122 protein-coding genes and 1 tRNA gene (1 of these 123 cut by a window edge) are annotated in these 108580 nt (G+C 74.6%); 62 read left to right on the plus strand and 61 right to left on the minus strand.

Translation table 11 applies throughout. The features are described 5' to 3' along the window. Positions 1 to 473: 473 nt before the first annotated feature. From ACI8AF_RS12245 to ACI8AF_RS12265, 5 genes are all read left to right on the plus strand, one after another. Positions 474 to 1427, plus strand: coding sequence for a hypothetical protein (locus tag ACI8AF_RS12245; RefSeq protein ID WP_456539982.1), 954 nt, complete (start codon positions 474 to 476; stop codon positions 1425 to 1427). Positions 1428 to 2215: 788 nt separating this feature from the next. After that, positions 2216 to 3139: a hypothetical protein gene (locus ACI8AF_RS12250; protein ID WP_456539983.1), complete on the plus strand. Its 924-nt coding sequence runs from the start codon at positions 2216 to 2218 to the stop codon at positions 3137 to 3139. A 526-nt stretch (positions 3140 to 3665) separates the two neighbouring features. After that, on the plus strand, positions 3666 to 4268 hold the full coding sequence (locus tag ACI8AF_RS12255; protein ID WP_456539984.1) for a dihydrofolate reductase family protein: 603 nt from the start codon (positions 3666 to 3668) through the stop codon (positions 4266 to 4268). A gap of 137 nt (positions 4269 to 4405) precedes the next feature. Then, the gene (locus ACI8AF_RS12260) at positions 4406 to 4855 is read left to right on the plus strand and encodes an iron chaperone (RefSeq protein ID WP_456539985.1); all 450 of its coding nucleotides are present in this window, start codon (positions 4406 to 4408) and stop codon (positions 4853 to 4855) included. Positions 4856 to 4938: 83 nt separating this feature from the next. Next, positions 4939 to 5721 (plus strand): DUF899 family protein, encoded by a 783-nt coding sequence (locus ACI8AF_RS12265; protein WP_456539986.1) that lies wholly within the window; start codon positions 4939 to 4941, stop codon positions 5719 to 5721. A gap of 13 nt (positions 5722 to 5734) precedes the next feature. Here ACI8AF_RS12265 and ACI8AF_RS12270 read toward each other — a convergent pair whose 3' ends face one another. The 10 genes from ACI8AF_RS12270 to ACI8AF_RS12315 are packed head-to-tail and all read right to left on the minus strand — an operon-like array spanning position 5735 to position 14558. Further along, positions 5735 to 6235 (minus strand): NADPH-dependent FMN reductase, encoded by a 501-nt coding sequence (locus ACI8AF_RS12270; RefSeq protein WP_456539987.1) that lies wholly within the window; start codon positions 6233 to 6235, stop codon positions 5735 to 5737. Further along, positions 6232 to 6744, minus strand: coding sequence for an FAD-dependent oxidoreductase (locus ACI8AF_RS12275; protein ID WP_456539988.1), 513 nt, complete (start codon positions 6742 to 6744; stop codon positions 6232 to 6234). Before ACI8AF_RS12275 ends, ACI8AF_RS12270 begins: the two co-directional genes overlap by 4 nt. Next, positions 6741 to 7247 carry a flavin reductase family protein gene (locus ACI8AF_RS12280; RefSeq protein ID WP_456539989.1) on the minus strand — a complete coding sequence of 169 codons (507 nt, stop codon included), beginning with the start codon at positions 7245 to 7247 and terminating at the stop codon, positions 6741 to 6743. Before ACI8AF_RS12280 ends, ACI8AF_RS12275 begins: the two co-directional genes overlap by 4 nt. Beyond that, positions 7237 to 7980, minus strand: a complete 744-nt coding sequence (locus ACI8AF_RS12285; protein ID WP_456539990.1) for a hypothetical protein — start codon at positions 7978 to 7980, stop codon at positions 7237 to 7239. The genes ACI8AF_RS12280 and ACI8AF_RS12285 overlap by 11 nt, the downstream gene beginning before the upstream one ends. An 11-nt stretch (positions 7981 to 7991) precedes the next feature. Beyond that, positions 7992 to 8819, minus strand: coding sequence for an ABC transporter ATP-binding protein (locus tag ACI8AF_RS12290; protein ID WP_456539991.1), 828 nt, complete (start codon positions 8817 to 8819; stop codon positions 7992 to 7994). Further along, positions 8812 to 9693: an ABC transporter ATP-binding protein gene (locus tag ACI8AF_RS12295; protein WP_456539992.1), complete on the minus strand. Its 882-nt coding sequence runs from the start codon at positions 9691 to 9693 to the stop codon at positions 8812 to 8814. The genes ACI8AF_RS12290 and ACI8AF_RS12295 overlap by 8 nt, the downstream gene beginning before the upstream one ends. After that, on the minus strand, positions 9690 to 10580 hold the full coding sequence (locus tag ACI8AF_RS12300) for an ABC transporter permease (RefSeq protein WP_456539993.1): 891 nt from the start codon (positions 10578 to 10580) through the stop codon (positions 9690 to 9692). The genes ACI8AF_RS12295 and ACI8AF_RS12300 overlap by 4 nt, the downstream gene beginning before the upstream one ends. A gap of 2 nt (positions 10581 to 10582) precedes the next feature. Next, positions 10583 to 11551, minus strand: coding sequence for an ABC transporter permease (locus ACI8AF_RS12305; RefSeq protein ID WP_456539994.1), 969 nt, complete (start codon positions 11549 to 11551; stop codon positions 10583 to 10585). A 41-nt stretch (positions 11552 to 11592) separates the two neighbouring features. Further along, entirely contained in the window at positions 11593 to 13146 is a 1554-nt protein-coding gene (locus ACI8AF_RS12310; RefSeq protein WP_456539995.1) for an ABC transporter substrate-binding protein, read from the minus strand. Between the two features lie 35 nt (positions 13147 to 13181). Then, positions 13182 to 14558: an LLM class flavin-dependent oxidoreductase gene (locus ACI8AF_RS12315; protein ID WP_456539996.1), complete on the minus strand. Its 1377-nt coding sequence runs from the start codon at positions 14556 to 14558 to the stop codon at positions 13182 to 13184. A 329-nt stretch (positions 14559 to 14887) separates the two neighbouring features. Here ACI8AF_RS12315 and ACI8AF_RS12320 point away from each other — a divergent pair, with 329 nt between their 5' ends. The 5 genes from ACI8AF_RS12320 to ACI8AF_RS12340 all read left to right on the plus strand — a co-directional run bounded on the left by ACI8AF_RS12320 (position 14888) and on the right by ACI8AF_RS12340 (position 18703). Next, positions 14888 to 15775: a LysR family transcriptional regulator gene (locus ACI8AF_RS12320; RefSeq protein ID WP_456539997.1), complete on the plus strand. Its 888-nt coding sequence runs from the start codon at positions 14888 to 14890 to the stop codon at positions 15773 to 15775. Beyond that, complete coding sequence (locus tag ACI8AF_RS12325; protein WP_456539998.1) at positions 15775 to 16302, plus strand: cupin domain-containing protein; 528 nt, start codon at positions 15775 to 15777, stop codon at positions 16300 to 16302. The genes ACI8AF_RS12320 and ACI8AF_RS12325 overlap by 1 nt, the downstream gene beginning before the upstream one ends. A gap of 40 nt (positions 16303 to 16342) precedes the next feature. Beyond that, on the plus strand, positions 16343 to 16513 hold the full coding sequence (locus tag ACI8AF_RS12330; protein WP_456539999.1) for a CsbD family protein: 171 nt from the start codon (positions 16343 to 16345) through the stop codon (positions 16511 to 16513). Between the two features lie 200 nt (positions 16514 to 16713). Then, positions 16714 to 17184 carry a HupE/UreJ family protein gene (locus ACI8AF_RS12335; RefSeq protein ID WP_456540000.1) on the plus strand — a complete coding sequence of 157 codons (471 nt, stop codon included), beginning with the start codon at positions 16714 to 16716 and terminating at the stop codon, positions 17182 to 17184. Between the two features lie 64 nt (positions 17185 to 17248). Beyond that, positions 17249 to 18703, plus strand: a complete 1455-nt coding sequence (locus ACI8AF_RS12340; RefSeq protein WP_456540001.1) for a protein kinase domain-containing protein — start codon at positions 17249 to 17251, stop codon at positions 18701 to 18703. Between the two features lie 226 nt (positions 18704 to 18929). Here ACI8AF_RS12340 and ACI8AF_RS12345 read toward each other — a convergent pair whose 3' ends face one another. The 3 genes from ACI8AF_RS12345 to ACI8AF_RS12355 all read right to left on the minus strand — a co-directional run bounded on the left by ACI8AF_RS12345 (position 18930) and on the right by ACI8AF_RS12355 (position 21440). Further along, positions 18930 to 19739: a hypothetical protein gene (locus ACI8AF_RS12345; RefSeq protein ID WP_456540002.1), complete on the minus strand. Its 810-nt coding sequence runs from the start codon at positions 19737 to 19739 to the stop codon at positions 18930 to 18932. A 160-nt stretch (positions 19740 to 19899) separates the two neighbouring features. Then, positions 19900 to 20742, minus strand: a complete 843-nt coding sequence (locus ACI8AF_RS12350; RefSeq protein WP_456540003.1) for a siderophore-interacting protein — start codon at positions 20740 to 20742, stop codon at positions 19900 to 19902. A 59-nt stretch (positions 20743 to 20801) separates the two neighbouring features. Further along, entirely contained in the window at positions 20802 to 21440 is a 639-nt protein-coding gene (locus ACI8AF_RS12355) for a DUF1707 domain-containing protein (RefSeq protein ID WP_456540004.1), read from the minus strand. A 132-nt stretch (positions 21441 to 21572) separates the two neighbouring features. Between ACI8AF_RS12355 and ACI8AF_RS12360 the strand changes: the two genes are divergently transcribed. From ACI8AF_RS12360 to ACI8AF_RS12370, 3 genes are all read left to right on the plus strand, one after another. Beyond that, complete coding sequence (locus tag ACI8AF_RS12360; RefSeq protein ID WP_456540005.1) at positions 21573 to 22679, plus strand: sensor histidine kinase; 1107 nt, start codon at positions 21573 to 21575, stop codon at positions 22677 to 22679. Next, the gene (locus ACI8AF_RS12365; protein WP_456540006.1) at positions 22676 to 23332 is read left to right on the plus strand and encodes a response regulator; all 657 of its coding nucleotides are present in this window, start codon (positions 22676 to 22678) and stop codon (positions 23330 to 23332) included. The genes ACI8AF_RS12360 and ACI8AF_RS12365 overlap by 4 nt, the downstream gene beginning before the upstream one ends. A gap of 82 nt (positions 23333 to 23414) precedes the next feature. Next, positions 23415 to 23822, plus strand: coding sequence for a hypothetical protein (locus tag ACI8AF_RS12370; RefSeq protein ID WP_456540007.1), 408 nt, complete (start codon positions 23415 to 23417; stop codon positions 23820 to 23822). Here the strand turns inward: ACI8AF_RS12370 and ACI8AF_RS12375 are convergent. Together ACI8AF_RS12375 and ACI8AF_RS12380 are read right to left on the minus strand one after the other, a co-directional pair. Further along, a complete protein-coding gene (locus tag ACI8AF_RS12375; RefSeq protein WP_456540008.1) occupies positions 23819 to 25900 on the minus strand; it encodes a SpoIIE family protein phosphatase in 2082 nt (693 codons plus the stop codon). The two genes, ACI8AF_RS12370 and ACI8AF_RS12375, sit on opposite strands and share 4 nt — an antisense overlap. Before the next feature lie 89 nt (positions 25901 to 25989). Further along, the gene (locus tag ACI8AF_RS12380) at positions 25990 to 26526 is read right to left on the minus strand and encodes a TetR/AcrR family transcriptional regulator (RefSeq protein ID WP_456540009.1); all 537 of its coding nucleotides are present in this window, start codon (positions 26524 to 26526) and stop codon (positions 25990 to 25992) included. A 170-nt stretch (positions 26527 to 26696) separates the two neighbouring features. Here ACI8AF_RS12380 and ACI8AF_RS12385 point away from each other — a divergent pair, with 170 nt between their 5' ends. After that, on the plus strand, positions 26697 to 27323 hold the full coding sequence (locus ACI8AF_RS12385) for a TetR/AcrR family transcriptional regulator (protein WP_456540010.1): 627 nt from the start codon (positions 26697 to 26699) through the stop codon (positions 27321 to 27323). An 88-nt stretch (positions 27324 to 27411) separates the two neighbouring features. Here the strand turns inward: ACI8AF_RS12385 and ACI8AF_RS12390 are convergent, their stop codons facing one another. The 6 genes from ACI8AF_RS12390 to ACI8AF_RS12415 form a co-directional block, all read right to left on the minus strand. Beyond that, on the minus strand, positions 27412 to 28491 hold the full coding sequence (locus ACI8AF_RS12390; protein WP_456540011.1) for a DUF2332 domain-containing protein: 1080 nt from the start codon (positions 28489 to 28491) through the stop codon (positions 27412 to 27414). 25 nt (positions 28492 to 28516) lie between these two features. Next, positions 28517 to 29296, minus strand: a complete 780-nt coding sequence (locus tag ACI8AF_RS12395; RefSeq protein WP_456540012.1) for a motility protein A — start codon at positions 29294 to 29296, stop codon at positions 28517 to 28519. A gap of 2 nt (positions 29297 to 29298) precedes the next feature. After that, positions 29299 to 29568 carry a flagellar FlbD family protein gene (locus tag ACI8AF_RS12400; protein WP_456540013.1) on the minus strand — a complete coding sequence of 90 codons (270 nt, stop codon included), beginning with the start codon at positions 29566 to 29568 and terminating at the stop codon, positions 29299 to 29301. Positions 29569 to 29668: 100 nt separating this feature from the next. Further along, positions 29669 to 30964 carry a hypothetical protein gene (locus ACI8AF_RS12405; RefSeq protein WP_456540014.1) on the minus strand — a complete coding sequence of 432 codons (1296 nt, stop codon included), beginning with the start codon at positions 30962 to 30964 and terminating at the stop codon, positions 29669 to 29671. Next, the gene (locus ACI8AF_RS12410) at positions 30961 to 31374 is read right to left on the minus strand and encodes a hypothetical protein (RefSeq protein WP_456540015.1); all 414 of its coding nucleotides are present in this window, start codon (positions 31372 to 31374) and stop codon (positions 30961 to 30963) included. Before ACI8AF_RS12410 ends, ACI8AF_RS12405 begins: the two co-directional genes overlap by 4 nt. Then, a complete protein-coding gene (locus ACI8AF_RS12415; RefSeq protein WP_456540016.1) occupies positions 31371 to 33218 on the minus strand; it encodes a hypothetical protein in 1848 nt (615 codons plus the stop codon). Before ACI8AF_RS12415 ends, ACI8AF_RS12410 begins: the two co-directional genes overlap by 4 nt. 72 nt (positions 33219 to 33290) lie before the next feature. Between ACI8AF_RS12415 and ACI8AF_RS12420 the strand changes: the two genes are divergently transcribed. Then, a complete protein-coding gene (locus ACI8AF_RS12420; protein WP_456540017.1) occupies positions 33291 to 34052 on the plus strand; it encodes a MerR family transcriptional regulator in 762 nt (253 codons plus the stop codon). Here the strand turns inward: ACI8AF_RS12420 and ACI8AF_RS12425 are convergent. Beyond that, positions 34024 to 34203 carry a hypothetical protein gene (locus ACI8AF_RS12425; protein WP_456540018.1) on the minus strand — a complete coding sequence of 60 codons (180 nt, stop codon included), beginning with the start codon at positions 34201 to 34203 and terminating at the stop codon, positions 34024 to 34026. The two genes, ACI8AF_RS12420 and ACI8AF_RS12425, sit on opposite strands and share 29 nt — an antisense overlap. Before the next feature lie 133 nt (positions 34204 to 34336). Between ACI8AF_RS12425 and ACI8AF_RS12430 the strand changes: the two genes are divergently transcribed. Continuing rightward, positions 34337 to 35353 (plus strand): iron-siderophore ABC transporter substrate-binding protein, encoded by a 1017-nt coding sequence (locus ACI8AF_RS12430; RefSeq protein WP_456540019.1) that lies wholly within the window; start codon positions 34337 to 34339, stop codon positions 35351 to 35353. A 23-nt stretch (positions 35354 to 35376) separates the two neighbouring features. Then, on the plus strand, positions 35377 to 36159 hold the full coding sequence (locus ACI8AF_RS12435) for an isocitrate lyase/PEP mutase family protein (protein ID WP_456540020.1): 783 nt from the start codon (positions 35377 to 35379) through the stop codon (positions 36157 to 36159). Between the two features lie 8 nt (positions 36160 to 36167). Here ACI8AF_RS12435 and ACI8AF_RS12440 read toward each other — a convergent pair whose 3' ends face one another. After that, positions 36168 to 37376 (minus strand): acyltransferase family protein, encoded by a 1209-nt coding sequence (locus ACI8AF_RS12440; protein WP_456540021.1) that lies wholly within the window; start codon positions 37374 to 37376, stop codon positions 36168 to 36170. Positions 37377 to 37645: 269 nt separating this feature from the next. Here ACI8AF_RS12440 and ACI8AF_RS12445 point away from each other — a divergent pair, with 269 nt between their 5' ends. Continuing rightward, positions 37646 to 38350 (plus strand): response regulator transcription factor, encoded by a 705-nt coding sequence (locus ACI8AF_RS12445; protein WP_456540022.1) that lies wholly within the window; start codon positions 37646 to 37648, stop codon positions 38348 to 38350. A gap of 11 nt (positions 38351 to 38361) precedes the next feature. On the opposite strand, the gene ACI8AF_RS12450 is transcribed toward ACI8AF_RS12445, so the two are convergent. From ACI8AF_RS12450 to ACI8AF_RS12515, 14 genes are all read right to left on the minus strand, one after another. After that, on the minus strand, positions 38362 to 39093 hold the full coding sequence (locus tag ACI8AF_RS12450; protein WP_456540023.1) for a response regulator: 732 nt from the start codon (positions 39091 to 39093) through the stop codon (positions 38362 to 38364). Beyond that, entirely contained in the window at positions 39087 to 39539 is a 453-nt protein-coding gene (locus ACI8AF_RS12455) for a hypothetical protein (RefSeq protein WP_456540024.1), read from the minus strand. The genes ACI8AF_RS12450 and ACI8AF_RS12455 overlap by 7 nt, the downstream gene beginning before the upstream one ends. A 38-nt stretch (positions 39540 to 39577) precedes the next feature. Next, positions 39578 to 39757 (minus strand): hypothetical protein, encoded by a 180-nt coding sequence (locus ACI8AF_RS12460; protein WP_456540025.1) that lies wholly within the window; start codon positions 39755 to 39757, stop codon positions 39578 to 39580. Continuing rightward, positions 39754 to 40368: a signal peptidase I gene (locus ACI8AF_RS12465; RefSeq protein WP_456540026.1), complete on the minus strand. Its 615-nt coding sequence runs from the start codon at positions 40366 to 40368 to the stop codon at positions 39754 to 39756. Before ACI8AF_RS12465 ends, ACI8AF_RS12460 begins: the two co-directional genes overlap by 4 nt. A gap of 31 nt (positions 40369 to 40399) precedes the next feature. Next, positions 40400 to 41020 (minus strand): TasA family protein, encoded by a 621-nt coding sequence (locus tag ACI8AF_RS12470; protein WP_456540027.1) that lies wholly within the window; start codon positions 41018 to 41020, stop codon positions 40400 to 40402. A 204-nt stretch (positions 41021 to 41224) separates the two neighbouring features. Continuing rightward, a complete protein-coding gene (locus ACI8AF_RS12475; RefSeq protein ID WP_456540028.1) occupies positions 41225 to 42484 on the minus strand; it encodes an ATP-binding protein in 1260 nt (419 codons plus the stop codon). Continuing rightward, on the minus strand, positions 42481 to 42864 hold the full coding sequence (locus tag ACI8AF_RS12480; protein ID WP_456540029.1) for a response regulator transcription factor: 384 nt from the start codon (positions 42862 to 42864) through the stop codon (positions 42481 to 42483). Before ACI8AF_RS12480 ends, ACI8AF_RS12475 begins: the two co-directional genes overlap by 4 nt. Positions 42865 to 42962: 98 nt before the next feature. Then, positions 42963 to 43664 carry a DUF3618 domain-containing protein gene (locus ACI8AF_RS12485; protein WP_456540030.1) on the minus strand — a complete coding sequence of 234 codons (702 nt, stop codon included), beginning with the start codon at positions 43662 to 43664 and terminating at the stop codon, positions 42963 to 42965. A gap of 20 nt (positions 43665 to 43684) precedes the next feature. Then, positions 43685 to 44227: a phage holin family protein gene (locus tag ACI8AF_RS12490; RefSeq protein ID WP_456540031.1), complete on the minus strand. Its 543-nt coding sequence runs from the start codon at positions 44225 to 44227 to the stop codon at positions 43685 to 43687. Positions 44228 to 44230: 3 nt separating this feature from the next. After that, complete coding sequence (locus ACI8AF_RS12495) at positions 44231 to 45058, minus strand: hypothetical protein (protein WP_456540032.1); 828 nt, start codon at positions 45056 to 45058, stop codon at positions 44231 to 44233. 144 nt (positions 45059 to 45202) lie between these two features. Beyond that, a complete protein-coding gene (locus ACI8AF_RS12500; protein WP_456540033.1) occupies positions 45203 to 45862 on the minus strand; it encodes an NADPH-dependent F420 reductase in 660 nt (219 codons plus the stop codon). Positions 45863 to 45903: 41 nt separating this feature from the next. After that, positions 45904 to 46683, minus strand: a complete 780-nt coding sequence (locus ACI8AF_RS12505; RefSeq protein ID WP_456540034.1) for an enoyl-CoA hydratase/isomerase family protein — start codon at positions 46681 to 46683, stop codon at positions 45904 to 45906. Between the two features lie 21 nt (positions 46684 to 46704). Further along, a complete protein-coding gene (ypfJ, locus tag ACI8AF_RS12510; RefSeq protein WP_456540035.1) occupies positions 46705 to 47646 on the minus strand; it encodes a KPN_02809 family neutral zinc metallopeptidase in 942 nt (313 codons plus the stop codon). A 113-nt stretch (positions 47647 to 47759) separates the two neighbouring features. Further along, a complete protein-coding gene (locus ACI8AF_RS12515) occupies positions 47760 to 49325 on the minus strand; it encodes a helicase HerA-like domain-containing protein (RefSeq protein WP_456540036.1) in 1566 nt (521 codons plus the stop codon). Between the two features lie 97 nt (positions 49326 to 49422). On the opposite strand from ACI8AF_RS12515, the gene ACI8AF_RS12520 reads away from it, so the two are divergent. Further along, positions 49423 to 49869: a nitroreductase family deazaflavin-dependent oxidoreductase gene (locus ACI8AF_RS12520; RefSeq protein ID WP_456540037.1), complete on the plus strand. Its 447-nt coding sequence runs from the start codon at positions 49423 to 49425 to the stop codon at positions 49867 to 49869. A gap of 75 nt (positions 49870 to 49944) precedes the next feature. After that, positions 49945 to 50430, plus strand: a complete 486-nt coding sequence (locus tag ACI8AF_RS12525; RefSeq protein ID WP_456540038.1) for a hypothetical protein — start codon at positions 49945 to 49947, stop codon at positions 50428 to 50430. Positions 50431 to 50464: 34 nt separating this feature from the next. On the opposite strand, the gene ACI8AF_RS12530 is transcribed toward ACI8AF_RS12525, so the two are convergent. Then, the gene (locus tag ACI8AF_RS12530) at positions 50465 to 51436 is read right to left on the minus strand and encodes an aldo/keto reductase (protein WP_456540039.1); all 972 of its coding nucleotides are present in this window, start codon (positions 51434 to 51436) and stop codon (positions 50465 to 50467) included. Positions 51437 to 51482: 46 nt separating this feature from the next. Between ACI8AF_RS12530 and ACI8AF_RS12535 the strand changes: the two genes are divergently transcribed. Continuing rightward, on the plus strand, positions 51483 to 52358 hold the full coding sequence (locus ACI8AF_RS12535) for a hypothetical protein (protein WP_456540040.1): 876 nt from the start codon (positions 51483 to 51485) through the stop codon (positions 52356 to 52358). On the opposite strand, the gene ACI8AF_RS12540 is transcribed toward ACI8AF_RS12535, so the two are convergent. After that, positions 52355 to 53416, minus strand: a complete 1062-nt coding sequence (locus ACI8AF_RS12540) for a winged helix DNA-binding domain-containing protein (RefSeq protein WP_456540041.1) — start codon at positions 53414 to 53416, stop codon at positions 52355 to 52357. The two genes, ACI8AF_RS12535 and ACI8AF_RS12540, sit on opposite strands and share 4 nt — an antisense overlap. Before the next feature lie 95 nt (positions 53417 to 53511). Between ACI8AF_RS12540 and ACI8AF_RS12545 the strand changes: the two genes are divergently transcribed. The 7 genes from ACI8AF_RS12545 to ACI8AF_RS12575 all read left to right on the plus strand — a co-directional run bounded on the left by ACI8AF_RS12545 (position 53512) and on the right by ACI8AF_RS12575 (position 57866). Beyond that, positions 53512 to 54255 carry an SDR family NAD(P)-dependent oxidoreductase gene (locus tag ACI8AF_RS12545; protein ID WP_456540111.1) on the plus strand — a complete coding sequence of 248 codons (744 nt, stop codon included), beginning with the start codon at positions 53512 to 53514 and terminating at the stop codon, positions 54253 to 54255. 13 nt (positions 54256 to 54268) lie between these two features. Next, a complete protein-coding gene (locus tag ACI8AF_RS12550) occupies positions 54269 to 54844 on the plus strand; it encodes a class I SAM-dependent methyltransferase (RefSeq protein WP_456540042.1) in 576 nt (191 codons plus the stop codon). A gap of 117 nt (positions 54845 to 54961) precedes the next feature. Then, positions 54962 to 55183 carry a three-helix bundle dimerization domain-containing protein gene (locus ACI8AF_RS12555; RefSeq protein WP_456540043.1) on the plus strand — a complete coding sequence of 74 codons (222 nt, stop codon included), beginning with the start codon at positions 54962 to 54964 and terminating at the stop codon, positions 55181 to 55183. A 33-nt stretch (positions 55184 to 55216) separates the two neighbouring features. Beyond that, positions 55217 to 55339, plus strand: a complete 123-nt coding sequence (locus tag ACI8AF_RS12560; protein WP_456540044.1) for a hypothetical protein — start codon at positions 55217 to 55219, stop codon at positions 55337 to 55339. Positions 55340 to 55348: 9 nt separating this feature from the next. Further along, positions 55349 to 55777: a DUF1801 domain-containing protein gene (locus tag ACI8AF_RS12565; protein WP_456540045.1), complete on the plus strand. Its 429-nt coding sequence runs from the start codon at positions 55349 to 55351 to the stop codon at positions 55775 to 55777. Positions 55778 to 55837: 60 nt separating this feature from the next. Continuing rightward, positions 55838 to 57457, plus strand: coding sequence for an ABC-F family ATP-binding cassette domain-containing protein (locus ACI8AF_RS12570; RefSeq protein WP_456540046.1), 1620 nt, complete (start codon positions 55838 to 55840; stop codon positions 57455 to 57457). Positions 57458 to 57488: 31 nt separating this feature from the next. Beyond that, a complete protein-coding gene (locus ACI8AF_RS12575; RefSeq protein WP_456540047.1) occupies positions 57489 to 57866 on the plus strand; it encodes a hypothetical protein in 378 nt (125 codons plus the stop codon). 69 nt (positions 57867 to 57935) lie between these two features. Here ACI8AF_RS12575 and ACI8AF_RS12580 read toward each other — a convergent pair whose 3' ends face one another. After that, positions 57936 to 59168, minus strand: a complete 1233-nt coding sequence (locus ACI8AF_RS12580) for an amino acid deaminase/aldolase (RefSeq protein WP_456540048.1) — start codon at positions 59166 to 59168, stop codon at positions 57936 to 57938. Between the two features lie 85 nt (positions 59169 to 59253). Between ACI8AF_RS12580 and ACI8AF_RS12585 the strand changes: the two genes are divergently transcribed. After that, positions 59254 to 60588, plus strand: a complete 1335-nt coding sequence (locus ACI8AF_RS12585) for a D-arabinono-1,4-lactone oxidase (RefSeq protein ID WP_456540049.1) — start codon at positions 59254 to 59256, stop codon at positions 60586 to 60588. A gap of 35 nt (positions 60589 to 60623) precedes the next feature. Here the strand turns inward: ACI8AF_RS12585 and ACI8AF_RS12590 are convergent, their stop codons facing one another. Together ACI8AF_RS12590 and ACI8AF_RS12595 are read right to left on the minus strand one after the other, a co-directional pair. Further along, complete coding sequence (locus ACI8AF_RS12590; protein WP_456540050.1) at positions 60624 to 61514, minus strand: aldo/keto reductase family oxidoreductase; 891 nt, start codon at positions 61512 to 61514, stop codon at positions 60624 to 60626. Between the two features lie 70 nt (positions 61515 to 61584). Then, a complete protein-coding gene (locus ACI8AF_RS12595; RefSeq protein WP_456540051.1) occupies positions 61585 to 62766 on the minus strand; it encodes a zinc-dependent alcohol dehydrogenase in 1182 nt (393 codons plus the stop codon). 313 nt (positions 62767 to 63079) lie between these two features. Here ACI8AF_RS12595 and ACI8AF_RS12600 point away from each other — a divergent pair, with 313 nt between their 5' ends. After that, positions 63080 to 64321: a peptidoglycan DD-metalloendopeptidase family protein gene (locus ACI8AF_RS12600; protein ID WP_456540052.1), complete on the plus strand. Its 1242-nt coding sequence runs from the start codon at positions 63080 to 63082 to the stop codon at positions 64319 to 64321. Positions 64322 to 64363: 42 nt separating this feature from the next. Then, positions 64364 to 65323 carry a cytochrome c oxidase assembly protein gene (locus tag ACI8AF_RS12605; RefSeq protein ID WP_456540053.1) on the plus strand — a complete coding sequence of 320 codons (960 nt, stop codon included), beginning with the start codon at positions 64364 to 64366 and terminating at the stop codon, positions 65321 to 65323. A gap of 52 nt (positions 65324 to 65375) precedes the next feature. Here the strand turns inward: ACI8AF_RS12605 and ACI8AF_RS12610 are convergent, their stop codons facing one another. Continuing rightward, a complete protein-coding gene (locus tag ACI8AF_RS12610) occupies positions 65376 to 66920 on the minus strand; it encodes an MFS transporter (RefSeq protein ID WP_456540054.1) in 1545 nt (514 codons plus the stop codon). Between the two features lie 121 nt (positions 66921 to 67041). Here ACI8AF_RS12610 and ACI8AF_RS12615 point away from each other — a divergent pair, with 121 nt between their 5' ends. Both ACI8AF_RS12615 and ACI8AF_RS12620 read left to right on the plus strand, forming a co-directional pair. Continuing rightward, entirely contained in the window at positions 67042 to 67530 is a 489-nt protein-coding gene (locus ACI8AF_RS12615) for a metallophosphoesterase family protein (RefSeq protein ID WP_456540055.1), read from the plus strand. 1 nt (position 67531) lies between these two features. Beyond that, positions 67532 to 68383, plus strand: coding sequence for a putative RNA methyltransferase (locus ACI8AF_RS12620; protein WP_456540056.1), 852 nt, complete (start codon positions 67532 to 67534; stop codon positions 68381 to 68383). On the opposite strand, the gene ACI8AF_RS12625 is transcribed toward ACI8AF_RS12620, so the two are convergent. Both ACI8AF_RS12625 and ACI8AF_RS12630 read right to left on the minus strand, forming a co-directional pair. After that, on the minus strand, positions 68361 to 69497 hold the full coding sequence (locus ACI8AF_RS12625; RefSeq protein ID WP_456540057.1) for a DNA glycosylase AlkZ-like family protein: 1137 nt from the start codon (positions 69495 to 69497) through the stop codon (positions 68361 to 68363). The genes ACI8AF_RS12620 and ACI8AF_RS12625 overlap by 23 nt on opposite strands. Before the next feature lie 20 nt (positions 69498 to 69517). Continuing rightward, on the minus strand, positions 69518 to 69799 hold the full coding sequence (locus ACI8AF_RS12630) for a GlsB/YeaQ/YmgE family stress response membrane protein (RefSeq protein ID WP_456540058.1): 282 nt from the start codon (positions 69797 to 69799) through the stop codon (positions 69518 to 69520). Positions 69800 to 69904: 105 nt separating this feature from the next. Between ACI8AF_RS12630 and ctaD the strand changes: the two genes are divergently transcribed. Together ctaD and serB are read left to right on the plus strand one after the other, a co-directional pair. Then, the gene (gene ctaD, locus ACI8AF_RS12635) at positions 69905 to 71662 is read left to right on the plus strand and encodes an aa3-type cytochrome oxidase subunit I (protein WP_456540059.1); all 1758 of its coding nucleotides are present in this window, start codon (positions 69905 to 69907) and stop codon (positions 71660 to 71662) included. A 107-nt stretch (positions 71663 to 71769) separates the two neighbouring features. Next, entirely contained in the window at positions 71770 to 73047 is a 1278-nt protein-coding gene (gene serB / locus ACI8AF_RS12640) for a phosphoserine phosphatase SerB (RefSeq protein ID WP_456540060.1), read from the plus strand. A gap of 27 nt (positions 73048 to 73074) precedes the next feature. Here the strand turns inward: serB and ACI8AF_RS12645 are convergent, their stop codons facing one another. Further along, on the minus strand, positions 73075 to 73650 hold the full coding sequence (locus ACI8AF_RS12645; RefSeq protein ID WP_456540061.1) for a nicotinamidase: 576 nt from the start codon (positions 73648 to 73650) through the stop codon (positions 73075 to 73077). After that, positions 73647 to 74948, minus strand: a complete 1302-nt coding sequence (locus tag ACI8AF_RS12650; protein WP_456540062.1) for a nicotinate phosphoribosyltransferase — start codon at positions 74946 to 74948, stop codon at positions 73647 to 73649. The genes ACI8AF_RS12645 and ACI8AF_RS12650 overlap by 4 nt, the downstream gene beginning before the upstream one ends. 56 nt (positions 74949 to 75004) lie before the next feature. Here ACI8AF_RS12650 and clpS point away from each other — a divergent pair, with 56 nt between their 5' ends. Together clpS and ACI8AF_RS12660 are read left to right on the plus strand one after the other, a co-directional pair. Continuing rightward, a complete protein-coding gene (gene clpS / locus ACI8AF_RS12655; RefSeq protein WP_456540063.1) occupies positions 75005 to 75301 on the plus strand; it encodes an ATP-dependent Clp protease adapter ClpS in 297 nt (98 codons plus the stop codon). Beyond that, positions 75298 to 75795: a DUF2017 family protein gene (locus tag ACI8AF_RS12660; RefSeq protein ID WP_456540064.1), complete on the plus strand. Its 498-nt coding sequence runs from the start codon at positions 75298 to 75300 to the stop codon at positions 75793 to 75795. The genes clpS and ACI8AF_RS12660 overlap by 4 nt, the downstream gene beginning before the upstream one ends. Here the strand turns inward: ACI8AF_RS12660 and ACI8AF_RS12665 are convergent. Further along, positions 75734 to 76078, minus strand: a complete 345-nt coding sequence (locus ACI8AF_RS12665) for a hypothetical protein (RefSeq protein ID WP_456540065.1) — start codon at positions 76076 to 76078, stop codon at positions 75734 to 75736. The genes ACI8AF_RS12660 and ACI8AF_RS12665 overlap by 62 nt on opposite strands. Positions 76079 to 76176: 98 nt before the next feature. Between ACI8AF_RS12665 and ACI8AF_RS12670 the strand changes: the two genes are divergently transcribed. From ACI8AF_RS12670 to ACI8AF_RS12705, 8 genes are all read left to right on the plus strand, one after another. Beyond that, on the plus strand, positions 76177 to 76650 hold the full coding sequence (locus ACI8AF_RS12670) for a Mov34/MPN/PAD-1 family protein (protein ID WP_456540066.1): 474 nt from the start codon (positions 76177 to 76179) through the stop codon (positions 76648 to 76650). A 128-nt stretch (positions 76651 to 76778) separates the two neighbouring features. After that, positions 76779 to 77057 (plus strand): MoaD/ThiS family protein, encoded by a 279-nt coding sequence (locus ACI8AF_RS12675; RefSeq protein ID WP_456540067.1) that lies wholly within the window; start codon positions 76779 to 76781, stop codon positions 77055 to 77057. Between the two features lie 44 nt (positions 77058 to 77101). Then, positions 77102 to 78052, plus strand: coding sequence for a PLP-dependent cysteine synthase family protein (locus ACI8AF_RS12680; RefSeq protein WP_456540068.1), 951 nt, complete (start codon positions 77102 to 77104; stop codon positions 78050 to 78052). Between the two features lie 106 nt (positions 78053 to 78158). Then, the gene (locus ACI8AF_RS12685; RefSeq protein ID WP_456540069.1) at positions 78159 to 78395 is read left to right on the plus strand and encodes a hypothetical protein; all 237 of its coding nucleotides are present in this window, start codon (positions 78159 to 78161) and stop codon (positions 78393 to 78395) included. Positions 78396 to 78515: 120 nt separating this feature from the next. Next, positions 78516 to 79358 carry a glutamate racemase gene (gene murI, locus ACI8AF_RS12690; protein ID WP_456540070.1) on the plus strand — a complete coding sequence of 281 codons (843 nt, stop codon included), beginning with the start codon at positions 78516 to 78518 and terminating at the stop codon, positions 79356 to 79358. Continuing rightward, a complete protein-coding gene (locus ACI8AF_RS12695) occupies positions 79355 to 80098 on the plus strand; it encodes an MBL fold metallo-hydrolase (protein WP_456540071.1) in 744 nt (247 codons plus the stop codon). The genes murI and ACI8AF_RS12695 overlap by 4 nt, the downstream gene beginning before the upstream one ends. Positions 80099 to 80125: 27 nt before the next feature. Continuing rightward, the gene (locus tag ACI8AF_RS12700) at positions 80126 to 81082 is read left to right on the plus strand and encodes a DNA polymerase domain-containing protein (protein ID WP_456540072.1); all 957 of its coding nucleotides are present in this window, start codon (positions 80126 to 80128) and stop codon (positions 81080 to 81082) included. Between the two features lie 86 nt (positions 81083 to 81168). Then, positions 81169 to 81654, plus strand: a complete 486-nt coding sequence (locus ACI8AF_RS12705; protein WP_456540073.1) for a DUF4262 domain-containing protein — start codon at positions 81169 to 81171, stop codon at positions 81652 to 81654. Positions 81655 to 81662: 8 nt separating this feature from the next. Here ACI8AF_RS12705 and ACI8AF_RS12710 read toward each other — a convergent pair whose 3' ends face one another. Continuing rightward, positions 81663 to 82073, minus strand: a complete 411-nt coding sequence (locus ACI8AF_RS12710) for a DUF6157 family protein (protein WP_456540074.1) — start codon at positions 82071 to 82073, stop codon at positions 81663 to 81665. 109 nt (positions 82074 to 82182) lie between these two features. Between ACI8AF_RS12710 and ACI8AF_RS12715 the strand changes: the two genes are divergently transcribed. After that, entirely contained in the window at positions 82183 to 82710 is a 528-nt protein-coding gene (locus tag ACI8AF_RS12715; protein WP_456540075.1) for a DUF4188 domain-containing protein, read from the plus strand. Between the two features lie 76 nt (positions 82711 to 82786). Here the strand turns inward: ACI8AF_RS12715 and gndA are convergent, their stop codons facing one another. From gndA to ACI8AF_RS12730, 3 genes are read right to left on the minus strand one after another with little or no spacing between them, the layout of a single operon-like run. Next, positions 82787 to 84220 carry an NADP-dependent phosphogluconate dehydrogenase gene (gene gndA, locus ACI8AF_RS12720; protein WP_456540076.1) on the minus strand — a complete coding sequence of 478 codons (1434 nt, stop codon included), beginning with the start codon at positions 84218 to 84220 and terminating at the stop codon, positions 82787 to 82789. A 52-nt stretch (positions 84221 to 84272) separates the two neighbouring features. After that, a complete protein-coding gene (gene bcp / locus ACI8AF_RS12725; RefSeq protein ID WP_456540077.1) occupies positions 84273 to 84761 on the minus strand; it encodes a thioredoxin-dependent thiol peroxidase in 489 nt (162 codons plus the stop codon). A 58-nt stretch (positions 84762 to 84819) separates the two neighbouring features. Then, positions 84820 to 85224 (minus strand): YjbQ family protein, encoded by a 405-nt coding sequence (locus ACI8AF_RS12730; RefSeq protein ID WP_456540078.1) that lies wholly within the window; start codon positions 85222 to 85224, stop codon positions 84820 to 84822. 34 nt (positions 85225 to 85258) lie between these two features. Between ACI8AF_RS12730 and rph the strand changes: the two genes are divergently transcribed. The 4 genes from rph (at position 85259) to ACI8AF_RS12750 (ending at position 89812) form a co-directional block, all read left to right on the plus strand. Continuing rightward, positions 85259 to 85981 (plus strand): ribonuclease PH, encoded by a 723-nt coding sequence (rph, locus tag ACI8AF_RS12735; RefSeq protein ID WP_456540079.1) that lies wholly within the window; start codon positions 85259 to 85261, stop codon positions 85979 to 85981. Then, the gene (rdgB, locus tag ACI8AF_RS12740; protein WP_456540080.1) at positions 85978 to 86583 is read left to right on the plus strand and encodes an RdgB/HAM1 family non-canonical purine NTP pyrophosphatase; all 606 of its coding nucleotides are present in this window, start codon (positions 85978 to 85980) and stop codon (positions 86581 to 86583) included. The genes rph and rdgB overlap by 4 nt, the downstream gene beginning before the upstream one ends. 104 nt (positions 86584 to 86687) lie before the next feature. Then, positions 86688 to 88664, plus strand: a complete 1977-nt coding sequence (locus ACI8AF_RS12745) for a putative bifunctional diguanylate cyclase/phosphodiesterase (protein WP_456540081.1) — start codon at positions 86688 to 86690, stop codon at positions 88662 to 88664. Positions 88665 to 88720: 56 nt separating this feature from the next. Then, on the plus strand, positions 88721 to 89812 hold the full coding sequence (locus ACI8AF_RS12750) for an HPP family protein (protein WP_456540082.1): 1092 nt from the start codon (positions 88721 to 88723) through the stop codon (positions 89810 to 89812). Here the strand turns inward: ACI8AF_RS12750 and ACI8AF_RS12755 are convergent. Continuing rightward, positions 89787 to 91811 carry an HNH endonuclease gene (locus ACI8AF_RS12755; RefSeq protein WP_456540083.1) on the minus strand — a complete coding sequence of 675 codons (2025 nt, stop codon included), beginning with the start codon at positions 91809 to 91811 and terminating at the stop codon, positions 89787 to 89789. The genes ACI8AF_RS12750 and ACI8AF_RS12755 overlap by 26 nt on opposite strands. Positions 91812 to 91933: 122 nt before the next feature. Here ACI8AF_RS12755 and ACI8AF_RS12760 point away from each other — a divergent pair, with 122 nt between their 5' ends. From ACI8AF_RS12760 to ACI8AF_RS12785, 6 genes are all read left to right on the plus strand, one after another. Further along, entirely contained in the window at positions 91934 to 92788 is an 855-nt protein-coding gene (locus ACI8AF_RS12760; RefSeq protein ID WP_456540084.1) for an aldo/keto reductase, read from the plus strand. A gap of 29 nt (positions 92789 to 92817) precedes the next feature. After that, positions 92818 to 93738, plus strand: coding sequence for a DUF6910 family protein (locus tag ACI8AF_RS12765; RefSeq protein WP_456540085.1), 921 nt, complete (start codon positions 92818 to 92820; stop codon positions 93736 to 93738). Positions 93739 to 93846: 108 nt separating this feature from the next. Further along, positions 93847 to 94296: a pyridoxamine 5'-phosphate oxidase family protein gene (locus ACI8AF_RS12770; RefSeq protein ID WP_456540086.1), complete on the plus strand. Its 450-nt coding sequence runs from the start codon at positions 93847 to 93849 to the stop codon at positions 94294 to 94296. Between the two features lie 42 nt (positions 94297 to 94338). Beyond that, the gene (locus tag ACI8AF_RS12775; RefSeq protein WP_456540087.1) at positions 94339 to 96729 is read left to right on the plus strand and encodes an ATP-binding cassette domain-containing protein; all 2391 of its coding nucleotides are present in this window, start codon (positions 94339 to 94341) and stop codon (positions 96727 to 96729) included. 124 nt (positions 96730 to 96853) lie between these two features. Then, on the plus strand, positions 96854 to 98263 hold the full coding sequence (locus ACI8AF_RS12780; RefSeq protein ID WP_456540088.1) for an FAD-binding oxidoreductase: 1410 nt from the start codon (positions 96854 to 96856) through the stop codon (positions 98261 to 98263). 204 nt (positions 98264 to 98467) lie between these two features. Next, positions 98468 to 99034 carry an ANTAR domain-containing response regulator gene (locus ACI8AF_RS12785; RefSeq protein ID WP_456540089.1) on the plus strand — a complete coding sequence of 189 codons (567 nt, stop codon included), beginning with the start codon at positions 98468 to 98470 and terminating at the stop codon, positions 99032 to 99034. 150 nt (positions 99035 to 99184) lie between these two features. Here ACI8AF_RS12785 and ACI8AF_RS12790 read toward each other — a convergent pair. After that, positions 99185 to 99265 (minus strand) — tRNA-Leu (locus ACI8AF_RS12790). Between the two features lie 89 nt (positions 99266 to 99354). On the opposite strand from ACI8AF_RS12790, the gene ACI8AF_RS12795 reads away from it, so the two are divergent. Then, entirely contained in the window at positions 99355 to 99582 is a 228-nt protein-coding gene (locus tag ACI8AF_RS12795; RefSeq protein WP_456540090.1) for a DUF3618 domain-containing protein, read from the plus strand. A gap of 16 nt (positions 99583 to 99598) precedes the next feature. Beyond that, on the plus strand, positions 99599 to 100096 hold the full coding sequence (locus ACI8AF_RS12800; RefSeq protein WP_456540091.1) for a DUF427 domain-containing protein: 498 nt from the start codon (positions 99599 to 99601) through the stop codon (positions 100094 to 100096). Positions 100097 to 100099: 3 nt separating this feature from the next. Here ACI8AF_RS12800 and ACI8AF_RS12805 read toward each other — a convergent pair whose 3' ends face one another. After that, complete coding sequence (locus ACI8AF_RS12805) at positions 100100 to 100711, minus strand: TetR/AcrR family transcriptional regulator (protein ID WP_456540092.1); 612 nt, start codon at positions 100709 to 100711, stop codon at positions 100100 to 100102. Between the two features lie 135 nt (positions 100712 to 100846). On the opposite strand from ACI8AF_RS12805, the gene ACI8AF_RS12810 reads away from it, so the two are divergent. Continuing rightward, positions 100847 to 101944 carry an EAL domain-containing protein gene (locus ACI8AF_RS12810; RefSeq protein WP_456540093.1) on the plus strand — a complete coding sequence of 366 codons (1098 nt, stop codon included), beginning with the start codon at positions 100847 to 100849 and terminating at the stop codon, positions 101942 to 101944. On the opposite strand, the gene ACI8AF_RS12815 is transcribed toward ACI8AF_RS12810, so the two are convergent. Both ACI8AF_RS12815 and ACI8AF_RS12820 read right to left on the minus strand, forming a co-directional pair. Beyond that, positions 101922 to 102503 (minus strand): histidine phosphatase family protein, encoded by a 582-nt coding sequence (locus ACI8AF_RS12815; RefSeq protein ID WP_456540094.1) that lies wholly within the window; start codon positions 102501 to 102503, stop codon positions 101922 to 101924. The two genes, ACI8AF_RS12810 and ACI8AF_RS12815, sit on opposite strands and share 23 nt — an antisense overlap. A gap of 50 nt (positions 102504 to 102553) precedes the next feature. Continuing rightward, positions 102554 to 103006, minus strand: coding sequence for an STAS domain-containing protein (locus tag ACI8AF_RS12820; RefSeq protein ID WP_456540095.1), 453 nt, complete (start codon positions 103004 to 103006; stop codon positions 102554 to 102556). 184 nt (positions 103007 to 103190) lie between these two features. Here ACI8AF_RS12820 and ACI8AF_RS12825 point away from each other — a divergent pair, with 184 nt between their 5' ends. Genes ACI8AF_RS12825 through ACI8AF_RS12835 form a run of 3 tightly spaced genes read left to right on the plus strand, consistent with a single transcriptional unit; the run spans position 103191 to position 106569 of the window. Next, entirely contained in the window at positions 103191 to 104345 is a 1155-nt protein-coding gene (locus tag ACI8AF_RS12825; protein WP_456540096.1) for an acyl-CoA dehydrogenase family protein, read from the plus strand. Next, on the plus strand, positions 104338 to 105033 hold the full coding sequence (locus tag ACI8AF_RS12830) for a PaaI family thioesterase (RefSeq protein WP_456540097.1): 696 nt from the start codon (positions 104338 to 104340) through the stop codon (positions 105031 to 105033). The genes ACI8AF_RS12825 and ACI8AF_RS12830 overlap by 8 nt, the downstream gene beginning before the upstream one ends. 51 nt (positions 105034 to 105084) lie before the next feature. Then, positions 105085 to 106569, plus strand: coding sequence for an AAA family ATPase (locus ACI8AF_RS12835; protein WP_456540098.1), 1485 nt, complete (start codon positions 105085 to 105087; stop codon positions 106567 to 106569). A gap of 5 nt (positions 106570 to 106574) precedes the next feature. Here the strand turns inward: ACI8AF_RS12835 and ACI8AF_RS12840 are convergent, their stop codons facing one another. The 4 genes in view from ACI8AF_RS12840 to merB are tightly spaced (at most 41 nt apart) and all read right to left on the minus strand, a layout consistent with a single transcriptional unit that may run on beyond the window. Further along, positions 106575 to 107117, minus strand: coding sequence for a DinB family protein (locus ACI8AF_RS12840; protein ID WP_456540099.1), 543 nt, complete (start codon positions 107115 to 107117; stop codon positions 106575 to 106577). Between the two features lie 33 nt (positions 107118 to 107150). Next, positions 107151 to 108263, minus strand: coding sequence for an NAD-dependent epimerase/dehydratase family protein (locus tag ACI8AF_RS12845; protein WP_456540100.1), 1113 nt, complete (start codon positions 108261 to 108263; stop codon positions 107151 to 107153). A gap of 41 nt (positions 108264 to 108304) precedes the next feature. Continuing rightward, on the minus strand, positions 108305 to 108514 hold the full coding sequence (locus ACI8AF_RS12850) for a hypothetical protein (protein WP_456540101.1): 210 nt from the start codon (positions 108512 to 108514) through the stop codon (positions 108305 to 108307). 6 nt (positions 108515 to 108520) lie between these two features. Then, positions 108521 to 108580: the final stretch of an organomercurial lyase gene (gene merB / locus ACI8AF_RS12855; RefSeq protein ID WP_456540102.1), read on the minus strand. 372 nt of this gene lie beyond the right edge of the window; only the last 60 of its 432 coding nucleotides appear in the window; the start codon falls outside the window, past its right edge; it ends in the stop codon at positions 108521 to 108523.

The raw sequence follows: 108580 nt of genomic DNA on the forward strand, positions 1-108580 counted from the left end.
GCCGACCCGTGAGGTCGGCGGCCGGGACCATGTGCCACTGATCTCTACCGCGACGGGTGGGCGTCGGTGGACAGTGACGCGGGGTGTCCGAACGACGGACCTCGTGGCTCTCGCTGCTGGTCGAGCCGCTGATGCCACCGCGCAAGCCGCGTTCGAGTCCCCTCGGCTCGACCCCGATGACCAGGCCCTCCCCCAATCGGGTGCCGGCTCAGTCCCACAGTGCACGACTCATCCGGACTGCCGCCGTCCGCATTTGCGCGTGGCCGAGACCTCCATGGCGACCCGGGGGTGGACCGGACCTCGCGCCGCCGGCCCTGTCGAGGCGCGCCCGGTCGAAGGGCAGCGGGTAGACGTCTCGGTAAGCCCGTGAAGACAGGACCATCGGCTCTGACCTGAAGGGGGCTCTCGGGTCCACGGTGGACGCACGCCGGCCGGTTGTCGCCTGCACCCGATCGAGCGAGTGAGGAGATGTGGTGTCGACGGTGCCCCCTCGACTCGACGAGCACCTCGAGGGCGTTCAGATCGAGTTCCGCGAAGGCCTCAACAGCGAGCAGCGGGATCTCGCTGAGCGCTCGGTAGCCGCGATGGTGACCCGTTCCCAGGAGGCTCGGACCGACGTGCGGGCGGCAGACGACGAGCGAGCAAGGCTCGAGGCCGCCGTCAACGCCCCGCTGGCGAGGACGATCGAGGACGACCCGGCGGCCATGGCAGCGCTGAAGCGGCTGGGCGAGACGGGCGTCGCGCTGGATGCATCGCGGCTGGAGCTACGACGGCTCCATGAGCATCGCGCCGACAGCTTCTTCGACTTCATCGCGCCGCTGCCCGCCGGACCGATCGAGGAGCGGCGACCCCCGTACGACTACACCTGGAGCTGGAACCTCGGCGGAGCTGCCACAAACCAGCGCTTCTTCGAACCCTCGGGCTTCGTCTCCTCGACAGCGGTATCGGGCGACACCCCGGGCGGCGTCGGCGGCCCCGTCGACGTGCACGCCGGCTACGGCATCGCCCTGACGACGGGCCACTCGATCAACCTCGTCGCCCGTGCCGAGACATTCCTCGAGTTTCACTTCGAGCTCGCTACTGCTGTGCCCGGCAGTTGGGCGGACGGCGAGGGTGGCATCGACATCACCGCATTCGAGGATCCCTTCCCCGGCAAGCCGCCGCTGGCGGACCGCTCGCAGTACCAGCTCTGGCGCAAGCACAAGGCGTCGACATTTCCATTTCTGCCCGACCATGAAGGAGGCGACCAGGGGCCGTTCACTACTTGGGACCCGTGGGGCAACATCGCGTTCCGCATGCAGCCCGGGCACGGGTACACGCTGAACGTCGGCGTCCGCGCATTCGCGAACGCCGGCGGTACCTCCGCGGCCAGCGGCGTCAACGCCAAGCTAAACGTCTGGCGGCTCAGCCTGGAGCGAATCGGGTAGGCAGCGGCGGCGCGGAAGAGGATGGCGACGACATGCACAACATTCTGCGCCGACCCCTCGAAAGCGGACACGGCCGACGACCTTCTAATGCAACCCTTTTCTTGTGGCTTGGTTCGGAGAACCATGCCGACCTCATCGACTTCCGCCTGACCAGTAGAAGCCCTCGCGGCAGTCATCATCATCCGCGGCGAGGATCGACGTGTCATCAGGCAGTCCAGCAGAGAACCGTCCGCCGCCTTCTGGCAACGACCGGATGCGGCGTCCACCGCGACCTTCGCACGGTTGCCAACACTGCCGGCTGCGCCATGCAGTTCCCGGTGATGGCGTCAGCATGACGACGCGCCGCACATGTCTTTCCCACACGCCGGCGACGGTGCCAACGCCTGCTGGTTCTAGCTATCCCTTCGCGTCGCTGGTGTGGCTGCCGCGCGAAGGGCGACTGGGGACATGGGAACGAAGCAGGGGTTCCGGCACCAGGCGGAGATCGGGCATGCCGGTGCCTCAAGACCATTCCACTCAGGCGAGGCTGCAGTACGGGGAAGAGTCTCCAAGCACTTGTTCTCGTGCATCCAGTCATCTACTGATGTCGGCTTCTATATCGGTGTACTTCCGTGGCCGCCGACCAGCAAATCGCGGATCTCCTGCATGTTCACCGAGCCGTACCAACCTCGAACGCAACGTCCTGTCGCCGGGTCCTGTGATCACGAATTGGAAGGAGTTGAACTGTCTAATCGCCATCCCACGACCGAACCAGTGAGGCACGCCCACCGGCTGAAGGGAACGCCGCCATGACTGACACTCGATATGCTGAAGTCCGGTTTGAGAGTCTTGCAAATGAGGTCGCCGAACCGCTGGGGGACGCGCTTCCTCTCGTTGTTGAGGCAGGCACTGCTCACGCGGCCCGCATCGCCCGTGAGAGTAGGGCGTATCAGCCACTCAGCTCAGCGGAACGAGGAGCTCGGGAACGGCTCCAAGTAGCCGCGCAGAGAGGTGCGCCCGCCGATGAAGAACTCGGTTCCTTGGTTCGCGACGCGTATGCCAGTCACTATCTCCTGCGAGATATGGGCGAAGACTCGCTCGAACTACCGAATTACGGTGTCGTAACGTCAACCGACACGGCGGACATCGGTATGTGGTGGTGGGGTCAAACCAGTTGGTGGACTCCCGGCCACTTGCTCGGGCTGACGGCCTTCGCACAGTCGGATGGCGTTCACTTCCGAGGGCAACTGGACTACGACGACGGAGATCTCTGGTTCGGAAGTGCTGGCGTCACAGCCATCTACGGCATCGGCAGTGATCGCCTACCACCAGCGGGATGGTATCGGTCCGCTCCTCGAGTGAACCTGTGGGGAGAGGTGTGGGGCTTCACTGGCGTCAACGGGCCCCTCAGCTTCGGTGACAACTGGTCAAAATGCTGGTTGCATGCCAATCAGAAAATCATGACGGAGGGTGGCGCCATCATTGCCCAGAACCACTGGTTCGATACGCTGCTGTTCTTCGACTCCGACGGCCTTCACGGCGTCCGCGGCCTTCCCGGCAGCTTCACTTTCCCGGAGGTCTTCGTACACGTCCTGCCCGATCGACCGCTCGTGGCCGAACTGGAATTGAAGTTCGACATCCAGTTGGAAGGCTCCTCGGCGTTCCGATTCGGGAACTACGCGGGGTGGACCGAGGCGCTTTTCCAAGCTTCTCAGTGGCCTCTGGTGCCTTGAGCACGCCAGCCCGCGGAGCCTTGCGGACAACCGGGAAGTAGGGCCGCAGCAAGGGGGGCCAACGGCGATGGCGGTGCCTCGGGTCGAAGCTCCACAGCAGCCTGGTCGCCCGACTTGCCGGCGAGCATCCGGGCTTTGTCAGGCGGCCTCCTTGCGATGCCGCGGTGCTAGCCAGGGTGGCGTTCATCGTCGTTCGAGAAGGGTTCGTCGGGGGCCGAGCAACCGTCCGAGGTGCATCCATCAACCAAGACGAACGCGCCGCCCCGGCCCTGTGGGGGCCATCAGTTCCTGTTGCTCGGCTCCACCCCGTTCCATCAGGGCGCCCTCTCCCAGGAGGGCGCCCTGAGTCGTCTCTGGTCACGGTCGTCCTCGCAGTCGACGCGCCGACCTGGCCGGCCGATGAGTTGCACCGGCGTGCCGGGTCTCCACGTGCATCGGCAGCCGCGCGCCCCGTGGAGGGCAGGTAGTCCCCAGCGGCGTCGTCGCGCAGATCCACCGGTCGAAGCACACCGGAGGAGCGAGGACCGTGGGCAAGGTGGTGGCGAACGCGATCATGTCCCTCGACGGGTACGTCGCGAAGCAGGACGACACGATCGGCCGGTTGTTCGACTGGCTGCAGAACGGCGAGGTCGAGATCCCGACCCCCGCCGGCGACTTCACCGTCCACCTGTCCCCGTCCAGCGCGGAACACTGGCGGCGGTGGACGTCCTCGCTGGGGGCACTGGTCTGCGGTCGGACGCTCTTCGACGTGGCCGAGGGCCGGCAGGGCCGGCACACCCTCGACGTCCCCGTCGTCGTCGTGACCCACCGGGTACCGACCGACTGGGTCGACGCGCACCCCGACGCCCCGTTCACCTTCGTGACCGACGGGATCGAGGCCGCGGTCGCACGAGCCCAGGAGCTGGCCGGCGACCGTGTCGTCGCGATCGCCGGGGGGACCGTCGCCCGGCAGTGCCTGGACCTCGGGCTGCTCGACGAGGTGGCCGTCGACCTGGTCCCCGTCGTGATGGGGGAGGGCAACCGCCCGTTCTTCGGCCGGCTGTCCTCCGAAGATGTCCTGCTCGGCAACCCGACGGTCTGCCTGCCCGGCGACAGGGTCATCCACCTGGTGTTCCCGGTGCTGCGCTGACCGAGGCCGCCCCTTCGCGGGTTCGTCCACGGGTCTTCTGACCGTCCGGTGTCACACATGTGGTCCGGGACGTGTCAATGCATCGAGGAGCACGTCGCTCCGTCGACACGATCGACGCACGTGAAGGGGAGAGCAGCATGTCCACCCACACCAGCACGAGGACGACCGACGGCTTCAGCGCTGCCGAGCGGGCCGCCATGAAGCAGCGCGCGGCGGAACTGCGCGCCGAGGGACGGAGCGGCGTGAAGAAGGCCGAGGGGTTGCAGGCCCTGCTCGACAGCATCGCGACGATGAATCCCGCCGACCGCGCGATCGCCGAGCGCGTCCACGTGACGGTGACCGCCAACGCTCCCGACCTCGCGCCCCGGACCTGGTACGGCATGCCGGCCTACGCCAACCGGGAGGGCAAGGTCGTCCTCTCGTTCAAGAACGCCGGCAAGTTCGGCCAGCGCTACTCGACCCTGGAGTTCCAGGACCCGGCCCACCTCGACGACGGCGAGATCTGGCCCGTGGGGTTCGCGCTCGTCGCGTGGACCCCGGCGGTGGAGGACAAGATCGCCGCGCTCGTGCGGACCGCCGTCTCCTGATCCGGCAGGGCGATGAGTTCCGCCCCGGGCGGGGGTCTTCCTGGTGACCGACACCGCTCGGCACGAGCACCCCGGAGGACACCGTGACGACCACCCCGGCCCAGCCGACCACCGCGCTCCCCGGCCGCCCGCCCGTCGTCGACCTGGCCACCTGGCAGGCCGCCCGGGACGAGCTGCTGGTCCGCGAGAAGGCGCACACCCGCGAGGGGGACGCCCTCGCCGCGGCCCGCCGCCGGCTGCCGATGGTCGAGTTCGACCCGACGATCGAAGTCGTCGGCCCCGACGGCCCGGTGCCGTTCCTGGACCTGTTCCGCGGGCGTGGCGAGCTCGTCGTCTACAAGCACATGTGGTACGACGGCGCGCCGCACCAGGGGCAGTGCGAGGGCTGCACCATGACCGCCTGGCAGCTGCAGGACACCGTCTACCTCGAGGCCCGCGGCGTTTCGTTCGCCGTCCTCACCACGGGGGTCTGGGACGAGGTGGCCGCCTTCGTGGAGTTCATGGGCTACCGCCAGCCCTGGTACTCGGTGCGCGACGTGCCCGAGCCGGTGGGCGGGGAGATGGGGTACCTCACCTGCTTCCTGCGCGACGGCGACCGCGCCTTCCTCACCTACTCCACGACGGGCCGCGGCAACGAGCCGGTCGCCGCGTCCTTCGGCCTGCTCGACCGGACGCCCTACGGCCGCGGCGAGGCGTGGGAGGACAAGCCCGAAGGCTGGCCCGGGGGGAACCACGCGTGCTGGTACTGGCGCAAGGACGCCGACGGGAACCCCACCTGGGGCGAGACCAGCCGGCCCGTGGCCCAGTGGACCCGCCCCGGCGCGACCCCCGTGGACACCCTCGGCCGGAGAGGTCCGCACCGCTGACCCGCGGCCGGCCTCACCCGCGCGCGACGGTGCGGGCGGCGGCGACCTGCGGGGCCGCGGTGGTCAGCCACGGGTCGAGCGCGGCGGGGTCGTCCCAGGTCTTGTCGAGCAGGTAGAGCCCCTTGGTGGGTGCGGTCGCGCCGAGCTCCACCAGGACGGGCTTGAGCAGGAGCTCGGGGGCGAGGGCGTGGGTGGGTCCGCCGCCGAGCATCAGGGGGACGGCGACGACGCCGGCCAGGTCGCCGGTGCCGATCTGGTCGAGGAAGAGCTTGAGCAGCCCGGTGTAGGTGGCCTTGAAGGTGGGGCTGGCGACCACGGCCAGGTCGGCGTCCCGCAGCGCGGCGACGGCGTCCTCCACGGCGGGGTCGCCCCAGCCGAGCAGGCCGGCGCCGAGGTCGACGACGTCGACGACGCGGTCGGGCGGGGCACCGGTGAGGCGCTCGACGACCAGTTCGGCCGCCGAGCGGGTGCGGGAGTGCGGCTTGGGGTTGCCGACGACGGCGATCGTGCTCACGCGCTCACCCGGTCCCCGGTCAGCTCGAGGGGAGCGGCGGGCAGCAGGACGAGGTCCGCGATCTCCCGGCCGACGGCGAGGGCGGCCGCCAGGTCCCGTGCCCCGGACCCGGCGGCCAGCAGCACGTGCCCGGGCCGGACGTCGGCTCCCGGCCAGAGCCGGTCCGACCCGGGGCCGGCCGCGACGACCGCCGTCCCCGCCCGCACGGCCGCCCCCGCGGCGCAGCGGACCAGCACCCCGCCGCCGGGTGCCGGCTCGACGGCCAGCACCTCGCGGTGGTGGCGGACGACGGCGCCGTGCTCCGCAGCGGCCACCTGCAGCGCGGCCACCACCCGGTCGGCGTCCCGGCGGTGGGAGGCCGCGGGCGTGCCCGGTCGGCCCAGCCGCTCCAGCAGGACGACGGCCAGGCCCCGCCGGGCCAGCGCCCGCGCCGCCGCCGACCCGGTCACCCCGCCGCCGACCACGACGACGTCGGTGCGCCGGGGGGTGCCGAGGCCCGGCGCGCTCACGAGCCCACCACCGATCGCAGGACGGGGGTCGCCCGGTGCGTGCCGAACGTGCGCGCGTGGTAGGTCAGCGGTGGCCCACCGGCGGTCGCCGCGCGGACGACGTCCCCCAGAGCCACGACGTGGTCCCCGCCGTCGACCAGCTGCGCCACGGTGCAGGCCAGCCAGCCCGGGCTGCCCGTCAGCCGCGGCGCGCCGGTGTCGAGCTCCCAGTCCACGCCGGCGAACTTGTCCGGGCCCTTGCGCGCGAACGCGGCGGCCAGTCCGGCCTGGTCGGCGCCGAGCACGTTCACCCCGAACGGGCGGCCGACCGCCAGCCGGGCCAGCAGGTCCGACCGGCGGTCGAGGGCGACGAGCACCATCGGCGGGGACATCGACAGCGAGGCGAAGGCGCTGACGGTGGTGCCGTGCGGAGCGCCGTCCCGCAGCGCGGTCACCACCGACACCGGTGTGCAGACCCCGGCCATCACCTCGCGGAACGCCTCGGCGAGCGGCTCACCAGGCACTGGACACCACCTCCAGCACGGGCGCCGGCGCCGGGCCGCCGCGCAGGGCCTCGAGGAAGCCGACGACCTCGGCGGCGACCGACCGGTGCTGCAGGTCGTTGAGCACGTCGTGGTGCGCACCCCGCACCACCGTGAGCCGCGCCGCGGGCCGCGCCTTCGCCGCCCGCGCGAGCGCCTCCCGGTCGGCGACCGGGTCGGCGTCGCCGGCCAGCAGCAGCTGCGGCAGCGGCGACGTGCTGCCGTACGCGACGTCGAGCAGTCCGTCCGGCACGGCATCGCGCAGGCTGTCGCGGACCACGCCGGGGTCGTCGCCGAGCACCCCGCGGTGCACGGGGCAGTGCGTGCGGGCGTCGAGCTCCTCCGCCCAGCCGCCGGCGGTCGACGCGCCGTACCCGGGCAGCCCGGCGAGCACCAGCGCGTCGGGCCACCAGGCGGCGTCCGGGGCGGGCTGCGCGGTGAGGGCGGCCAGCGCCACGGCGCCGGCGTCGGCCCCGACCAGCACCAGCGGCCGGACGAGGTCGTCGGGGACGGCGGCCGAGAGGGTGCGGACCAGCCCGTCGAGGTCGTCGAGCGCCGGCGGTGCCACCACTCGGACGGCGTAGGCGTCGGCGGCGAGGCGGCGGCCGAACCGGCCGTAGGTCGCCGGTGTCTCGCCCCGGCCGGGGACGACGACGACCGTGCCGCGGGTGCGCAGGCCCTCGGGGGCGGGGATGTTCTGGGTGTCGTGGGTCATGCGGTGTCCTCTCAGGCGTCGAGCAGGGCGCGCAGCGCGGCCCGCTCGTCCCGGTCGACCGCGCGCGAGCGCAGCGTCGGGGCCGAGCTGACGAGCAGCCGCGTGTACGGGTGGCGGGGGGTGTTCACGACCTCGCGGGCGGCGCCTTCCTCGACCAGCTCGCCGCGGTAGAGCACGGCGATCCGGTCGGCGACGCCGGCCACCGAGCCCAGGTCGTGCGAGATGAAGACCAGCGCGACACCGGAGTCGCGCAGCTCCTGCAGGATGCGCAGCACCTGCACCCGGGTGGCCGAGTCCAGCGCGCTCACCGGTTCGTCGAGGATCACCAGCTCCGGCTCGGGCACCAGCGCCCGGGCGACGGCGACCCGCTGCCGCTGCCCGCCGGAGAGCTCACCGGGCAGCCGGCCGAGCAGCTCCTCGTCCAGGTGCACCCGGCCGAGGTAGGCCCGTGCCCGCTCGACGGCGTCGGCGCGCCGCTCCCCGCGGATCAGCAGCGGCTCGACGAGCGACTCGTCGACGGGGAGGTCGGGGTCGAGGCTGCGCAGCGGGTCCTGGAAGACGTACTGGACGACGCCGCGGCGGCGCAGCGCCCGCCACTGGCGGGCCGAGTACCCGGTGACCTCCTCGCCGCCGACGACGATCCGCCCGCCCGAGGCGCGCACCAGCCCCAGCACCGCCCGGGCGAAGGTCGACTTGCCCGACCCCGTCTCGCCGATGAGGCCGACGGTCTCGCCGCGGTGCACGGTGAGCGAGACGTCCCGCAGCACCTGGCGCCGTGCCCTGGCCAGGCCGTGGTGGACGTCGAGGCCGGTGACCTCCATGACGGGGCGGTCAGCCACGGGTCGCCCCCGCCGGCGCGTCGAGGAACCGCTCGAGCCCGTACTGCTCGTGCTCGGCGGTGAGCAGCCGCGTGTACTCGTGCTGCGGGTCGTGCAGCACGGCGGCCGTCGGGCCCCGCTCCACGACGGTGCCCCGACGCATGACCAGCACCTCGTCGCAGAGCTGCGCGACGACGGCGAGGTCGTGGGAGACCACGACCAGCGCCAGCCCGCGGCGCTCGCGGAGGTCGGCGAGCAGGTCGAGGATCTCGGCCTGCACGGTGACGTCGAGCGCCGTCGTCGCCTCGTCGGCGACGAGCACCTGCGGGTCGGCGGCGACCGCCGCAGCGATGAGGACCCGCTGCAGCATCCCGCCGGAGAGCTCGAACGGGTACTGGTCGACGACGAGCTCGGGGTCGCGCAGGTGCACCGCCTCGAACAGTTCGAGGGTGCGCGCCCTCGCGGCCCGCCGCCGCAGCCCCGTCTTGACCCGCACGACCTCGGCGACCTGCGTCCCCACCCGGATCGACGGGTTCAGGTAGGAGGCCGGGTCCTGGAAGACGGCGCTGATCGTCGACCCGCGCAGCTGCTGCCACCGGGCCGGCGTCAGCCCGGCGACGTCCTCACCGGCGATCCGGATCGAGCCGCCGGAGACGACGAAGTGCTCGGGCAGGATGCCGAGCGCCGCGCGGCAGGTGAGCGTCTTGCCGCTGCCGGACTCGCCGACGATGCCCACCACCCGGCCCGGGGTGAGCGTGAACCCGACCCCGTGCACGATCTCGCGGTCGGTCACCTGGTCGCGGATCCGCACGTCGCGCACCTCGAGCACGGGTGCGGGCGCGGCCGGCTCGGGCAGGAGCGCCGGCTCGGCGAGGGGGTGGGAGAGCGTCGTCATCGGGCACCACTTCCGGTGGGGAGAGGATCGGTCGGGTTGGCGTTCGCCCGGGCCCGGCTCGCGTTGAGCAGGGCCCGGCCGGCCTCGCCGGAGACGTCCCGGATGGCGTCGGCGAGCAGGTTGCAGGCCCAGACGGTGGCGGTGATCAGCAGCGCGGGAGCCACCGGCGCCCACGGCGCGAAGCTCAGGTAGCCGAGGTCGGAGGCGAGCAGCCCGCCCCACGTCGGCTCCGGCGGCTGCACGCCGATGCCGAGGAAGGTCAGGCTGGAGACGACGACGAAGCCGACGCCGATCGTCTGGGCCAGCGCCACCGCGATCGCCGGCAGGACCTTGAGCCACACGTGCCGGCGAGCGATCCAGCCGGTGGACGCCCCGGCGACGATCGCGGCCTCCACGTACTGCGACCGGGCCACGGCGAGGGTCGCCGCCCGCGCCACCCGGTAGAACAGGGGGGAGACCAGCACGCCCACGACGACCATCGCCTGGGTCAGGCCGTTGCCCAACAGCGCCGTCACGGCGACGGCGAAGAGCAGGAACGGCAGCGCGACCAGCGTGTCGGTGAGCCGCAGCGTCGCCCACTCGAACGCCCGGCCCAGGTAGACCGACAGGAGCCCGGGGACGGCGCCGACGAGCAGGGCCACCAGGGCGACCTCGACCGACCCCACGACGCTGGTGCGCGTGCCGTCGAGCAGCCGGGACAGCACGTCGCGGCCGAGGTAGTCGGTGCCGAGCCAGTGCTGCCACGACGGCCCGCCGAGGGTGTCCGCGCTCGAGGCGAGCGGGTCCTGCGGGGCGAGCCACGGCCCGGCGATCGCCAGGACGGCGATGACGGCGAGGATGCCGAGCGCGACGCGCGCCGACGTCAGGCCGAGGAGGCGGCGGACCACGGTCACACCCCCCGCTGCGAGGCCGGGGTGACCCGGGCCAGGACGACGTTGACGACCAGGTTGAAGGCGACGACCAGCACGATCGAGACCACCAGCACGCCCTGCACCGCGGGCACGTCGCCGGCCTGCGCCGAGTCGTTGGCGAACCGCCCGAACCCCTGCAGCCCGAAGATCCACTCGGTGACGACCGAGCCACCGATGAGCGCGGGGAACTTCAGGCCGAGGACCGCCAGCGCCGGGCCGGCGCCGTTGCGCAGGACGTGGCGGAAGAAGATCCGCCGCGGGCCCAGGCCGCGGACGACCGCGCCGGTCACGTAGTTCTCGCGGTAGGCGGCGATCAGCCCTGACCGGAGCTGGCGGGCCACGTCGGCGACGACGTCGAAGCTGAGCGCCAGCGCCGGCAGCGCGATGTGCGCCAGCCACGGGCCCACCCCGGCGCTCGCCGGGACGTAGCCCGCCGAGGGGAACCAGCCCAGCCCGACGGCGAGGACGTTGACCAGCAGGATGCCCACGACGAACGGCGGCATCACCGAGATCACCGTGGTGAAGCCGGTGACCACCCGGTCCACCCAGGTGGTCCGGCGCAACGCGGCGAGCGTGCCCAGCGCCGAGCCGAGCAGGACGCCGACGACCAGCGCGGCGGTGGCGATCGACAGGCTGATCGCCAGCCCCTCGGCGATGAGCGCCGAGACGTCGGCCCCGTTGGACCAGCTGGTGCCCAGGTCGCCCTGCAGCACCTCCCGGAACCAGTGCCAGTACTGGGTGAGGAACGGCTGGTCGAGGCCCCACTGCGCCTCGACCCGGGCGATCGCCTCGGGCGTGGCGTTCTCGCCCAGCTGGATGCGGGCCGGGCTCAGCCCGGAGAGCGCCCGCAGCGCGAAGGTCACGAAGGTCGCCACCAGGAAGACCGGGACGAAGACCGCCACCGAGCGGGCGAGGGTGGCCAGGGTGCGGCCGGCCGCGCGCCGCACCCTGGTCCCCGCCCTCCCGCGGGTCGTCGGAGCTGCCACCGTCAGCCGCCGATCGTCACGCCGGTCCACTCCACGTGGCCGGGGTTGCCGGGCAGGTCGGAGATCTCCGGGCTCTTGGCGAACAGGTTGGGCGCCGAGTAGGTGAACACCAGCGCCGGGCTCCGCAGGCCGGCCCGGGTGGCCGCCTGCAGCGCCTCCTCGTACCCGTCGGACCCGATCGGGGTCTGCCGGACCGCGGCCACCGCGTCCGCGAAGCCCTCCGGCTCGTACGGCGAGCTGAGGTTCAGCGGGCCGTTCGGGCCGAAGTGCGCCGTCAGCGTCTGCACCGACGAGTCGCGGCCGGTCGTGCCGTACAGCGAGAAGGTGAGGTCCTTGGCGAAGAACGGCGTCGCCCAGTTCTTGTCGATCGTGATGGTGACCGTGATGCCGACGGCGCCCAGCTGCGACTGCACGACCTCCGCCGCCGGCTGGGCCTCCGGGATGACCAGCTCCACCTCGAGCTCCCCGGGTTCGTAGCCGGCCTCGGCGAGCAGCTGCCGGGACAGGTCGGGGTCGTACGGCCAGAGGTCCTCGGACTGCGGGTCGTAGGCGATGTAGCCCGGCGGGAAGGGCTGGCTGGTCACCTCGCCGTAGCCGAACGTCAGCTTCTCGACGAACTCCTCGCGGTCGACCGCGTGGCGGACGGCGTCGACGACGCGCGGGTCGTCGAACGGCGCCTTGTTGACGTTGAGGCTGATGTTCGAGGCGTTGAACCCCGGCTGGACGAACACGTCCAGGCCCGCCGCCTCGGCCGCCTGGCCCTGGCTGGGCGCGATGTCGGCGAAGTTGTAGACGCCGGTCTGCAGGCCGGAGACGACGGTGGCGGGGTCGGGCGCCGAGACGAGCTCGACCCGGTCGATGTGGATGTTCTCGGCGTCCCAGTAGTCCGGGTTCTTCTCCAGCACCGCCTTCGTGCCCGGGATCAGCTCGGTGACGGTGAACGGGCCGGCCCCGACCGGGTTCTGGTCGAGCGCCGCGACGTCCCCCGACGCCGCTGGGCTGGGGATGAGCGCGACGCGCTGCCCGAGCAGCAGCGGGATCTGGTGGTCGACCTGGGTCAGCGCGATGACGACGTCGAGCTCGCCGGCGGCGGTGACCGACTCGATCGTCGTCAGGTCGCCGAACAGCGCCGAGTTCTCCTGCGTCTTGGCGCGCTCGAGGTACGTCTTGATCGCCTCGGCGTCGACCGGCGTCCCGTCGCTGAAGGTGAGACCCGGCCGGAGGTGGAAGGTCACCTCGTCGCCGGCCTCGTTGTAGTCCCAGCTCTCCGCCAGCCCGGGCACCGGGTTGCCGTCCTCGTCGATGTTGGTCAGCGAGGCATAGGTCAGCGCGAGCAGGCGGAACTGCGCGCCGCTGCCCGCGACGACCGGGTCCCAGTGCTCGGGGAAGTAGGAGGTGGCCCACTTCAGGGTCGCGTCCCCGCCGGCACCCCCGGTGCCGGCGTTGGCCCCGCCACCGCAGGCGCTGAGCACCAGGGACACGGCGAGGACGACGGCGGCCCAGAGGAGGGAAACGCGACGGCGGCGGACGGGCAGGACGGATCGGGCGGGGGTCATCGTCGTCTCTCGGGAGGGGAGGGGGGCCGCGGTGCTCACGGGACGAGCGCCGGGGTGGGGGCGGAGGTGGCCCGCGCGGCGGCCGCGCGGCGGGCCGCGGTGTGGCGGTTCTCCGGCACCGGCAGGCCGAGGTTGCCGCGCAGGGTCGTCGACTCGTATTCGCTGCGGACGACGCCGCGCTCGCGCAGGATCGGCAGCACCTGGTCGGTGAACCGGGCGAACTCGCGCGGGGCGTTGACGGTGACGTTGACGCCGTCGAGACCGCCGCCCTCGAACCAGCGCTGGATCTCGTCGGCGACCGTCAGCGGCGAGCCGACGAAGGGGGAGCGGCGCGCGTCCAGCTGGCGCTGGACCACCTGGCGCAGGGTGAGCCCCTCGTCCCGGGCCACCTTCTTGATCGCCTCGGCCTGGGTGCGGAAGCTGCGCTCGCCGGCGTCGCCGACCTCGGGGAACGGGGCGTCGAGGTCGTACTGCGAGAAGTCGTGCCAGCCGAACGGGCGGCCGAGCTCGGCCAGCGCCTTGTCGAAGGTCTTGCCGCCGAGGACGGCGGCCTCCTTCTCGCGGGCCTCCTCGTCGGTGTCGGCGACGATCAGCGAGATCCCCGGCACGATCAGCAGCTGCTCGGGGTCGCGGCCCTTGGCGGCGGCCCGCTCGCGCAGCTCGGCGCGGAAGGCCCGCGCCTGCTCCAGGGTCTGGGCGTGGGTGAAGATCGCGTCGGCGATGCTCGCGCCGAGGTCGCGGCCCTCCTCGGAGTCCCCGGCCTGGAAGATGACCGGCTGCCCTTGCGGCGAGCGCTCGATGTTCAACGGGCCCACCACGGAGAAGAACTCGCCCTCGTGCTCCAGGGCGTGCAGCTTCGTGCGGTCGAAGAAGACGCCGCGCTCCTTGTCCCGGGGGAAGGCGTCGGCCTCGTAGGAGTCCCACAGCCCCTGCGCGACCCGGACGTGCTCGAGCGCGCGCCCGTAGCGGGTGGCGTAGTCGTAGTGCTCGTCGCGGCTGTAGTTGCCCGCCGTCCCGGCGTCGCCGCTGGTGACGACGTTCCAGCCGGCCCGGCCGCCGCTGATGTGGTCGAGCGAGGCCAGCCGACGGGCCACGTTGAACGGCTCGTTGTACGACGTCGTCAGCGTGCCCACCAGGCCGATGTGCCGGGTGTGCACGGCGATCGCCGACAGCAGGGTCAGCGGCTCGAGCCGGCTGAGGTAGTGGTGCGGGGAGTCGGGGGTGATGAACTGGCTGTCGACGATGAAGACGTGGTCGAACTTCGCGGCCTCCGCCTCCTGGGCGCGGGCGATGTACCAGCGGACGTCGACGCTGGCGTCGCCGGGGATCTCCGGGTCGAGCCAGGTGCTGTGCTGGCCCGGGCCGCCGACCCCGAGGAGGACGGCGCCGAGCTTCAGCGTGCGACGGGACATGGGGGACCTTCCTGACGTTGGCGTGGGCGGGCAGCGCCGAGCCACCCCCGGCCGCGGGGCGGCCAGGGGTGCGGGGGAGGGGACGGCGTCTGCCGGGGAGGGGTGTCGCTCCCGCGCTGCGGCGCGGGCGGACCGATCGGGCGATCAGGTCAGCGACAGAGGCTCGCCTCGCTGCGAGCGAGGTCCAGCCAGCGGCGACACGTGAGCATCACGGCGGCCGGCGGGGTCATGCCGACGATCATGCGCCGGACGGCGGCGAGAGGTCCAACGACTCTTCGTGATGGGGACCCATCACGGGGCGCGATCAATTGTCCACTAATCTGATCGACATGAACCAGATACTGGGGATCGCTCCGCTGCGCAGCCTCGTGGCCGTCGCGGACTGCGGCGGTTTCCAGCGGGCCGCGAGTTCCCTGCACCTGAGCCAGGCGGCGGTCAGCCAGCACGTGCGCCGGCTGGAGTCGGCGACCGGGCGGCGGCTGGTGGAGCGCGACGGCCGCGGCTCGCGGTTCACCGCCCAGGGCGAGCAGCTGCTCGGCCACGCGCGGGCGATCCTCGCCGCGCATGACGAGGCGCTGCGCAGCCTGGGCGTCGAGACCGGGGAGACGATCGTCATCGGCTCCACCGAGCACGCTGCCGCGCAGCTGCTGCCCGAGCTCTCCGCCGCGCTGGAGGCCGTCCTGCCCGAGCACCGCGTCCGATTCCGGCTGGACCGGGGGACCGGGCTGCGCGAGGGCCTGGCGTCCGGCCGGATCGACGTCGCGCTCCTGCTGGGGCCCTCCGACGGCCCGCGGGCGACGCCGGTGGGGGAGCTGGAGCTGAGCTGGTTCTCGGCGCCGTCCTGGCAGCGGCCGCCGGCGCCGCGGCCGGTGCCGGTCGTCGCCTTCGACAACCCCTGCGCGCTGCGCACCCGCGCGCTGGACACGCTCGCCCGGCACGGCGTCCCGGCGGTCGTCGGCGCCGAGGCGATGCAGCTGGCCGGCGTCCAGGCGGCGGTCGGGGCCGGTCTCGGCGTCGCGCTGATGGCCACGCTGGGCCAGATCCCGGAGGGGCTCGTCGCCCGCGACGACCTGCCCCGGCCGGACCCCCTGCCGCTCGCCGCGTGGGCCCGCCAGGGGCTCCCGCCGGAGATCGCCCGCCGCGTCGCCGACGCGCTGCGGCGCCTGCTCGCGGCGCCGGTCGGCGTCGCCGACCTCGCACTCGCCCAGGGAGCCTGATGTCCGCCGTCCACGTCCCCGCCGGAAGCGCCGACGGGGAGCTCGTCCGCACGCCCAGCGGGGTGCTGTTGCCCGCCGACATCGACCCGTTCCACCGCCGGCTGCACCGCATCGCGCCGTCCGGGCTCGTGGGCGACACGACGCAGACCTCGGGCATGCGCCGGGTCGAGGCGATCAGCGGCAAGACCGTCGGGGCGCAGCACCTGTGGATGGGGCAGACGCACGTACCGGGGGCCACGGCGTCGGGCAACCACCACCACGGGGCGTCGGAGACGGCGATCTACGTCGTCTCGGGGAGGCCGGCGTTCGTGTTCGTCGACCTCGAGGGCGACGAGCCGGTCGAGACGCGCATCCAGACCGGGCCGGGGGACTACGTCTTCGTCCCGCCGTACGTGCCGCACCGCGAGGAGAACCCCGACCCCGACACCGAGGCGGTCGTGGTCATCGCGCGCACCACCCAGGAGGCGATCGTGGTCAACCTCGACGCCCTCGACTGGTCCGAGGTGGACATCGCCGGGGACCGCTGACCTGGCATGCCGGCGGCCGACCACGGGTACTGAGCGCGGCATGAGCGCTGAGGACAAGGCGAGCAACAAGGCCGACGAGCTGGCGGGCAAGGTCAAGGAAGGCCTGGGCCGCGTCACCCGCGACCCCGCCCTCGAGGACGAGGGCAAGCGCCAGCAGACCGCGAGCAACCTCAAGCAGGCCGGCGAGAAGGTCAAGGACGCCTTCAAGTAGGTCCGGCCCGCGCCGCCCCAGGCCGGCCCGCCGAGCGGCGGGCCGGCCGGCGGTACGCGCATCAGGCGTCGAGGCCGGGGAAGGTGGGTGTGGCCTCCTCGCCGTCCCAGTTCACCCGGAACCTGAAGGCCTCCTCCAGCGCTGCGAGGTAGGCGTCGGGCCTCCTCCTCGGTGATGGCACCGGGGCGAGCAGGTCGTCGATGGCGGGCCGGCGCTCGGCTGGGTGTCCGTGCCGAGCGCGCCGGTGGAGGTGCTCAATCGCCGGCGCCTCCGGCCTGGTGCCCGGGCTGGCGTTCGCCGGCATCCTCACCGACCTCGGCCTCGGGGGCTCCACCTCATTGCTCCCGCTGCTGGCCTTCAACTTCGGAGTCGAGCTCGCCCAGCTCCTCACCGTGGCGCTGCTCTTCCCGCCGCTGTACCTCGCCTCACGCACCCGCTGGTACGCCGTCCTGCGGATCGGGATCGCGTCGGTCGCCCTGGCTGCCGCCACCGGCTGGGCGCTCGAGCGCCTCGGCGTGCTCGCCGACCCGCTGGGCGGGGTGGAGGCCGCGCTCATCGCCCATCCCTGGACGGTGGTCGCCGGCCTGGCCGTCGTGGCGGTGGCCTGTCGACTCGTCGACAGGTCGCCGCGCGTCGCTTCACGACTCAGCGAGACGGCATGGTTACGGTGAGGTCACGCCGGGACGGGGGTCCGGCAGCTCGACCCCACCCGACCCGGAAGGACGACGGCTGAACGTGCGAGCCGCGGCTGAGGACATCCGCAGGACCGGTTCCCGCGAGGGCGACCTCCTGGGGGACCGCTACGAACTCGAGTCGGTGATCGCCTCCGGCGGCATGGGCCAGGTGTGGCGGGCGCGGGACACGGTGCTCGACCGACCGGTCGCGGTGAAGGTGCTCAGCGGTCAGCTCACCGCCGATCCCACCTTCGTCACCCGCTTCCGCTACGAGGCGCGGCACGCCGGCCGCCTCGGGGACCCCAACATCGCCGCCATCCACGACTACGGCGAGGGCACCGACGGCGACGGCGAGGAGCTCGCCTACCTGGTGATGGAGCTGGTCGAGGGCGAGACGCTGTCGAAGCTGCTCCGGCGCACGCCCCGGCTCGACCCGGCGACCGCGCTGGACGTCGTGCGCCAGACGGCCTCGGCGCTGGCCGCCGCGCACGCCGCCGGGGTGGTGCACCGCGACGTCAAGCCCGCCAACGTGCTCGTCCGGCCCGACGGCGTCGTCAAGCTCACCGACTTCGGCATCGCCTGGTCGTCGGCGAACGTGCCGCTGACCCGCGCCGGCCAGGTCATGGGCTCGGTGCACTACCTCGCGCCCGAGCGCCTGGACGGCGACCGCGCCACCCCGGCCAGCGACGTCTACTCCCTCGGCGCCATCGCCTACGAGTGCCTGGCCGGCCGCCGCGCCGTGGAGGGCGACAACTCGGTCACCACCGCCTTCAAGCACGCGCGCGAGACACCGCCGCCGCTGCCCGACGACGTGCCGGCCGACGTCCGGGCGCTGGTCGAGCGCGCCATGGCCAGGCAGCCGGCCGACCGCTTCACCGACGGCGCCGCCCTGCGCGACGCCGTCGACGCGCTCCCGGCGGCCGCGATCCCCGACCGGCACCCGACCGTGGTGCTGGCCGCCGAGGACGTCGACGGCGCCACCGTGGCCCTCGACCAGGGGCGGCGGCGATCGCGCATCGTCGCCGCGGTCGTGGCCGTCGCCGTCCTGGCCGTGATCGCCGTCGTGGTCGGCAGCGCACTCCTGCTCTCCCCGGACGCCCCGGCAACCGACGCGGCGCCGGCGCCGGTCCCCGCGACGTCCACCTCGCCCGATCCGGCCGTCGTGACCGCCGTCGTGCTCTCGGCGGACGGGCTGGTCGGCAGCACCGTGGCGGAGGTGCGCTCCCAGCTGATCGCCCGCGGCCTGCAGGTGCAGCTGCGGCCCGCCGAGTCGGCCGACGCCCCGGCCGGGCAGGTGCTCGCCCTCGACCCGCTCGGCGAGCTCGCGCCCGGCCAGCTGGTCACCGTCACCTACGCGGTCGCCCCGGCGCCCGCGCCCACCACCGCTCCGCCCGCTCCGCAGACCACCGAGGCGCCGGCCGCCGAGCCGAGCGCCGTCGACACGCCGGAGCAGGACGACGACGGGCGCGGCGGCGGCCGGGGCAACGGCAACCGGGGCGGCCGCGGGGACGACTAGCGCCGCGGCGATGCCGCCCGGTGGCGGCTCGGGGCGGTGTCGCGCCTGTCCGACACCGCCCCGATCCGGCTCCGGGCGGTGTCCGGCCGTCCGGGATGCCGATCCCCGACAGACGTGGCAGCCTGTCCGCAGGCCACGCCCCACCGGGTGGAGGGGGACTCCCCGGCGGGGCACCGGGTCGGGTTCAGAGCACCAGCTCCCCGGCTCGGCCATGCCCGCCGCACGGTCACGGCGCCGGCGTCGCCTCCAGCGGTGCCGGCTGCGTCGTGCGCGGTGCGGACGACGGCGAGGACGAGGACGGGGAGCTCGAGGACGTCGACGTCGACGACGACGTCGAGCCCGTCGGCTCGGCCGGCTCCGACCCCTCCGGCTCCGCCTCCTCGTCCGCCGACCCCGAGGACCCGGCCGCGGGCTCCTCGGCGGTCGACGTCGCCGGCGCGCCCGTGCTGGGGCCGGACGGCGTCGACGGGGCCGGGGTCGTCGAGCTCGCGGGGGAGTCGGCCAGCTCGCCGAGCGTCGTCGTCCCCGAGGACGAGGAGCTGGTGACCATCGCCGAGACCGGCTGCTGACCGATCACCTCGATGCCGGTGATGATCCCCATCGCCACGGCGAAGACGCCGACGGCGTAGGCGGCCAGCCGGCCCCAGCGCGGCTGGAACCGCCGGACGGGCGCGCGGCGCGGGTCGAGTTGCGCGGGCAGGACGGCGGTGGCGGCGGCCTCGGTCTCGGCGGGCTCGGCCGCGGACGCGGCGGCCCGCGGCGTCCGGCCGGTGGCCAGCACCTTGCGCAGCCGCTCGTTGGTCTTGGCCAGGGAGCTGCTGTAGAGCGCGGCGCCCACGCTGCTGACCACGCTGGCGAGCGCGGCGCCGATGAGCGTCCCGGCAACGCCGAAGAACGAGAGCAGCACCGCCGACGACACCGCGGCGAGCGCACCGGCCGCGACCTGCACGACGTTGATGACGCCGCCCTTGGTTTTCTCCTCCTCGGCCTTCGGGTCGTCGGTCTCGGCTGCGGTCTGAGGGCGCGGGGAAGTCATGGGCTCCGGGGTGGACGGGCACGAACAGGGGAAGAGGATCCGGCGCGCGGCCGGGCCACCGGTTCGAGGCTACGACCTCCGGCGGCCCGGCGACGGGCGGTCGTCCCCGCTCGGCACGCCGCTGACCTGCGGGAAGACGGCGGTGTGATTCCCGGCACGTTCAGACGGCGACCGCCGCCTCCTCCGCCTCGATGGCGGCGTTCCACTGCCGCTTGCCGGCCTGCCAGCCGTCCTCGGTGTCCCCGCGCCGCCAGTAGCCGGAGATCGACGTGAACTCCGGCCGCAGGCCGTACTGCGCGCGCAGGAACCGGCGCAGGTCGCGGACCGCGCCCGCCTCGCCGTGCACGAACAGGTGCGGCGTCCCCTCGGGCAGCGGCGCGGCGAGCACGGCGGCGACCAGCGCCACGCCCGGCACGCCGTCGCGGCGGTGCACCCAGACCAGCTCCACGCCGTCGCCGACGACGAGGTCGTCCTGCTCCTCCGTGGCGTCGGCCACCTCGACGAAGACGAGGGCGCGGGCGCCGGCCGGCAGGCCCTCGAGGGCGGCGCCGATCGCCGGCAGCGCGCTCTCGTCGCCGGCGAGGAGGTGCCAGTCGGCGTCGGGGGAGGGCGCGTAGGCCCCGCCCGGGCCGAGCAGCTGGATCAGGTCGCCGGGCCGCGCGGCCGCCGCCCACGGGCCGGCCAGCCCCTGGTCGCCGTGGTGCACGAAGTCGATGGTCAGCTCACCGGTGGCGACGTCCCACGACCGGACGGTGTAGGTGCGGGTGACCGGCCACTGCTCGCGCGGGAACTCCGCCCGCACCCGCTCGACGTCGTACGGGACGCCGTAGGGCGCCCCGGCCGGCGGGAACAGCAGCTTCACGTAGTGGTCGGTGAACGCGCCGGCCGGGAACCCGGCCAGCCCCTCCCCGCCCAGCACCACCCGGATCATGTGCGGCGTCAGCCGCGAGGTGCGCAGCACCTCGGCGACGCGGGGGGCGCGCGGACGTCGTGCCTCGGTCATGCGACCGCCTCTCTCGAGATCGTCGCCGCCCAGGTTAGCCTTACCTCAGTCCGCGGCGGCTACAGCTCCTTGCGCCGCTCGCTCAGCCGGTCGAGCAGGGCGCGCCAGCGGCTGGGCGACTCGCCGGGGGCCAGGCTGCGCAGCCGCAGGTCGCCGAAGACCGCCGAGGCGCGGACGACGACCACCGGCGTCCCGGCCAGGCGCGGCACCGGGGCCAGCTCGGTCCTGCGGTCGCCGAACACCGTCCAGCCGTGCAGCTCGGCCTCCACGCCCTCGGGGACGATCACCTCGACGTCGCCGAACACCGTGTGCAGCTCCAGCTCCAGCCGCGGCTCGCCGGTGCGCAGCCCGCGCAGGTCGACCCGCACGTCCCCGAAGACGGTCCGGGCCGTGGGCGTGTAGCCGGTGAGCCGGAGGTCGCCGAAGACCGAGCGCGTGTCCTGGGGCAGCCGGGCGCCGACGACCTCGGCGCCGCCGGGCACCGCCGGGGTGCCGGGCGCCGGCAGGTCGGACACCAGCGGTGCCAGGTCGTCCAGGGTCACCGCGGCGTAGGCGGCCGCCGCCCGCTCGCCGAACTCGTCGACGTCCAGGCGGCCCTCCGCCAGCGCCGCCTGCAGCCGGTCGACGGTCGTCATGCGGTCGACGTCGGAGGCACGCAGAGCCGGGGCGCGCTCGGGCTCGGCGGGGACGTCGGACACGCGCCGACGGTAGCGGGCAACCGATCCGGCACTCCACCGTGTCGTCGTCATCGAGGCCGGGGCAGCGGCGCTGTCCGCCGCCCGCCCGTGCGGGACGTTGACCACCGGGCGGCGGGCCCGCACAGTGGGCCGGTGAGGCGCGCGCTGGCGGTCCTGGCCTGCCTGGCGCTGCTGACCCTGGTGGCCGAGGCAGTCGGGGAGCCGCACGCCGTCCCGGCGATCGCGGTGGGCGCCGGCTACGTGCTGCTCGCCACCGTCGGCTTCGCGTGGGTCGACCGGCAGCGCCCGGCCCGCCGGCGGTGGCTCGGGGCCGGCTACGTGCTCGTCGCGTTGCCCCTGGGCTTCCTCGTCTTCGGCCTCGGTGCCGCCGGCGTCGGTGGCACGCTCATGCTGCTGGTCCTGGTGAGCCAGGCCTGGCTGCTGCTGCCGCTGCCCGCCGCCGTCGCCGTCACCGCGGTGGTGCCGCTGGTGCACCTGCCCATGGGCTGGGTGGACTTCGTGCGCAACGCCCTCGGCCTGCTCGGCGCCGCGGTGTTCACCGCCGTGGTCACCGAGCTGCTGCGCCGCGAGCAGCGGTCCCGCGCGGAGCTGGCCGCGGCGCACGAGCAGCTGCGCGGGTACGCCGCCCAGGCCGAGGAGCTGGCCACCACGCAGGAGCGCAACCGGCTGGCCCGCGACATCCACGACGGCCTGGGCCACCACCTCACCGTCGTCCAGATGCAGGTCCAGGCCGCGCGCGCGGTGCTGGGCACCGACCCGGCCCGGGCCGACGACGTCCTGGCCAAGGCGCAGGTGCAGGCGCAGGAGGCGCTGGCCGAGGTGCGCCGGTCGGTGGCCGCCCTGCGCGAGCAGCGCACCCGGCCGCCGCTGCGCACCGCGCTGGAGGCGCTCGCGGCCGAGGCCTCGGCGGCCGGCGTGCCCACCGTGCTCGCCGTCGAGGGGACGCCTCGGCCGCTGCCGGCCGAGGCGGAGGAGTCGCTGTTCCGGGCCGCCCAGGAGGCGCTCACCAACGTGCGCAAGCACGCCGGCGCCGGGAGCGCCCGGGTGGTGCTCGACTTCCGCGGCCCGGCGACGGTCCGGCTGGAGGTGTGCGACGACGGCCGCGGCCTGCCGGCCGCCGGGGGCACCGGCTTCGGCCTGGTGGGCATCCGCGAGCGGGCGGCGCGGGTCGGCGGCCGGCTCGACGTCCGTTCCGCGCCGGGCGGGGGGACGACGCTGCTGGTCGAGGTGCCCGGGTGAACGGGCCGGTGCGGGTGCTGCTCGCCGACGACCAGGCGCTGTTCCGCGAGGCGCTGGGCACCCTGCTCGGGGCGCGCCCCGAGGTCGAGGTGGTCGGCGAGGCGGCCGACGGCGCCGAGGCGCTGCACCGGGCCGCCGAGCTCCGTCCGGACGTCGTCCTCATGGACCTGCACATGCCGGTGCTCGACGGGGTCGCGGCCACCCGGCGGCTGCGCGCCGAGCAGCCGGAGGTGCGCGTGCTGGCCCTGACCACCTTCGACGACGACGAGGACGTCTTCGCCGCGCTGCGCGCCGGCGCCCTCGGCTACCTGCTCAAGGACGTCTCCTCCGACCGGCTGGTCGAGGCGCTGCTGGCCGCCCGGCGGGGCGAGTCGGTGCTCCAGCCGTCGGTGGCGGCCAAGGTGGTGGCGCGGTTCGCCCGGCTTCCCGCCGAGCCGGCGTCGCGGCCGCAGCCGCTGGTCGTCCCGCTGTCGGACCGCGAGCTCGAGGTGGTGCGGCTGCTCGCCGGCGGGCGCAGCAACCGCGAGATCGCGCAGGAGCTGTACCTCGCCGAGGGCACGGTGAAGAACCACGTGACCAACGTGCTGGCCAAGCTCGGTGCCCGCGATCGCACCCAGGCGGCGCTGCGGGCCCGGGCGCTCGACCTCCTCTGACGCGGGGTCACGCCGCGACGTGACCCGGGGTCATGACCTCCGGCACGTCAGTTCCGGGCGGGCCGGCGCCAACCTTCCCGCCATGAGGACGGAGACGCTGCACACCACCACCACCACCCGCCGGCGCGCGGTGTGGCACTTCACCCGCCACTACCTCGAGATGGTCGTGGCCATGCTGGCCGGCATGGTGGCCCTCGGTCCCCTGTGGAGCCTGGTCTGGCCCGGCTGGACGGCGACCACCGAGGTGCACGTGCTCGGCATGGCCACCAACATGGCGATCGGCATGACCGCCTGGATGGCCTTCCGGCGGCACTCCTGGGGATCGATCGCGGAGATGTCGGCCGCGATGTACGTGCCGTTCCTGGTGCTGCTGGTGCCGTACTGGGCCGGCGCGGTCTCGGCCGGGTTCGTGTTCACCGCCGGGCACGTGCTGATGCTGCCGGCGATGGCGGTGCCGATGCTCCGCCGCCGGCACGAGTTCGCCCACTAGCCCGGGCGGACCTCCGGCTCGGCGGCGACCGGTGCCCCCTGCAGCCGCAGGCAGATGAGGACGACGTCGTCCTGGAGCCGCCGGCCACCGGTCAGCTGGCGCATCACCCCGTCGCACCACTGGGCGGGGTGGTCGCCGTCCAGCCCGGCGGCGACGTCGGCGAGCCGGCCCAGCCCGGCGTCGAGGTCGGCGCCGCGGCGCTCGACCAGGCCGTCGGAGTACCAGATGAGCACCGCCCCGGGCGGGACGTCGACCTCGGCCTCCGTGCGGGCCGCGGTCTGCACCGCCAGGGGGCGCGAGCGGCCACCGGGCAGGAACTCGGCGCGGTGGTCGGTGACCAGCAGCGGCGGCGGGTGCCCGGCGCACGCGTAGCGCAGCCGGCCGGCCACCGGGTCGTACTCGCCGTAGCCGATCGTGGCGAAGCGCGCGCCCGGGATGGCCGCCGACGCCTGGTCCAGCGCCTCCAGCACCGCGGCCGGCCCGTCGTGCGGCGCGGCGGCCACCACCCGCAGCGCCGAGTGCAGCCGGCCCATGGCCGCCGCGGCCCCCAGGTCGTGCCCGACCACGTCGCCGACGACGAAGGCGATCCGCCCGTCCGCCAGGGGGAAGGCGTCGTACCAGTCGCCGCCGATGTCGTGCTGCTCGTCGGCCGGCCGGTAGCAGCCGGCGACCAGCGCGCCCGGGAGCACGTCGGGCACCGAGGGGAGGAAGGCCTGCTGCAGCTGGTGGGCCGCCTCCCGCTCGGCCTCGTACAGCCGTGCCCGGTGCAGGGCCTGGGCCATGAGCTCGGCGAGCGTGCGGGCCACCGCCGTCACGTCGTCGTCGAGGGCGTCCGCGGTGTCGAACCCGAAGGCCAGCGCGCCCACCGTCGTCCCCGCGGCCCGGGCCGGCACGGCCAGGTCGGAGCCGGTTCGCACCGGGGTGCCGGTCAGCGCCGCCGTCGTCACGATCGAGGCGTCGTCCAGCGGCACCTCGACCGGGCCGGACGCCGCACCGGTGGTCCAGACCCGCAGCCGGGCCCCGTCGGGCGTGAGCACGCCGACCGCACCGGAGTCGGCGAGCAGCCCGATCCCGGAGCGCACCAGCACCTCGGCGATCGCGTCGGACGTCGCCGCGGTCGCCAGGCCGGCCGTGACCGCCTGCAGCGCCTCCACCCGGCGGCGGGCCGAGCGCTCGCGTCGGGAGGCCGACCGGGCCCGCTCGCGCTCGAGGATCTCCACCGCGAGCAGCCACGCGCTGAGCACGGTGACCGCCACGAACAGCTGGAGGGCGGCCGCCTCCATGCGCGGGGAGTCCTCGAGGCTGGCCCAGGGGCCGTGGCCGGTCACGGTCATGACGTTGGCCGTCACGGCGAGCGCCAGGCCGGCCTCGGTGACCACGGGGACGCCGTAGCGGACGGCGAACCAGAGCAGCAGCGGCAGGGTCAGGTAGGCCACCGGTGCCTGCGTCGGCCAGAACGTCACGACCGTCAGCGCGACGGTGGCGGCGACGCAGGCCAGGCGGTGCAGGATGCCCGCGGCGGTCGGCCGGTCCCGCTCGAGCCGCCAGGAGAGCACCGCCCCGCCGACGGTGATGGCGCCGAGGCCGTCCCCGGCCCAGAACGGGAGGAGCCCGTCGAGCACCGCCGGGCCCTGGGACAGGTGGATGGTCACCGAGCCGATCAGGCCGCCGACGAAGGGGCCGGCCACCCCGCCGCAGAGGAGGAAGCAGCCGAGGTCGCGGCGCCGGCTCAGGTCGACGTCGCGCACGAAGCGGCGCAGCAGGGTGGCCGCCACCAGCGGCTCGGCGGTGTTCGCGAGGGCGAAGCCGAGCACCCACGGGAACTCGAGCCCCTGGCTGACGTCGACGACCACCTCGACCACCGCGGCGGTGCCGAGGACCCACGGCCACCGGCGCGGCTCGTTGAGCACCAGTGCGGCCAGGGTGACCCCGGCGGGCAGGAAGAGGACCGCGCCGGTGGGGGAGGCCTCGAAGAGCAGGAAGGAGGTCAGCGCCCCGACCGCGTACGCGGCGCCCACGAGCAGGACCAGCCGCCACGGCACCCGCCGGTGGGCCGCGCGCTGGTCCGGGCTCGCCATCAGGCCTCCGCCCCTCGAGGTGCCCCGCGCGTCCTCACGAGATCAACTGCGGTACACGATGCCAGGCGCACCGCCGGGCGGACAGGGCCTCACGACGGCGCACCCCGCCGCCGCGTGGTCTGCACCTCCAGGCCGCCGACGAGGAAGTCGACGAGCACGTCGATGTCGACCGCCGAGCGGGCGCCGCCGCGCAGCCGGTCGAGCACCAGCCCGCGCAGCACCCAGTTGAGCGTCTGCAGGGCCGACGGGGGGACGTCGCGCGCGGCGGCCCGGCTGAGCACGGCGCCCAGCGCCCGTGCGAGCGGCCGGTCGAGGGCCAGGCCGGCCGCCTCCCGGAGCGGCGGGTGCCACTCGGCGGCGCTGAGGACGGCGGCCACGGCCATCTCGTCGGTGGTGCGCGGCCCGCGCCAGCCGGCCAGCAGGGCGCGCAGGTCGCCGGCGAGCGAGCCGGTGACCGGGGGCTCGGCGAACAGCTCGACGCCGGAGAGCGCGGCGACCACCAGCTCCTCGAGGTCGGCGCGGTCGCCGAGCGCCCCGGCGGCCGGGCCGGCGCGCAGCGCGACCGCGTCGGTGGTCAGCCCCTCGTAGCCGTGCTCGCCGAGCGCGTCGAGCACGGCGCGCAGCACCAGTCGTGAGCCTGGGGACTCCCAGCTGAGCCGGCTGTGCACGTGTTCCCCCACCTCGGGCACGTCCCTCGTCCCCCTGGTCGGCGACGGTAGGTCCGCCTCAAGGAAACCAGCGGGTTCCGGATGTGCCGCATCCGGGGTGCGCGGGCGATCGCCGGTACCGTCGCGTCATGGGGGAGGAGCGGCACGACGAGGTGCGCCGCCGGGGGCGCCCGCTGGACCGGGCGCTGGACGGCGTGATCCGCAAGGCCGCGCTCGAGGTGCTCTCCGAGACCGGCTACCGGCGGCTGACCATGGACGAGGTCGCGATGGTGGCCGGCGTCAGCAAGGCGACCATCTACCGCCGCTGGCCGAGCAAGGTCGACCTGCTCGTCGACGTCGTCGACGCCGCCAGCGACGACACCCTGGTCCAGGTGGACACCGGCACGCTGCGCAGCGACCTCGTCGCACTGCTGGGCGCGCTGACCGAGATCCTCACCGGGCCCGGCGGCGGCGCCAGCCGCGCGCTGCTCGGCGTGCTCGACGAGGAGCCGCTGCTCGCGGAGGCCTACCGGCGCGGGCCCCTGGCGCGCTGGGCCCTCGCGTTCACCGACGCCTTCGAGCGGGCGGTCGCCCGCGGCGAGGTGCCCCCCGGCGCCGGCGCCACCCTGGCCGCGGAGGCGGGGCCGGCGATCGTCGTCCAGCGGTGGATCGTCGGCGGGCTGCCGCTCGGCGAGGACCTCGCGGCCGACGTCGTCGACCGGGTCATGCTGCCGCTGCTCACCGCGGCTCCTCCGCCGGCGCCTCCCGGCGCCTGATCCCGCGCCGTCAGGTCCCGTTCGACGGGTCCTCGTCCGGGTCGGGGAAGTCGTGGGGCGGGACCGGGTCCTGGCCGGAGCGCGGCTCCTACCCGGGCCGGGGGGAGGAGGCCAGCCACGACAGCAGGCGGCCCCGCGACCAGCAGCGGCCGACGGCCTCGGCCCGCACCACCGCCCCCTCGAACACCGCCAGGCCGATGATGCTGTGCCCGGAGGCGTGCCGGTCGCCGAGCGTCGGGATCGCCGGCGCCACCCCGACCCCCTCCGCCGACACCCACGCCACGGCCCGGCCGGCCGCCACTTCGTCGAGCCGCTGCAGGAACCGCAGGCGGCCTTCCGGCGGGAGGTCCGACAGCGCCCACGTCGTGGTGACGACGGGCAGGGCGCCCGCGGGCACGCGGGCGACGGCGTCGGGCAGCACCTCGAGGACGTCCCCCTGCAGCAGCACCGGGGGATCCGTCGCCGCCAGCGCCAGCTCGGCCTCGAGCGCCGCGGCCCGTTCCGGCTGGTCCGGGGGAAGGCACGCGCGCAGCCACCGGACGTCGTCGGGGTCGGTCACGTCGAGCGGTTCGGCATCGATGCCGATCCGGGCGACGACCTCGGGGACCCCTCGCGTCGGCAGGGACCGGTGACCCACGACCGAGGCCGCCCTCTGCACGGGGGAGGACGGGTCGCCCAGCACCTGCCCGTTGCCGTACGCGATGCCGACCCGGTCCAGGAAGAGGTTCAGCCCCGCCGAGCAGCTCACGTCGACCAGTCCGACCGCGTCCGCGCCCACGCGGTGCGCCGCCTCGGCGACGGCCGGGTGCAGCACGGCGCAGCGCCCGGTCTCGTCCGGCCGCAGCGGCCGGCGGACCGCCACCGCCGCCACCGCGTCGGTCATCCGCGCCAGCGCGTCGACCGCCGCCGTGGCCGCGGCGTCGCCGTCCCCTCGGGCGTACGCGGCGGCGAGTTCCGGGGCGCGTCCCGCGAGGGCGAGGTCGTGCAGCGCCGCCAGGACCACCGCGGGGCCCCGCTTGCGGGCCGGCAGCGCCTCGACGGAGCGCAGCGCCTCGTCCGAGCCGCTCACGGCGAGGGCGACCCGTGCGTGCAGCGGCGAGTCCCCGGCGGCGTCGCCCTCGCCGAACCGGCGGTACACCTGGGCGAGCGTGCGGGCCGGGCCGGGCATCCCGGCGAGCCTAGCGAGCGGGACGCTACGCAGCCCGCGCGCGGGCGGCGGCCGCCTCGGCCGGAGGCAGCAGCCCGGTGAGGCGCTGGCGCACGAGGCGGGGGTTCGTGCCGGCCTGGATCTCGGCGATGCCGGTGAGCAGCAGCTCCAGCTGCGCCGAGCGCAGGGCGCTGGTCCGCAGGATGCGTGCGCTCATCGGCAGCCAGAGGACGTTGGCCGACAGCACGCCCCAGAGCGTGGCGACGAAGGCCGAGGCCACCAGCGGTCCGATCGTGTCCGGCTGGTCCAGCCGACCCATCACGTGCATCAGGCCGACGACCGTGCCGATGATGCCGACCGTCGGCGCGTAGCCGCCCATGCGGGCGAAGAAGCGCGCCGCGGCCCGGTCCTCCGCCTGGAGCACCGAGATCTCGGCCTCCAGGTAGGCCTTCAGCCGCTCGGGGTCGGTGCCGTCGATCGCCAGCCGCAGGCCGCGTCGCAGGAACGGGTCGTCGACATCGCCCACCTGCCGGTCGAGGGCGAGCAGGCCCTCGCGCCGCGCGCGGCCGGCCAGGTCGACGAGGACGTCGATGCGCTGGGCCGCCGTCGGCACGCGCGCGGGCGCGAGTGCCTGGCGCACCCACCGGCCGACCTTGCGGACGTCGTCCATGGCGGAGCCGGCGACCACCGCACCGGCCGTCCCGGCGACGACGAGCACGATCGCCGGGAGCAGGAGCAGCTCCGACGGCGCGACGCCGTCCGCGAGCATCGTGACGAGCAGCCCGCCGAGCGCGACGGCGATGCCGATCAGCGTCGTGGGGTCCACCGTCAGCGGTCCCGGCGGCGCGGCAACGGCACGATGGCCGCCCCGGTGACCTCGGCCCGGTCCGCGGGCGTGTCGATCAGCCGCCAGGCGCTGACCATGACCGCCGCCCGGTAGGCCCGGATCTTCGCCGTGACCTGCTCGGGCGGCTCCCTGACGACGTACTTCGCGCCGTCGGTCAGGAACACCACGGTCTCCGGGTGCGCCTCGAGCCGCTCGATCGCGGCCGGGTCCAGGCAGCAGCGTTCCCCGGTGGTGCGCGTCAGTGCGATCACCGTCGCCCCTCTCCTCGACCTGGGCGGGCATCCGCCGCATCGGCCCCGCCGGCGCCGTCCTGGAGCCGGGACGGGGGACGTCCACCCGGACGGGTGACCCCTAGAAGCCGAAGAGCAGGCCGAGCCCGGCGATCGTGAAGACGATCATGACGTTGACCAGCGGCAGCTGGTCGGACGCCGGGGCGCCGGGGAACAGCCGCAGCGCCCGCTCGTGGGCGAGCGTGACCCCGACGACGTGGCCGGCGACCACCGACCCGACCTGCACGTAGGCGATGGCGTCGGGACCGACCGCGGTCAGGTCCACCACGTTGCCCGCTGCGCCGAAGAGGTCACCGCCGGTGCCGAACGGGTCGTTGAGCAGGATCCACGTGTTCTGCCCGTCGAGGACGAACAGGCTGAAGTAGTGCGCGACGGTGTAGCCGAGCGCGATGGGCAGGACGGTGGCGGCGAACAGGCGGGGCGAGTGCCGGCCCGCCTGCCGGCCCATCCGCGCCGAGAGGCGGGTGCCGGCGACGTACAGCCCGGCCACCAGCGCGGTCGACGCCAGCAGCCCCGCGGTGCCGGTCAGCACGCCGTCCCCGGCGCCCGGGCCGCTCTGCCACCAGGCGGTGCGGGTGAGCCCGTCGAAGCCCGTCGACCCCAGCAGGACGACGACCACCGCCGCCAGCCCCCGCTCGGGCGGGGTCGCCAGCGCGTTGGTCAGCGGGTCGCGCAGCACCACCCGGCCGTCGTCCCGGCGCGCCCAGACCGAGAGCCGGCCGAGCAGCGTGGAGTACACCTCGAAGCCGTCGCCGCGGGCGAACCAGCCGTCGCCGAACCACCACGCGGCCGTCAGGTGCACCACGGCGCAGCCGATGACGAACCCGGCGACGACGGCCGGTTCGGCGCGGTCGGCCGGCACCAGCTCCAGCCACACGAAGACCAGCAGCGACCCCGCGGCCGGCCAGAGGCCGAGGGCGGGCAGCCGGGCGGCCGCGCGGCCTCGCCCGGGCAGGGCGCGGGCCAGCAGGCGCAGCGGGTTGACCACCCGCCAGACCGGCCCGAACAGCAGGCTCGCCGGCACCAGCCCCACCCAGAACGTGACGTACAGCGCCCAGGGCGCCAGGTTGCGCGCCGCCTCCCGCGGCCCGGCCAGCGCGACGGCGAGCACGAACAGGACGACGACGAGGGCGCCGGCCTGCAGCGCGGTGCGCACGCCGGCGCTGTCGGCGGCCCGCTGCAGCCACGTCGGCACGGGGCGGCCCGACGACGCGTTCCCCAGCAGCGGCCGGCGCCAGACCAGGAGCAGGACGGCGAAGCTGGCGAGGATCGCGAAGCCGCCGCCGTAGAGCGCCAGGCCGCCGGGGATCGGCAGGTCGGTGCGCGAGCCGACCCCGTGCGCGAGGACGTCGGTCACCGCACCTGCAGGGACAGCAGCTCCTGACCGAGCTCCTCGAGCTCCACCTCGAAGACCCCGGGGACGGTGGCCTCGAACGTGACCGTGCCCGGGGCGTCGGGTGCGACGTCGGCCATCAGGTCGTAGCCGTGCACGTGCACGTGGTCGGCGACGTCACTGGTCACCTCCAGCGTCACCGTCGTCCCGAGGGCGACCGGGATCCGGCCGCCGCCGCTGACCTGCCCGCCCCGGTAGGCCACCTCGACCACCTGCGCCGGCGTGCTCGGCTCGGCGGACGCGGTCGTGGACGACGTCGCCCCCGGTGCCGAGCTCGTCGGGTCCGCCCGGGCCGGCGGTGGCGCGGTGCCGGCGCAGCCGGTGAGGAGGAGGGCCACCCCGGCGGGGACGGCGGCCCGGAGCAGCCGGCTCACCGGCGGCCGGTGCCGGTCGGCTCGGGGGCGTCGGCCGGCCGGTCGGTGAAGGCCTCGCTCGCGCTGCCGCGCCGCGAGTAGCGGCCCACGCCCCACGAGATCGCGGCGAGGATCGCCAGCGTGCAGGCCAGGACCACCAGGCTGGAGGCGCCCCACAGCCAGCGCGGGGCGTCGTCGGTCTGCTCGCGCTGCAGCAGCTCCTTCTCGGGGATCGCCTCGCGGGTCACGCCGTCGGTGGCCGCGATCTCCTCGGCGCCGATGACCGGGTCCTCCGGCAGCCAGATCGGGACGGCGGTGAGCACGCGGCCGTCGTGCAGCCGCAGCATGGTCTTCCACGTCCCGTCGAGCGGCACCGGCTCGGTGGTGCGGTAGGTGCCCGGGCCGACCTCCTCCAGGTCGTCCACCACCAGGCCGCCGCCCTGCCAGGAGGTGATCTGCGCCCACGCCGGGTCGTCGACGGCGTCGTCCGGGACGAGCTGGACGGTGACGACGCCGGTGCGCGGCGAGTCGGTGACCTCCTCGATGCCCATGGTGGCCTGCACGTCGTCGGGCACGGTGGCGATCAGCCCGTTGGCGACGGCCGCCGCGATCGCGGCCAGGCTCGCCACCAGCACGCCGCGGGCGACCGCGGGCCGCGGCAGCCGGCGGCGCAGGCCGAGGGCGAGCAGTGCGCCGAGCATCGCTCCGGCCAGCCCGCCGACCAGCGCCATGAGGGTGCCCTCGACGGCGGTGTCGCTGCCCCACGACAGCGTGCTGACCAGGTTGCTCCACCCGGCCTCGCCGAGGTGGCCCAGGGTGCCGATGCCGAGGCCGGCCACCGCCGCGTAGAGCAGGGGTCGCCGGAGCAGGGGACCGGCGAGCGCGAGCAGCTCGACGACCACCGCCGAGCCGAGGTAGAGCGGGAAGGACGGCGTCGTCTCGCCGAGGACGGGCCCGACGAGGAGGCTCACCGTGCCGCGGACGGCGAGGAAGAAGAACGCCGCGAGCAGGGCGCCGCCGCGGCCCATCCACAGCCGGGCGGCGACCAGCGCGACGCCCGCGGCACCGGCGATCATCAGCGGCGCCAGCACCTGGCGGAACTGGGGGACGTCGAAGTCGTACTCGCCCTGGAACACCGACAGGCCGAGCAGCAGCCCGCCCATCGCCGACGCCTGGCGCAGGTACCGGCCGGCGCTGCCGACCTTGCGGTCGCCGTCGTCGGTGGAGGCGCCGCCGTGGCCCTCCTGCTCGAGCAGCAGCAGGCCGACCAGCGACAGCCCGGCGCCGCCGATGAGCATCAGGTGCGTGGGGCCCCACAGCGTGACGTCCTGGCCGAAGAACCGGTGCCAGACGTCGTCGAGGGGGAAGCCGAGCAGCGCGTAGAAGCCCGACGCGGTCAGCAGGACGCCGCCGACCGGCACGTACCAGCCGCGCAGGAAGCGGACGGGGACCGGCCCGGGGCGCTCGCCGAGCGGCATGGCGCAGGCCAGCACGCCGCCGGCGAAGACGCCGAACAGCCCGAAGAGGATGAAGTAGTGGGCCGGGTTGGCCAGCGGCCCCGAGTCGCGCCCGACGTCGATGTGCAGGCTGATGTCCCACATCATCCCGAACAGCGCGACCAGCAGGGACACCGTCGTGAGCACGGTGGGCAGGGCCACCCACGCCGGGACGCCGGTGGCGCGGCCGAGCCGGTCGCCGAGGCGGGTCAGCCCGCTCCACCGGCGGGTGCGGTGCAGCCAGACCACGCCGAGCAGCAGCGCGGTGAGGAACAGGCCGAGGGCGGTGGCCAGGACGACCTCGCCCAGGGCGGCACCGCCGGCGGGGCGGTCCTCCGCCGCGGCGAGGACGGACGCCGTCGTCGTCATGGCTCCCTATTTGACACTAGTTGGCGTGACATCGCCAAGTGATACATAGCGGACGGCGCTAGCCTGGGATCCGTGAGCCAGGCGACGGGCGAGGACGGCGACCGCGAGCTGACGGTCGACCAGCTCGCCGCCGTGGTGGGCGTGACCGTCCGCAACGTGCGCGCGTACGCGGCGCGGGGGCTGCTGCCGCCGCCGCGGCTGGTCGGCCGCACCGGCTACTACGGCCGCGAGCACGTCGCCCGGCTGCGCCTGGTGCGGGAGATGCTGGCCGAGGGCTACTCGCTCAACATGATCGAGCGCACGCTGGCCGCCGCGCCGGAGACCGCCGGGTCGGCCACGCTGGCGCTGCACCGGGCGCTGCTGGCGCCGTGGCTGCCGCCGGAGCCGGAGGAGACCACCGCCGGTGAGCTGGCCGCCCGGGCCGGCGTGGCCGAGGACGACCGGCTGGTCGACGGCCTGGTCGCGCTGGGCTTGGTCGAGCGGCTGGACGGCGACCGGCTGCGGGTGCTCGACCCGGCGCTGCTGACCGCCGGGCTGCAGGTGGTCGAGCTCGGGGTCCCGCCGGAGGCCCTGATCACCGCGCAGCTGGCCGTCGCCGAGCACGTCCGGGCGATCGCGCAGACCTACGTGCAGATGTTCGTCGAGACCGGCTGGCGCGCGCTGGCCGACGCGGGCGCCACCCCCGAGCAGCTGGAGCGCGCGCAGGCGACCGTCACCCGGCTGCAGCCGGCGGCGGCGCAGGCGCTGCTGGCCACGTTCCGCCGCGAGATGGCCGCCGCCGTGGAGGTCGCGGTCGAGGCCGAGCTCAGGAAGCCGGCGGGGTCTCCGGGCTGAGGTCCGCCTCCGCCCGTTCGCGCGGGGCGAGCCGCCGGTCGCGGACCACCGCGCCGACGACGAGGGCGACGAGCACCAGTGCCGGGCCGAACACCCCGATGGTCGCGATCGACCCGAGGCTGTCGAAGGCGAGGACGTCGAGGCCGGCCACGCGTCCCATGTGACACCGACCGATGTCACGTGTCAAACGCGGGTGGCCGATCGACAGAACGCTGCGCTGGTTAGGGTAGCCTTCCCTTCTCTCGCGGGGCCCGTCCCGCGACCAGGTCGAGGAGAACCGTCCGATGCGCATCCGCGCCACCCTGCCGGCCCTCGCGGCCCTGACCCTGCTGGTCGGCTGCGGCGGCTCCGAGGAGCCCACGGAGGAGGCGTCCGGCTCGGGCGCCTCGGGCGGCGGCTCGGACGGCGCCTTCCCCGTGACGATCGACCACGTGTTCGGCGAGACGACGATCGAGGAGGAGCCGGAGCGGGTCGTCGTCCTCGGGTGGAGCGCGCAAGACGTCGTCTACGCCCTGGGCGTCACGCCGGTCGGCATGCCGGCCTACGCCTACGGCGGCGACGACGAGGGCGTCCTGCCGTGGAACGCCGACCTCTACGACCCCGAGCAGACGACGCTGATCGACACGACCGACGGCTACCCGCTCGAGGAGATCGCCTCGCTCGCGCCCGACGTGATCCTGGCGCCGTACGACGGCTTCGAGGAGTCGGTCTACGACAGCCTGACCGGCATCGCGCCGACCGTGGCCTACCCGGACGAGGCCTGGGCGACGCCGTGGGAGGACCAGACCCGGATCATCGGCGAGGCGCTCGGCCGCGACGACGAGGCGCAGCAGCTGATCGACGAGACGAACCAGCAGATCGCCGACCTCGCCGCGGAGCACCCCGAGTTCGAGGGCGTCACCTTCAGCTACGCCAACCTCGGCGCCGACTCCATGTTCGTGTACCTGGCCAGCGACCCGCGGGTGCAGCTCGTCGAGGGGCTCGGCCTGACCCTGGACCCGGCCGTGCAGACCCTCGCCGGCACCGGCGAGCAGACCAGCTTCTACTCGACGCTGTCGCTGGAGCAGGCGCCGCAGATCACCTCGGACGTCCTGGTCGCCTGGACCGCCGGGCCGGCCGACGAGGTCACCTCGCAGCCCGTCTACGCGCAGGTGCCGGCCATCGCGCGCGGGTCGGCCGTCGTCGTCGACGACCCGGGCTTCGTGTTCGGCGCCAGCGCGGTCAGCGTGCTGTCGATCCCGTGGGTGCTCGACCGGTTCGTCGGCGAGCTCTCCACCGCGGTCGCCGCCGCCCAGGGCTGACCCGCGGCCGTAGGGTCGGCCGCATGACCGACCTGGCCACCCGCGCCCGCACGCTGCTCGACCTGCACACCGCACCGGAGATCCTGGTGCTGGCCAACGTCTGGGACGTCGTCTCGGCGACGGTCGTCGCGGGCACCGAGGGCGTGCGGGCGCTGGCCACGGCGAGCCACTCGATCGCGGCCACGTTCGGCTACGAGGACGGCGAGAACATCCCGCTGGACCTGCACCTCGACATGGTCGGCCGGATCACCGCGGCCGTGGACCTGCCCGTGACCATGGACTTCGAGGCGGGCTACGGCGACGCGGGGGAGACGGCGCGCCGGGCGATCGAGGCCGGCGCCGTCGGCGGCAACCTCGAGGACCAGATGAAGCCGCTCGGCGACGCCGTCGCCGCGGTGGAGGCCGTCGTCCGCGCCGGCCGCGACGCCGGCATCGACTTCGTGCTCAACGCCCGCACCGACGCGCTCCTGCGTGCCGGGCGGGACGCCGACCGCGGTGAGCTGGTGGCCGAGGCGGTCCGGCGCGGCCGCGCCTTCCTGGAGGCCGGCGCGCCGGTGGTGTTCGTGCCCGGGGCCGTGGCCCGCGACGAGATCGCCGCCCTGGTCGACGGGCTCGGCCCGCGGAAGCTCAGCGTCATCGCGGTCCCGGGGGTCTCGCTGCCGGTGCGCGAGCTGCAGGAGCTCGGGGTCGCCCGCGTCTCCACCGGTCCGTTCACGCAGCGGGTCGCGCTGACCGCGCTGCAGGACGCCACCGCCGAGCTGGTCGCCGGCGGTGTGCTGCCGCCCGGCACGCGCAACCTGAACTAGGCGGCAGGCTAGCTGGCCAGCAGGCGGACCGGCAGGACGGGCGCCTCGAGCACCGGCGGGTGCAGCGGCCGGTGCGGCCGCTCGGGCACCAGCGCGGGGTCGGTCAGCACCTTCTCCGTCGGGGTGGCCGGGACGAGCCGGTCGCGCAGCCGCAGGGCCGGCCGCTCGACGAGCACCGTCGCGGCGATCCCGACCAGGACGGCGGAGCCGTACTTGACCGCCAGCGCGGCGGGCGAGGCGTCGTCCGGGCTCCGGCCGAGCCAGCCCAGCACCGTGTGCGCGGCGAAGATGTGCCAGATGTAGATGCCGTACGAGTACCGGCCGAGCGCGGCCACCGGCGCGCTGACCCAGCGCGCGCGCGACACCCACGCCGCCCGGTAGAGCAGCAGCAGGACGGCGGCGGCGGTCACGTACGCCACCGTGAAGCCGATGGTGCTGCCCACCAGGCCCTGCTTGCCGACGGTGCACAGGAAGACGAGGCCACCGGCCAGCACCGCGAGCAGCGCGCGCCGCCGCTGCTGCAGCGCGGCGAACCGCTCCGGCCAGCGCACGCTGACCACCGCGAGCAGCACCCCGGCCGCCAGCGAGTCGACCCGGAAGTGCGTGCGCCACTGCAGCCGGGTCTCGCTCACCCCGGCCAGCCCGCCGGTGATCCGCAGGACGAGCGCGGCGACCAGGACGCCGACGAGGACGCCGGCGAACAGCTCGAGCCTGCCGCCGCGGCGCCGGACCAGCAGCGGGAACAGCAGCGCCAGGGCCAGGTAGAAGTGCTCCTCGACCGCCAGCGACCACAGGTGCGCCAGTGACGTGCCCGCGTAGTTCTGCACGTGCAGCGCGTTCTGCCAGAGGTAGGAGCCCAGCGGCTCGCTGCCGAGGAGGGCGTGGACCGCCAGGAAGACGTAGAGCACCGGCCAGAGCTTGAGCACACGGCGGACGGTGAACCGGCGTCCGTCGAAGCTGCCGGTCCGGGCGTGCTCGGCGAGGACGAGCCGGCCCATGAGGAAGCCGCTGAGCACGAAGAACAGGTCGACGCCGGCCCAGCCGAACATGCGGCCGGGGAACTGCAGGGCGTCGACGAGCCAGCTGCCGCTGGGGCCGGAGAAGTGCCAGCCCAGGGCCAGCAGGATGGCCAGGCCCCGGACGACGTCGAGGTCGAGCCGGCGCCCCTTCGCGGTGGCGGGTGCGGTCTCGGTGCGGTGCTCTCGGATCGAAGGCATCGTTTCTCGACGCTAAGAGCGTGCGCTGGCGCTCGCAGGGATCGGCGGAGTCGCCCAGGTGCTCTCCGTCTTCCTCCCCAGGTCAGCGCCGTGCCCGTGTGACCCGATTCACCTACCCGGCCGGCCGCGCGATCCATTCGCCCGGACGGGTGAGGTGCGCCACTGGCGGCTGCCCCGCCCGCTCAAGTCGGCCCCGCCCGCTGCCGATCACCCGACCAGGTGACGCCTGGGGCCGGCCCACGGCGAGGTCGCGGAGGAGGAGTGGTTCGTTGCCCGACCAGAGCGTGCTCGTGGTGGAGGACACCGACGAGATCCGTGAGCTCGTCGCGACGGTCCTCGGCAAGGCCGGCTTCGACGTCCGCACGGTGAGCACCGGCGCGGACTGCCTGGCGGAGGTCCGTCGGCAGACGCCGGACCTCATCGTGCTCGACCTGGGGCTCCCGGACGCCGACGGCACCGAGGTGTGCCGCCGGCTCCGCGCGGAGACCGAGTGCTACGTCCTCATGCTCACCGCGCGCGCCGAGGAGGTCGACCTGCTGATCGGCCTCGCCGTCGGTGCCGACGGGTACATGGCGAAGCCGTTCTCGCCGCGCGAGCTCGTCGCCCGCGTGCAGGCGCTGCTGCGCCGTCCCCGCGCCGCCGTCGTCCCCGCGCCGCGGGAGTCGGTGGAGGAGACGGTGCGCCGGCTGGCCGAGCTGGAGGTCGACGAGGACAGCCGCGAGGTGCGGGTCGACGGCGCCGTCGTCGACCTGACCCGCACCGAGTTCGACCTGCTGGCCGCGCTGGCCTCGCGGCCGGGCCGGGTGCTGCAGCGCGAGACGCTGCTGCGCGAGGTCTGGCAGACCGACTGGGAGGGCAACCTCCGGCTGGTCGAGGCGCACATGTCCAACCTGCGCCGCAAGCTGCAGGCCGCGGGGCTCAGCAACCCCGAGATCAAGACCGTCCGCGGCGTCGGCTACCGCCTCGTCGCCTGAGCCGCCCGCCCTCAGATCCCCGCCAGCACGGCCCCCGCGGCCGCCTGGCTGGTGCGCGTGGCCCGCAGGCTCAGCACCTGCAGCTCCATCAGCCGGTTCTGCGAGACGATCCCGCGGCGGGCCTCCGCCGCGATCTCCTGGCACACCGCGGCGATCTGCGGGTGGCCGAGCTGACCGCTGGCACCGCCCAGCGTCAGGGCGGCCGCGGCGACGGCCATCGCGTCGCCGGCCTTGGCGCCGTCGGCGATCAGCGACAGGCGGTGCGGCAGCGCGCTGATGAACATCTCCTGCAGCCGGCCCATGGTCGCGGCGTCGACGTCGGCCGGGTCGGCGGCCACCGGCTCGGCGTCGCGGACGACCCGCAGGTGGCGGGCCCGCGCGGCCGGTGCCCCGGCGCGGCGGCGCAGGAAGTCGATGAGCGCCCGCGGGTCGATCGGCTTGGCCAGGCAGGCCATGGCGCCCACGGAGGCGGCGGCGGCGCGGATGCGGTCGGTCGGGTCGGCGGTGACGACCAGGAACCGGGCCCGGGAGCCGGCGGTGCGCAGCCGGCTCAGCATCGAGAGGCCGGTCTCGCCGGGCAGGACGACGTCGGTGACGATCAGGTCCAGGTCCCGGGCGGCGGCGAGGCGCAGGGCCGAGGCGGCGTCCGTGGCCTCGACCACGTGCCACCCGCCGAGGCGGAGGAGGGCGCCGACGCGGCGGCGGGCGTCCTGCGAGGGGTCGACGACGAGGGCGGTCAGCACTTGATGACTCCGACCTGCTGGGACTGCTTCGTCCAGCCGTAGGACGTGAGCGTCGTGACGGTCACGGTGATGTTGTTGTTGTTGACGATGGAGGCGTCGTAGTTGCCGGTCAGCGATGTGACCGAGGCCGGCACCTCGTCGATGGGGTACGGGAACCCGTTGACCAGCGCGACGACGCGGTAGCCGCTGACGCCACGGGTGTTGCTGGCCCGCCACGAGAGCTTGGCGTTCAGCGTGGTGGTCGTCGTCCCGTCGGCGTGGATCGTGGTGGTGCACTTGGTGCCACCGAAGTTGAGGTTCGTGGGGGCGTCCACGGTCACCGTGGAGACGGCCGTGGTGGGCAGGCCGGCGGCGTTGGAGAACTGCGCGCCGGCCGGGAGCGCGGTGCCGAGGAGCACGGCGGCGGCCGTGCCCAGCAGGACGGCGATGCGGCGGATGCGGGTCATGTCCGGGTCCTCCCCTCGAGGTCTTCGGTGTGCGGTGGTCAGCGGTCGGTGCTGGCGGCGGGTGCGTCCGGCAAGCGGTTCCAGAGCTCGGCGTCCAGGTCGACCTCGTGCAGGTCGTCGGCGTCGACGAGCGGCAGGAGGTCCTGCCGGTCCGCGGGGCCGTGCAGGCGGGCCAGGAGCCGAAGGACGCCGTCGGAGTCGAGGACGGTGCGGGTCACTTCTCGTCCTCCTCGTTCTCGGGCCGCCAGATCGACAGGATCAGCCAGCCGGCCAGCAGCGCCGGGGCGCCCCAGACCAGGGTCTTGGAGACGACCGGCTCCCGCAGGAACTGGATGACGTGGCCCAGCTCGGGGACGACGGCCTGCACCTGGTAGGCGGTGTCGCCCTGCAGCGTCGCCTGCCACGGGTCGACCGCGGTGTTCGCGTCGCCCTTGGTCCGGACGGTGACGCTGCCGTCGTCGCCGTGCTCGACGGAGACGACCCGGTGGGTGACGACGCGGTGGTCGTCGATCGGGATGTGGTAGCTGATCACCATGCCCTCGGTGACGTCCTCGACGTCGAGGGGGGTGGAGATCACCACGTCCCCGGCCTCGATCTGCGGGGCCATGGAGCCGGTCAGCATCGTCATCGTCCGGTAGTCGAGGACGTGCGGGCCGACGGCCAGGACGGCGAAGGCGAGCACGGCGGCCGCGAGCAGCCCGCGGACGGACCAGCGGACGAGGCCGGCGGAGATCGTGCGCGCCACTCCGGCCCGGCGGGTGGCGGTCCCCGCCTCCGGGGGCAGCGCGAGGGCTGCCCCCGGGCGGCGGACGGGGAGCACGGCGGTCATCAGATGTCCCTGAGGAGTCGTCGGACCGCGATCACTTGGCGGCAGCGGCGCGCTGCGTGCCGGTGAAGGTCAGGCTGAGCGAGGCGCTCTTGCCCTGGAAGGAGTTGTCGGCCGAGGTCGGCAGCGACACGGAGAACACGAGGTGGTCCGCGCCACCGGCGTTGAGGCTGGCCGGGTTGCTCAGCGCGACCGTCGCGGCGGCCGGGCCGGCGTACAGGCTGCGCTCGGTGCCCGAGCAGCTGTAGGACGGCGCGGCGGCGGTGCCACCCTGGGTCCACGCGACCGAGCAGGACTTCAGCGACAGCTGCAGGCCGTTGACCGCGTCGGTGGTCAGGTTGGTGGCGGTGCCGGTGGCGACCGAGGTCAGCGTGACCGAGGAGAGGGCCGAGCTGCCGTCGTTGGTGAGGTTCACCGCGCGGGTGAGCGAGTCACCGGGCACGAAGTTGGTCGTGGTGACCGGGATCGAGTAGGCGCCGCTCGGCTGGTTCAGGTTGATGTCCACCGTGCCGGTCTGCACCGTGGTGGCGACCGGGGTCGTGCTGTCGGTGAAGGTACCGAAGGTGCCGAGGCCGGCGACGGCGGCGGCGGCGCCGGCGATGGCCAGCGAGCCGACGACCTTGCGGGTGTTGCTGCGGCGGGTCTTGCTGCTCATGTCCGTGCTTCTCCCTGTGTCCGTTGCGCCACCGGGTTCCCGGCGACAGGGAGAACTCTGGGCGGGCAACCGCAGGGCACCCGCCCGGGATCCGCAAGGGATCCGCAAGGCTCGTGCGGGAAACCCGCAGATCAGGGGCTCACGGCGGCCCGGCCCCGCTTTCAGCGCCGAAAGCGGCCCTGCTTTCGGCGCGGAAAGCGGGGATCAGGCGCGGGGGAGGGTGAGCGTGAAGGTGGTGCCGCGGCCCTCGGCGCTGGTGAGGTCCAGCGTGCCGCCGTGCGCGGTGGTGATGGCCTTGGTGATCGACAGGCCCAGGCCCACGCCGGCGACGGCGCTGCGCCGCGCGGTGGAGGCGCGGAAGAAGCGGGTGAACAGCTTGCCCTGCTCACCGGCGGGGATGCCGATGCCGGTGTCGCTCACCGACAGCCGGGCCACGGGGGAGCCGTCCTCGCCGACGTCGGCACGCAGCGCGATCGTGACCCGCCCGCCGGTCGGCGTGAACTTGACGGCGTTGGAGACGAGGTTGTCGCAGGCCTGGCCGAGCCGCATCGCGTCCCCGCGCACGACCAGCCCGTCGACGGGGACGTCGACGCGCACCTCCACGCCGGCGGCCGCCGCGGTCACCCGGACGGTCTCCTCGGCGGCGCGCGCGACGGCGGCCAGGTCGACGTCCTCGGGCCTCAGGGTGAACCGGCCGGCCTCGACCTGAGCGGTGAACAGGAGGTCGCCGACCAGGCCCAGCAGGCGCTGCGCGTTGCGCTCGACGGTGCGCAGGTAGCCGGTCTGCGTCTCGGTGAGCGGCTCCTCCTGGTCGTCGAGGACGAGCTCGAGGTACCCGAGGATCGAGGTGAGCGGGGTCCGCAGCTCGTGGCTGATGAGGCTCACGAACTGGTCCTTCATCCGCTCGGTGGCGCGGACCTCGGTCATGTCGGTGCCGACGAAGTTCCAGCCGGCGTGCACGCCGTCGTCGTCCGTGCGCGGGGTGATGGCGACCGACACCGTGCGGTGCGAGCCGTCGGCGGCCACGCAGGTCCAGTCGCGGACGTCGCTGCCGTGCTCCTGGGCGGCGTGCACGAGGGCGTCGATGCCGGCGGGGACGCCGGCGGCCTCCGCGGCCTCGGCCAGCTCCTCGGGCAGGTGGAACTCGGTGATCGAGCGCAGGCGGACCACCTCGGCCCGCGGTAGGCCGAGCATCTTCTCCGCGCCGGGGTTCCACACGCGGACGACGCCGTCGCGGTCGGTGCCGATGATCGACTGCTCGGTGACGGCGTCGATGACGCTGGTCATCGTGCGCGCGCGGGCGCGCAGCATGCGGGTGGCGACCTCGAGCTCCTCGCCGCGGGTCTGCATCTGGGTGTGCAGCGCGGCCTGCTCGGCCTCGAGCCGCTCGATCTGCGCCGCCTGCCGGGCCAGGGTGCGGCGCAGCTCCGCGACGACGTGCGCGGGATCGGCGAGCTCGGTCACGCCGTCAGCTCCCGCACCCGGGTCGCGAGCGCGGCGACGCCGAACGGCTTGGCGAGGTAGGCGTCGGCCCCGGCGGCCAGGCCGCGGGCGACGTCGTCGGGGGAGGCCCCGGCCGAGAGCAGCAGCACCCGGATGCCCGCGGTCGCGGCGTCGGCGCGCAACGCGCCGCAGACCTCCAGCCCGGTGCTGCCGGGCATCGTGACGTCGAGGACGGCGAGGTCGGGCAGCTCGGCCCGGGCGGCGGTCAGCGCGGCGGTGCCGTCGGCCACCGACGCCGCGACCGTGCAGCCGGCCTTGCGGACGGCCACGCCGACGAGCGCGCGGATGTCGTCCTCGTCGTCGGCGACGAGGACCCGCGGGGTCGCGTCCGGTGCCTCCACGGGAGGAGCAACGGCGTCCCGGGGGAGCGCCTGCAGCACGGCGGCGCCGTCCCCACCCCTTGCGGGTGAGGACGGCGCCGCCGTCGGATCAGCTCAGGTCAGGAGCTCGACGCCTGGCTCTGCACCGTCTCCTTGGACTGCTGGGCCTGGCCCTGGACGTCCTGCACGGCCGACTGGCCCTCGCCCTTGACCGTCTGGGCGGCGTCCTGGGCGGTGGACTTGACCTCCTCGACGGCCTGCTGGGCGGCGGGCTTGAGCTGCTCGCCCATCTCCTGCGCGGCCTCCTTGGCCGGCTGGAGCAGCGCGTCCTTGTTCTCGCGCAGCGCCTGCTCGGCCTGCTGGGCCAGCTGCTGCTCCTTCTGCGTCGCGGGCAGCAGGCTGGAGACCAGCCAGCCGACGCCGAAGGCGATGAGCCCGGCGGCCAGGGGGTTGCCCTGGGCCTGCCGCACCACCATGTCCGGCGCCTCCTGGATCGTGCTCACCGCGGAGGACGCGGCGTTCTGCACCGAGCCGGCCGCGCTGGAGGCGGCGTTCTGCACGGAGCCGGCCGCGTTGGACGCGGCGCCCTGCACGGAGCCGGCCGCGTGCTGCGCCATGCCGTGCATGTCGGAGGTCGTGTTCGAGGCGCTGCCCATCACCTTCTCCTTGACGCTGGTGAAGCGGCCCTTCACGTTCGCGACGCGGCGGTCCACGACGCGGGCCGGGTTGACCTTCTCGTTGAGGGCGTCGACGTCGTAGCTCAGCTCGCGCCGCGTGTCCTCGATCTGCCGCCGGATGACGTCCGGGTCACTGCTGGTCATCTCTGCAACTCCAAGTCTGGTCAGTTCGGCTTGAGAGCGCTGGGCACCTGCTGCAGCGTCTCGACGGTCCGTTCGGGCTTTGGGTTCACCTGGCGGAACTTCTTGCGGCCCATGGAGTAGGTGACCGCGGCGACGATGCCCCAGATGACCGCGACGATCAGCGCGGCCAGGCCGGCGTCCATGACGTTCTCCAGCGCCCACCACAGGGCGATGGAGAGGAAGAGCAGGACCATGTAGCCGGCGAAGCCGGCGGCGCCGAACATCCCGGCGCCCTGGCCCGCCTTCTTGGCCTCGACCTTGAGCTCGGCCTTGGCGAGCTCGAGCTCCTGGCGCATCAGCACCGAGAGGTCCTTGGTGACCTCACCGATCAGCTGGCCGACGGAGGTGCCCTCGACGTCCGGGCGGCCCTCCTCGGTCATCGGGGTGCCCAGGTTGCCGCTGTGCGACCCGTAGGACTCGGGTCCGACGGCGTAGTTGCCGTGCTCCGGCCCCACGGTGGGGATGCTCTGCGTGTCGCCGGGCGTCCCGCTGTAGCCGGTGGCGCCGCTGTACGGGGTGCTCATGGATCACACCCCGCCCGTGCGCCGGGTCGGGTCGTCCCAGCCGGCCGGGGTGGTCGGCGGGACGACGCTGCCCGCCGGCGGCACCGTGCCGTACGGAGGCGGCGGCAGCGGGGCGGCACCGGCGGTGCCGGTGGTCTCGTAGCCGGTCGTGCCGCCGTAGCCCGCGGTGGTGGTCGCGTAGCCGCTGTCGGCGTAGCCGGCCGAGTAGCTCGGCGCCGGGTCGACGTAGTTGGACGTGTAGCCGGTGCCGGCCGCGTGCTGCCCGGACGAGCCGGAGTCGCTGTGCGCGGCCTTCACGCCGCTGGTCAGCCGGCCGGCGGCGACACCGAGCAGGGCGGCCCCGATCAGGAAGGTGCCGGGCTTGCGGCGGGCGAAGCTGCGGACCTCGTCGAGCAGGTCGGCCGGCTCGCGGTTCTGCAGCTTCGAGGAGAAGTTCTCGACGAAGCCGGCGGCCTGCTGCAGCAGGTCGCGGGCCGGGCCGGGGGCGCCCGAGCTGGTGCCGTCGGCGAGCCCGCGCATCTCCTGGGCCAGCGACGACAGGCCCTGTGCGGCCTTCTGCTGCTGGGCGATCGTCTGGTCCTTCAGCTGCGAGCGCCCCTGGTCGAGCAGGTCCTTCGCCTGGCGCTGCGTCTCGTGGACGACCTCCTTGGCCTGGTCGGCAGCGGTCGAGGCGACCTGGCTGCCGGCCTGCTGCGCCGTCTGGCCGAGGTTCTTGGCCTCGTCCTTGGCGACATCGGTGGTCGACGGTTCGCTGCCCGTGGCGTATGCGCCGCTGGTACCGGTGGTGGTCGCCGGCGGCGGCGGGAACGGGGCGTCGATGGAGTGAGTCATCGGTCCTCCTCGGCGGGTCTGTGTGGGTCGTACGAGGCGCTCCGGTGAACGCCCGGCGCATCCATGCGCATCGGGCGGTGAGCGCCGCCGTGCGATCCGCCTGGTACCCCCCGGGGCGACACGATCAAACCGAGACGAGAACGATCACACGGAGCGGCGGGCTCGCTCCAGCGCGTCCCGGAGGCCCTCGGCGTCCAGATCCGGTCCGTACCCGGGCGTGCCCGGTTCGATCCGCCAGCTGTCGGCGAGCGTGCCGGCGTCGACGACGTCGAAGCCGATCTCACCGACGAACGACGCCGCCGTCCTGCGTGCTGCCGGGTCGTCGGCGAAGACGGCCAGCGCCCGGCGGCGGGCGGCGTCGGGCGCCGTCCGGTGCCCGACGATGTCGCGCGCCCCGATGTGGTTGAACGCCTTGACCACGTGCGCGCCGGACAGGTGCTGCTGCAGCAGACCGGAGGAGGTGGCGGTGCCGTCGTCGAGCTCGGCGATGTGCCCGTCGCGCTGCGGGTAGTAGTTGTCCGTGTCGAGCACGACCTTGCCCGCGAGGGGTTCGGCCGGCACGTCGCGGTAGGCGTGCAGCGGCACCGTGACGACGGCGAGGTCGCCGGCGGCCGCGGCCTCGGCGGCGGTCGCGGCCCGGACGGTGCCGCGGTTCGTGGGGCGGGCGGCCAGGTCCGCGACGAGGTCGGTGAGGGTCTGCGGTCCGCGGCGGTTGGACAGGACGACGTCGTAGCCGGCGTCGAGCGCGACCTCCGCGAGCGCCGAGCCGATGTTGCCTGCGCCGATGATGCCGAGTGTGGTCATGGCGGCGTGCAACGCCACCGGGCGCGGGGGATTCCCGCTGGTCAGCCGGTCCAGCCGAACCGCGGCGGACGGCGCTCGGCGAACGCGGCGACCCCCTCGGCCAGCTCGCCGCTGGCGATCGTCTCGCGGTACCAGCGGGCCACCTCGGTCTCGCCGTCGCCGCCCGCGGTGAGCGCCGCGACCACCTCCTTGGTGGCCCGCTGGGTGAGCGCCGAGCGGGCGGCCAGGACGTCGGCGAACCGGCGCACCTCGGCGTCGAGGTCCTCGGCCGGCACCAGCCGGTCGACCAGGCCGGCCTGCAGGGCGGTCGGTGCGTCGACGAGCTCGCCGCTGAACAGCAGGTACTTGGTCATGGCCGGGCCGACGAGGTCGAGCAGCGCCTTGGTCGACGCCGGGGCGTACACCACGCCCACCTTCGCCGGGGTGACCCCGAAGACGCCGGTGGGGTCGGTGAAGCGCAGGTCGCACGCGGCGGCGAGCTCGACCCCGCCGCCGATGCAGTGCCCGCGGACGGCCGCGACCGTCGGGTGGGGGAAGGTGCGCAGCGCCGCCTGGGCGGCGAGGTTGTCCCGCCGGACGCCGGCCATCGGGTCGTCGGCGTCGGGACCGCTGAGCAGGTCGGTGATGTCGGCTCCGGCGCAGAAGCTCGGCCCGGCGCCGGTCACGACGAGCACCCGGAGGGCGGGATCGCCGGCCAGCCCGGCGAGGAGGTCCGGCAGTGCCGCCCACATGCCGGCGGTCATGGCGTTGCGCTTCTCGGGCCGGTTGATGGTGAGGACGGCGACGCCGCCGTCGCGCTCGACGGTCAGCAGGTCTCCCACCCGGCCGAGGCTATCGGCCGCTCAGCCGAGGTCGTTCGTGGAGAACGTGTCGCACTGGTTCGGGTCGCCGGTCTCGTAGCCGGTGGTGAACCACTTCTGCCGCTGCTCCGACGACCCGTGGGTGAATGCGTCCTGGTTCACGGTGCCGCCGCCGAGCTCCCGCTGGATGAAGTCGTCGCCGATGCGGCCGGCCGCGTCGAGCGCGCGGTCGATGTCGTCCTGGGTGATGTCGCTGATCAGCGGCTGGCCCGACTCGTCCGGGACGGTCTCGGCGTGGTTGGCCCAGACGCCGGCGAAGCAGTCGGCCTGCAGCTCCAGGCGCACGGTGCCGCTGGTCGGACCGGTCTCGCCCGGGTTCACCCGCTGGTTGAAGCCGAGCAGGTTCTGCACGTGGTGGCCGTACTCGTGGGCGAGCACGTAGGCGTTGACGAAGATGCCGCCCTCGGCGCCGAACTGCTGCTGCAGCGTGTCGAAGAAGGTGAGGTCGATGTACACCAGCTGGTCGGCGGGGCAGTAGAACGGCCCGGAGCCGCTGGTCGCGCCGCCGCACTGGGTCTGCACCTGGCTGGTGAAGAAGACGGTGTCGGTGCGCACGTAGCGGCCGCCGAGGGTCTGCTCCCAGTAGTCCTGGATGGAGTTGATCGACGCCACGGCGGCGCACTGCGCGTCGCGGTTGGCGTCGGCGCCGGTGCGGCAGTCCTGCTCGAGTTCGCCGTTGTCGGCCGCCTGGCCCTGGCTGACGCCGAAGCCGGCCAGCCCGCCGAGCCCGCCGCCGCCCCCGCCGGTGGAGCCGCCGCCCCCGCCGAGCACGTTGAGCAGCACGACGATGACCAGGCCGACCAGGCCGAGACCACCGCCGCCGACGGCGATGCCGCGCCCGCCACCGAAGCCGCGCCCGCCTCCGCTGCCGCGGATGTCGGAGACGTCCGACGTCTCGAGATCGGCACCCTCGTTGAACCTCACCGGCGGTGGCTTCCCCGGAACGTCGTCCGGGTAACCCCACGGGCTACGCGGTGCCTGCCACCCGGTACCTGCGACGCCCGGCGGTCACACGGACCGGGCGCACACCGCCCGCTTCAGCGGCGCCGGCGGCGCGTGCCGAACAGGCCGCGGGTGATCTCACGGCCCAGCGCCGAGGCGGCGGAGCGGGTGAACGCCTTGAACGCCGACGAACCGAGCACGCCCTCGAGCAGGCCATCGGCCGGCTCGGGCTCGGCCCGTCGCCGTGGCCGCGTGTCCCGGGGCGTGTCCCTGTCCGGTTCCGGGGGCGCGGGAGGCGGGGCGAGGCGGGCCGCCAAGCGCTCGTACGCGGACTGCCGGTCCACCGCCTGCCGGTACCGGCCGGCCAGCGGGGAGGCGGCGACCGCGGCGGACAGCTCCGCCTCGTCCACGGTCCCCATGTGCGAGCGGGGTGCGCGCAGCACCGTCCAGGCCACCGGAGTGGGTGCGCCGCGCTCCGAGAGCACGGTCACCGCGGCCTCGCCGGTGCCCAGCCCGGTCAGCAGCTCCTCGAGCTCGTAGTCGTCGGACCGCGGGAAGGTGCGGACCGTCTTGCGCAGGGCCGTGGCGTCCTCCGGGGTGAACGTCCGCAGCGCGTGCTGGACCCGGTTGCCCAGCTGTCCGAGGACGGCGCTGGGCACGTCCGTCGGGTTCTGGGTGACGAAGAAGATCCCGATGCCCTTGGACCGGATGAGCCGGACGGTCTGCGTCACGGCCTCGAGGAAGTCCTTGCTGGCGCCGGTGAACAGCAGGTGGGCCTCGTCGAGGAAGAACACCAGCTCCGGGCGCTCGACGTCCCCGATCTCGGGCAGCTCCTCGAAGAGCTCGGACAGGAGCCACATCATGAACGTGGAGAACAGCGCGGGCCGGTCCTGCACCGCGGGCAGCTCGATCGCGCTGATCACGCCCCGGCCGTCCGGCGCCGTCCGGATCAGGTCCTGCGGTTCCCAGGCGGGCTCTCCGAAGAAGACGTCGCCACCGAGGTCCTCCAGGGCGATCAGCTCGCGCAGGATGACGCCGGCGGTGGCCGACGACAGCCCGCCGAGACCCTTGAGATCGCCCCTGCCCTCGTCGCTGGTGAGCCACGAGACGACGGCCCGCAGGTCCTTCAGGTCCAGCAGCGGCAGCCCCGCCTCGTCGGCGTGGTGGAAGACCAGGCCGAGGGAGCTCTCCTGGGTGGCGTTGAGCCCGAGCACCTTCGCCAGCAGCACCGGGCCGAAGTCGGTGACCGTGGCGCGCACCGGGACGCCGGTACCGAGCCCCCCGAGCGCCAGGTACTCCACCGGGAAGCCGGTCGGCGTCCAGGCGTCACCCGTGTCGGCGGCGCGGCGGGTGATCCGCTCGTCCGGCGTCCCGGGCCGGGCGAGCCCCGCGAGGTCGCCCTTGACGTCGGCCAGCACGACGGGGACGCCGGCTGCCGAGAGCTGCTCGGCGATCAGCTGCAGCGTCTTCGTCTTCCCGGTGCCGGTCGCACCGGCGATGAGGCCGTGGCGGTTCAGCATCGCGAGCGGCACGCGGACCGCGGCACCGGGGTGCGGCCGCCCGTCGAGGACGACGGAGCCCAGCTCGACGGCGGGACCGGACGTCGTGTAGGCGGCAGCGATGCGTGCCGCCGCGTCGGCGGTGGAGGCGGCCTCGGTCACGGCGACGAACGTAGGGCGTGCCGGCCGGACGCGCAGCCAGACCGCGCAACGCCGTCCTCCTCTGCCGGCCCGCGGCGGCCGACCTAGTCTCGGATCCATGCCGCTGGAGGGTGAGTACGAGCCGAGCACGCAGGACTGGGTCCGCGAGCAGGTCGAGCGCTACGAGGCGACCGGTGGGCGGGAGGCCAACACGCTTCGCGACACCGGCCTGCCGGTCGCGGTCTTCTGGACCCGCGGCGCGAAGAGCGGGAAGGTCCGCAAGAACGCGCTCATGCGGGTCGAGCACGACGGCGTCTACGCCATGGTCGGCTCGCAGGGCGGAGCACCGAGGCACCCGGCGTGGGTGCACAACCTCCGGGCGGCACCCGACCAGGTCACCGTCCAGGACGGCCCCGAGCCCTGGGACGGCGTCGCGCGCGAGATCTCCGGCGAGGAGCGCGAGATCTGGTGGAAGCGGGCGGTCGACGCCTACCCGCCGTACGCCGAGTACCAGGAGCGGACCGATCGGCTGATCCCCGTGTTCCTCGTCGAACGCCGCGGCTGAACCCCTGGCGCGGGACGCCCCCGGCGGACACACTCTCCGGCCGCACCCATCCGGATCGACCGAGGACGTAATCCCGTGCCGCTCAGCATCGCCGAGACCCAGGCCCGCGTGGCCGCCGAGCTCAACCCGCCGGGACAGCCGTTCCGCTACACCGCCCAGGGCAACACCATCGTCGGGACCTGGGACATCGCGGACGTGACGTACCAGGGGCTGCTCTCGGCCGGGACGATCGACAAGGACTACGCGATCACCGTCACCCTCGACGAGGCCTCGGGCACCTACGACTTCACCGAGCGCAAGACCGAGAGCGAGAGCGACGTCCGCTTCCGCGACGGGAAGATCGAGTTCGGCGGCCAGAAGGAGTTCTTCAAGGGCAAGTCCGTCGGCAAGCAGTGGGGCGGCGGCATGTCCCTCCGGGCCACCTCGCACGGCCAGGAGGGGCACACCTGGAGCTACGAGTTCGAGACCTCCCGCATCAAGCAGCCGCTGTTCGACCTGCTGGCCGCGGCGGGCTGGGAGCCGGAGAAGAAGGGCTTCTTCTCCCGCCTCTTCTCCCGCTGACGCCGGCCGCGGCTACGGGTCTGCTCGGGGCGGCTCAGAAGCCGGCCGGGGCGTGGGGCGTGTAGGGCTCCTCGAGGCGGGCGATCTCCTCGTCGGTGAGCTGCACGTCCACCGCGGCGACGGCGTCGTCGAGGTGGTGGTCCTTGGTCACCCCGACGATCGGCGCGGTGACGACGGGCTTGGCCAGCACCCAGGCCAGCGCCACCTGGGCGCGGGAGATGCCCCGCTCGCGGGCGATCTCGGCCACCCGCTCGACGATCGCCCGGTCGCTGCGCTCGTCGTAGAGCTTGCTGCCGAAGGCGTCGTTGGCCGACCGGTTCGTCGTCTCGTCCCAGTCGCGGGTGAGCCGGCCGCGGGCCAGCGGGCTCCACGGGATGACGCCGATGCCCTGGTCGGCGCACAGCGGGAGCATCTCCCGCTCCTCCTCGCGGTTGAGCAGGTTGTAGTGGTCCTGCATCGACACGAACCGGTGCCAGCCGTGCTCGCCGGCCAGGTGCAGCGCCTTGCCGAACTGCCACGCCCACATCGACGACGCCCCGAGGTAGCGCACCTTCCCCGAGCGCACGCAGGAGTCCAGCGCCTCGAGGGTCTCCTCGATCGGCGTGCGCGGGTCCCACCGGTGGATCTGGTAGAGGTCGACGTGGTCGGTGCCCAGCCGGCGCAGGCTCTCGTCGAGCTCGCGCAGGATCGCCTTGCGGGAGAGGCCGGCGCCGTTGGGCCCGGGGTGCATCCGGCCGTGCACCTTGGTGGCCAGCACGATGTCGTCGCGGTTCGTGAAGTCGCGGATCGCCCGGCCGGTGATCTCCTCGCTCGACCCGGCCGAGTAGACGTTGGCGGTGTCGAGGAAGTTGACGCCGCCGGCCAGGGCCTTCTCGATGATCCGGCGGCTCTCGTCCTCGGGCAGGCTCCACGGCTGGTTGCCGCGGCCGGGCTCGCCGAAGCTCATCATCCCCAGGCAGATCCGCGAGACCTCGAGACCGGTCGAACCCAGGCGCGTGTACTCCATGCCTCCACCCTGGTCGGTAGCCCGCGCGGATGCCAACGTGAGCGGCATGGACGTCGACCTGACCGCCGCCTCCGCCTTCGTCACCGGCTCCGCCCGCGTGCTCGACCGGCGCCGGTTCGACCTGCTGCTCGGCCGGGGCGACCGGGCCGCCGTCCTCGCCGCGCTGGACGGCTACGCCAACCCCGACGGCGGCTACGGCTGGGGCCTCGAGCCCGACCTGCGGGCCCCGGAGAGCCAGCCGGCCGGCGCCATGCACGCGCTCGAGGTGCTCGCCGAGGCCGCCGATCCCGACGAGCCCCGCGCGTCGGCCCTGCTCTCCTGGCTCGAGCGGACCACCCTGCCCGACGGCGGGCTGCCCTTCGCCCTGCCCGTGCGCGACCCGACCGCCTGCGCACCGTTCTGGGTGGGTGCCGATCCGACGTCCTCGTCGCTGCAGACGACGAGCCAGGTGGCCGCCCAGGCGCACCGGCTCGCCCGCGTGCGGCCCGACGTCGCCGGGTCCGACTGGCTGAGGACGGCGACCGGCCACTGCACCGCCGTGATCCGCGGGCTGCGGGACGCCCCGCACGCCTACGAGCTGCTGTTCGCGGTCCGCTTCGCCGACGCCGTCCCCGAGCCCGACGACCTGATCGAGCGGCTGCGCCGGTTCGTGCCCGAGGACGGCGTCGTGCCGGTGGCCGGCGGCTCGCCGGGCGAGGCGCTGCACCCGCTGGACCTCAGCCCCGAGCCCGACGCCCCCTCCCGCCGCCTGTTCGCGGCCGGCGTGGTGGACGCCGACCTGGGCCGGCTGGCCGCGGCGCAGCAGCCCGACGGCGGCTGGCCGGTGGACTTCGCCTCGTACTCGCCGGCGGCCACGGTGGAGTGGCGCGGCTACGCGACGGTCGCCGCCGTGGCCGTGCTCCGGGGCAACGGCGTCGTCTAGGGCAGCAGCGCCGCCCGGGCCTCGACCGCCGCCCGGACGTCGTCGGCGAACTCCTCGAACGGCTCGGCGGCCAGCGACCGCTTCGCACCCCTGCCGTTCCACCGCCAGGTGCCCACGATCCGGCCGTCGGCGACGACGGTCGGGCGGAACACGCCGTTGCCGCCGGGCACGATCCGGTCGGCGTGCTCGGCGGCGAGCACCGCGCTGCGGTCGCCGTAGCCGAGCACGTACTCGTCGAAGCCGGGCAGCAGGAAGACACCGCCGGCCTCGGCGCGGGCCTCGGCGAGCCGGTCGGGCGTGGCCGGGTCGAGCAGGTGCTCGGTGCCCCCGACGTCGAGCGCGGCCAGCTGCGGGCGGACGTCGGCCAGCCCGGCCCGGGCGTCGGTGACGGTGATGCCGGCCCAGCGGGCGAGGTCGGCGACGGTGGCCGGGCCGTGGCCGCGGAAGAAGCGCAGCGCGAGCTCGGCGCGCGCCTCCTCCCGGTCCAGCCGGCGCGGTGCGGTGATCCACTCGTCGGCGAGGACGAACAGCTGCTCGCCGCCGTCGGTCGGGCCGAGGACCAGCGTGCCGGTCTGCGCGAGGTACCAGAGCAGGTGGTAGCCGCGCTGGCCGGTGGTCGCGACCCCGCCCCCGTCGAGCGCGGCCAGCAGCCCGGCCCGGGCGAGCCGGCCGCCGCCGCGCAGCGCGGCCACCGCCAGGTCGCGGGCGCGCTCGGTGTCGGCCTCGGTGAGGCCCAGGCCCGCCCGGCGCTTGGCCGCGCCCGCCAGCACCCGCGGCCCGCAGAGCTCGAGCAGCCAGCCGAGGTCCTCGGCGGCGACCAGGTGCAGCGTGCTGCGCATCGGCCACGACCGGACCACCTCGCCGGAGTCGAGGGCCGCCTCGACCGCCGCCCGGTCGCCGGCCTTCGTGCGCAGCGCGACCGAGGTGAGGGCGCCGGGGAAGTCCTGCGCCTGGACGGCGGTGAGCCACCGGACGGTCTCGGCCGCGGTGGGCAGCGGCGGACCGGCGATGCGCTGGGCGGCCAGCCGCAGCAGCGCGACCTCGTGCGGCGTCGTCATGCCGGCACTCTGGCAGGCGTGGCCGACGGATCTGGCGCGAATTCTCGCGCCGGGTTCGTTTGGGCGCGCACGCGTGGGTAGACCTTCGACCCGTGATGCGTCTCGCCGGCCGCCGTGTCGTCGTCACGGGGGGAGCCCGGGGCGTCGGCGCTGCCATCGTCCGCACCTTCGCCGCCGAGGGGGCGCGGATCGCCGTCCTCGACCGTCGGCGCGACGAGGCCGCCGCCCTCGCCGCGGCGGTGGGCGGGCGCTCCTGGGAGGTCGACCTCGCCGACGTCGCCGCCGCGCGGGAGGCGATGGAGAAGGCGATCGCCTGGCTGGGCGGGGTGGACGTGCTGGTCAACAACGCCGGCATCCTGCGCTCCGGTGCGCTGCTGGACCTGGAGCCGCAGGAGTGGGACGAGGTCTTCGCCGTCAACACCCGGGCGACGCTGGTGACCACCCAGATGGCGGCGCGGGCGATGATCGCCTTCCGGTCCCCGGCCGACGACTGCGCCGGGAAGATCGTCAACGTGGCCGGCCCCGGGGCGACCTCCGGCGGCGGCGGGCAGGCGCACTACGCGGCGTCCAAGGCCGCCGTCGTCGCGCTCACCCGGGCCGCGGCGCAGGAGCTGGGCCCGCACGGCATCACGGTCAACTGCGTCTGCCCCGGCTACGTCCGCACCGACATGGGCGGCGCCGACCGCACGGTGCCGGGGGTGGCCGCCTGGGCTGCGCTCTCGCCGCTGGGCCGCCTCGCCGAGCCGGAGGACGTCGCCCGGGCGGCGCTGTTCCTGGCCACCAGCGACTCCGACTACCTGACCGGTGACGCGCTCAACGTGACCGGCGGCATGCGCTGACACACTCCGCGGCATGCGCGCCGCGGAGTGGGACCAGAGGTACGCCGAGCGCCAGCAGTGGTCGGCCGGGCCGAACGCGCTGGTGGCATCGCTGCTCGAGGACCTGCCGCCCGGGGACGCCGTCGACCTGGCGGCGGGGGAGGGGCGGCACGCGCTCTGGCTGGCCGCCCGCGGCTGGCGGGTCACCGCCGTCGACTTCTCCGCGGTCGGACTGGACCGGGGGAGGGCGCAGCCGGGCAGCGACCGCGTGACCTGGGTCGAGGACGACGTCCTCGCCTGGACGGCGCCGGCGTCGTCGCTCGACCTGGTCCTCGTGGCCTACCTGCACCTGCCCGAGCCGGACACCGTCGCGGTGCTCACCCGGGCGGTCGGGTGGCTGCGCCCCGGCGGCCGGCTGCTCGTGCTCGGCCACGACGTGGCCAACCTGGCCGACGGCGTCGGCGGGCCGCAGGAGCCGGCGATCCTGCACAGCGTCGAGCGGCTGGCACCGGTGGCCGCGCTGCTCGACGTCGACCGGCTGGAGCAGGTCCGCCGTCCGACACCCGAGGGCGACGCGCTCGACACGCTGCTGTGGGCACGACGCGGCTGACCTGGGCGTTGGACCTAGGTCCCTGGCGCACCCCGCGTCCCATCGGTCACAGTCTCCGCGATCCGGAACGGGGCCGGACAGCACGACCCCCGACCCTCTCGCCGCGAAGGACAGCCCATGACCCTGGTCGTCCCTCCCGCCAGCGACCCCTCCGCCGACAGCTCGGTCGCGTCCGCCGTCTCGCGGCTGGCCGAGGAGTTCAGCGATCGGCTGCGGCCGCAGCTGATCGTGCGGGTGGTGCGGGACTGCCGGCGCGACCTCGGGGGATCGCCGGTGGGTGCGATGCCGGAGCTGGTGGAGCGGCTGGCGCGCATCCGGCTGCAGGAGTCGATCGCCTGACGGTCGTCGTCCCCGCGCGCTAGCGTGCCGCCCGTGATGGGGATGGGCGGTGCCGGCGGCCGGGACGCCGAACGCCGCCGGCGGCTGGTCGCCGCGGTGCTCGTGCTGGCGCTGGTCCTCGGCGTGGCCGCCGTCCTGATCTCGACGGTGACGTAGGTGGGGTCGATGGCCGACGACGACATCGAGGACTGGTTCTCCGCAGCGGGGCCGCGCGAGGAGGAGCTGCGCCGGGTCGACGAGCTGGTGATGGCCGCCGCGCCGGGCATCGACCGGCAGCTGTTCCCGGTCGGCGCGCAGCGGATGCTGGCGTACGGGCTCATGCCGTACAGGCCGAAGTCCGCCCAGGAGGCCACGCCCTGGCCGCTGATCGCGCTGGCGGCCCAGAAGCGGCACCTGTCGCTCTACGTCTGCGCGGTCGTGCAGGGCACCTACCTCGCCGAGTCGCGCGCCGAGCAGCTGGGCAGGGTCTCCTGCGGCAAGAGCTGCATCCGCTTCACCTCGCTCGACCAGGTGGACACCGGCGCGCTCACCGCCGTCCTCCGCGACGCCGTCGCCGCCACGAAGGCCGGCGACAACGACTACTACGCGGCCTGAGGTCGGCGTACGCGGCCCCGGCCGCCGGAAACCGGTTGCCCGCGCCGGGAGGATGACCGGGTGGGTTCGGTCGACGTCTCCGGTGTGCGGCACACCCTGCCCGACGGGCGGGTCCTGCTCGACGACGTCTCGTTCCGGGTGGGGGACGGCGTCCGCGCCGCCCTCGTCGGCGAGAACGGGGCGGGCAAGACGACGCTGCTGCGGCTCATCAGCGGCGACCTGGCCGCCCAGGCCGGCACCGTGGTGCGCAGCGGCGGGCTCGGGGTGATGCGGCAGTTCATCGGCTCGGTCCGCGACGACACGACGGTGCAGCGGTTCCTCGTCGACCTGTCGCCGCCGGCCGTCCGGGAGGCGTGGGACGCGGTCGAGGCCGCCGAGCTGGCCCTCATGGAGACCGACGACGAGCCCGCGCAGCTGGCCTACGCGCACGCGCTGGGCCAGTGGGGCGACGTCGGCGGCTACGAGGCCGAGATCACCTGGGACACCGTCACCGTGGCCGCGCTCGGCGTCCCGTACGAGCGGTGCAGGTACCGCGAGCTGTCCACCCTGTCGGGCGGCGAGCAGAAGCGTCTCGCGCTCGAGGCGCTGCTGCGCGGGCCCGACCAGGTGCTGCTGCTCGACGAGCCCGACAACTACCTCGACGTCCCGGGCAAGCGGTGGCTGGAGGAGCGGCTGCTCGAGACCCGCAAGACGGTGCTGTTCGTCAGCCACGACCGCGAGCTGCTGGCCCGCGTCGCCGACCGGGTGGTCACCGTCGAGGGCGGGACGGCGTGGGTGCACGGCGGCGGGTTCGCCGGCTACGCCGAGGCCCGGACGGCCCGGCACGAGCGGATGGCCGAGCTGCGCCGGCGCTGGGAGGAGGAGCACCAGCGGCTGGTCGACCTGGTGCGCACCCTGCAGCAGCAGGCCAAGAACTCCGAGGCGATGGCCGCCCGCTACGCCGCCGCGCAGACCCGCCTGGCCAAGTTCGAGGCCGCCGGACCGCCGCCGGACCGACCGCCGGAGCAGAAGGTGGCGATGCGGCTGCGCGGCGGGCGCACCGGCGTGCGGGCGGTGATCGCCGAGCAGCTGGAGCTCACCGGGCTCATGCGGCCGTTCGACCTGGAGGTCTGGTACGGCGACCGGGTCGGCGTGCTCGGCGGGAACGGGGCCGGCAAGTCGCACTTCCTGCGGCTGCTCGCCGGGCAGGACGTCGCGCACACGGGTGACTGGCGGCTCGGCGCCCGCGTCGTCCCTGGCCACTTCGCGCAGACCCACGCCCATCCCGACTGGCTGGACCGCACGCCGGTCGACCTGCTCTGGCACGGCGAGCCCGGCCGGCCGGGCGTCGACCGCGGCCGGGCGATGGCGGTGCTGCGCCGGTACGGGCTGGCCGAGCAGGGCGACCAGCTCTTCCGGACGCTGTCGGGCGGCCAGCAGGCCCGGTTCCAGATCCTGCTGCTCGAGCTCTCCGGCGCCACGCTGCTGCTGCTCGACGAGCCCACCGACAACCTCGACGTCCTCTCCGCCGAGGCGCTGGAGGAGGCGCTCGCCGCCTTCGACGGCACGGTGCTCGCCGTGACGCACGACCGGTGGTTCGCCCGCTCCTTCGACCGGTTCCTCGTGTTCGGCGCCGACGGCCGGGTGTACGAGTCCGCCGAGCCGGTCTTCGACGAGACGCGGGTCCAGCGCGCCCGTTGAACGTCAGGCCGTCCTGACGGACACTGGCGCCATGCCGGATGTCGAGGAGCTGGAGGGCCGGTTCACGCTCGCCGCGGCGGTGGGCCGGTTCGACGAGCTGCGGCTGCGGGACTCGCTGGGCGACCCGCCGCTGAGCCACGACGAGGCGCTGGAGCTGCTGGCCCTCGGCGAGGTCATCGCCCGCAAGGCCGGCTACGGGCGCCAGCTCACCGTGCGCACCGCCCGGGCCCGCGGCGCCTCGTGGGCGGCGATCGGCACGGCACTGGGGACGACGCGGCAGTCGGCCTGGGAGGCGCACCGGCGCTGGATCGACCAGCAGGCCGCCCGGCACGGCGCCGTCGGCGAGATCGGCTTCGGCGACGAGGACGCCGCCGCCGCGCGGGACCTGGCCGGCGACCGGCCGCGTTGATCATCGGCAGGTGGCTGGGCGACGCGCCGAGCGGGCCGACCACCTGCCGATGATCAACGGGGGAGGGGGTCAGCCGAAGGCCTTGCCCTCGCCCCGGTAGGTCGGGACGACGTCGACGACGGCGTCCCCGGAGACCAGGTGCAGCTCGTCGACGTGCTCGCACAGCTCGCCGGCCTTGGCGTGCCGGAACCAGACGCGGTCGCCGATCCGCAGCGCGTCGGCCGCCGCGCCGCGCAACGGCGTCTGCACCTCGCCGGCGCCCTCCGCCGGCAGCAGCCGCAGCCCCCGGGGGTGGGTGGGGATCGGCACGCGGTCCCCACCGACCGGGCCCGAGGCGATCCAGCCGCCGCCCGCGACGGTGACCACGCCGGGCGCCGGGCGGCGCGTCACCGGCAGCGCGAACAGCGCGGCGGGCCGGCCGCGGAAGGCGCGGTAGGCGTCGAACAGCCCGGGGGAGTACAGCCCGGAGCCCGCGGCGAGCTCGGTGACGGCGTCCTCGGCCGAGGTCCGCTCGAGGCTGCCGGTGCCGCCGCCGTTGACGAACTCCAGGTCGGCCACGGTCCGCACGGCGGCGACCGCCGCGGCCCGCCGCGCGGCCAGCTCGCGCCGCGAGAGCTGCTGCATGCCGCGCACCGCGATCCCGCGCAGCGGCCGCCCGGCCGGCGCGTCGCCCACCCCGGCGATCTGGGCCTCGTAGGCCATGACGCCGACCAGCGCGAACCCCGGCCGGTCGGCCACCGCGCGCGCCACCGCCAGGGCGTCGTCGGGCGTGTGCACCGGCGAGCGGCGGGCGCCGACGTGCACCCGGCCCCCGGCGGTCCGCCACGAGGCGTCCAGGTCCAGGCAGACCCGCAGCGCCGGCCGCCCCGCGGCAGGGACGACGGAGTCGACCAGGTCGAGGTGCTCGACCGAGTCGACCATCAGCGCGACCCGCGCGGCGGCCCGCTCGTCGGCGGCCAGCCGGAGCAGCGCGCCGCGGTCGGCCGTGGGGTACCCGACGACGACGTCCCCGCTGACCGGGTCGTCCCCGCCGGCGAGCCAGAGCGCCTCGCGCAGCGCGTAGGCCAGGATCCCGGCGTAGCCGGGCCGGGCCAGCACCCGCCGCAGGACGGCCCGGCTGCGCACCGACTTGCTGGCCACCCGCACCGGCTTGCCGCCGGCCCGCCGGGAGAGGTCGCCGGCGTTGGCGTCCAGCGCGTCGAGGTCGACGACGGCGAACGGCGGGTCGAGATCGGCGGTCGCCCGGTCCAGCCGCCGTCGTGCCTCCGCCGGTTCCGCGGCCGGACGCGTCATGGTGACCATGACGCCGCAGCGTGCTGGCCGCGGCACGTGGGGTCAACAGGCAGGTCATTGACCTCGCGACACCGCCGTGCTGGAGTGCGGCGCCGTGGACGGAGACGAGCCGGTGGGCAGCAGCGGGCGGACGCGGTGGCGCAACTGGGCGGGCAACCAGTCGGCGACCGTCGACGTCGTCCACCCCGGCTCGGCCGACGAGGTCGCCGCCGTCCTCACCCGGGCCGCCGCCGAGGGTCGCCGGGTGCGGCCGATCGGCAGCGGGCACTCCTTCACCGGCATCGGCCGGCCCGAGGACGTGCAGCTGGTGGCCGACCGGCTGGTCGGCATCCACGACGTGACCGAGTCGGGCCTGGTGACGGTCGGTGCCGGGACGCCGCTGCACCGGCTCAACGCCGAGCTGGCCCGCCGCGGGTGGGCGCTGACCAACCTCGGCGACATCGACCGGCAGACGATCGCCGGCGCGCTGTCCACCGGGACCCACGGCACCGGCGCCGGCTTCGGGGGGCTCGCCACGCAGGTGCGCGGCGTGGAGCTGGTGACGCCCGCGGGGGAGGTGCTGCGCTGCGACGCCGGCCACGACGCCGACGTGTTCTCCGCCGCCCGGGTGAGCCTGGGCGCGCTCGGCGTCGTCACCGCGGTCACCCTGCAGGCGGTGCCGGCGTTCGCCCTGCGCGCGGTGGAGGGCCCCGGCACGCTGACCCGGGCGCTGGCCGAGTTCGACGAGCTCGTGACGTCGACCGACCACGTCGAGTTCTACTGGTTCCCGCACACCGACGCAGTCCTGCTCAAGTGCAACACCCGGGTGCCGATCGAGGAGGTCGACCCGCTGCCGCGCTGGCGGGCGGTCTGGGACGACGAGGTGCTCTCCAACGTCGCCTTCGCCGGCGTGGTCGCCGCCGGCAAGCGCGTGCCCGCCCTGGTGCCGCAGCTGGCCCGGATGTCGGCCAAGGCGCTCGGCCCGCGCACGTGGACCGACCACGCGCACCGGGTCTTCGTCAGCCGCCGCCGGGTGCGCTTCCTCGAGATGGAGTACGCGGTGCCCCGGGAGGCCGCGCCGGCGGTGCTCGGCGAGCTGCGGCGGGCGCACGAGGCCAGCGACTGGCGCGAGGCGTTCCCCGTGGAGGTGCGGGTGGCGGCCGCCGACGACATCCCGCTGTCCACCGCCTCCGGCCGCGACAGCGCCTACGTCGCCGCGCACGTGCCCGCCGGCACCGACCCCGGCCGCTGGTTCGAGACCCTCGAGCGCATCGCCGGCGAGGTCGGCGGCCGCCCGCACTGGGGCAAGCTGCACGGCCTCGACGCTGCCGTGCTCCGCGAGCGCTACCCGCGGTTCGACGAGTTCACCGCGGTGCGCGACCGCCTCGACCCGACCGGGGTGCTGGCCAACGGGTACCTGGACCGGGTGCTCGGCCCGGTCCGTGGCTGAGGGGGCCACGAGGTGCTCAGTCCCGATGAAGCACCTCAGAGGGCGACGTCGGGCTCCCCGGTGCCGCCGATGCGGTCCAGCTCCTGCAGCTCCACCGGGCCGAGCACCCGCGCCGCGGCCCGCAGGTTCTCCTCGAGGTGCGCGACCGACCGCGTGCCCGGGATGAGCAGGATGTTGGGGGAGCGGGCGAGCAGCCAGGCCAGCGCCACCTGCATCGGCGTCGTCTCCAGCCGGCGCGCGACCGTCTCCAGCGCCGCCGACTGCAGGGGGCTGAAGCCGCCCAGCGGGAAGTAGGGCACGAACGCGATGCCCTCGCGCGCCAGCGCGTCGACCAGCGGGTCGTCGGCCCGGTGGACCAGGTTGTAGTGGTTCTGCACGCACACGACCGGCGCGATCCCCTGCGCCTCGGCGAGCATCTGCGGGGTCACGTTGCTGACGCCGAGGTGCTTGACCAGCCCCTGCTGCTGCAGCTCGGCGAGGGTCTCGAACGGCTCGGCCAGCGACCGCTGCACCGGCGCGGAGAAGCCCGGCATGCGCAGGTTCACCACGTCGAGCGCGTCGACGCCGAGGTGGTCGAGGTTGTCGTGCACCGCCGTCCGCAGCTCGTCGGGGGAGAGGGCCTCCGGCCAGGCACCGTCCGGCGTCCGGCGCGCGCCGACCTTGGTGGCGATCGTCAGGTCGTCCGGGTACGGGTGCAGCGCCTCACGGATGACCTCGTTGGTCACGTGCGGGCCGTAGTAGTCGCTGGTGTCGATGTGGTCGACGCCCAGCTCCACGGCGCGGCGCAGGACGGCGATCGCGCCGTCGCGGTCGTCCGGCGGCCCCATCACGTGCGGCCCGGCCAGCTGCATCGCGCCGTAGCCCGTCCGGTGCACCGTGCGGTCTCCGAGGGTGAACTGGCCCGACTGCTCCGCGGTGGTCGTCATGCCCGGCTCCTGCCCCGGCCCGGACCGGTCATGCGCCCGGGCCGGGAAGACCCGGCCCGGGCGCCCGCCGTCACGGCTTGAGCAGGACCTTGACCGCGCCGTCCTTCTTCTCGCGGAAGTTGGCGTAGGCCCGCGGCGCCTCCTCCAGCGGCACGTGGTGCGTGGCGAACTCCTCGACGCCGAGGAAGTCCTCGGCCTCGACCAGCGGCAGGATGTCGGGCACCCAGCGCCACACGTTGGCCTGGCCCATGCGCAGCTGGATCTGCTTGTCGAACATGCGCATGAGCGGCAGCGGGTCGGTGGCACCGCCGTAGACCCCCGACAGCGAGATCGTGCCGCCGCGCCGGACGGCCTCGATCGCGGTGTTCAGGGCGGCGAGCCGGTCGACGCCGGCCACCTGCATGACCTTCTCCATCACCGCGTCGGGGACGATCGCCGTCGCCTTCTGCGCGATGGTGGCCAGCGGTGAGCCGTGCGCCTCCATGCCGACGGCGTCGATCACGGCGTCCGGCCCGCGGCCGTCGGTGGCGTCCCGGACGGCGGCGACGACCTCGTCCTTCTTCGTCGTCTCGATGGTCGACACGCCCCGGGCCCGCGCTCGCGCCAGCCGCTCGGGGACGTCGTCCACGCCGAAGACCTGCGCGGCACCCAGGTGCTGGGCGATGCGGGCGGACATGTCGCCGATGGGCCCCAGGCCGAGCACCATCACGCTGCCGCCCTGGGGGATGCCGGCGTACTGCACGGCCTGCCATGCGGTGGGCAGCACGTCGGAGAGGTAGACGAACCGGTCGTCCGGCGGGCCGTCGGGCACCTTGATCGGCAGCGTGTTGCCGAAGGGCACCCGCAGGTACTCGGCCTGCCCGCCGGGCACCTGCCCGTAGAGCTTCGTGTAGCCGAACAGGGAGGCGCCGAAGCCCTTCTCCCGGTTCTGGGTCGTCTCGCACTGCGACTGCAGGCCCTGCGAGCACATCCAGCAGGTGCCGCAGGAGATGTTGAACGGGACGACGACGCGGTCGCCGGGTGTGACCGCGGTGACCTCCGCCCCGACCTCGCGGACCACGCCCATCGGCTCGTGGCCCATCACGTCGCCGACGGTCATGAAGGGCGCCATGACCTCGATGAGGTGCAGGTCGGACCCGCAGATGCCGCTCGAGGTGATCTCCACGATCACGTCGGTCGGCTCCTGGATCGTCGGGTCCGGGACGGTGTCCACCCGGACGTCGGCACGGCCGTGCCACGTCACTGCGCGCATGTAAGGACTTCTCCCTCGATCGGGCCGCGGATCGGCCTCCGAAGGCCTCTCCTGCCCCTTCGTGACGCTCGTCGCCCGTTTCACTGGCGGAGCACGGCGTGTCGCTCACGCTCCGCAAACATTGCTCTACTCAGCGCTGAACGACATCGGTGAGGCTTTGTGACCCAGCTCATGATTTGAGGCCCTATTCCCAGCCGCGCAGGTCACGAACAGGTCACGACGTGTTTACATGGCTCTCGCCCGCCTCCGCCGGCTGGGCGCACGCCCTCCTTCCCGGGGCGAACGAACTTGTCCGCCGACGGAAGTCAGGTGCATGTCCTCGCACGACCACGACCGCCTCCCCGACGAGGGCTCGGCGCCCCGCACGCGCGCCGGAACCTCCCTCGCCCCAGCCGGAGGGACGCGGTCCCGGCGGCGGCCGGCCGCCTCGGCCGGGGAGAAGGCCTCGAAGGCTGCCCCCGCGCCGCGCCAGGGAGACGCGCAGAAGCCCCGGAGCACCCGCCCCGGCTCGACCTCCACCGCCACGAAGGCGACGGCTGCGAAGCCCGCCCCCGCGCCGAGGAAGGCGAAGGCCCCGACGGCCGAGCCGGCGGCGACCGGGACCACGGCCGCCGAGAAGTCCACCGCGCCCACCGCCGAGGCCGCGCCGAGGCCGCGCCCGCGCCCCACGCCGCGTCCGCGTCCGGCCGCCGAGGCGAGCGCCGAGCCGACCCCGGAGCCGACCCCCGAGGTCGCCGTCGAGCCCGCTGACGTCATCGAGCCCGCCGACCTCGTCGAGGAGCCCGCGACCGGCGAGGAGGACGGCGACGGCACCCCTGCCCGCCACCTCGCCCGCCGGCCGTGGCGCGGCCGGCTGCTGCGCCGCCGTCCCGCCCTCTGCGCGGCCGCCACCCTGGTGGGCGCGCTGGGCGTCGTCGCCGTCTACGCCGGCCCGGCGGCGCAGGCCGACCCGGCCGAGGAGCCCAGCCACTCGATGAGCGTGGCCGCCGAGCTCGGCATCTCCTCGGAGACGCTCGCCGCGCCCGACGCGCACGACACCGACCGCCTCGCCGAGCTCGCGGCCAGCCGTGCCACCCGCGAGGCCCAGCAGACGCAGGCCATCGCGGCGCAGGCCGAGGCCGACCGGCTGGCCGCCGAGGCCATCGCCGAGGCCAACCGGCCCAAGGCGGTGCTGCCGGTCAACGGCGCCCGGCTCACCAGCGGCTTCGGCTTCCGCTGGGGCACCCTGCACGCCGGCATCGACCTCGCCGCGCCCATGCTGACCCCGGAGTACGCGGCCATGGACGGCGTCGTGCTCGAGGCCGGCCCGGCCTCCGGCTACGGCAACGCGGTCTACATCCAGCACGAGAACGGCGACGTCACCGTCTACGGGCACATGGAGGAGATCCTCGTGCAGCCCGGCCAGGTGGTGAAGGCCGGCGACACCATCGCCCTGCTCGGCAACCGCGGTCAGTCCACCGGCCCGCACCTGCACTTCGAGGTGCACGTCGGCGGTCTCGACGGGGAGAAGGTCGACCCGATCCCGTGGCTGCGGGAGCGCGGCGTCCAGATCTAGGCACGCCCCCGGACCGCCCCGCCGAGGTGGGAGACTGAGCCGGTGGAGCACGACCACTCGGGCATGTGGATGCCCGACCAGCCACCGACGTGGGGCCGGATGTTCGTGCCGCACCTCGACGGCTGGTCGATCGTCGCCGTCCTGAGCCTGGTGGCGCTGCTGGCCTACCTGGTGGGCGTCGTCCGGCTGCGCCGCTCCAGGGTCGCCTGGCCGTGGTGGCGGACGGCGTCGTTCGTCGCCGGGGCGGTCTCGCTGTTCGCCGTCACCGGGACCTGGCTGTCCGGCTACGGCATGGTGCTGTTCAGCATCCACATGGTGCAGCACATGGTGCTGACGATGATCTCGCCGCTGCTGCTGCTCTGCGGCTCCCCGGTGACGCTGGCGCTGCGGGCGCTGCCGCGGGGCAGGGGCGCGGCCGGGGCGCCGCGCGCGCTGCTGCTCGAGGCGCTGCACAGCCGGGTGGCCCGGATCCTCTCGCACCCGTTCTTCACGCTGCCGCTGTTCCTGGGCAGCCTCTACGGCGTCTACTTCACGCCCGTCTTCGACGACCTGATGGCCGATCCGCTGGGCCACCAGTTCATGCTGGCCCACTTCCTGGTCACCGGGCTGCTGTTCTTCGGGCCGATCCTGGGCCAGGACCCGTGGCCGCGGACCCTCGGCCACGCCGGGCGGATCCTCGAGCTGGTCGTCCCCGTGCCGTTCCACGCCTTCTTCGGGGTGGCGATCATGATGGCCGGGTCGCTCGTCGTGGAGGCGTTCGCCCGGCCGCCGGCGTCGTGGGGCGTCGACCCGCTCGCCGACCAGGGCACCGCCGGCAGCATCGCGTGGGCCTTCTCCGAGCTGCCCACCGTGCTCGTGCTGGCCGTCGTCTTCTTCTCCTGGGCCGGCTCGGAGGAGCGCCGCGGCCGCCGCGACGACCGCCAGGCGAAGCGGGACGACGACGCCGAGCTCGAGGCGTACAACGCCCACCTGCGGGCCCTCGCCGCGCAGAACCGCCCTTGAACGCACGACCGCCCGCGCCCCGAGCGGGACGCGGGCGGTCGGCGTGCGCTGCCTACCCGGCGTGCACGAGGGCGTCGCCCTCGGCGGGCAGGTCCTCCTTGGTGGCCTTGATCAGCACGGCGGAGACCAGCGCGCCCACGAGGAGCAGGCCGGCGGCCCAGGTGAAGGCCGTCGTGTAGCCCTCGACCTGCGCGGTGAGGTTGATCGCCTGCGCCACGGCCGGGTCCTCCGGGTTCGTACCGGACGCCGCGGCCCGTGCCGCCTGGTCGGCGAACGACGCGGTGATGGCCGACACCGACAGGGTGGCCAGCAGCGCGGTGCCGATCGAGGCGCCGACCTGCTGGACCGCCTGCAGCACCGCGCTGGCGGCGCCGGCGTCGTGCGTGCCCACGCCGATGAGGGCGAGGTTGGCCAGCGGCACGAAGGTGAAGCCCAGGCCGAGACCGAGCAGCAGCTGGCCGGGGAAGGCCAGGCCCCAGAACCCGCTGTCGACGTCGAGGAACGACAGCAGGAACAGCCCGCTCGAGGCGATCACGCCACCGGCGACCATCAGCGGCTTCGGCCCGATCCTGGGCACGAGGCCGCTGGCGAGGCCGGCGGAGATCAGCACGCCCAGGGTGGACGGCAGCGAGGCGAAGCCGGCCTCGACCGGCTCGTAGCCGAGCACCTGCTGGAAGTAGAGGCTCAGGAAGAAGAACGCCCCGATGAGCCCCGCGCCGACCAGCGTGGAGGTGAGGTACGCGCCACCGCGGTTGCGGTCGAGGACCAGCCGCATCGGCAGCAGCGGGTTGCGCACCCGCAGCTCGACGACGACGAACAGCGCCACCAGGAGCACGCCGACGCCGATGAAGAACAGCGCCCAGGGCTCGGACCACCCCGTCTCGCTGCTGCCCGCCGCGGCGTTCTCCTGCGAGGCCTCGGCCACGCGGGTGAACCCGTAGACGAACGAGGTGAGGCCGAGGGTCACCAGCACGGCCCCCGGGATGTCGTAGCTGGTCTCGCCGGGCGCCTTGCTCTCCGGCACGAACGGGATCGCCGCGGCGATCGCGATCACCGCGACCGGCACGTTGACCCAGAAGCACCAGCGCCAGTCGACGTACTCGGTGAGGACGCCGCCGAGCAGCAGACCGACCGCGGAACCGCCGCCGGCGATCGCGCCGTACACCCCGAACGCCTTGGCGCGCTCCTTGGCGTCGGTGAACAGCACGGTCAGCAGCGCGAGCGACGCCGGGCCGAGCAGCGCGCCGAAGGCACCCTGCAGGGCGCGCGCGGCGAACAGCAGGGCCTCGTTGGTCGCGATGCCGCCGAGGGCGGAGGCGAGCGCGAAGCCACCCGCACCCACCAGGTAGGTGCGCTTGCGGCCCCAGAAGTCGGCGATCCGGCCGCCGAGCAGCAGGAAGCCACCGAAGGTGAGGGTGTAGGCGGTGACGATCCACTGCTGCGTCGCCGCGCTGATGTCGAGGTCGGTGGAGACCGCCGGCAGCGCGATGTTCACGATCGTGGCGTCGAGGATGATCATCAGCACGGTCACGGCGATGACCGCGAGGGCGAGCCACCGCCGGGGGTAGGGCTCGTCCGCGCCGGGGGGTGTGGTCACGGGTACGGGGTCGGTCACGTCTCTTCCTTCGTCGTCTCGGCCTTCGTCGTCTCGGCGGTGGCCGGGGAGCCGATCGGGGAAGGTATCGGCCTGCGACCATCTCGTCGTGCCTGTTTCGCTGGTGTTGACCGCAGATACGCACATCCCGAAGCGGTCGCGTGACCTACCTCATTCCTTGTGGGCCGCGATCGACGCCGCGGACGTCGTCGTGCACGCCGGCGACTGGGTGGACGTCGCCCTCCTCGACGAGCTCGAGGCGCGCTCCCGGCGGCTGCTCGGGGTGCACGGCAACAACGACCACGGCCCCCTGCGCGAGCGGTTGCCCGAGGTGGCGCGGGCCGAGGTCGAGGGGGTCCGCCTCGCGGTGGTGCACGAGACCGGCGACAAGAAGGGCCGCGAGGAGCGGTGCGCCGCGCGGTTCCCCGACACCGACGTCCTGGTCTTCGGGCACAGCCACATCCCGTGGGACACCACCGCCGGCACCGGCCTGCGGCTGATCAACCCCGGTTCGCCCACCGACCGCCGGCGGCAGCCGCACGGCACCTTCGTCACCGCGGTCGCGTCCGACGGCGGCCTGCACGACGTCACGTTCCACCCGGTGCCGCGCTGAGGTGTCCGCGCGACCGACGCTGCCGGGACGCTCGGTCTCGCTGCTGGCCTGCCCCGTCTGCGGCACCGGCTTCTCCGCGACGCCCGACGGGCTGCGCTGCGCCGCGGGACACGCGTTCGACCGGGCGCGGCAGGGGCACCTGACGCTGCTGCCGCCGGGGCACCGCCCGCCGTCGGGTGACTCGGCCGCGATGGTCGCCGACCGGGTCGCCTTCCTGGACTCGGGCGCCTACGCCGGCGTGACCGCGGCGCTGACCGCCGCCGTCCTCGCCGACGGCGTCCCCGGCTCCCTGCTCGACCTCGGCGGGGGTACCGGCCACCACCTGGCCGCCGTCCTCGACCGGGTGCCCGACGCCGCCGGGGTGGTCCTCGACTCCTCCCCGTACGCCGCCCGGCGGGCGGCCCGGGCGCACCCGCGGGCGATGGCCGTCGTCGCCGACACGTGGGCGCGGCTGCCGGTGCGCGACGCCGTGCTGGACCGGGTGCTCGTCGTCTTCGCGCCGCGCAACGGCCCGGAGACCGCGCGGGTGCTGCGGCCGGGCGGGCGGCTGGTCGTGGTCACCCCGGCGGCCGACCACCTCGCCGAGCTGGTGGCGCCGCTCGGCCTGCTGCGCGTCGACCCCGACAAGGGCGCGCGGACGGCGGCCTCGCTCGAGCCGCACCTGCGGCCGGTGCGCGCGGCCGCGCACCGCGAGCAGCTGTCGCTCGGCCGGGACGCCGTGGCGACGCTGGTCGGCATGGGCCCGCACGCCCGCCACCTCGCCCCGGAGCAGCTGGCGGTGGCCGTGGCCCGGCTGCCCGAGCCGGTGCGGGTGACCGTCGCGGTCGACGTCACGACCTGGGCGCCGGCCTGACCTCTACCCCGGTCAGCTCCGCCCCGCGCAGCGCCGCCACCTCGGCCAGCCCGGCGGTGACGCGCCGTTCGTGCGCGGGCCGCCAGTCGCAGAGCGGCAGGAGCGCCACCTCCAGGCCGCGTCCCTTCTTGCGCGCCCGCCACGCGCAGGACACCACGCCGTCCACCACCGCCACGCCCGGGTTCGCGACCATCCGCCAGACCTCCCCGTGCAGGTGGCGGTCCGGCACCAGCGCGGTGCGGTCGGGCCCCTCCAGCGCGCTGTCGTAGGGCGGCAGCAGCCGGACGCCGTCGGCCGGCTCGGCCGCGAGGAGGGCGTCGAGGTCGGCCGCGGGCACCCAGGCGCGGCGGCCGTCGACCGCCACCTCGGCGAGCTCGGGTGCCGAGGCCCACCGCTGCCGGGCCTCCGCGGCGCCGACGGCGAGCCAGGCGGCGAGCTCGGCGGGCGTGGTGGGGGAGAAGGCGCGCAGGAACCAGGCCAGCAGGGCCGTGGCCGCCGCCTGCGGGTCGCGGTCGGGCGGCTCGGCCAGCCGCTGCTCGGGCAGCACGAACGCGCCGTCGTCCCCGCGGACCCAGCCGACCGCCAGCGCGACCATGCCGAACAACCCGACGTCGACGTGCACGGCGTCGCACGGGCGGCAGAACGCCCAGGCCGAGGCGGGCAGCCCGCGGGTCACCGCCCGGGAGAGCTCGGCCTGCGTCCGCGGCCCGTCGGCCAGCGCGGCGCGGGCCGCGGCGGTCCCGTCGCGCAGCAGCGCGCCGGGATCGGCGCCCGTCGCCGCCCCGCGGCGGCGCAGCCGGTCGGCCAGCGCCTCGTCGTCCGGGGGCAGCGCACCCACGGTGAGGGCGGCGTGGTCGCGCGGGTCGACGACCCGGGCGCCGCGGGCGGTGGGTCCCTCCACCCAGCGGCGCCCGGCCAGGGCGTCGTCCAGGTCGCCCCGCCTCACCCCCTCGGCCCGCGCGTGCCAGCCGACGAGGGCGGAGTCGGGCCCCCCGGTGCGCAGCCCGGCCGGCCGGACCGCCTCGGCCCGGCGCCCGGCGGGCAGCCGCTCGGCCAGGCCGTGGCCGGCCAGCCGCCACGCCAGCACCTGCGCGCGACCGACCCGGGGTGCCATGGCCGGATCGTGCCGCGCGGTCAGCGACGGCGCGACCGGCGGCGACCGCCGGGGACGAGCGCGACCCACAGCACGAGGACGACGACGGCACCGGCGATCGAGGCCCACCAGCCGCCCACGTCGACGCGCGGCTCCTCGCCGCGCAGCAGCGCGGCGAGGAGGTTGCCCACCACCGAGCCGACCAGCCCGAGCAGCAGCGTGGCGAGGACGCCGAAGTTCTGCCTGCCGGGGACGACGGCGCGGGCCACCAGGCCGGCCACGAAGCCGATCGCGAGGACCAGGGCCAGGCCGGCGAGGGTCACGGCGGGGGACGCTACCGCCGTCGGGCGTAACGACCCGGTCGCGATCACGGCGTGCCGCAGGGCGTCGGCGAGCGCCGTCGGGGGCACCGTTTAAGCTCCGAAGTCGTGACGATCGCACCGGCGCCCATCGTGAGCCGGCCCAGCCCGGTTCACGTGGCCCAGAAGGGGTCGCGGCTCTCGAACCTGCTGCGGACCACGGACCACAAGACCATCGGCCTGATGTACCTGACCACGTCGTTCGTGTGGTTCCTGGTCGGCGGGTTGATGGCACTGCTCATGCGCGGCGAGCTCGCCAGGCCGGGTCTGCAGTTCCTGTCGCCGGAGCAGTACAACCAGCTGTTCACCATGCACGGCACGGTGATGCTGCTGTTCTTCGCCACCCCGCTGTTCTTCGCGTTCGCGAACCTGATCATGCCGCTGCAGATCGGCGCGCCGGACGTGGCGTTCCCGCGGCTGAACGCGTTCTCGTACTGGCTGTTCCTGTTCGGCAGCATGACCGCGGTCTCGGGCTTCCTGACCCCGGGCGGCGCCGCGGACTTCGGCTGGACGGCCTACACGCCGCTCTCCGACGTCGTGAACTCCCCGGGCGCCGGCGCCAACCTGTGGATCGCCGGCCTGGCCGTCTCCGGCCTGGGCACGATCCTCGGCGGCGTCAACTTCGTGGCGACGATCGTCTGCCTGCGCGCGCCCGGCATGACCATGTTCCGGATGCCGATCTTCACCTGGAACACGCTGGTCACCAGCATCCTGGTGCTGCTGGCGTTCCCGATCCTCACCGCGGCGCTGTTCGGCCTGCTGGCCGACCGCAACCTCGGCGCGCTCATCTACTCCGATGAGAACGGCGGCCCGATGCTGTACCAGCACCTGTTCTGGTACTTCGGCCACCCCGAGGTCTACATCATCGCGCTGCCGTTCTTCGGCATCATCACCGAGGTCATCCCGGTCTTCAGCCGCAAGCCGCTGTTCGGCTACAAGGGCATGGTCTTCGCGACGCTGTCCATCGCGTTCCTTTCGCTGGCCGTGTGGGCGCACCACATGTTCGCCACCGGCGCGGTGCTGCTGCCGTTCTTCAGCTTCCTGACCTACCTGATCGCCGTCCCGACCGGCATCAAGTTCGTCAACTGGATCGGCACCATGTGGAAGGGCCAGCTGACCTTCGAGTCGCCGATGCTGTGGTCGATCGGCTTCCTGGTGACCTTCCTCCTGGGCGGCCTCACCGGCGTGCTGCTGGCCTCGCCGCCGCTGGACTGGCACCTCTCCGACAGCTACTTCGTGGTGGCCCACTTCCACTACGTCGTCTTCGGCACCGTCGTGTTCGCCGCCTACGCGGGCATCTACTTCTGGTTCCCGAAGATGTGCGGCCGCATGATGGACGAGCGGCTCGGCAAGATCCACTTCTGGCTGACGTTCGTGGGCTTCCACGGCACGTTCCTCGTGCAGCACTGGCTGGGCAACGAGGGCATGCCGCGCCGCTACGTCGACTACCTGCCCACCGACACCTTCACCACGCTGAACACGATCTCGACGATCTTCAGCTTCGTGCTGGGCGCCTCGGCGATCCCGTTCGTCTACAACGTGATCCGCTCCTGGAAGTACGGGCAGCTGGCGCTGCGCGACGACCCCTGGGGCCACGGAAACTCGCTGGAGTGGGCGACGTCCTCGCCGCCGCCGCGGCACAACTTCCTCGAGATCCCGCGCATCCGCGGCATCCGCCCGGCGTTCGAGGCGCACTACCCGCACCTCATCGACCGGCTGGAGGCCGAGGCGCACATGGGCAAGCGGCACCAGCCGTACGCCGGGGTCAGCGAGGTCGGCCTGACCGAGGGCGAGCGCGCGGGCTCCAAGGACCCCGACCCCAGCTGAGCGCAGCAGCTCCCCGCGACGCCCCGTCGGCCACCCGGCCGGCGGGGCGTCGTGCGTCCGCCGGGCCGGTGCCCGGGCCGCCGGGCGCGGTGCGGCACGATGACGACGTGTCGTTGCACCCCGCCGATCCGGGCCCCCGCGCGCTGCTGACCGTCACCGGGGTCGACCGGCCCGGGGTGACCGCCCGCCTGTTCGGCGCGCTGGCCGGCTCGGGGAACGGGGTGGCCCCGCTGGAGGTGCTCGACGTCGAGCAGGTCGTCGTCCACGGCCAGCTCGTGCTCGGCGTCGTCGTCGGCGCGCTGCCGGCGGAGGGCGCGGGGCCGGAGGGGGAGGACGCGCTGCTGGCGCGGCTGGTCCGGCTGGCCGGCGAGGTCTCCGGCGCCACCGGCGTCCAGGTGCGCGTGGAGCCGGCGTCCGGGCCCGAGCCGGAGCGGCCGGGCCGCCCGCACCACGTGATCGTCCTCGGCCGGCCGGTGCCACCCGGCGCGGTCGCGGGTGCCGCGCAGGCGATCGCGGCCATCGGCGGCAACATCGACGCGATCCGGCGGCTGTCGGACTACCCGGTCACCAGCTTCGAGCTGACCGTCTCCGGCGCCGACTCCACCGCCCTGCGCACGGAGCTGGCCTCGGTCGCGGCGGCCACCGGCGCCGACATCGCCGTCGAGCAGGCCGGCCTGGCCCGGCGCAGCAAGCGGCTGATCGTGCTCGACGTCGACTCCACGCTGGTGCGCGGCGAGGTGATCGACGAGCTGGCCGCCCGCGCCGGCCGGGCCGCGGAGGTCGCCCGCATCACCGCGGCGGCGATGAACGGCGAGCTGGACTTCGCCGAGTCGCTGCGCAAGCGGGTGGCTGCGCTCGCCGGGCTGCCGGTCGAGGTGCTCGACGAGGTCCGCGAGGCGCTGGTGCTCACCCCGGGCGCCCGCACGCTGATCCGCACCCTCAAGCGGCTGGGCTTCCGCTGCGGCGTCGTCAGCGGCGGGTTCACCCAGATCACCGACCCGCTCGCCGAGGAGCTCGGCCTGGACTTCGCCGCGGCCAACACCCTCGAGGTCGCCGACGGCCGGCTCACCGGCGGCCTCGTCGGCGAGATCGTCGACCGGCCGGGCAAGGCCAAGGCGCTGCAGCGGTTCGCCGACGAGCACGGCATCCCGCTCGAGCAGACGGTCGCCGTCGGCGACGGCGCCAACGACCTCGACATGCTCAACGCCGCGGGCCTCGGCATCGCGTTCAACGCCAAGCCGGTCGTGCGCGAGCAGGCGCACGCCGCGCTCAACCTGCCCTACCTCGACGCCGTCCTGCAGGTCCTCGGTTTCACCAGGGACGAGGTGCTCGACGCCGTCCCCCTCGACGATCATGGCGTCCCGACCACCGCGAGGCGCTCCTGAGCGGTCGCGGCGCCATGATCGCGGCGGTCAGCGGGGCGAGTGGACGGCGCCCTCGAGCTCCACGCCGGCCGTGCGCAGCTGGTCCAGCGCGGCGTCGGTCGACGCCTCGGCCACGCCCGCGGTGAGCGGCAGCAGCACCCGGGTGCGGAAGCCGGCGGCGACTGCGTCGAGGGCGGTGGCGCGCACGCAGTGGTCGGTGGCGATCCCGACGACGTCGACGGCGTCCACCCCCCGCTCGCGCAGCCAGTCGGCCAGCCCGACGCCGTCCGAGCTGCCCTCGAACCCCGAGTACGCCGCCGAGTAGTGGCCCTTGTCGAACACCGCCTCGACCAGGCCGCGGTCGAGGCCCTCGTGCAGCTCCACACCCTCGGTGCCGGCGACGCAGTGCGCCGGCCACGTCTCGACGAAGTCCGGGGTCTCGTGGAAGTGGCCGCCGGGGTCGACGTGGTGGTCCCGGGTGGCGACGACGTGGTCGTAGCCCCCGGTGCCCGCCCGGACGTGCTCGGTGATCGCCCCGGCCACGGCCGTGCCCCCGGCGACGGCGAGGCTGCCGCCCTCGCAGAAGTCGTTCTGGACGTCGACGACGATCAGCGCACGCGTCATGGGGTCATGATCTCCAACGCGCACTCGCCGCGGGAGAGCGCCCACGCCTCCGCGGGCAGGGCGGCGCGCACCCGCTCGTGGTGCGCCCGCGCCTCGGCCAGCGCCGCGGAGGGCGTGGCGTCGCTGAGCACCTTGCCGCCCGACACCAGGGGCACCACCAGGTCGCGGTCGCCGTCCTCGGGCGCGATCGGCGCGGCGCTGATGACCTCGGCGGTCGCCGTGCCGTTCGCGTCGTGCCGCCGGACGGCGTTCTTGCGCCCGCCCACCGAGTTCTTGCCCTCGCTGCGCTTGGCGACGGGCACGCCCTCCCGCTCGACCAGCTTGTAGACCATGCCCATCGTCGGCGCGCCCGAGCCGGTGACCAGCGAGGTGCCCACGCCGTAGCCGTCGACCGGCGCGGCCATCAGCCCGGCGATCGCGTACTCGTCGAGGTCGCTGGTGACGATGATCCGGGTCCGGGTGGCGCCGAGCTCGTCGAGCAGCTCCCGCGCGCGGGTGGCCAGCGTCGGCAGGTCGCCGGAGTCCAGGCGGATCCCGCCGAGCTCCCGGCCGGCGACCTCCACCGCCGTCCGGATGCCCTGCTCGACGTCGTAGGTGTCGACCAGCAGCGTCGTCCCGGTGCCGAGGGTGGCCACCTGCGCCTCGAAGGCCGCCCGCTCGCTGTCGTGCAGCAGCGTGAAGGCGTGCGCGCTGGTCCCCGTCGTCGGCACCCCGTAGCGGCGGCCGGCCTCGAGGTTCGACGACGACGCGAACCCGACCAGGTACGCCGCGCGGGCCGCGGCGACCGCGGCCTCCTCGTGGGTGCGCCGCGAGCCCATCTCGATGCACGGACGGCCGCAGGCCGCGCCGATCATGCGCGCGGCGGCCGAGGCGATCGCGCTGTCGTGGTTGAGCACCGACAGCGCGAGGGTCTCCAGCAGCACGCCCTGCGCGAACGGCGCCCGGACGGTCAGCACCGGGGAGCCGGGGAAGAACAGCTCGCCCTCGGCGTAGCCTTCGACCTCGCCGGCGAACTCGAAGTCGGCCAGCCAGCCGAGCAGGCGCTCGTCGGTCAGCCCCTGCGCGCGGAGGGTGGCCAGCTCCTCGTCGCCGAAGCGGAAGCGGGGGAGCGCCTCGAGCAGGCGGCCGGTGCCGGCCAGCACGCCGTAGCGGCGCCCGTGCGGCAGGCGGCGCGCGAACACCTCGAACACGCAGTCCCGGTCGGCCGTGCCGTCGGCCAGCGCCGCGGCGACCATCGTGAGCTCGTACCGGTCGGTGAGCAGCGCGGGGTGGGTCGGCGCGGACTGCGGGATTGCCATGATCAGGAGCGTAAGCACCCGGACCGGTCCGGCGCGCGGCGTCCTAGAGTTGACCCGTGGCCGGACCCCTCGCGCCTGTCAGCACCCCGGAGACCACGGTCGACGAGGAGCAGGACCTCGACCGGCCGTGGGTCACCGTCGTGTGGAACGACCCGGTGAACCTCATGACCTACGTGACCTACGTCTTCCAGGAGCTGTTCGGCTACGACGAGGCCACCGCCACGAAGCTGATGCTGCAGGTCCACCACGAGGGCCGGGCGATCGTCAGCTCGGGCCCGAAGGAGCGCATGGAGCACGACACCAGCCGGCTGCACGCCTACGGGCTGTGGGCCAGCTACCAGCGGGACTCATGAAGCCGTTCAAGCGCAAGGGCCAGGACGTCGTCGCCCGGCTCGAACCGGCCGAGTCCGGCATCCTCGGGCTGCTGCTCGACCAGCTGGAGCAGCTGCTCACCGCCGACGCCGACGACGTCGCGGGTGACCCGGTGCTGGCCCGGCTGCTGCCCGAGGGCCACCGCGGCGACCCGCGGCTGGCCGCCGACTACCGCGAGCTGACCGAGTCGTCCCTGCGCAGCGGCAAGGCCGACGACCTGGCGACCGTGCGCGCCACCCTCCCCCCGGGCGGCGGGGAGCTGCGGCTCGACCCCGACCAGGCCGCCGCCTGGCTGCGCAGCTCCAACGACCTGCGCCTGGCGCTGGGCACCCGGCTGGACATCAGCGAGGACACCGAGCCGCCGGACGACGTCACCGGCGAGGAGGGCCAGCAGCTGGCCGTCTACTACTGGCTCACCTCGCTGCAGGGTTCGCTGGTCGACGCACTCGCCGCCGGTCGCGCCGGCCGAAGGTGAGCAGGATCAGCAGCCCGAGCAGCAGGTCGAGCACGAAGAACGTGTAGACGAGGGAGGGCAGCTCCAGGTCGCGGACCATCGCGCCGATCGCGGCCAGCAGGACGACGCCGGAGAGCAGGAACACCAGCAGCAGGGTGAGCACCCGCAGCGCGATCAGGACGACCAGCGACGCCCGGTCCTCGGCCGAGTGGCCGCGGTGACGGCGGACCCCGAGCACCCCCAGCACCAGCGCGGGCAGCGGCAGCACCACCACGCCGGCGACCAGGAGCGACTCGATCAGCACGAGACCGCACGGTAACGGGTGATCACCCACCGTCCGCACGGTGTCCGACCAGGGGCGACCCGCAGGCCACCTCGCCCGGCCGCATACACTGGGCAACCGTGCTGCGCATCGACCGCGCGACCTACGACGCCATCGTGGCCCACGCCCGGGAGGACCACCCGGACGAGGCCTGTGGCGTCGTCGCCGGTCCCGAGGGCAGCGACCGCCCCGAGCGGTTCATCCCGATGCTCAACGCGGCCCGCTCGCCCACGTTCTACGAGTTCGACTCCGGCGACCTGCTGAAGCTGTACCGGGAGATGGACGACCGGGACGAGGAGCCGGTGGTCATCTACCACTCGCACACCGCCACCGAGGCCTACCCCTCGCGCACCGACATCAGCTACGCCTCCGAGCCGAACGCCCACTACGTGCTGGTGTCCACGCGGCACCACGGCGCCGAGACCGGCCTGGCCGGCGACGAGGTGGAGTTCCGCAGCTTCCGGATCGTCGACGGCGAGGTGACCGAGGAGGACGTCGACGTCGTCGAGTCCTACAAGTTCGGACACACGCCGACCACGGTCGTCTACGACTGAAGCGTGATCCGCCGTACGCGGCGGAATCCCCGACGGCGGACGGGCGTTGCCCGGACCGACGCTTCCCACACGCCGTGCCGAGCACCGACCGCGGCGACCCCCGACCCTCCCGAGGAGACGCACACCCCATGGCCATCGAGGTCCGGATCCCGACCATCCTGCGCACCCACACCGGCGGCGCCAAGACCGTGGAGGGCTCCGGCGCGACCCTCGGCGCGCTCATCGACGACTTGGACGCCCAGCACTCCGGCCTGAAGAACCGCCTCGTCACCGAGGAGGGCAAGCTGCACCGGTTCGTGAACGTCTACGTCAACGACGAGGACGTCCGCTTCACCGGCGCGCTCGACACCGAGGTCAAGGACGGCGACTCGGTGACGATCCTCCCGGCGGTCGCGGGCGGCTGCTGAGCGGTCCACCGCTCGCCCCCCACCCCTCTCCGGAAGAGTTCCCCATGGCCCGCTTCGCCTCGCTCGTCGACTCCCTCGGGGGCACGCCCCTCGTGGGGCTGCCCAACCTGTCGCCGACCCCCGACGTGCGGCTGTGGGCCAAGCTCGAGGACCACAACCCCACCGGGTCCATCAAGGACCGCGCCGCCATCTCGATGATCGAGGCGGCGGAGAAGGAGGGGAAGCTCAAGCCGGGCGACACGATCCTCGAGCCGACCAGCGGCAACACCGGGATCTCCCTGGCGATGGTGGCCCGCCAGCGCGGCTACCGGCTGATCTGCGTCATGCCGGAGAACACCTCGATCGAGCGGCGGCAGCTGCTGGAGATGTACGGCGCGCAGATCATCTCCTCGCCGGCCGCGGGCGGCTCCAACCAGGCGGTGGCGGTGGCCAAGGGGCTGGCCGCCGAGCACGACGACTGGGTGATGCTGTACCAGTACGGCAACCCGGCCAACGCCGAGGCGCACTACACGGGGACGGCGCCCGAGATCCTGGCCGACCTGCCCTCGATCACGCACTTCGTGGCGGGGCTCGGCACCACCGGCACGCTCATGGGCTGCTCGCGCTACTTCCGCGAGCACAAGCCCGGCGTGCAGGTGATCGCCGCCGAGCCCCGGTACGGCGAGCTGGTCTACGGGCTGCGCAACATCGACGAGGGGTTCATCCCCGAGCTCTACGACGCCTCGCTGCTCGACTCGCGGTTCTCCGTCGGCCCCGACGACGCGATCCACCGCACCCGCCAGCTGGTGGAGCGGGAGGGCATCTTCGCCGGCATCTCCACCGGCGCGATCCTGCACGCGGCGCTCGGCATCGCCGACAAGGAGGTCGCGGCCGGCCGCAAGGCCGACATCTGCTTCATCGTGTGCGACGGTGGCTGGAAGTACCTGTCCACCGGCGCCTACGCGGGCACGCTGGAGGAGGCGACCTCCGCGCTGGAGGGCCAGCTCTGGGCCTGACGACTGGTGATCACCGCCGGGTTGCGCTGCACTGGGGTGCCGGCGCCCGCGCGGGCACCCCGGGCGGCGCCGGCGGTGGATCCGCGTCGACCCGAGGAGCGGTGTCATGAGCAGCATGACCAGCGAGACCGGCAACATCACCGGCACGACCGACAAGGACTACAACCTCATCTGGTTCACGGAGTCCTGCCTGAGCAACGCCCTGCGGCTGGACCTCTACATCCAGGACGCCGAGCGGGCGGGCGACAGCGAGCTCGCCGAGTTCTTCCGCAAGGCGCAGGCCGACAGCCGCAAGGGCGGCGAGATGGGCAAGGCGATGCTGGCCCGCCGGCTCGCGAGCTGATCGATCCTCCCCGCGCCCTCCCGCCCTCCCGCGGGAGGGCGCTCGCACGCCCGGCGCGTCACCTGATCGAGGCCGGTGCGCGGCGGCCCGTCGGTGCCGGCGGCTAGCCTGACCGGCGACATGGGGACGACGCAGCCGGGCGCCAGCCCTCCGGACAGCTCCGCGCCGATCGGCATCTTCGACTCGGGCGTGGGCGGCCTCACCGTCGCCCGCGCCGTCCTCGACCAGCTGCCCCACGAGGCGATCCGCTACATCGGCGACACCGCGCACGGCCCCTACGGCCCGCTGCCCATCGCCGAGGTGCGCCGGCACTCACTCGCGGTCATGGACGACCTGGTCGCCGGCGGCGTGAAGATGCTCGTCGTCGCCTGCAACTCCGCCAGCGCCGCCTCGTTGCGCGACGCCCGCGAGCGTTACGACGTCCCGGTGGTCGAGGTGGTCCTGCCCGCCGTGCGCCGGGCGACCGCGGCCACCCGCAACGGCCGGGTCGGCGTCATCGGGACCCAGGCCACGGTGACCAGCGGCGCCTACGACGACGCGTTCGCCGCCGCCCCGCAGATCGAGGTGGTCAGCGCCGCCTGCCCCAGCTTCGTCGACTTCGTCGAGCGCGGCGTGACCAGCGGCCGCCAGCTGCTCGGCCTGGCGCAGTCCTACCTCGACCCGCTGCTCGTGGCCGGCGTCGACACCGTCGTCCTGGGCTGCACCCACTACCCCCTGCTCACCGGCGTGATCTCGCTGGTGATGGGCGAGGGCGTCACGCTGGTCTCCAGCGCCGAGGAGACGGCCAAGGACGTCTACCGGGTGCTCACCCGCGCCGACCTGCTGCGCTCGGAGGACGCCCCGCCCCCCGAGCACGTCTTCCTCGCGACCGGCGACCCCGAGCCGTTCGCCCGGCTGGGCCGCCGCTTCCTCGGCCCCGAGGTGGGCGCGGTCCGGCACGCCCGGTCGGTGGGTGCGGCGTGAGGCTGACCGTCGTCGGCTGCTCCGGCAGCGCGCCCGGCCCGGCGTCCCCCGCGTCCTGCTACCTCGTCGAGCACGACGGGTTCCGCCTGCTCCTCGACCTGGGCAACGGGGCCTTCGGGCAGCTGCAGGCCCTCGCCGACCCGGCCGCCGTCGACGCCGTCTTCCTCTCCCACCTGCACGCCGACCACTGCCTCGACGTCGCGCCGTTCGTCGTGTGGCACCGCTACTCCGGCCGGTCGGGCCGGCGGCTGGTGCCGCTGTACGCCCCGGTCGGCGCCGAGCGCCGGCTGGCGCTGGCCTACGACGGCGACGGCGAGACCCTCACCGACGTCTTCGACTTCGTGCCGGTCGGCCCGGGCGCGCTGGAGATCGGCCCGTTCGCCGTCGAGCTGGCGCGCACCGCGCACCCGGTCGAGTGCTACGCGATCCGGCTCACCGTCGACGGCCGCTCGCTGGTCTACACCGGCGACACCGGCCCGTCGCCGCGGGTGGTCGCGCTGGCGACCGGCGCCGACGTGCTGCTCGCCGAGGCGGCGCACCCCGACGGCGACGCCGCCCAGCCGCCCGGCCTGCACCTGACCGGCCGGCAGGCGGGCGAGCACGCCGCCGACGCGGCGGTCGCCCGGCTGCTGCTCACGCACGTGCCGGCGTGGGTGGACGCCGCGGCGCAGCTGGCGCACGCCCGGGCGGTCTTCCCGGCCGCCGAGCTGGTCGCGCCCGGCGCCAGCTACGACGTCTGACGGGTCGTCTGACGGCAGGATGGCGGTGTGGCCGAGGAGATCGAGCGGGACGGCGTCGCGCTGACCAGCCTGGACGCGTCGCTGGGCGACGGTCTCGGGGTGACCAAGGGCGACCTGGTCGACTACGTGGACGCGTTCGCCGACCGGTTGCTGCCGCAGCTGGCCGGGCGGCCGCTGTCGGTGAAGCGGGTGCGGCCGGGCCAGCAGCCGTTCATGCAGCGCAACGTGTCCAAGGGCGCCCCCGACTGGGTGCGCACCGTCGCGGTCTGGTCGTTCGGGGCGAACCGCGAGGTGCACCAGGTGCTCTGCGACGACCGGCGGACGCTGCTGTGGCTGGCCAACCAGCGCGCCGTCGAGTTCCACGTGCCGTTCTTCCGTGCGGGGCACGAACTCGAGCCGACCGGACTGGTCGTCGACCTCGACCCGCCGGAGGACGCCGGCTTCGACGTCGTGGTGCGCGCGGCGGGGCTGGTGCGGCAGGCGCTGGCCGACAGCGGCCTGGCCGGCGCCGTGAAGACCAGCGGCTCCAAGGGCGTGCACGTCGTGGTGCCGGTGCGCGGGTCCGGGCCCGAGGACGTCGCCGCGGCCACCCGCGCCCTGGCCGCCCGTGCCGCCGCGCTCGACCCGGAGCTGGCCACGACGGCGTACATCAAGGAGGACCGGCACGGGCGGGTGTTCCTCGACTCGACCCGGTCGGGCTCCTCGACGATCGTGGCCGCCTACAGCCCCCGCCTCCGCCCGGGCCTGCCCGTGTCGACCCCGGTGGCGTGGGACGCGCTGGACGACGTCCGGCCGGCGGAGATCACGGTGACCACCGCGGCCGAGCGGATCGGCGCCGGCGACCCGTGGGCGGAGGCGCTGCCCGAGCCGCAGGAGCTGCCCGCCGACCTGCTGGCCGAGGGGCACACCATCCCGGTCGCCCGCGTGGCCGCCATGCACGAGGGCAAGCGGCGCAAGCGCGCCCGCGAGGCCTCGGACGGCTGACGCCTCCGTCCACCGGCCGCCCGGTCGTCCACAGAACCGGAACGGGTCCAGGCCGGTTGTCGGTGCCCGGGCGCACTCTCTCGCCCATGACGACCGATCCACAGCTCACCGCCTGGCTCGACCAGGAGGACGCCCGTCTCGCCCAGGTCATCCGCGCCCGCCGGTGGGCCGTGCAGTACGTCTGGCCGGGCGAGGGGCCCGACGAGCCGGCGTTCGGCTACACGATCGGGCTCTTCGGCCTCGGCCACCCCGAGCTGGTGCTCGTCGGCCTCGATCCCGACGTCACGCACGGGGCGCTGGAGCACGTCGCCGGGCTCGTCGCCGGCGGGCGCGACCTGGTCCCGGGCGAGCTCATCGACGGCCCGGGCGGCCGGCCGGGCCTGGTCGTGGAGGAGCTGCCGAACCCCGGCGAGGTGGTGCTGGGGGCCAACCGGTTCTACGAGCGGCCGGCGGAGTACTCGGTGCCGGCCTTCCAGCTCGCCTGGCCCGACGACGACGGGCGCTGGCCCTGGGACGACGGCTTCCGGTGGGGCCGGGAGGCCCAGCCGCGGCCGGGGGCGTGGCGGGCGTGACGCGCCGGTCAGGCCCGCTTCGAGCGCATGGCCCGCAGGTGCGCGAGCGCCGGGTCGGCCGCCAGCGCCGCGTACTCGGGGGAGTCCACGGCCACCAGCGCCATCCGGCCCTCGCCGTCGCAGTGCACGCCCCAGCCGTACTGCGTGGTCAGCGGCGACGCGCGGAAGCAGGGCTGCCCCTTGGCGAAGAAGGCGTCCCGTTCGGCGGCGAGGTCGGCGTCGGGCACGCCGCGCCGCTGCGCGTGCACCGCGAACAGCACGTCGTCGGAGGTGTGCACGTACGGGGCGTCGGCGAGCATCGCGTACTGCAGGCCGGCGACCGTGGGGGCACCGCCGCGCGCCGGTGGCACCTCACCGCTGGTGGCGCGGCAGTCCTCGGCCACCTCGATGAAGGTGTCGGTGTAGTTGGTCGTCGTCACGTCGCGCAGGCTGCCACAGGGCGGGGACGCGAACGGGTGTACCGCGCAGCCGGGGACCACGACGATGGGCCGTGCACCCGCACGGCAGGAACGTCTCCCGGGAGGACCCGTGGCCGAGATCCGACGTGGCAGGTACGCGGCCGAGATCGACGGGGACTTCGTCGTCCTCCTGATCGGCTTCCGCCTCAACAAGCCGTGGCTGGCGCTGAAGAGCTTCGCCGACCTCGGCGGCCGGCGCGGCATGGGCGCGATGCTCACGTACCTCACCGAGCACCCGGAGAAGGGGCTGCTCGGCTTCCGCAACAACTTCCCGACGATCATCCAGTACTGGCGCAGCTTCGAGCACCTGGAGGCCTTCGCCCGGGACGACGAGCTGCTGCACCGGGAGGCCTGGCTCAACTGGTACCGCCGCGACCCGACGGGCCGCACCGGCATCTGGCACGAGACCTACCTCGTGCGGGCAGGCGAGTACGAGGCCATCTACGCCGACATGCCGGTCCAGGGCCTCGCCGCGGCCGGCCGGGCGGTGCCCCTGCAGGGGAACAGCACCGCCCGGCTGCGGCTGCGGGCCGCCGCGTCGGCCGACGGGCATCCCCAGGAGGCGGCGTCGGCGATGCGCGGTGTCGCCCGGCCGTGACCGCCGGGCGACGCGCCAGGGGCCACCGGCCGGGCGGTCGTGACCTGCGACGTCCCGACGGGGGGAACTGCACCCGTCAGGCGGGCTCCTCCCGCCGGTCCTCGCCCCAGTAGGTGTGGAAGGCGCCGTCGCGGTCCACCCGCCGGTAGGTGTGCGCCCCGAAGAAGTCGCGCAGCCCCTGGATGAGCGACGCGGGCAGCCGCTCGGCGCGCAGCCCGTCGTAGTAGGCCAGCGCGCTGGCGAAGCCCGGTGCCGGGATGCCGTAGCGGGCCGCGTCGGTGACCACCAGGCGCCAGCCGTCCTGGCCCGCGGCGACGGCGTCGCGGAAGTAGTCGTGGGTGAGCAGCGTGGTCAGCCCCGGCTCGTCGGCGAAGGCCTGCCGGATCCGGTCGAGGAAGCGCGCCCTGATGATGCAGCCGCCGCGCCAGATGGTGGCCAGCGCGCCCCGGTCGACGTCCCACCCGTTCTCCTCGGCGCCGGCCGCGATCTGGTCGAAGCCCTGCGCGTAGGCCACCACCTTCGACGCGTACAGCGCCTGGCGGACCGCCTCGACGTAGCCGTCGCGGTCGGCGACCGGCTCGGGCTCGCCGGCCGGGCCCGGAAGCACCTTCTGCGCGGCGGCCCGCTGGTCGGCGTGCCCCGACAGCGCCCGGGCGAACACCGCCTCGGCGATGCCGCTGACCGGGATGCCGAGGTCGAGCGCCGACTGCACGGTCCAGCGGCCGGTGCCCTTCTGCTCGGCCTGGTCGAGGACGACGTCGACGAACGGCTTCCCGGTCGCCGCGTCGTCGTGCCGCAGCACCTCCGCGGTGATCTCGACCAGGTAGGACTCCAGGTCGCCTTCGTTCCAGGAGGCGAACACGTCCCCGATCTCGCGCGGCGTCATCCCCAGCCGGGCGCGCAGCAGGTCGTAGGCCTCGGCGATCAGCTGCATGTCGGCGTACTCGATGCCGTTGTGCACCATCTTCACGAAGTGACCCGCGCCGTCGGTGCCCACGTGCGTGCAGCACGGGGTGCCGTCGACGACCGCCGCGATGCTCTCGAGCATCGGCCCGACGATCGCGTAGGACTCCGCCGAGCCGCCGGGCATGATGCTCGGCCCGTTGAGCGCGCCCTCCTCACCGCCGCTGACCCCCGTGCCGACGAAGTGCAGGCCGCGCTCGGCGAGCGCCGCCGTCCGGCGCTGGGTGTCCTGGTAGCGGGCGTTGCCGCCGTCGATGACGATGTCGCCCTCGTCGAGCAGCGGCACCAGCTCGTCGATCACCGCGTCGGTCGGCGCGCCGGCCTTGACCATGATCAGGATGCTGCGCGGCCGCTCGAGAGCCTGCACGAACTCCTCGGTGGTCGTCGTCGGCACGAAGTCGCCCTCACCGCCGTGGGCCGCCATCAGCGCGTCGGTGCGTGCCTGGGTCCGGTTGTGCAGCACCACCTGGTGGCCGTGGCGGGCGAGGTTGCGCGCCAGGTTGGCGCCCATCGTGGCGAGGCCGGTGACACCGATCTGCGAGGTCATGGCGGGCATCGTCGCGGGTCGGGCCCCACGCGTGCCAGCCCTTGGCGCGCGGTCAGTCCAGCCCGAGGTCGCGGCGGAGCTTCGCCACGTGGCCGGTGGCCTTGACGTTGTACTGCGCCCGCTCGACCCGGCCCTCGGCGTCGACGACGAAGGTCGAGCGGATCACGCCGACGACCTCCTTGCCGTAGAGCTTCTTCGGCCCGAAGGCGCCGTAGGCCTGCAGCACCGCCTTGTCCTCGTCGGAGACCAGCGTGATGCCGAGGTTCTCCTTCTCGCGGAAGCGCATGAGCTTCGCCGGCGGGTCGGGGGAGATGCCGATGATGTCCAGCCCGGCCTCGGCCAGGTCACCGGCCGCGGCGGTGAAGTCGACGGCCTGGGTGGTGCAGCCCGGCGTCAGCGCGGCGGGGTAGCAGTACACGATCACCCGGCGGCCGCGGTACGACGACAGGGAGACGGGGGTGCCGTCGGCGTCGGGCAGCGTGAAGTCCGGCGCCGGGTCGCCGGGGGACAGGCGGACGGGTGCGACCTCGGTCGAGCTCATGCCCGGCATCCTGCCCTGAGCGGACGACGGTCCGACACCGGGATCCCCGGCCGGCCGGTCAGCCGGCGAGGAACGAGAACCGGACGTGCCGGGTGTGGTTGTCCGCGTTCGTGTCCACCAGGCAGATGCGCTGCCAGGTGCCGAGCATCAGCCGGCCCTCGAGCACCGGGACGCTGGCGTGCGGCGGCACGAACGCCGGCAGCACGTGGTCGCGGCCGTGGCCCCGGGACCCGTGCCGGTGCCGCCAGCGGTCGTCGCGGGGGAGCAGCTCGTCGAGCTGGGCCAGCAGGTCGTCGTCGCTGCCGGCGCCGGTCTCGATGATCGCCAGCCCGGCGGTCGCGTGCGGGACGAAGACGTGCAGCAGCCCGTCGCCCTCCTGCCGCACGAAGTCGGCGCACTCGTCGGTCAGGTCGACGACGACGGGGGCGCCCCCGGTGCGGACGCTGCGGACCTCGGACCTCATGCCCCCGGATCCTGCCCGGTTAGGCTGGCGACCCGTGACCCGCCCCGACGGCCGCGCGGCCGACCAGCTCCGCCCGGTGACCATCACGCGCAACTGGCTCGACCACGCCGAGGGCTCCGTGCTCGTCGAGTTCGGCCGCACCCGCGTCCTGTGCGCGGCGAGCGTCACCGAGGGCGTGCCGCGCTGGCGCAAGGGCTCGGGCCTGGGCTGGGTCACCGCCGAGTACGCGATGCTGCCGCGCGCCACCCACACCCGCAGCGACCGCGAGTCGGTGAAGGGCCGGATCGGCGGGCGCACCCACGAGATCAGCCGGCTGATCGGCCGCTCGCTGCGCGCGGCGATCGACCTCGGCGCCCTCGGCGAGAACAGCATCGCGATCGACTGCGACGTCCTGCAGGCCGACGGCGGCACCCGGACCGCCGCCATCACCGGGGCCTGGGTCGCCCTGGCCGACGCGGTGAACTGGCTCGACGAGCGGAAGAAGCTCGCCAAGAAGAAGGCGATCGTGAACTCGGTCGCCGCGGTGAGCGTCGGGGTGATCGACGGCGAGCCGCGCCTCGACCTCGCCTACGAGGAGGACGTGCGCGCCGGTTCCGACATGAACGTCGTCTGCACCGGGGACGGCGGGTTCGTCGAGGTGCAGGGGACCGCCGAGGGCGCCGTCTTCGACCGGGCCGCCCTCGACGCGCTGCTCGACCTGGCGGTCGCCGGCTGCGGCGAGCTGACCGCGATCCAGCAGGCGGCGCTGGCGCGATGAAGCTGCTGCTCGCCACGCGCAACGCCGGCAAGCTCGCCGAGCTGCAGCGGCTGCTCGCCGACGCCGTCCCGGGGGTCGAGGTGGTCGGCCTGCGCGACGTCCCCGAGTACCCCGAGGCGCCGGAGACCGGCGCGACGTTCGCCGACAACGCGCTGCTCAAGGCGCGCGAGGCGGTCCGGTACACCGGCCTGCCCGCGGTGGCCGACGACTCGGGCATCACGGTCGACGCACTCAACGGGATGCCGGGGGTCCTGTCGGCCCGCTGGTCCGGCCGGCACGGGGACGACGACGCGAACACCGCGCTGCTGCTCGCCCAGATCGGCGACGTGCCCGACGAGCGGCGCGGGGCGGCGTTCGTCTGCGCGGCGGCCCTGGTCACGCCCGACGGCGCCGAGCACGTGCTCGAGCGGCAGTGGCGCGGGCGGGTGATCCGCGAGAAGCGGGGCACCAACGGCTTCGGCTACGACCCGGTGTTCGTGCCGGAGGGCCTCGACGTCACCTCCGCCGAGCTGGCGCCGGCGGAGAAGGACGCCCGCAGCCACCGCGGCCAGGCGTTCCAGGCCCTCGTGCCGGTCGTCGCGGAGGCGCTCGCCGGGCGCTGACCCTCCTCACCCCTCGGGGTGACCCGGCGTCGAGGTGGAGCGGGATCGGTCCGATCTCCCTGGCACACGGCCGCACAGGTGCGCCGCCGACCGAGGGACCGACGATGACGAGCCGGCTCGCTGCTGACTCCGCCGACCGACCGCGAGGCCCGGGGCTGCTGTCCGCCCACATGGCCGCAGCGGGGCTGGTGGCGGTCCTCGCCCTGCTCACCGTCTTCTCCGTGGGAGCGGCGGTGAGCAACGCCTCCGCCGCGGCCGAGGCGGAGACCAGCGTCGACGTCTCGGAGTGGGCCGACCAGGCCGAGGAGTCCCTGGCCGCCCAGGAGGAGCTGGCCGAGCAGCTCGCCGTCGCCGAGGACCCCGCGGTGCGGGCGGAGTACGCGGCCGCCGTCGCGGCGACCCGGGAGGCGCTGCGCTCGATCGGCGTGACCGCCCACGGGGACGCCCCGGAGCTGACGGCGGCGTGGATGCGGCTGCAGGACGACTACGAGGCGGCGGTCGCCGAGCTCGTCGTCGTCGCGCGGACCACGCCCGACGCCGTGCCGCAGTTCGAGGAGCAGCACGTCGACCCGTACTACGACATGATCGCCGACGTCGTCTCCGGCCACATCCAGGGGCACCGGCACGAGGCCGAGGAGGCCATCGCCGGGCTGCGCAGCAACCAGCAGCTGCTGCTGTGGGTCACCCCGGTCGTGTTCGGCGCGGGCCTGCTGCTGGTCGCGTGGTGCACGAGGGTGCTCACCCGCAGCCGCCGCGAGGCCGCCTCGCGGGCCGAGGAGAACCGGCGCCAGGCGCTGCACGACGCGCTCACCGGGCTGCCCAACCGCACCCTGCTGCGGCAGCGCGCGGAGCGGGCGCTCGGCGTCGCGCGGCGGACCGGCGGCACGGTGGCGCTCATGCTGATCGACCTGGACCGCTTCAAGGAGATCAACGACACGCTGGGCCACGCGTACGGCGACCTGGTGCTCGAGGCCGTGGCCGGTCGGCTGCGGACCGCGGTCCGGGGCACGGACACCGTCGCCCGCCTCGGTGGTGACGAGTTCGCGATCCTGCTCCCGGACGTCGACTCGGTGGACGCGGCGCAGGAGCTGGCCGACCGGGCGCTCGCGGCCATGGAGGCCAGCATCGCGGCCGACGGCGTCATGCTCGACGTCGACGCCAGCATCGGCATAGCGTTGTCCGGTACCGACGGCGCGGACGTGGAGTCGCTGCTGCGCAACGCCGACATCGCCATGTACGCGGCCAAGGACCGCGGCCTCGGGACCTGCGTGTTCGACCCGCGGCTGGACGACCACAGCCCCGAGCGGCTGGGCCTGATCGGCGAGCTGCGCCGGGCCATCGACGCCGGCGAGCTGGTGCTGCACTACCAGCCCAAGGTCGACCTGTCCGGGACGGTGCGCGGCGTCGAGGCGCTCCTCCGGTGGCAGCACCCGGTGCGCGGGACGATCGCGCCGTGCCAGTTCGTGCCGCTGGCGGAGAAGACCCCGCTGATCCACCCGCTGACCCGGCACGTGCTCGACACGGCCCTCTCGCAGTGCGCCCGCTGGCGCGCCGACGGGCGTGACCTGCGGGTCGCGGTGAACATCTCGCCGCGCAACCTGCTCGACGACCGGTTCGTCGACGACGTGCTCGCCCTGCTGCGCGACCACGACGTGCCCGCGGCCCACCTCGAGCTCGAGGTGACCGAGAGCGCGATCATGGCCGACCCGGTCCGGGCGCGGCTCGTCCTCGGCCGCCTGGCCGACGCGGGGATCACGCTGTCGATCGACGACTTCGGCGCCGGCTACACGTCGCTGGCGCACCTCAAGGACCTGCCGGTGCACCAGCTGAAGATCGACCGGTCCTTCGTCTCCCACATGGCCGCCGATGCCAGCGACGCGCTCATCGTGCGGTCGGTCGTCGAGCTGGGCCACAACCTGGGCCTGACCACGGTCGCCGAGGGCGTGGAGGACGAGGCCACCTGGGAGCAGCTGCGCGACGTCGGCTGCGACCAGGCCCAGGGCTACCTGCTCTGCCGCCCGCTGCCGGCAGAGGCGCTGGACGCCTGGTACGACGCCGCGCGGGCGGGCGCCCTCGTCTGACGGCATCCGCCACGTACTCTCCCCGGGCGGCGACGGGGCCGGTGAGAGGAGCGAGGGTGCACGCGGACCTGCGGGCCTGGCGGACGTCCCTGCGGCCGGGGCCGCTGGGCTACCGGCGGATCGACTACCTGCGCGGCGGCCTGGGCGCCTTCGTCGGGATCGCCCTCGCCGCGCTCGCCGCGCAGACGGTCCCCGGCGGGCCGGCGATGCTGCCGTTCATCGTGGCGCCGATGGGCGCCACCGCCGTCCTGCTGTTCGCCGCGCCGGCCAGCCCGCTGGCCCAGCCGTGGTCGCTGCTGGTCGGCAACGTCGTGTCGACCCTCATCGGCGTCACGGCCGGGCGGGTGTTCGACGACGTCACGCTGGCGGCGGCGCTGGCCGTCGGGGCCGCGATCGCGGTCATGATGCTGCTGCGCTGCGTGCACCCGCCGGGCGGCGCCTGCGCGCTGTTCGCCGCGGTGGGGACGTCGGCGGTGGCCGAGCAGGGGTACGCGTTCGCCGTCTGGCCGGTCGGGGTCAACACGGTGGTGCTGCTGGTCGTCGGCGCGCTGGTGAACAACCTGACCGGCCGGCCCTACCCGCACGTGCCCGAGCCGCCGGCGCCCAAGGTGGGCGCCGACGCCGCGCCCAGCGAGCGGATCGGCGTGCGGACCGAGGACATCCGCGAGGCGATGGCCCGCCTCGACCGCGGCCTCGACGTGCTGCCCGGTGACGTGCTGGCCCTGGTGCGGGAGGCGGAGGCGCAGGCGCTGGACCGCCGGCTCGGCTCGCTGCGGGTGGGCACGCTGATGGCCCGCGACGTGCAGACGGTGCGCGCGGAGGAGTCGCTGTACCGCGCGCGCATGCTCATGAACCAGCACCACGTGAAGGCGCTGCCGGTCGTCGACGAGGAGCAGCGGGTCGTCGGGATCGTGACCGTCTACGACCTGTTCAACCTGGACGTGGTCGACCTGGACCCGGTGTCCAAGGTGATGAGCAGCCCGGTGACGACGGTCGGCGTGGACACCCCGGTCGCCCGGCTGGTGGCGCTGATGAGCGACAGCGGGCTGCGGCACCTGCCGGTGGTCGACGCCGAGGGCCGGCTGGCCGGCATCGTCACCCGCACGGAGCTGATCGCCGTCCTCAACCGGGCGCTCGTCGGTTCCTAGAAGGGCGGCGGCTCGGTCGTCGCCGTGAGGCCGCTGGGCGTGGTGACGGTGACGGTGCCGTCGGCGGCCAGGTCGTGCGTGAACCCAGGTGCCTGGTGCTCGAGCCGGTGATCGCCGGTGCAGTAGCCGGCCAGGTCGTCCGCCGACGTCGGGCCCAGCGGGTACGGCACGTGGTGGTCGAGCTCGCCGCTGCGCACCGGGCGGCGGCAGCCGGGGAAGCGGCAGCGCCGGTCGCGGTGCCGCAGGTACCGGTCGAGCTCGGCCCTGGCCGGTAGCCGTCCGTCGGCGGTGGCGGGCCCGGGCCGTGCCGGTCGGTGAGGTCGTGGTCGCACCGGTCGGGGCGTCGCCGGCAGGCCGGGCGGCCGCAGTGCGCGACCCGGCGCAGCCCGGGCAGGTCGGTCAGCCCGACGAAGGCACCGGTCAGCGCGTCGACCAGCGCGATGCGTGGTCGCTCGGCCAGTCCGCCGCCGGCGGAGCGGTGCAGCAGGTCCGCCAGCGCCTCCCGATCGATGTCGGCGGCGGCGCGGGGCGCGGCGAGCGCATCGGTGGCGGCGTCGACCCGACCGGCCGGGCCGGCCCGTCGCGCGGCCTCGTCGGCGGCATCGGCGCGCTCGGCCGTGTCGACCACCCGCTCGGCGTGCCCGATCGCCCGCGTCGCGGCCAGCACCGCCACCGAGGCGTCGTCCACCGCGCGATCGGCGTCGGCCCACCACCGGTCCCCCGGCGACGACGTCGCCGGCTCGTCGGGCACGGGCTCGTCCCCGACGTCGGGGTCGCTCGCCAGCCGGGCCTCCAGCTCGGCCCACCAGCGGTCGTCCAGGTCGCGCATCAGCCGGTCGAACTCGGGGTCGAAGTCGTCGAGGGTCACCGGCCGCGCCGGAGCCGGCGCCGGAGCGGGGTCGTCGAACGCCCCGGCCGCGCACCGCCGGTCCCAGCCGTCCTCCCACTCGGCCAGCGCCGCCCGCATCTCGGGGGTGTACTCCCACGGCTCCCAACCGGGGTCGTCCAGGAACTGCTCGTCCACCCGGTCGGTCACGGCGGCCGGCCGGAGCTCCGCGAGGGCCGCGGCACCCAGCTCCGACCCGGTCAGCGCGATCAGCAGCTGCCGGATCTCCTCGGCGGAGGCCACCTGGCCGTCGACCTCGCCGGGCTGGTCCCCGCCGAGCAGGGTCTGCAGCTGCGCGAGGACGGTCAGCACCACCTGGACCGGCGGGAGCTCGGACTCCCCCGGCCGCCGTACGGGGTGGAGCAGGCAGTCGAACATCTCGCGCGGCCGCCCGCGCGTGTCGTCGGGGTCACCCGGCAGGGGGGCGGCGCAGGCGCCCAGGGCCGCGAACAGCGCCTCGATCTCCGCTCGGGTACCGCCGACCGCGAGCCAGGCCGAGCCGTCGTCGTCGCGCCCCGACTGCCGGTGGACGCCGTGCCGGCGCGCCGCCGCCACGGCCCGCTGCGCCCCGGAGCGGGCGTCCCGGCGCTCCACCTCCCGCAGCGCCCGGTCGCGCAGCTGGGGCGGCGTGGTGATCGTCCGCCGCACGGCCCGCTCGGCGACCCAGCCGAGCAGTTCGTCCTCGACCTCCCCGCGCAGCCGGTCGTCGGCGACCGGTGCGACGTGCTGCAGCAGCGGCCACAGGTGGTCGGGCGTGAGCAGCCCCGACTCGAGGGCGGCCAGCGTGCCCGGCAGCCGCAGCTGGAGCGTGCACCCCTGCTCGATCAGCTCCTCGGCCGACTGCTGCGACCGCGTCAGCCCGATCGACGCCTCCTGCGCCGCCCACTCCGAGACCGGCCTCAGGACCTCCGGCCGGCGGGCCCACCGGTCCGCGCTCATCGCCCCCGGCTCACCCTGCGCGCGATCGGCGGTCGCCGGCATCGAGTCCGCGTACGCCGCCAGGGCGCGCGCCCGCCGGGCCGTCCACCGGGCGATCTCCCGGTCGGCCCGCTGCGCGTCGCCGAGCGGGCCCTCGGCGAGGCCGGTCTGCGGGCCGGGAGCGGGTGCGTCCACATGTTCGATCATACGTTCGAACGAGTCGCCGTGGCAACCGTTGTGGACGGGGAGATGTGCTGGTCAGAGGCCGATTCTGCAGCGCCGGGAACATCGTGGGCACCGGGCATGCTGCGCCCGGCATGACCGTATCCGCAGTGTCCGACACGTTCCTCGTCGGCGGGGACCTCCCCGTCCACCGCCTCGGCTACGGCGCCATGCAGCTGCCCGGCCCGGGTGTCTGGGGCGAGCCGACCGACCGGGACGCCGCCGTCCGCGTGGTCCGCGCCGCCGTCGAGCAGGGCGTCGACTTCATCGACACCGCCGACTCGTACGGCCCGGCGGTCAGCGAGCAGATCATCGCCGAGGCCCTGCACCCCTACCCGGAGGACCTGGTCATCGCGACCAAGGCCGGCTTCGCCCGCACCGGACCGGGGGAGTGGACCGTCGTCGGCCACCCCGCCTACCTCCGGCAGCAGGTCGAGCTCTCGCTTCGGTACCTGCAGGTCGACCGGATCGACCTGCTCCAGCTGCACCGCATCGACCCGGCGTTCCCGCTCGCCGACCAGCTCGGTGCGTTCAAGGCGCTGCAGGACGAGGGCAAGGTGCGCCACATCGGCCTCTCCGAGGTGTCGGTGGAGCAGATCGAGGCGGCACGGCAGATCGTCGACGTCGTCAGCGTGCAGAACCTCTACAACCTGACCTACCGGAAGTCGCAGGACGTCCTCGACCACTGCACCGGCGAGGGCATCGCGTTCATCCCGTGGTTCCCGATCGCGACCGGCGACCTGGCCGCGCCGGACAGCCCGGTGGCCGCCGTCGCCCGCGAGCTCGACGCCACCCCGGCACAGGTCGCGCTCGCGTGGCTGCTCCGGAAGTCGCCGGTCGTGCTGCCCATCCCGGGCACGAAGTCGGTCGAGCACCTCACCGAGAACATGGGTGCGGCCGGCCTGAGCCTGTCGGACGACGAGATGGTCCGACTGGACGCCCTGGCCTAGAACCCGCCGCGCCCGGGCACAGTCCTCCTGTGCGGGTTGTCGTGGACGCCGTCCGGGCGCTGTGGTTCGACGACGGGTCGCCGGTGCGGGCGGCCTCGGGGATCGCGCCGCTCGGCGACGGCTGGCTGGTCGTCCAGGACGACGCCACGGCCGCGGCCTGGCGTCGCCCCGGCGGCACCACCGCCGTGCGGGTGTTCCCGCCGGTCGAGGGGCACGACGTGTTCAGCGAGGCGGCGGGGACCAAGCACCTCAAGCCCGACCTCGAGGTCGCCTGCCCGGCCGAGGTGGACGGCGCACCGGCGGTCCTGCTGCTCGGGTCGGGCTCGTCGGACCGGCGCACCCGCGGTGTGCTGGTCCGGCTCGTCGACGACGGCCCCGAGGTGCGGGTCGCCGACCTGGCCCCCCTCTACCGGCGGGCCGGGCAGCTCCTCGGCGTGCCCGAGGACCAGCTCAACCTGGAGGGCGCCAGCCGGCACGGGGACGCGGTGCGCTGGTTCCAGCGCGGCAACCTGGCCGCCGGCGTGCCCTCGTGCAGCGTCGACGTCCCGCTCGACGCGCTGGTCGCGGCGGTCCTGGGCCGGGCCGACCCCGCGGCGGTCGAGCTCGCCGGCCGACGGTCCTACGACCTCGGCGAGGCGGAGGGAGTGGGTCTGGCGGTCACCGACGCCGTGGCGCTGCCCGACGGGCGCGTGCTGCTGAGCGCGGCCGCCGAGGACACCCCCAACGCCGTCGACGACGGTCCCGTCGTCGCCACCGCGCTCGTGCTGGTCGACGACGAGGACGTCGTCGCGGTCGCGCCGATCCCCGAGGTGGACGGCCACGTGCACAAGGTGGAGGGACTGGCGCTGCGCGAGGTGGGCGGCGGCGCGGTGCACCTGCTGGCGGTCGTGGACGACGACGACCCGGACCACCCCTCGACCGAGCTGGAACTGCGCGCCGTCCTGGACTGACCGGGGACCGATGAGTCCCGGGCCGCGGACCGGTCCGGACGTGCGTGGATCGGAACCGGTCAGGAATCGAGAAGACCCGGAACGCGCGCCGTGCCTAGCGTGACCGCCGTGCCCGAGCCCCGAGACCGCGCGACCCGCAAGGCCGATGCGCTGGCGTTGCTGACCACCCCCGCGATCGACGTGTGGGTCGCCACGGCGTCGCCGGCCGGGGAGCCGCACCTCGTGCCGCTCTCGCTGGCCTGGACGGACCAGCGCGTGGTGATCGCGGTCGAGGCGAGCTCGGTCACCGCTCGCAACCTGACCGCGTCCGGGACCGCCCGCCTCGCCGTCGGGCCGACCCGCGACGTGGTGGTGGTCGACGCCGTCCTCGAGCGGACCGCCGACGTCGCCGCCGACGAGGCGCTGGGCGCCGCCTACGTCGGGCAGGCCGACTGGGACCCGCGCCGCAGCGCGGGCTACGTGTTCCTGGTGCTGCGGCCGGTGCGGCTGCAGGCCTGGCGGGAGGCGGACGAGATCCCCGGCCGCACCCTGATGCGCGACGGCGCCTGGCTCGTCTGACCCGTACGTCATGATCGACCCCGCCCGACGGATGGAGACACGATGAGCACGCTCACCAGCGCGGATCCGCAGACGGCCGCGCACCCCGCCGACAGCCACGACCTGATCCGCGTGCACGGCGCCCGCGAGAACAACCTCAAGGACGTCAGCATCGAGATCCCGAAGCGGCGGCTGACCGTGTTCACCGGCGTCTCCGGGTCGGGCAAGAGCTCGCTCGTCTTCGACACGATCGCCGCGGAGTCGCAGCGGCTGATCAACGAGACCTACAGCGCCTTCGTGCAGGGGTTCATGCCGACGCTGTCGCGGCCGGAGGTCGACCTCCTCGAAGGCCTGACGACGGCGATCCTCGTCGACCAGGAGCGGATGGGCGCCAACCCCCGCTCCACCGTCGGCACCGCCACCGACGCCAACGCGATGCTGCGCATCCTCTTCAGCCGGCTCGGCACGCCGCACATCGGTCCGCCCACCGCGTTCTCGTTCAACGTCCCGACCCGCAAGGCGAGCGGGGTGCTGAGCACGGAGAAGTCCGGCGGGCGGGTCGAGAAGAGCGTCGTGCGCGACGTGGTCTACCTCGGCGGCATGTGCCCCCGCTGCGAGGGCATGGGCTCGGTCTCGGACTTCGACCTGACGGCGCTGTACGACGAGACCAGGTCGCTGAACGAGGGCGGCCTGACCGCCCCCGGCTACAGCATGGACGGGTGGTACGGCCGCCTCTTCCAGGGGATCGGCCTGGACCTGGACAAGCCGATCGGGAAGTACACGAAGAAGGAGCTGGACGACCTCCTGTACAAGGAGCCGACCAAGATCAAGGTCGAGGGGATCAACCTGACCTACGAGGGCGTGATCCCGAAGATCCAGAAGTCGATGCTGTCCAAGGACGTCGACGCGCTGCAGCCGCACGTCCGGCGGTTCGTCGAGCGGGTGATCACGTTCCAGACCTGCCCCGACTGCGACGGGACGCGGCTCACCCGGGAGGCCCGGTCGTCGACGATCGGGGGGAAGAACATCGCCGACCTCTGCTCGATGCAGATCAGCGACCTCGCCGGCTGGGTCCGCGCGCTCGACGAGCCGTCCGTGGCCCCGCTGCTGGCCGGCCTGCGGCACCTGCTCGACTCCTTCACGAAGATCGGGCTCGGCTACCTGTCGCTCGACCGGCCGGCAGGGACGCTGTCCGGGGGCGAGGCCCAGCGCACCAAGATGATCCGCCACCTCGGCTCGTCGCTCACCGACGTCACCTACGTCTTCGACGAGCCGACGATCGGCCTGCACCCGCACGACATCCAGCGCATGAACGACCTGCTGCTGCAGCTGCGGGACAAGGGCAACACCGTGCTCGTCGTCGAGCACAAGCCGGAGACCATCACGATCGCCGACCACGTGGTCGACCTCGGCCCGGGCGCGGGCACCGGGGGCGGCGAGGTCGTCTTCGAGGGAACCGTCGACGGGCTGCGGGCCAGCGGCACCCTCACCGGCCGGCACCTGGACGACCGGGCGGCGCTCAAGCCGTCGGTGCGCACGCCGTCCGGGGCGCTCGAGGTGCGCGGCGCGAGCACGCACAACCTGCAGGACGTCGACGTCGACATCCCGCTCGGCGTGCTCGTGGTGCTCACCGGCGTGGCCGGCTCGGGCAAGAGCTCCCTGGTGCAGGGCTCGGTGGCCGGCCGGGACGGCGTCGTGACGGTCGACCAGGGCGCGATCAAGGGGTCGCGGCGGAGCAACCCGGCCACCTACACCGGTCTCCTGGAGCCGATCCGCAAGGCGTTCGCGAAGGCCAATAGCGTGAAGCCGGCGCTCTTCAGCTCGAACTCCGAGGGCGCCTGCCCGACCTGCAACGGCGCCGGCGTCATCTACACCGAGCTCGGCGTCATGGCCACCGTCGAGTCGCCCTGCGAGGACTGCGAGGGCAGGCGGTTCCAGGCGTCGGTGCTGGAGTACACGCTCGGCGGCCGGAACATCGCCGAGGTCCTGGCCATGTCGGTGACCGAGGCGGAGGAGTTCTTCGGCGACGGCGAGGCGAAGACGCCGGCCGCGCACGCGATCCTCGAGCGGCTCGCCGACGTCGGGCTCGGCTACCTGTCGATCGGCCAGCCGCTCACCACGCTGTCCGGCGGCGAGCGGCAGCGGCTCAAGCTGGCCACCCGCATGGCCGAGAAGGGCGGCGTCTACGTCCTCGACGAGCCGACCACCGGCCTGCACCTGGCCGACGTGCAGAACCTGCTCGGCCTGCTCGACCGGCTGGTCGACTCGGGCAAGTCGGTGCTGGTCATCGAGCACCACCAGGCGGTCATGGCGCACGCCGACTGGATCATCGACCTCGGGCCCGGCGCCGGTCACGACGGCGGGCGGATCGTCTTCGAGGGGACGCCGGCCGACCTGGTCGCCGCCCGCTCGACCCTGACCGGCCGGCACCTCGCGGAGTACGTCGGCGGCTGACCGCGCGGACGGGGACCTTCGGCCGTGTGCGGGTCCCCGGGGCCGCTCCTACGGTGGGCGCTTCTTCCGGTCTCGCGCCCCCGAGCCCGAGGGCGTGCGGCCCGTCCGCCCCCGAGGAGCAGTCATGACACAGGCACAGGCGCAGGCGCTGGAGTCGCTGGCCGGTCGCGTCACCGGACGGGTGGTCCTCCCCCGAGACGAGGAGTACGAGCAGGCCCGCAGGGTCTACAACGGCATGATCGACGCGCGCCCGGCCGCGATCGTGCGGTGCGCGTCCGCCGACGACGTCGCCGCCGTCGTCCGCGAGGCGGCCGAGCTGGGCATGCTGCTGGCGGTCCGCGGCGGCAGCCACAGCGTGCCCGGGTACGGCACGGCCGACGGCGCGCTGGTCGCCGACCTCTCCCCGATGCGGACGGTGGCGGTCGACGCCGGCGCGCGGACCGCGACGGCCGGCGGTGGGACGACGTGGGGCGGGTTCAACGACGCCGCGGCCGAGGCGGGTCTGGCCACGACCGGCGGCATCCTGTCCACCACGGGCATCGGGGGGCTGACGCTCGGCGGCGGGGTCGGCTACCTGTCCCGCGCCCACGGACTGTCCTGCGACAACCTGCTCTCCGCCCGCGTCGTGACCGCGGCCGGTGAGCAGGTGACCGCCAGCGAGGAGGAGGAGCCGGACCTCTTCTGGGCGCTGCGCGGCGGGGGCGGCAACTTCGGCGTCGTCACCGAGTTCACCTACCGGGTGCACCCGATCCCGGAGAACGTCCTGGTCGGCATCATGTTCTTCGAGCTGGCCGACGGCCCGGCGATCTTCCGGTTCTTCGACGACGAGCTGGCGGGGGCGCCCCGGGAGTACGGCGGCTACCCGGCGATGCACCTGGCGGCGCCGCTGCCGTTCATCCCCGAGGACCGGGTCGGCGACCCGTTCGCGGTCGTCATCTCCTGCTGGACCGGTGAGCCGGCGGCGGGGGAGCGGTACCTCGACCGGTTCCGCCAGGTGGCGCGGCCTGCGGCCGAGATGGTCGGTCCGATGCCGTACCCGGCGCTCAACGCGCTGTTCGACCCGCTGCTGCCGCCGGGGCTGCAGCACTACTGGAAGGCCGCGTTCCTCACCGACCTGACCGACGAGGCGATCGCCGCCCACATGGAGCACGGGGCGCGCATGCCGGCCGTGACCTGCGCGATGCACATGTACCCGCTGACCGGTGCCGTGCAGGAGGTCGCACCGGACGCGACGGCCTTCGGGCACCGCGACGCGCGGTACGTCGCCAACATGGCCGGCATGTGGCCGGAGCCGGCCGACAACGAGCGCGGCATCGCGTGGGTCCGGGACTACTTCGCCGCCATCGGCCCGCAGTCGCAGCCCGGCGGTTACACCAACTTCGCCTCGGGCGACGAGCAGGACCGGGTGCCGGAGAACTACGGCGCCAACTACACCCGGCTGGCGACGCTCAAGCGCCGCTACGACCCGGACAACCTGTTCCGCCTCAACCAGAACATCCCGCCGCTGGCCGTGCCGGGACCGCGGCAGGGATAACCGGCGCGCGGCCCGGGCCGGAGGTCGCGCGGCCGGGGTCAGCGGAACGGCCCGGCCGCACGAGGCGTAGCGTCCGACCCGGACGTGCAGAAGCCGCGTCGGTGCCGCGCCGACGAAGCGGGCGCTACCAGTGCGGGGCCCCCACGCGGGGCCCCGCCGCCGAGGCGGGAGCCCCGGCGCGACGACCGACCGGAGCGCGCGTCCATGCCCAGCAGGAATCCGTCGTCCGCCGGGGGAGCCGGAGAGGCCCTGGAGCGACTGGGCCGCCTGGCGCTGCGCGAGCTGTCCATGGAGTCGCTGCTGCAAGCGGTGGCCGACACGGCCAAGTCGGTGATGCCCGGCAACTCGGAGGCGTCCGTCTTCCTCTCGTCCCCGCGGGGAGCGGGCAACTTCAGCTCGCTGTCGGTGCCGCTGATCATCAACGACGAGGGCTCGTCGGGCGCGCTCGACATCTACGCGCGCGAGGTGGATGCCTTCGACGACGACAGCCGGGCGGCGGCGATCGGCTTCGCGCCCTACGCCTCGGTGGCGATCGGCAACATGCAGGAGTACGAGAGCGCCCGCATCATGGTCGGGAACCTGCAGGCGGCCCTGGACTCCCGCGCCGTGATCGACCAGGCCAAAGGCATCCTGATGGAGCGGCACAAGATCACTGCCGACCAGGCGTTCCAGCTCCTGGCGCACGCGTCGATGACCACGAACACCAAGGTCCGCGACGTGGCCGAACACCTGGTCCGCACCGGCGAGCTCCGCGAGCAGCGGGAGCGCTGAAGCGCACCGGCCTCGTCGCGGGCACCCCTCGAGCAGCCGCGCTGGTCTCCCGGGGGACCACCGCGGTCAGGCCCCGCTGCTCGAGACCACGGGCAGCGGGGCCGCCTCCGCCCCCGACCACGCGGGCGGCTGCCGGATCGGTTGCTGTCGTGCGGGAGGGGGGAGTCGAACCCCCACGCCCGAAGGCACCAGATCCTAAGTCTGGCGTGGCTGCCGTTACACCACTCCCGCGCAGGCCCCGAAGTCTAGGAGTCGCCCGGACGGGTGCGCCGTGACCACGCGGACGCGCTGCGCCGGGCGCGGTCTGGCAGGCTGTCGCCGTGCCTCGCGACCCTCGACAGATCCAGCTGGAGATCGACGCCGCCCGCGAGTCGCTCGCGGCCACCCTGGACCAGCTGGTCCACCGGAGCAGCCCCACGCGGCTGAGGGCCAAGGGGCAGGCCGCGGTGCAGTCGTTCCTGGCCACCCCGGTGGGCATGGCCGCCGTCGGCGCGGTGGGCCTGCTGCTGACCGTCGCCGTGGTCCGGCGCATCCGCAACCACGACTGAAGCCGAAGGCCGGGGTGTGAGAGCCCCGCGCCCGGATCCCGTCGGTCCCGGCCAGGAGTCGGTCTGGGACTACCCGCGCCCGCCCTCGGCCGAGGTCACCCCGCGGCGGGTGGTCGTGGAGCTCGGCGGCCGCGTCGTGGCCGACACCACCCGGGCGGTCCGCGTCTGCGAGACCAGCCACCCGCCGGTCTACTACGTCCCCCGCGAGGACGTCGCCGACGGCGTGCTGGAGCGCGCCGCGGGCGGCTCGTGGTGCGAGTGGAAGGGCGCGGCCACCTACTGGGACGCCGTCGTCGGCGGCCGGCGCGTCCCGGCGGCGGCCTGGTCCTACGAGCAGCCGACCGCCGGCTACGAGCACCTGCGCGGCGCCGTCGCCTTCTACCCGGGGAAGGTCGACCGCGCCCTCGTCGACGGCGAGGTCGTCCGGCCGCAGCCGGGCGACTTCTGCGGCGGGTGGGTCACCGACGAGGTGGTCGGCCCGTTCAAGGGTGGGCCGACCAGCCTGGGGTGGTGAGGGTCAGCCCCGCTTGAGCAGCGGCAGGACCACCGTCTCGAGCACGTCGTCGGCGTAGGCGTCGTCCACCGGCTCGCCGGTGAGCAGCCACCGCTGCACCAGCAGCGCGCTGGTCATCTCGGCCGAGAGGCTGCCGCTCACGCCGGGCTGGAGCTCGCCGCGCTCCTCGGCCCGCTGCCACACCTCGTCGAAGGCGGCCCGCCAGACGCCCAGCGGACCGCTGCGGAAGGCCTCGGCCAGCGCCGGCTGGTGCGGCACCGTGGAGAGCAGGGACAGGGTGGCCGCGCCCACCGGCCCGTTGATCACCGTGACGAGCCGCCGCAGCAGGGTCCGGAGGTCCTCCTCCAGCGACCCGGTGTCGGGCGCGGTCGCCTCCTCCCGGTTGAGGTCGGCGATGGTGTCGACCACGAGGTCCTGCTTGGTGCGCCAGCGGCGGTAGATCGTCGCCTTGCCCACGCCGGCCTCGGCGGCCACGGCGTCCATGGTCAGCGCCCCGTAGCCGACGTCGGCGAGCAGCCGCAGGATCGCGGCCCGGATGACGCCGTCCCGGCTGGGGTCGCGGGGGCGCCCGCCCCGGCTGCTCCGAGGGGGTTCGAGGGTCGTGAGTGCGGCCATGCCGCAGACTTTAGACACTAAAGTCAGGAATGCCAGTGCTCCGGCCCGTTCGTTGAGACTTTCACGGGTCGGAACTGATCCTGCCGTACCGCGCGCCTGTGCGGGAGGGGCCCGTCGGTCGGTCATCCTCGGGCGGTGGGCACGCAGCGATCCCAGCGGTGGGAGGTGCCCGGGCGTGCGACCCGGGCGCTCCTGGCCACCCCCATCAGCCACGTCCTGCCGGCCATCGCGCGGACGGCGCGGACGATGGGCCTGTCCGTCGAGGCCTCGCCCCGCGTGCTGGACGTCGTCGACGAGCGCGGCGGCCGCTGGCTCGACCGGCTCTTCGCCCGGCTCGCCCACGAGCTGACCGACGCCGAGACCCGCGCCGTCCGGGTGGTCACCGACCCGCCGGAGGACGACGTCGCCTTCACCACCGCGCTGCTCAACGCGCCGACCCTCGCCGTCGAGCTCGCCCGCCGCGGGATCACCGTCGAGATCGGCGTCCTCGCCGAGGCCGAGTTCTGGTCGGTCTACCAGCCGGTCGTCTCGCTGGCCGACCGGTCCAAGGTGGGCCACGAGGCCCTGCTGCGCGGCCTGGTCGACGGCCGGGAGGTGCCCGGCGGCGACCTGTTCTTCGTCGCCGGCTCGGCGGGCTGGCTGCACCGGCTCGACCGCATCGGTCGCGAGGCCGCCGTCGCCGGCGCCGCGGGCTGGCTCGGCGAGGCCGACCTGTTCGTCAACACCTCGCCGCGGGCGATCTTCCGGGCGCAGGTGTGCCTGGCCAGCACCGAGCGGGCCGCGCACGACGCCGGCCTCGCGCCCCGGCAGCTGGTCCTGGAGGTCGCCGAGCCCGACGCCCTCGCCGACCAGGGGCACCTCGACCAGGTGCTCGAGCACGTCCGCGCGGTCGGGTTCCGGGTCGCCCTGGCCGAGGTCGGCGCGGGGTGGTCCAGCCGCGCGCTGCTCTCCGCCGTCCGCCCGGACGTCGTGAAGCTGGACAAGGCGCTGGTCCGGCAGCTGCCCGACGAGCGCGCCTGCGCCACGATCCGCGACGTCGTCGAGCAGGCGCACGGGTTCGGCGCGCTCGTCGTCGCCGAGGGCGTCGAGAGCGAGCGGATCGCCCGGGAGGTGGCCGCGCTCGGCGCCGACCTGGGTCAGGGCTGGCTGTTCGGCCGCCCGTCGCGGCCGCGCGCCGCCGTGGAGGAGCCGGTCAACGGCTGGCAGCCGGTCAGCGCAGTCCCCAGCCGGTGAGCGCCGGTCGGGCGTGCTCGTGCCCGAGCACCCCGAACGACCCGGCCGGCAGCGCGAACAGCGCGCCGGCCTCGGGCGCCAGCCCCAGCCATCGGGCGGTGAGCACGCGCAGCACGTGGCCGTGCGCCACCAGCGCGACGTCGCCGTCGTCCAGCCTCGGCCGGAGCCGGTCGAGCATGCGGTCGACCCGCGCCGCCACCTGCTCGAGCGTCTCGCCCGGCGTCGCCCCGGGGACGACGGGGTCGCGCCACACCGACCACTCCCGGCCGAGCTCGTCGCTGATCTCGGCCGTCGTCCGGCCCTCGTAGCCGCCGTAGTCCATCTCGACGAGGTCGTCGTCGACCGCCGTCTCCGCCAGCCCGGCCAGCTCGGCGGTCCGCCGGGCGCGCTGCCGGGGGCTGACCCACACCGCGGTGAAGGTGCGCCCGCTCAGCGCCTCGCGCAGGGCGCGGGCCCGCTCCTCGCCCTCCGGCAGCAGCGGCAGGTCGGTGACCCCGGTGTGCTGACCGCTCCGGCTCCACTCCGTCTGCCCGTGCCGCAGCACCACGACCTCGCCCATGCGCCCTTCCTACCCGCCCCGCCCCCGATCGGCGCAGGTAGGAGGGGCGCTCAGCGCCAGCGGTGCAGCGGGATGGCGCTGCCCGCGGTCCGCGCGGGGCGGACCGCCGGGCGGGCGCGCAGGCCGGCCGGCCGGCGGGGCGTGCCCGCACCGGCGGCCACCGGGTCGGGGGTGGCGCGCTCGACGACGAGGCCGTCGAGGTCGAGGCTGTCGCCGAGGTCGGCCGCCCGGACCAGCCGGCGGGTGGCCGCGCCGGCGCCGACGATCCGGCACGAGCGGCCGGCGGTCCTCAGCTCGCCGCTGATGGACGCCAGCGTCCGCAGCGCGGAGCTGTCCCAGAAGCGGGCCGAGGCGACGTCGACCACGAGGTGGGTGGTGCCCAGGCCCGCGGCCTGGGTGAGCGCGTCGGTGAGCAGCGGGACGGTGGAGAGGTCGGCGTCGCCGGTGAGGCGGACGACGACCTGGTCGGGAGCGGGGACGAGGGCGACGTTGAGCAGTGGCACAGGGTCTCCGGGGCGGTCGGACCGTAGGGGGCCGGTCGTTGCAGCCGCTTCCGAGCCTAGGCGGTTCACCCGTTCGAGCACAACAGAAAGTTATGACTTGACTCCGTTGTGTTTAGAACATGTCGCCAAGATCCCGGCTCGGCCCGCGTCGGTGGCCGGGTCGGACACCCGGCACCATGAGCGCGTGGACGCCGAGGACTTCCGCCAGATCCGGGACGCCGTGCGCCAGCTGGTGCGGGAGGAGGTCGTCCCGCGCGAGGAGCAGATCGAGGACGACGACCGCATCCCCGACGACCTGCGCGCCAAGGCCGCCGACATGGGCCTGTTCGGCTACGCGCTGCCCGAGGAGCACGGCGGGCTCGGCGTGACGATGTCCGAGGACGTGCAGCTGGCCTTCGAGTTCGGCTACACCACCCCGGCGTTCCGCTCGCTGTTCGGCACCAACAACGGCATCGCCGGCCAGGTGATCGCCCGGTTCGGCAGCGAGGAGCAGAAGAAGGCCTACCTGCCCCGGCTGGCCGCCGGCGAGCTCATCGGCTCCTTCGCCCTCACCGAGGCCGAGGCCGGCTCCGACCCGGCCGGGCTGCGCACCACCGCCCGGCGCGAGGGCGACGGCTGGGTGGTCAACGGGTCGAAGCGCTACATCACCAACGCGCCGATCGCCGACGTCTTCATGGTGTTCGCGCGCACGAACCCCGAGGAGAAGGGCGGCCGCGGCATCTCGTCCTTCGTCGTCGACGCCGCGTCGCCCGGGGTCACCGTCGGCCCCAAGGACCGGAAGATGGGCCAGGCCGGCGCCTGGACCGCCGAGGTGTTCTTCGACGACGTGCACGTGCCGGCCGAGGCGCTGATCGGGGAGGAGGGGCGCGGCTACGCCAAGGCGCTCACCGTGCTCTCCCGCGGCCGGCTGCACATCGCCGCCCTCTGCGTCGGCATGGCCCAGCGCGTGCTCGACGAGTCGGTGGCCCACGCCGCGTCGGCGAAGCAGGGCGGGGCGCCGATCGGCCGGTTCCAGCTGGTGCAGGCGATGCTCGCCGACATGCACGCCGAGCTGCTGGCCGGCCGCAGCCTCGTGCTGGACGTCGCGGCGCGCTACGACTCCGGCGAGGACACCTCGGTGGGGCCGTCGTCGGCGAAGCTGTTCTGCACCGAGATGGTCGGCCGCGCCGTCGACCGGGCGGTGCAGGTGCACGGCGGCATGGGCTACCTGCGCACCACCCCGGTCGAGCGCTTCTACCGCGACGCCCGGCTCTTCCGCCTCTACGAGGGCACCAGCGAGGTGCAGCGGCTGATCATCGGCGGCGCGCTGCTGCGCGAGGCCGGCATGCCCCGTGGCTGACCGGCCGGAGCTCCCGCCGGGGGAGCGGGCCGCCCGCCGCGACGCGGTCGGTGCGCTGGGCGACGCGCTGCGCGGGCTCGTCGACGCCGCCGTCCGCACCGAGGTGCCGGTCGCCGACCTCGAGGAGGCGACCCGCGCCGCCCGCGAGCTGACCGCCCTGCTCGGCGCCGACCTGCGCGAGGTGCACGAGATCGCCACCGTCGACGACCCGGAGACCGGGGAGCGCTGGTTCAGCCCGGTCTACGGGCCCGGCAGCCCGGTCGCGCCGCCGATGGTCGTCGAGGACTTCCCCGGCGAGGGGCGCTGCGTCGGCCGCGTGACCGTCGGCAAGGCGCACGAGGGACCGCCCGGGCTGGTGCACGGCGGCGTCGTCGCCACCCTGCTCGACCACGTCGTGGCCCGGGCGGCGCGCGCGGCCGGGCACGGCGGGCTGACCGCCTCGCTCACCGTCACCTACCGCCGCCCGGCGCAGCTGGGCGTCCCGCTCGTGGCCACCGGCGAGCTGGTCTCGGTCGAGGGGCGGCGGGCCCGGTCGACCGGGCGGCTGGTCGCCGCCGACGACCCCGGCACCACCCTCGCCGAGGCCGAGGGCGTGCTCGTCGCGCTGCGCGCCGAGCGGGCGGCGGAGGTCTTCGCCCGGTCCGGCCGGGCGGTGGGCGCCTGGTCGGAGCGGTCGTCGGACGCCTGACCAGCGGAAACCGGCTGACGAGCCGGGTCCGCCCCGCTACCGTCCGGCCTCGTGACGAAGCGCGCGTCCGCCGGGTGGGTCGCCTGCGGTCCCGGGCCCGCCCCGCAGCCCGCCGGGCCCGACGGTGCCCTGCGGCCGGAGCTGGCCGACGTCGGCCGGCTGGTCCGGCGCGGGGTGCGCGCCGTGGTCGGCGCGGCCCGGGCGGACGAGCGGGTCACGCTCACCCGCATCCTCACCGAGCACCTGGGGGACGGCGCCGAGGAGCTGGAGGTCGTCCAGGAGAGCTGGCCCGGCTACGAGCACGTGAACGTGCAGGCGGGCCTCGACGCGTGGCTGGCCGATCCGGAGCGCAGCGCCGAGCTGGTCGGCATCGTCGGCTACCAGCACCGGCCGTTCGGGCTGGGCGAGCTGCTGACCGCGGCCGACGGCGGCGCCGCCGACCCGTTCGGCCCGCGGCCGGGCAACCCCTCGCGGGTCAACCGCGCCGCCGGCCCCGACGGCGAGGCGCGGGCGTGCGTGCGCTGCGGGCTGTACCTCGTCACCGAGGGCGGCACCCGCCTCGCGGTCCTCGTCCGCGGCCCCGAGCCCGAGATCGGCATGCCGGTGACCACCCTGCACGTCGCCGGCACCGACCCCGAGGTCGCCCGCCGGGCGGCCGGCGAGATCCGGGCCGAGGTGCTGGCCCGCAACGTCTTCCGTGGCAAGGTGCTGTCCTTCGGCGGCGAGGTGTTCGGCCACGGGGAGGCGGTGCTGACCTTCCACCGGCGGCCCACCATGTCGGCCGACCAGCTGGTGCTCGACCCCGGCACGCTCGCCGAGGTCCGCCGCCAGGTGGTCGAGGTGGCCCGGCACAAGGAGCGGCTGCTCGCGGCCGGCCAGCACCTCAAGCGCGGCCTGCTCCTGTTCGGCCCGCCCGGGGTGGGCAAGACGCACACCGTCCGGTTCCTGGTCAGCCAGCTGGTCGACACCACGGTGGTCCAGCTGACCGCCAACGCGCTGCACCTGATCGTCGAGGCGTGCTCGGTCGCCCGCACGCTGCAGCCGGCGATGGTCGTGGTCGAGGACGTCGACCTGATCGCCGAGGAGCGCGGCATGCACCCCGGCCAGCACCCGCTGCTGTTCCAGCTGCTCAACGAGATGGACGGCCTCGCCGAGGACGCCGACGTCGTCTTCGTGCTGACCACCAACCGGCCCGACCTGCTCGAGCCGGCGCTGGCCGCCCGCCCCGGCCGGGTCGACCAGGCCGTGGCGCTGGAGCTGCCGGACGCGGCGGCCCGGCGGGCGCTGTTCGAGCTCTACCGCGGCGACCTCGACGTCGACACCTCGGGCCTGGACGACGTCCTGGCCCGGACCGAGGGCGTCACCGCGTCGTTCCTCAAGGAGCTGCTGCGCCGTGCGGCGCTGCTGGCCGCCACGCGCACCCCTGGCGAGGCGGCGATCGCGGTCTCCGCCGAGGACCTCTCCGGCGCCCTCGACGAGCTGCTGGACACCCGCAACGCGATGACCCGGGCGCTCCTGGGCAGCGCGCCGTCCTGAGCGGGCTACTCGCCGGTCGCGCCGTCGATCGTCTCGCGGATCAGGTCGGCGTGGCCGTTGTGCCGGGCGTACTCCTCGATCATGTGCACGAGCAGCCAGCGCAGGCTCGGGGCGCGGCCGTCGGGCCACGGGACGGCGAGCGGGCGGTCGAGCCCGCCGTCGGCGAGCGCCTCGGCGACCCGCTCGCGGGAGCGCTCGACGGCAGCCCGCCACACCTCGCGGACCTCGTCGGGGGAGAGGTCCGCGGCGCGCTCCCAGTCCCGGTCGGGCTCGGCCTCCCAGTCCACGGCGTTCCAGGGCGCGCCCGGGTCGCGCTGCCACAGCCGCCAGGTGAACCAGCTGTCCTCCACCCAGGCCAGGTGGGTGAGCAGCCCGCCCAGGGTCATCGTCGAGGCGCCGACCCGGGCCCGGAAGCCGTCGGCGTCCAGCCCGTCGGTCTTCCAGACCAGCGTCGCCCGCTGGAACTCCAGGAAGCCCAGGAGGGTCGCCAGCTCGTCGCCGTCCGCCGGTGGTTCGGGCCGGCCCTGCTCGTCCAGGAGCGTCTCCACGCCCCCACCCTGCACGAACGCGGGCCCGGAGCTCTAGTTGGCGCGGGGACCGGGGGCGTTCCGCGGGTCACCGTCGGGGTCGCGCTCGGGCCCGCCGGCGGGGTCGAGCAGCGGCCCAGGCGCCCCTTCGCCGCGGCCGAGGGCGGCGACGAACTGGGCGAGCACCTCGTCCCCGCGGTGGAACGGCGCCCAGTCCAGCAGCCGCCGGGCCCGGGTGGTGTCGAGCGCCGGCGCGTTCAGGCCGAGGTCCAGCCACCCCGGCTCGGTGGGCACCAGGTGGGCGGCGAACGCGGTGGCGAGGGCAGCGCGCAGCACCGGTGCGGGCACCGGCACGCGGAACGTGCCCAGGGCCTTCGCGAGGGCGTCGCCGTCCATGGTCGGCTCGGCGGCCAGGTTGAAGGCGCCGGACGCGCGGCGGTCGAGGATGCGCTCGAGGGCGTCGGCGACGTCGTCGGCGTGGATGAAGCCCACCGTCACCTGCGGCAGCGGCAGCGGCAGCACCTTCGCCACCGGTTCGGGCAGCAGCCGCGCGGCGCCGTACAGCAGCGGGCCGAGGAAGTAGCGGCCGATCTCGCTGGCCGCCGCCGGCTGCAGCACCAACGTGGGCCGCACGACGCTGAACGTGACGTCGGGGGAGCGGGTGCCGAGCTCGCGGACGGCGCGCTCGGCCTCGGCCTTGTCCCGGCTGTACTGCGAGCTCGGGATGCCGGTGGTCGGCCAGTCCTCGGTCACCTGCTGGCCGCGGGCGCCGGGCGCGTAGGCGCCCAGCGAGGACATGTGGACGACGTGGCGCACCCCGGCCGCGACCGCGGCCCGCACCACGCGGCGCGTGCCCTCGACGTTGACCCGGCGCAGCGCCTCGGGGTGCCGGCCGGGCTGCAGCGCCCACGCCAGGTGGACGACGGCGTCGGCGCCGTCGAGGAACTCCGGGAGCGCCTGCTCGCTGTCGGCCTCCCCGAGGTCGGCGAAGGTCCAGCGGACCCGGTCCCAGGGCGGCTGGTCGGGCGGCTCCCGGCGGGCGAGCCCGCGCACCTCGGCCGCGCCGCTGCCGGTCAGCCGCCGCAGCAGCGCCGTCCCGACGTTGCCGCTCGCACCGGTGACCGCGACGGTGAGGCCCTCCAGGTGGCCGCGCTCGAGCTTCGCCATGACCTGCCGCTACCCAGCGCGGCCGGGGAGAACCTCGCGCGCTAGCCGAGCCGCCAGAACTCGCCGTCGAGCCCGAGCCCGTCGAGGACCGCCTGGTTCTGCGCGACGGTGTGCGGCACCCAGTCCGGGGCCAGCCGGTCGCCCCACCACGCGTGGGCCAGCGCGCTCAGCGTGCCGACGGCGAGGGTCGCACCCGGCGTCCGCGCGCCGAGCCAGCGCCGCACGTGCTCTCCCGACCGGAAGAGGTTCATCGTGCTCTAGGTGAAGACGATGTCGTCCCACCACCGCCGGGCCGGCACCAGGCAGTGGAAGAGCAG

The organism is Blastococcus sp. SYSU D00669, from assembly GCF_054050715.1.

Bases quoted from the DNA above. Each gene is read 5' to 3' on its own strand.
- ACI8AF_RS12250 (WP_456539983.1), top strand. From the start codon at position 2,216: ATGACTGACACTCGATATGCTGAAGTCCGGTTTGAGAGTCTTGCAAAT.
- ACI8AF_RS12260 (WP_456539985.1), top strand. From the start codon at position 4,406: ATGTCCACCCACACCAGCACGAGGACGACCGACGGCTTCAGCGCTGCC.
- ACI8AF_RS12285 (WP_456539990.1), bottom strand. From the start codon at position 7,980: ATGACCCACGACACCCAGAACATCCCCGCCCCCGAGGGCCTGCGCACC.
- ACI8AF_RS12295 (WP_456539992.1), bottom strand. From the start codon at position 9,693: ATGACGACGCTCTCCCACCCCCTCGCCGAGCCGGCGCTCCTGCCCGAG.
- ACI8AF_RS12310 (WP_456539995.1), bottom strand. From the start codon at position 13,146: ATGACCCCCGCCCGATCCGTCCTGCCCGTCCGCCGCCGTCGCGTTTCC.
- ACI8AF_RS12315 (WP_456539996.1), bottom strand. From the start codon at position 14,558: ATGTCCCGTCGCACGCTGAAGCTCGGCGCCGTCCTCCTCGGGGTCGGC.
- ACI8AF_RS12320 (WP_456539997.1), top strand. From the start codon at position 14,888: ATGAACCAGATACTGGGGATCGCTCCGCTGCGCAGCCTCGTGGCCGTC.
- ACI8AF_RS12325 (WP_456539998.1), top strand. From the start codon at position 15,775: ATGTCCGCCGTCCACGTCCCCGCCGGAAGCGCCGACGGGGAGCTCGTC.
- ACI8AF_RS12330 (WP_456539999.1), top strand. From the start codon at position 16,343: ATGAGCGCTGAGGACAAGGCGAGCAACAAGGCCGACGAGCTGGCGGGC.
- ACI8AF_RS12335 (WP_456540000.1), top strand. From the start codon at position 16,714: ATGGCGGGCCGGCGCTCGGCTGGGTGTCCGTGCCGAGCGCGCCGGTGG.
- ACI8AF_RS12345 (WP_456540002.1), bottom strand. From the start codon at position 19,739: ATGACTTCCCCGCGCCCTCAGACCGCAGCCGAGACCGACGACCCGAAG.
- ACI8AF_RS12350 (WP_456540003.1), bottom strand. From the start codon at position 20,742: ATGACCGAGGCACGACGTCCGCGCGCCCCCCGCGTCGCCGAGGTGCTG.
- ACI8AF_RS12370 (WP_456540007.1), top strand. From the start codon at position 23,415: ATGAGGACGGAGACGCTGCACACCACCACCACCACCCGCCGGCGCGCG.
- ACI8AF_RS12375 (WP_456540008.1), bottom strand. From the start codon at position 25,900: ATGGCGAGCCCGGACCAGCGCGCGGCCCACCGGCGGGTGCCGTGGCGG.
- ACI8AF_RS12385 (WP_456540010.1), top strand. From the start codon at position 26,697: ATGGGGGAGGAGCGGCACGACGAGGTGCGCCGCCGGGGGCGCCCGCTG.
- ACI8AF_RS12390 (WP_456540011.1), bottom strand. From the start codon at position 28,491: ATGCCCGGCCCGGCCCGCACGCTCGCCCAGGTGTACCGCCGGTTCGGC.
- ACI8AF_RS12415 (WP_456540016.1), bottom strand. From the start codon at position 33,218: ATGACGACGACGGCGTCCGTCCTCGCCGCGGCGGAGGACCGCCCCGCC.
- ACI8AF_RS12430 (WP_456540019.1), top strand. From the start codon at position 34,337: ATGCGCATCCGCGCCACCCTGCCGGCCCTCGCGGCCCTGACCCTGCTG.
- ACI8AF_RS12435 (WP_456540020.1), top strand. From the start codon at position 35,377: ATGACCGACCTGGCCACCCGCGCCCGCACGCTGCTCGACCTGCACACC.
- ACI8AF_RS12440 (WP_456540021.1), bottom strand. From the start codon at position 37,376: ATGCCTTCGATCCGAGAGCACCGCACCGAGACCGCACCCGCCACCGCG.
- ACI8AF_RS12455 (WP_456540024.1), bottom strand. From the start codon at position 39,539: ATGACCCGCATCCGCCGCATCGCCGTCCTGCTGGGCACGGCCGCCGCC.
- ACI8AF_RS12465 (WP_456540026.1), bottom strand. From the start codon at position 40,368: ATGACCGCCGTGCTCCCCGTCCGCCGCCCGGGGGCAGCCCTCGCGCTG.
- ACI8AF_RS12470 (WP_456540027.1), bottom strand. From the start codon at position 41,020: ATGAGCAGCAAGACCCGCCGCAGCAACACCCGCAAGGTCGTCGGCTCG.
- ACI8AF_RS12485 (WP_456540030.1), bottom strand. From the start codon at position 43,664: ATGACCAGCAGTGACCCGGACGTCATCCGGCGGCAGATCGAGGACACG.
- ACI8AF_RS12490 (WP_456540031.1), bottom strand. From the start codon at position 44,227: ATGAGCACCCCGTACAGCGGCGCCACCGGCTACAGCGGGACGCCCGGC.
- ACI8AF_RS12495 (WP_456540032.1), bottom strand. From the start codon at position 45,058: ATGACTCACTCCATCGACGCCCCGTTCCCGCCGCCGCCGGCGACCACC.
- ACI8AF_RS12500 (WP_456540033.1), bottom strand. From the start codon at position 45,862: ATGACCACACTCGGCATCATCGGCGCAGGCAACATCGGCTCGGCGCTC.
- ACI8AF_RS12520 (WP_456540037.1), top strand. From the start codon at position 49,423: ATGCCGCTGGAGGGTGAGTACGAGCCGAGCACGCAGGACTGGGTCCGC.
- ACI8AF_RS12530 (WP_456540039.1), bottom strand. From the start codon at position 51,436: ATGGAGTACACGCGCCTGGGTTCGACCGGTCTCGAGGTCTCGCGGATC.
- ACI8AF_RS12535 (WP_456540040.1), top strand. From the start codon at position 51,483: ATGGACGTCGACCTGACCGCCGCCTCCGCCTTCGTCACCGGCTCCGCC.
- ACI8AF_RS12540 (WP_456540041.1), bottom strand. From the start codon at position 53,416: ATGACGACGCCGCACGAGGTCGCGCTGCTGCGGCTGGCCGCCCAGCGC.
- ACI8AF_RS12545 (WP_456540111.1), top strand. From the start codon at position 53,512: ATGCGTCTCGCCGGCCGCCGTGTCGTCGTCACGGGGGGAGCCCGGGGC.
- ACI8AF_RS12550 (WP_456540042.1), top strand. From the start codon at position 54,269: ATGCGCGCCGCGGAGTGGGACCAGAGGTACGCCGAGCGCCAGCAGTGG.
- ACI8AF_RS12555 (WP_456540043.1), top strand. From the start codon at position 54,962: ATGACCCTGGTCGTCCCTCCCGCCAGCGACCCCTCCGCCGACAGCTCG.
- ACI8AF_RS12565 (WP_456540045.1), top strand. From the start codon at position 55,349: ATGGCCGACGACGACATCGAGGACTGGTTCTCCGCAGCGGGGCCGCGC.
- ACI8AF_RS12575 (WP_456540047.1), top strand. From the start codon at position 57,489: ATGCCGGATGTCGAGGAGCTGGAGGGCCGGTTCACGCTCGCCGCGGCG.
- ACI8AF_RS12580 (WP_456540048.1), bottom strand. From the start codon at position 59,168: ATGGTCACCATGACGCGTCCGGCCGCGGAACCGGCGGAGGCACGACGG.
- ACI8AF_RS12590 (WP_456540050.1), bottom strand. From the start codon at position 61,514: ATGACGACCACCGCGGAGCAGTCGGGCCAGTTCACCCTCGGAGACCGC.
- ACI8AF_RS12595 (WP_456540051.1), bottom strand. From the start codon at position 62,766: ATGCGCGCAGTGACGTGGCACGGCCGTGCCGACGTCCGGGTGGACACC.
- ACI8AF_RS12600 (WP_456540052.1), top strand. From the start codon at position 63,080: ATGTCCTCGCACGACCACGACCGCCTCCCCGACGAGGGCTCGGCGCCC.
- ACI8AF_RS12625 (WP_456540057.1), bottom strand. From the start codon at position 69,497: ATGGCACCCCGGGTCGGTCGCGCGCAGGTGCTGGCGTGGCGGCTGGCC.
- ACI8AF_RS12645 (WP_456540061.1), bottom strand. From the start codon at position 73,650: ATGACGCGTGCGCTGATCGTCGTCGACGTCCAGAACGACTTCTGCGAG.
- ACI8AF_RS12650 (WP_456540062.1), bottom strand. From the start codon at position 74,948: ATGGCAATCCCGCAGTCCGCGCCGACCCACCCCGCGCTGCTCACCGAC.
- ACI8AF_RS12660 (WP_456540064.1), top strand. From the start codon at position 75,298: ATGAAGCCGTTCAAGCGCAAGGGCCAGGACGTCGTCGCCCGGCTCGAA.
- ACI8AF_RS12675 (WP_456540067.1), top strand. From the start codon at position 76,779: ATGGCCATCGAGGTCCGGATCCCGACCATCCTGCGCACCCACACCGGC.
- ACI8AF_RS12680 (WP_456540068.1), top strand. From the start codon at position 77,102: ATGGCCCGCTTCGCCTCGCTCGTCGACTCCCTCGGGGGCACGCCCCTC.
- ACI8AF_RS12685 (WP_456540069.1), top strand. From the start codon at position 78,159: ATGAGCAGCATGACCAGCGAGACCGGCAACATCACCGGCACGACCGAC.
- murI (WP_456540070.1), top strand. From the start codon at position 78,516: ATGGGGACGACGCAGCCGGGCGCCAGCCCTCCGGACAGCTCCGCGCCG.
- ACI8AF_RS12705 (WP_456540073.1), top strand. From the start codon at position 81,169: ATGACGACCGATCCACAGCTCACCGCCTGGCTCGACCAGGAGGACGCC.
- gndA (WP_456540076.1), bottom strand. From the start codon at position 84,220: ATGACCTCGCAGATCGGTGTCACCGGCCTCGCCACGATGGGCGCCAAC.
- bcp (WP_456540077.1), bottom strand. From the start codon at position 84,761: ATGAGCTCGACCGAGGTCGCACCCGTCCGCCTGTCCCCCGGCGACCCG.
- ACI8AF_RS12730 (WP_456540078.1), bottom strand. From the start codon at position 85,224: ATGAGGTCCGAGGTCCGCAGCGTCCGCACCGGGGGCGCCCCCGTCGTC.
- rdgB (WP_456540080.1), top strand. From the start codon at position 85,978: ATGAAGCTGCTGCTCGCCACGCGCAACGCCGGCAAGCTCGCCGAGCTG.
- ACI8AF_RS12745 (WP_456540081.1), top strand. From the start codon at position 86,688: ATGACGAGCCGGCTCGCTGCTGACTCCGCCGACCGACCGCGAGGCCCG.
- ACI8AF_RS12760 (WP_456540084.1), top strand. From the start codon at position 91,934: ATGACCGTATCCGCAGTGTCCGACACGTTCCTCGTCGGCGGGGACCTC.
- ACI8AF_RS12775 (WP_456540087.1), top strand. From the start codon at position 94,339: ATGAGCACGCTCACCAGCGCGGATCCGCAGACGGCCGCGCACCCCGCC.
- ACI8AF_RS12780 (WP_456540088.1), top strand. From the start codon at position 96,854: ATGACACAGGCACAGGCGCAGGCGCTGGAGTCGCTGGCCGGTCGCGTC.
- ACI8AF_RS12785 (WP_456540089.1), top strand. From the start codon at position 98,468: ATGCCCAGCAGGAATCCGTCGTCCGCCGGGGGAGCCGGAGAGGCCCTG.
- ACI8AF_RS12805 (WP_456540092.1), bottom strand. From the start codon at position 100,711: ATGGCCGCACTCACGACCCTCGAACCCCCTCGGAGCAGCCGGGGCGGG.
- ACI8AF_RS12815 (WP_456540094.1), bottom strand. From the start codon at position 102,503: ATGGGCGAGGTCGTGGTGCTGCGGCACGGGCAGACGGAGTGGAGCCGG.
- ACI8AF_RS12845 (WP_456540100.1), bottom strand. From the start codon at position 108,263: ATGGCGAAGCTCGAGCGCGGCCACCTGGAGGGCCTCACCGTCGCGGTC.
- ACI8AF_RS12850 (WP_456540101.1), bottom strand. From the start codon at position 108,514: ATGAACCTCTTCCGGTCGGGAGAGCACGTGCGGCGCTGGCTCGGCGCG.